Source organism: Brachybacterium sp. GCM10030252 (assembly GCF_042666535.1).
Lineage (GTDB): Bacteria > Actinomycetota > Actinomycetes > Actinomycetales > Dermabacteraceae > Brachybacterium.
Genome location: NZ_JBHTDM010000005.1, coordinates 57,092 through 168,837 on the forward strand (window position 1 = coordinate 57,092; position 111,746 = coordinate 168,837).

General features: G+C 69.0%; 106 protein-coding genes, 5 tRNA genes, 1 other RNA gene and 5 pseudogenes (2 of these 117 running past the window's edge). 68 read left to right on the forward strand and 49 right to left on the reverse strand.

All coding sequences use genetic code 11. The features are described from left to right. The 5 genes and pseudogenes from ACFQRJ_RS04240 to ACFQRJ_RS04260 all read left to right on the forward strand — a co-directional run. Positions 1–804: the 3' portion of a restriction endonuclease subunit S gene (locus ACFQRJ_RS04240; protein ID WP_377017394.1), read on the forward strand. 306 nt of this gene lie to the left of the window's left edge; the window shows 804 of its 1,110 coding nt (coding positions 307–1,110); its start codon lies beyond the left edge, outside the window; it ends in the stop codon at positions 802–804. Next, positions 801–3,974 (forward strand): type I restriction endonuclease subunit R, encoded by a 3,174-nt coding sequence (locus ACFQRJ_RS04245; RefSeq protein WP_377017396.1) that lies wholly within the window; start codon positions 801–803, stop codon positions 3,972–3,974. Before ACFQRJ_RS04240 ends, ACFQRJ_RS04245 begins: the two co-directional genes overlap by 4 nt. 197 nt (positions 3,975–4,171) lie before the next feature. Continuing rightward, positions 4,172–4,492: pseudogene (locus tag ACFQRJ_RS04250) on the forward strand (recombinase family protein); the annotation flags it as partial. A 171-nt stretch (positions 4,493–4,663) separates the two neighbouring features. Next, positions 4,664–5,101 carry a recombinase family protein gene (locus ACFQRJ_RS04255; protein ID WP_377017613.1) on the forward strand — a complete coding sequence of 146 codons (438 nt, stop codon included), beginning with the start codon at positions 4,664–4,666 and terminating at the stop codon, positions 5,099–5,101. Between the two features lie 14 nt (positions 5,102–5,115). Beyond that, the gene (locus ACFQRJ_RS04260; protein WP_377017398.1) at positions 5,116–5,766 is read left to right on the forward strand and encodes a hypothetical protein; all 651 of its coding nucleotides are present in this window, start codon (positions 5,116–5,118) and stop codon (positions 5,764–5,766) included. A 165-nt stretch (positions 5,767–5,931) separates the two neighbouring features. Here ACFQRJ_RS04260 and ACFQRJ_RS04265 read toward each other — a convergent pair whose 3' ends face one another. After that, positions 5,932–6,384 (reverse strand): hypothetical protein, encoded by a 453-nt coding sequence (locus tag ACFQRJ_RS04265; RefSeq protein ID WP_377017400.1) that lies wholly within the window; start codon positions 6,382–6,384, stop codon positions 5,932–5,934. 596 nt (positions 6,385–6,980) lie between these two features. Between ACFQRJ_RS04265 and ACFQRJ_RS04270 the strand changes: the two genes are divergently transcribed. The 5 genes from ACFQRJ_RS04270 to ACFQRJ_RS04290 all read left to right on the forward strand — a co-directional run bounded on the left by ACFQRJ_RS04270 (position 6,981) and on the right by ACFQRJ_RS04290 (position 12,036). Beyond that, complete coding sequence (locus tag ACFQRJ_RS04270; RefSeq protein ID WP_377017402.1) at positions 6,981–7,121, forward strand: hypothetical protein; 141 nt, start codon at positions 6,981–6,983, stop codon at positions 7,119–7,121. Positions 7,122–7,226: 105 nt separating this feature from the next. After that, the gene (locus ACFQRJ_RS04275; RefSeq protein WP_377017404.1) at positions 7,227–9,068 is read left to right on the forward strand and encodes an AAA family ATPase; all 1,842 of its coding nucleotides are present in this window, start codon (positions 7,227–7,229) and stop codon (positions 9,066–9,068) included. A gap of 53 nt (positions 9,069–9,121) precedes the next feature. Next, positions 9,122–10,384: a hypothetical protein gene (locus tag ACFQRJ_RS04280; protein ID WP_377017406.1), complete on the forward strand. Its 1,263-nt coding sequence runs from the start codon at positions 9,122–9,124 to the stop codon at positions 10,382–10,384. 315 nt (positions 10,385–10,699) lie between these two features. Next, positions 10,700–11,290, forward strand: a complete 591-nt coding sequence (locus ACFQRJ_RS04285) for a hypothetical protein (RefSeq protein WP_377017408.1) — start codon at positions 10,700–10,702, stop codon at positions 11,288–11,290. Then, positions 11,287–12,036, forward strand: a complete 750-nt coding sequence (locus ACFQRJ_RS04290) for a hypothetical protein (protein WP_377017410.1) — start codon at positions 11,287–11,289, stop codon at positions 12,034–12,036. Before ACFQRJ_RS04285 ends, ACFQRJ_RS04290 begins: the two co-directional genes overlap by 4 nt. 437 nt (positions 12,037–12,473) lie before the next feature. Here the strand turns inward: ACFQRJ_RS04290 and ACFQRJ_RS04295 are convergent, their stop codons facing one another. Together ACFQRJ_RS04295 and ACFQRJ_RS04300 are read right to left on the reverse strand one after the other, a co-directional pair. After that, complete coding sequence (locus ACFQRJ_RS04295; protein ID WP_377017412.1) at positions 12,474–12,752, reverse strand: hypothetical protein; 279 nt, start codon at positions 12,750–12,752, stop codon at positions 12,474–12,476. A 10-nt stretch (positions 12,753–12,762) separates the two neighbouring features. Then, the gene (locus ACFQRJ_RS04300; protein ID WP_377017414.1) at positions 12,763–13,038 is read right to left on the reverse strand and encodes a hypothetical protein; all 276 of its coding nucleotides are present in this window, start codon (positions 13,036–13,038) and stop codon (positions 12,763–12,765) included. Positions 13,039–13,414: 376 nt separating this feature from the next. Here ACFQRJ_RS04300 and ACFQRJ_RS04305 point away from each other — a divergent pair, with 376 nt between their 5' ends. The 10 genes from ACFQRJ_RS04305 (at position 13,415) to ACFQRJ_RS04350 (ending at position 22,178) form a co-directional block, all read left to right on the forward strand. Further along, positions 13,415–13,759 (forward strand): TadE family protein, encoded by a 345-nt coding sequence (locus ACFQRJ_RS04305; protein WP_377017416.1) that lies wholly within the window; start codon positions 13,415–13,417, stop codon positions 13,757–13,759. Beyond that, positions 13,756–14,190, forward strand: coding sequence for a hypothetical protein (locus ACFQRJ_RS04310; RefSeq protein WP_377017418.1), 435 nt, complete (start codon positions 13,756–13,758; stop codon positions 14,188–14,190). Before ACFQRJ_RS04305 ends, ACFQRJ_RS04310 begins: the two co-directional genes overlap by 4 nt. A gap of 68 nt (positions 14,191–14,258) precedes the next feature. Continuing rightward, a complete protein-coding gene (locus tag ACFQRJ_RS04315; RefSeq protein ID WP_377017420.1) occupies positions 14,259–14,666 on the forward strand; it encodes a pilus assembly protein TadG-related protein in 408 nt (135 codons plus the stop codon). Next, positions 14,663–15,868 carry a glycerate kinase gene (locus ACFQRJ_RS04320; RefSeq protein ID WP_377017422.1) on the forward strand — a complete coding sequence of 402 codons (1,206 nt, stop codon included), beginning with the start codon at positions 14,663–14,665 and terminating at the stop codon, positions 15,866–15,868. The genes ACFQRJ_RS04315 and ACFQRJ_RS04320 overlap by 4 nt, the downstream gene beginning before the upstream one ends. Positions 15,869–15,940: 72 nt before the next feature. After that, positions 15,941–17,056 carry a peptide chain release factor 2 gene (gene prfB / locus ACFQRJ_RS04325; RefSeq protein WP_377017424.1) on the forward strand — a complete coding sequence of 372 codons (1,116 nt, stop codon included), beginning with the start codon at positions 15,941–15,943 and terminating at the stop codon, positions 17,054–17,056. 248 nt (positions 17,057–17,304) lie between these two features. After that, positions 17,305–18,213: a cell division ATP-binding protein FtsE gene (gene ftsE, locus ACFQRJ_RS04330; RefSeq protein ID WP_377017426.1), complete on the forward strand. Its 909-nt coding sequence runs from the start codon at positions 17,305–17,307 to the stop codon at positions 18,211–18,213. Beyond that, on the forward strand, positions 18,210–19,127 hold the full coding sequence (gene ftsX / locus ACFQRJ_RS04335; RefSeq protein ID WP_377017428.1) for a permease-like cell division protein FtsX: 918 nt from the start codon (positions 18,210–18,212) through the stop codon (positions 19,125–19,127). The genes ftsE and ftsX overlap by 4 nt, the downstream gene beginning before the upstream one ends. 2 nt (positions 19,128–19,129) lie before the next feature. Beyond that, the gene (locus ACFQRJ_RS04340; protein WP_377017430.1) at positions 19,130–20,437 is read left to right on the forward strand and encodes a murein hydrolase activator EnvC family protein; all 1,308 of its coding nucleotides are present in this window, start codon (positions 19,130–19,132) and stop codon (positions 20,435–20,437) included. 189 nt (positions 20,438–20,626) lie between these two features. After that, positions 20,627–21,133, forward strand: a complete 507-nt coding sequence (gene smpB / locus ACFQRJ_RS04345; protein ID WP_377017615.1) for an SsrA-binding protein SmpB — start codon at positions 20,627–20,629, stop codon at positions 21,131–21,133. Between the two features lie 70 nt (positions 21,134–21,203). After that, positions 21,204–22,178, forward strand: coding sequence for a hypothetical protein (locus ACFQRJ_RS04350; protein WP_377017432.1), 975 nt, complete (start codon positions 21,204–21,206; stop codon positions 22,176–22,178). Between the two features lie 12 nt (positions 22,179–22,190). On the opposite strand, the gene ACFQRJ_RS04355 is transcribed toward ACFQRJ_RS04350, so the two are convergent. Next, a complete protein-coding gene (locus tag ACFQRJ_RS04355; RefSeq protein WP_377017435.1) occupies positions 22,191–22,754 on the reverse strand; it encodes a hypothetical protein in 564 nt (187 codons plus the stop codon). A gap of 212 nt (positions 22,755–22,966) precedes the next feature. Here ACFQRJ_RS04355 and ssrA point away from each other — a divergent pair. Beyond that, positions 22,967–23,337, forward strand: a transfer-messenger RNA (tmRNA) gene (gene ssrA, locus ACFQRJ_RS04360). Positions 23,338–23,447: 110 nt separating this feature from the next. Here the strand turns inward: ssrA and ACFQRJ_RS04365 are convergent. Then, a complete protein-coding gene (locus tag ACFQRJ_RS04365; RefSeq protein ID WP_377017437.1) occupies positions 23,448–24,317 on the reverse strand; it encodes a sugar phosphate isomerase/epimerase family protein in 870 nt (289 codons plus the stop codon). A gap of 246 nt (positions 24,318–24,563) precedes the next feature. On the opposite strand from ACFQRJ_RS04365, the gene ACFQRJ_RS04370 reads away from it, so the two are divergent. From ACFQRJ_RS04370 to ACFQRJ_RS04380, 3 genes are all read left to right on the forward strand, one after another. Continuing rightward, positions 24,564–25,775 carry a Gfo/Idh/MocA family protein gene (locus ACFQRJ_RS04370; RefSeq protein WP_377017439.1) on the forward strand — a complete coding sequence of 404 codons (1,212 nt, stop codon included), beginning with the start codon at positions 24,564–24,566 and terminating at the stop codon, positions 25,773–25,775. Between the two features lie 84 nt (positions 25,776–25,859). Continuing rightward, positions 25,860–26,396 (forward strand): hypothetical protein, encoded by a 537-nt coding sequence (locus tag ACFQRJ_RS04375; RefSeq protein WP_377017441.1) that lies wholly within the window; start codon positions 25,860–25,862, stop codon positions 26,394–26,396. Positions 26,397–26,522: 126 nt separating this feature from the next. After that, positions 26,523–27,428, forward strand: a complete 906-nt coding sequence (locus ACFQRJ_RS04380; RefSeq protein WP_377017443.1) for an endo-beta-N-acetylglucosaminidase H — start codon at positions 26,523–26,525, stop codon at positions 27,426–27,428. Positions 27,429–27,561: 133 nt separating this feature from the next. Here the strand turns inward: ACFQRJ_RS04380 and ACFQRJ_RS04385 are convergent, their stop codons facing one another. Beyond that, positions 27,562–28,776 (reverse strand): glycine C-acetyltransferase, encoded by a 1,215-nt coding sequence (locus tag ACFQRJ_RS04385; RefSeq protein ID WP_377017445.1) that lies wholly within the window; start codon positions 28,774–28,776, stop codon positions 27,562–27,564. Positions 28,777–28,813: 37 nt separating this feature from the next. After that, complete coding sequence (tdh, locus tag ACFQRJ_RS04390) at positions 28,814–29,878, reverse strand: L-threonine 3-dehydrogenase (protein WP_377017618.1); 1,065 nt, start codon at positions 29,876–29,878, stop codon at positions 28,814–28,816. A gap of 174 nt (positions 29,879–30,052) precedes the next feature. On the opposite strand from tdh, the gene hrpA reads away from it, so the two are divergent. The 3 genes from hrpA to ACFQRJ_RS04405 all read left to right on the forward strand — a co-directional run bounded on the left by hrpA (position 30,053) and on the right by ACFQRJ_RS04405 (position 36,623). Continuing rightward, on the forward strand, positions 30,053–33,937 hold the full coding sequence (gene hrpA / locus ACFQRJ_RS04395; RefSeq protein WP_377017447.1) for an ATP-dependent RNA helicase HrpA: 3,885 nt from the start codon (positions 30,053–30,055) through the stop codon (positions 33,935–33,937). Between the two features lie 516 nt (positions 33,938–34,453). After that, positions 34,454–35,080, forward strand: a complete 627-nt coding sequence (locus ACFQRJ_RS04400; RefSeq protein ID WP_377017449.1) for a hypothetical protein — start codon at positions 34,454–34,456, stop codon at positions 35,078–35,080. An 85-nt stretch (positions 35,081–35,165) separates the two neighbouring features. Further along, a complete protein-coding gene (locus ACFQRJ_RS04405; RefSeq protein WP_377017451.1) occupies positions 35,166–36,623 on the forward strand; it encodes an NAD-dependent malic enzyme in 1,458 nt (485 codons plus the stop codon). A 31-nt stretch (positions 36,624–36,654) separates the two neighbouring features. On the opposite strand, the gene ACFQRJ_RS04410 is transcribed toward ACFQRJ_RS04405, so the two are convergent. Continuing rightward, positions 36,655–37,137 (reverse strand): VanZ family protein, encoded by a 483-nt coding sequence (locus ACFQRJ_RS04410; RefSeq protein ID WP_377017453.1) that lies wholly within the window; start codon positions 37,135–37,137, stop codon positions 36,655–36,657. Between the two features lie 89 nt (positions 37,138–37,226). On the opposite strand from ACFQRJ_RS04410, the gene ACFQRJ_RS04415 reads away from it, so the two are divergent. Both ACFQRJ_RS04415 and ACFQRJ_RS04420 read left to right on the forward strand, forming a co-directional pair. Then, entirely contained in the window at positions 37,227–37,601 is a 375-nt protein-coding gene (locus ACFQRJ_RS04415; protein ID WP_377017455.1) for a DUF3039 domain-containing protein, read from the forward strand. A 71-nt stretch (positions 37,602–37,672) separates the two neighbouring features. After that, entirely contained in the window at positions 37,673–39,478 is a 1,806-nt protein-coding gene (locus tag ACFQRJ_RS04420) for a DEAD/DEAH box helicase (protein WP_377017458.1), read from the forward strand. A 19-nt stretch (positions 39,479–39,497) separates the two neighbouring features. On the opposite strand, the gene ACFQRJ_RS04425 is transcribed toward ACFQRJ_RS04420, so the two are convergent. Continuing rightward, the gene (locus ACFQRJ_RS04425; protein WP_377017460.1) at positions 39,498–40,877 is read right to left on the reverse strand and encodes a nicotinate phosphoribosyltransferase; all 1,380 of its coding nucleotides are present in this window, start codon (positions 40,875–40,877) and stop codon (positions 39,498–39,500) included. Between the two features lie 112 nt (positions 40,878–40,989). Between ACFQRJ_RS04425 and clpS the strand changes: the two genes are divergently transcribed. The 7 genes from clpS (at position 40,990) to ACFQRJ_RS04460 (ending at position 46,274) form a co-directional block, all read left to right on the forward strand. Further along, positions 40,990–41,313, forward strand: coding sequence for an ATP-dependent Clp protease adapter ClpS (gene clpS / locus ACFQRJ_RS04430; protein WP_377017462.1), 324 nt, complete (start codon positions 40,990–40,992; stop codon positions 41,311–41,313). Beyond that, positions 41,313–41,945: a DUF2017 domain-containing protein gene (locus ACFQRJ_RS04435; protein WP_377017464.1), complete on the forward strand. Its 633-nt coding sequence runs from the start codon at positions 41,313–41,315 to the stop codon at positions 41,943–41,945. Before clpS ends, ACFQRJ_RS04435 begins: the two co-directional genes overlap by 1 nt. Positions 41,946–42,165: 220 nt before the next feature. Beyond that, positions 42,166–42,978, forward strand: coding sequence for a glutamate racemase (gene murI / locus ACFQRJ_RS04440; protein ID WP_377017466.1), 813 nt, complete (start codon positions 42,166–42,168; stop codon positions 42,976–42,978). Next, positions 42,975–43,757, forward strand: a complete 783-nt coding sequence (locus ACFQRJ_RS04445; protein ID WP_377017468.1) for an MBL fold metallo-hydrolase — start codon at positions 42,975–42,977, stop codon at positions 43,755–43,757. Before murI ends, ACFQRJ_RS04445 begins: the two co-directional genes overlap by 4 nt. A gap of 22 nt (positions 43,758–43,779) precedes the next feature. Then, the gene (rph, locus tag ACFQRJ_RS04450; protein ID WP_377017470.1) at positions 43,780–44,547 is read left to right on the forward strand and encodes a ribonuclease PH; all 768 of its coding nucleotides are present in this window, start codon (positions 43,780–43,782) and stop codon (positions 44,545–44,547) included. Beyond that, the gene (rdgB, locus tag ACFQRJ_RS04455; protein WP_377017472.1) at positions 44,544–45,182 is read left to right on the forward strand and encodes an RdgB/HAM1 family non-canonical purine NTP pyrophosphatase; all 639 of its coding nucleotides are present in this window, start codon (positions 44,544–44,546) and stop codon (positions 45,180–45,182) included. Before rph ends, rdgB begins: the two co-directional genes overlap by 4 nt. 18 nt (positions 45,183–45,200) lie before the next feature. Then, positions 45,201–46,274, forward strand: coding sequence for a phosphotransferase family protein (locus ACFQRJ_RS04460; RefSeq protein ID WP_377017474.1), 1,074 nt, complete (start codon positions 45,201–45,203; stop codon positions 46,272–46,274). Positions 46,275–46,313: 39 nt separating this feature from the next. On the opposite strand, the gene ACFQRJ_RS04465 is transcribed toward ACFQRJ_RS04460, so the two are convergent. From ACFQRJ_RS04465 to ACFQRJ_RS04490, 6 genes and pseudogenes are all read right to left on the reverse strand, one after another. Next, positions 46,314–46,856, reverse strand: coding sequence for a DUF4916 domain-containing protein (locus tag ACFQRJ_RS04465; RefSeq protein ID WP_377017476.1), 543 nt, complete (start codon positions 46,854–46,856; stop codon positions 46,314–46,316). Further along, positions 46,853–47,527 (reverse strand): histidine phosphatase family protein, encoded by a 675-nt coding sequence (locus tag ACFQRJ_RS04470; RefSeq protein ID WP_377017478.1) that lies wholly within the window; start codon positions 47,525–47,527, stop codon positions 46,853–46,855. Before ACFQRJ_RS04470 ends, ACFQRJ_RS04465 begins: the two co-directional genes overlap by 4 nt. Positions 47,528–47,690: 163 nt before the next feature. After that, positions 47,691–47,840: pseudogene (locus ACFQRJ_RS04475) on the reverse strand (integrase core domain-containing protein); the annotation flags it as partial. Positions 47,841–47,919: 79 nt separating this feature from the next. Beyond that, a complete protein-coding gene (locus ACFQRJ_RS04480; protein ID WP_377017480.1) occupies positions 47,920–48,474 on the reverse strand; it encodes an IS110 family transposase in 555 nt (184 codons plus the stop codon). A gap of 110 nt (positions 48,475–48,584) precedes the next feature. After that, the gene (locus tag ACFQRJ_RS04485) at positions 48,585–48,764 is read right to left on the reverse strand and encodes a transposase (protein WP_377017620.1); all 180 of its coding nucleotides are present in this window, start codon (positions 48,762–48,764) and stop codon (positions 48,585–48,587) included. A 57-nt stretch (positions 48,765–48,821) separates the two neighbouring features. Next, positions 48,822–49,893: pseudogene (locus ACFQRJ_RS04490) on the reverse strand (IS3 family transposase); the annotation flags it as partial. Positions 49,894–50,269: 376 nt separating this feature from the next. On the opposite strand from ACFQRJ_RS04490, the gene ACFQRJ_RS04495 reads away from it, so the two are divergent. Further along, positions 50,270–51,472 carry a sensor histidine kinase gene (locus ACFQRJ_RS04495; RefSeq protein WP_377017482.1) on the forward strand — a complete coding sequence of 401 codons (1,203 nt, stop codon included), beginning with the start codon at positions 50,270–50,272 and terminating at the stop codon, positions 51,470–51,472. Next, the gene (locus tag ACFQRJ_RS04500) at positions 51,469–52,092 is read left to right on the forward strand and encodes a response regulator (protein WP_377017485.1); all 624 of its coding nucleotides are present in this window, start codon (positions 51,469–51,471) and stop codon (positions 52,090–52,092) included. Before ACFQRJ_RS04495 ends, ACFQRJ_RS04500 begins: the two co-directional genes overlap by 4 nt. 28 nt (positions 52,093–52,120) lie before the next feature. Here ACFQRJ_RS04500 and ACFQRJ_RS04505 read toward each other — a convergent pair whose 3' ends face one another. The 4 genes from ACFQRJ_RS04505 to ACFQRJ_RS04520 all read right to left on the reverse strand — a co-directional run bounded on the left by ACFQRJ_RS04505 (position 52,121) and on the right by ACFQRJ_RS04520 (position 54,088). Further along, a complete protein-coding gene (locus tag ACFQRJ_RS04505) occupies positions 52,121–52,429 on the reverse strand; it encodes a hypothetical protein (RefSeq protein WP_377017487.1) in 309 nt (102 codons plus the stop codon). Positions 52,430–52,476: 47 nt separating this feature from the next. Beyond that, positions 52,477–52,848, reverse strand: coding sequence for a nuclear transport factor 2 family protein (locus ACFQRJ_RS04510; RefSeq protein ID WP_377017489.1), 372 nt, complete (start codon positions 52,846–52,848; stop codon positions 52,477–52,479). 74 nt (positions 52,849–52,922) lie between these two features. Next, positions 52,923–53,432 (reverse strand): GNAT family N-acetyltransferase, encoded by a 510-nt coding sequence (locus ACFQRJ_RS04515; protein WP_377017491.1) that lies wholly within the window; start codon positions 53,430–53,432, stop codon positions 52,923–52,925. Between the two features lie 29 nt (positions 53,433–53,461). Continuing rightward, on the reverse strand, positions 53,462–54,088 hold the full coding sequence (locus tag ACFQRJ_RS04520) for a dihydrofolate reductase family protein (protein WP_377017494.1): 627 nt from the start codon (positions 54,086–54,088) through the stop codon (positions 53,462–53,464). Between the two features lie 244 nt (positions 54,089–54,332). Here ACFQRJ_RS04520 and ACFQRJ_RS04525 point away from each other — a divergent pair. The 4 genes and pseudogenes from ACFQRJ_RS04525 (at position 54,333) to ACFQRJ_RS04540 (ending at position 57,018) form a co-directional block, all read left to right on the forward strand. Next, positions 54,333–55,521 (forward strand): annotated as a pseudogene (locus ACFQRJ_RS04525) (IS3 family transposase). Positions 55,522–55,721: 200 nt separating this feature from the next. Next, complete coding sequence (locus ACFQRJ_RS04530; RefSeq protein ID WP_377017496.1) at positions 55,722–55,907, forward strand: hypothetical protein; 186 nt, start codon at positions 55,722–55,724, stop codon at positions 55,905–55,907. 222 nt (positions 55,908–56,129) lie between these two features. Continuing rightward, positions 56,130–56,609, forward strand: coding sequence for a DUF4383 domain-containing protein (locus ACFQRJ_RS04535; protein ID WP_377017498.1), 480 nt, complete (start codon positions 56,130–56,132; stop codon positions 56,607–56,609). Between the two features lie 166 nt (positions 56,610–56,775). Continuing rightward, the gene (locus ACFQRJ_RS04540) at positions 56,776–57,018 is read left to right on the forward strand and encodes a hypothetical protein (protein WP_377017500.1); all 243 of its coding nucleotides are present in this window, start codon (positions 56,776–56,778) and stop codon (positions 57,016–57,018) included. A gap of 547 nt (positions 57,019–57,565) precedes the next feature. Here the strand turns inward: ACFQRJ_RS04540 and ACFQRJ_RS04545 are convergent. After that, positions 57,566–57,647: transfer RNA gene (locus ACFQRJ_RS04545), tRNA-Leu, on the reverse strand. Positions 57,648–57,793: 146 nt separating this feature from the next. On the opposite strand from ACFQRJ_RS04545, the gene ACFQRJ_RS04550 reads away from it, so the two are divergent. Beyond that, complete coding sequence (locus tag ACFQRJ_RS04550) at positions 57,794–58,549, forward strand: SDR family oxidoreductase (RefSeq protein ID WP_377017502.1); 756 nt, start codon at positions 57,794–57,796, stop codon at positions 58,547–58,549. Between the two features lie 105 nt (positions 58,550–58,654). Continuing rightward, entirely contained in the window at positions 58,655–59,179 is a 525-nt protein-coding gene (locus tag ACFQRJ_RS04555) for a hypothetical protein (RefSeq protein ID WP_377017504.1), read from the forward strand. A 102-nt stretch (positions 59,180–59,281) separates the two neighbouring features. On the opposite strand, the gene ACFQRJ_RS04560 is transcribed toward ACFQRJ_RS04555, so the two are convergent. Then, complete coding sequence (locus ACFQRJ_RS04560; protein WP_377017506.1) at positions 59,282–59,698, reverse strand: YchJ family protein; 417 nt, start codon at positions 59,696–59,698, stop codon at positions 59,282–59,284. Between the two features lie 136 nt (positions 59,699–59,834). Here ACFQRJ_RS04560 and ACFQRJ_RS04565 point away from each other — a divergent pair, with 136 nt between their 5' ends. Together ACFQRJ_RS04565 and ACFQRJ_RS04570 are read left to right on the forward strand one after the other, a co-directional pair. Next, positions 59,835–60,290 carry a GNAT family N-acetyltransferase gene (locus ACFQRJ_RS04565; RefSeq protein ID WP_377017508.1) on the forward strand — a complete coding sequence of 152 codons (456 nt, stop codon included), beginning with the start codon at positions 59,835–59,837 and terminating at the stop codon, positions 60,288–60,290. 74 nt (positions 60,291–60,364) lie between these two features. Further along, complete coding sequence (locus ACFQRJ_RS04570; protein ID WP_377017510.1) at positions 60,365–60,949, forward strand: sugar O-acetyltransferase; 585 nt, start codon at positions 60,365–60,367, stop codon at positions 60,947–60,949. 56 nt (positions 60,950–61,005) lie between these two features. Here the strand turns inward: ACFQRJ_RS04570 and ACFQRJ_RS04575 are convergent, their stop codons facing one another. Further along, a complete protein-coding gene (locus ACFQRJ_RS04575; RefSeq protein WP_377017512.1) occupies positions 61,006–61,902 on the reverse strand; it encodes an NAD-dependent epimerase/dehydratase family protein in 897 nt (298 codons plus the stop codon). A 196-nt stretch (positions 61,903–62,098) separates the two neighbouring features. Between ACFQRJ_RS04575 and ACFQRJ_RS04580 the strand changes: the two genes are divergently transcribed. From ACFQRJ_RS04580 to ACFQRJ_RS04610, 7 genes are all read left to right on the forward strand, one after another. Next, a tRNA-Lys gene (locus ACFQRJ_RS04580) sits at positions 62,099–62,172 on the forward strand. A gap of 239 nt (positions 62,173–62,411) precedes the next feature. Further along, entirely contained in the window at positions 62,412–62,981 is a 570-nt protein-coding gene (locus ACFQRJ_RS04585) for a hemerythrin domain-containing protein (protein WP_377017514.1), read from the forward strand. A 229-nt stretch (positions 62,982–63,210) separates the two neighbouring features. After that, complete coding sequence (locus tag ACFQRJ_RS04590) at positions 63,211–63,699, forward strand: substrate-binding periplasmic protein (protein ID WP_377017516.1); 489 nt, start codon at positions 63,211–63,213, stop codon at positions 63,697–63,699. A gap of 53 nt (positions 63,700–63,752) precedes the next feature. Then, the gene (locus tag ACFQRJ_RS04595) at positions 63,753–64,709 is read left to right on the forward strand and encodes a cation transporter (RefSeq protein WP_377017623.1); all 957 of its coding nucleotides are present in this window, start codon (positions 63,753–63,755) and stop codon (positions 64,707–64,709) included. Between the two features lie 61 nt (positions 64,710–64,770). Further along, positions 64,771–65,967 (forward strand): zinc-dependent alcohol dehydrogenase, encoded by a 1,197-nt coding sequence (locus tag ACFQRJ_RS04600; RefSeq protein ID WP_377017518.1) that lies wholly within the window; start codon positions 64,771–64,773, stop codon positions 65,965–65,967. A gap of 158 nt (positions 65,968–66,125) precedes the next feature. Next, the gene (locus tag ACFQRJ_RS04605) at positions 66,126–67,025 is read left to right on the forward strand and encodes an SDR family oxidoreductase (RefSeq protein ID WP_377017520.1); all 900 of its coding nucleotides are present in this window, start codon (positions 66,126–66,128) and stop codon (positions 67,023–67,025) included. 263 nt (positions 67,026–67,288) lie between these two features. Then, complete coding sequence (locus ACFQRJ_RS04610) at positions 67,289–67,525, forward strand: acyl carrier protein (protein ID WP_377017522.1); 237 nt, start codon at positions 67,289–67,291, stop codon at positions 67,523–67,525. A gap of 181 nt (positions 67,526–67,706) precedes the next feature. On the opposite strand, the gene ACFQRJ_RS04615 is transcribed toward ACFQRJ_RS04610, so the two are convergent. Beyond that, positions 67,707–70,019: a heavy metal translocating P-type ATPase gene (locus ACFQRJ_RS04615; protein WP_377017524.1), complete on the reverse strand. Its 2,313-nt coding sequence runs from the start codon at positions 70,017–70,019 to the stop codon at positions 67,707–67,709. 99 nt (positions 70,020–70,118) lie between these two features. Continuing rightward, on the reverse strand, positions 70,119–70,334 hold the full coding sequence (locus tag ACFQRJ_RS04620; RefSeq protein ID WP_377017526.1) for a heavy-metal-associated domain-containing protein: 216 nt from the start codon (positions 70,332–70,334) through the stop codon (positions 70,119–70,121). A 298-nt stretch (positions 70,335–70,632) separates the two neighbouring features. Here ACFQRJ_RS04620 and ACFQRJ_RS04625 point away from each other — a divergent pair, with 298 nt between their 5' ends. Next, complete coding sequence (locus ACFQRJ_RS04625) at positions 70,633–72,837, forward strand: heavy metal translocating P-type ATPase (RefSeq protein WP_377017528.1); 2,205 nt, start codon at positions 70,633–70,635, stop codon at positions 72,835–72,837. Between the two features lie 28 nt (positions 72,838–72,865). Here ACFQRJ_RS04625 and ACFQRJ_RS04630 read toward each other — a convergent pair whose 3' ends face one another. From ACFQRJ_RS04630 to ACFQRJ_RS04645, 4 genes are all read right to left on the reverse strand, one after another. Then, positions 72,866–73,651, reverse strand: coding sequence for an NAD-dependent epimerase/dehydratase family protein (locus ACFQRJ_RS04630; protein WP_377017530.1), 786 nt, complete (start codon positions 73,649–73,651; stop codon positions 72,866–72,868). Positions 73,652–73,779: 128 nt separating this feature from the next. Beyond that, complete coding sequence (locus ACFQRJ_RS04635; RefSeq protein WP_377017532.1) at positions 73,780–74,595, reverse strand: GTP pyrophosphokinase family protein; 816 nt, start codon at positions 74,593–74,595, stop codon at positions 73,780–73,782. Between the two features lie 103 nt (positions 74,596–74,698). Then, entirely contained in the window at positions 74,699–75,562 is an 864-nt protein-coding gene (locus tag ACFQRJ_RS04640) for a methylenetetrahydrofolate reductase (RefSeq protein WP_377017534.1), read from the reverse strand. Next, positions 75,543–76,781, reverse strand: a complete 1,239-nt coding sequence (locus ACFQRJ_RS04645) for a glycine cleavage T C-terminal barrel domain-containing protein (RefSeq protein WP_377017536.1) — start codon at positions 76,779–76,781, stop codon at positions 75,543–75,545. Before ACFQRJ_RS04645 ends, ACFQRJ_RS04640 begins: the two co-directional genes overlap by 20 nt. A gap of 149 nt (positions 76,782–76,930) precedes the next feature. On the opposite strand from ACFQRJ_RS04645, the gene ACFQRJ_RS04650 reads away from it, so the two are divergent. Then, positions 76,931–77,704 (forward strand): IclR family transcriptional regulator, encoded by a 774-nt coding sequence (locus ACFQRJ_RS04650; protein WP_377017538.1) that lies wholly within the window; start codon positions 76,931–76,933, stop codon positions 77,702–77,704. Between the two features lie 28 nt (positions 77,705–77,732). Here the strand turns inward: ACFQRJ_RS04650 and ACFQRJ_RS04655 are convergent, their stop codons facing one another. Beyond that, a complete protein-coding gene (locus tag ACFQRJ_RS04655; protein ID WP_377017541.1) occupies positions 77,733–80,249 on the reverse strand; it encodes an FAD-dependent oxidoreductase in 2,517 nt (838 codons plus the stop codon). 60 nt (positions 80,250–80,309) lie between these two features. Between ACFQRJ_RS04655 and ACFQRJ_RS04660 the strand changes: the two genes are divergently transcribed. Continuing rightward, on the forward strand, positions 80,310–81,050 hold the full coding sequence (locus ACFQRJ_RS04660; protein WP_377017543.1) for a GntR family transcriptional regulator: 741 nt from the start codon (positions 80,310–80,312) through the stop codon (positions 81,048–81,050). Positions 81,051–81,111: 61 nt separating this feature from the next. On the opposite strand, the gene ACFQRJ_RS04665 is transcribed toward ACFQRJ_RS04660, so the two are convergent. The 3 genes from ACFQRJ_RS04665 to ACFQRJ_RS04675 all read right to left on the reverse strand — a co-directional run bounded on the left by ACFQRJ_RS04665 (position 81,112) and on the right by ACFQRJ_RS04675 (position 82,053). Further along, entirely contained in the window at positions 81,112–81,432 is a 321-nt protein-coding gene (locus ACFQRJ_RS04665) for an MmcQ/YjbR family DNA-binding protein (protein ID WP_377017545.1), read from the reverse strand. 18 nt (positions 81,433–81,450) lie between these two features. Further along, the gene (locus ACFQRJ_RS04670) at positions 81,451–81,831 is read right to left on the reverse strand and encodes a nuclear transport factor 2 family protein (RefSeq protein WP_377017548.1); all 381 of its coding nucleotides are present in this window, start codon (positions 81,829–81,831) and stop codon (positions 81,451–81,453) included. A gap of 146 nt (positions 81,832–81,977) precedes the next feature. Then, a tRNA-His gene (locus ACFQRJ_RS04675) sits at positions 81,978–82,053 on the reverse strand. A 128-nt stretch (positions 82,054–82,181) separates the two neighbouring features. On the opposite strand from ACFQRJ_RS04675, the gene ACFQRJ_RS04680 reads away from it, so the two are divergent. Beyond that, positions 82,182–82,532, forward strand: a complete 351-nt coding sequence (locus ACFQRJ_RS04680; protein ID WP_377017550.1) for an MTH1187 family thiamine-binding protein — start codon at positions 82,182–82,184, stop codon at positions 82,530–82,532. A gap of 54 nt (positions 82,533–82,586) precedes the next feature. On the opposite strand, the gene orn is transcribed toward ACFQRJ_RS04680, so the two are convergent. Both orn and ACFQRJ_RS04690 read right to left on the reverse strand, forming a co-directional pair. Then, positions 82,587–84,479, reverse strand: coding sequence for an oligoribonuclease (orn, locus tag ACFQRJ_RS04685; RefSeq protein WP_377017553.1), 1,893 nt, complete (start codon positions 84,477–84,479; stop codon positions 82,587–82,589). Further along, complete coding sequence (locus ACFQRJ_RS04690; RefSeq protein ID WP_377017554.1) at positions 84,476–84,763, reverse strand: hypothetical protein; 288 nt, start codon at positions 84,761–84,763, stop codon at positions 84,476–84,478. Before ACFQRJ_RS04690 ends, orn begins: the two co-directional genes overlap by 4 nt. A 285-nt stretch (positions 84,764–85,048) precedes the next feature. On the opposite strand from ACFQRJ_RS04690, the gene ACFQRJ_RS04695 reads away from it, so the two are divergent. After that, positions 85,049–85,882: an SDR family oxidoreductase gene (locus ACFQRJ_RS04695; RefSeq protein ID WP_377017556.1), complete on the forward strand. Its 834-nt coding sequence runs from the start codon at positions 85,049–85,051 to the stop codon at positions 85,880–85,882. Here the strand turns inward: ACFQRJ_RS04695 and ACFQRJ_RS04700 are convergent. Next, complete coding sequence (locus ACFQRJ_RS04700; protein ID WP_377017559.1) at positions 85,830–86,732, reverse strand: sigma-70 family RNA polymerase sigma factor; 903 nt, start codon at positions 86,730–86,732, stop codon at positions 85,830–85,832. The genes ACFQRJ_RS04695 and ACFQRJ_RS04700 overlap by 53 nt on opposite strands. 79 nt (positions 86,733–86,811) lie before the next feature. On the opposite strand from ACFQRJ_RS04700, the gene ACFQRJ_RS04705 reads away from it, so the two are divergent. Together ACFQRJ_RS04705 and ACFQRJ_RS04710 are read left to right on the forward strand one after the other, a co-directional pair. After that, positions 86,812–87,108: a hypothetical protein gene (locus ACFQRJ_RS04705; protein WP_377017561.1), complete on the forward strand. Its 297-nt coding sequence runs from the start codon at positions 86,812–86,814 to the stop codon at positions 87,106–87,108. Between the two features lie 7 nt (positions 87,109–87,115). Continuing rightward, positions 87,116–87,469: a DoxX family protein gene (locus ACFQRJ_RS04710; protein ID WP_377017563.1), complete on the forward strand. Its 354-nt coding sequence runs from the start codon at positions 87,116–87,118 to the stop codon at positions 87,467–87,469. A 10-nt stretch (positions 87,470–87,479) separates the two neighbouring features. Here the strand turns inward: ACFQRJ_RS04710 and ACFQRJ_RS04715 are convergent. Further along, a tRNA-Arg gene (locus ACFQRJ_RS04715) sits at positions 87,480–87,552 on the reverse strand. An 87-nt stretch (positions 87,553–87,639) separates the two neighbouring features. Between ACFQRJ_RS04715 and ACFQRJ_RS04720 the strand changes: the two genes are divergently transcribed. Further along, positions 87,640–88,080, forward strand: coding sequence for a hypothetical protein (locus tag ACFQRJ_RS04720; RefSeq protein WP_377017566.1), 441 nt, complete (start codon positions 87,640–87,642; stop codon positions 88,078–88,080). A 13-nt stretch (positions 88,081–88,093) separates the two neighbouring features. Here the strand turns inward: ACFQRJ_RS04720 and ACFQRJ_RS04725 are convergent, their stop codons facing one another. The 3 genes from ACFQRJ_RS04725 to ACFQRJ_RS04735 form a co-directional block, all read right to left on the reverse strand. Further along, positions 88,094–88,945: an ABC transporter permease gene (locus tag ACFQRJ_RS04725; RefSeq protein ID WP_377017568.1), complete on the reverse strand. Its 852-nt coding sequence runs from the start codon at positions 88,943–88,945 to the stop codon at positions 88,094–88,096. Beyond that, positions 88,942–89,949: an ATP-binding cassette domain-containing protein gene (locus ACFQRJ_RS04730; RefSeq protein ID WP_377017571.1), complete on the reverse strand. Its 1,008-nt coding sequence runs from the start codon at positions 89,947–89,949 to the stop codon at positions 88,942–88,944. Before ACFQRJ_RS04730 ends, ACFQRJ_RS04725 begins: the two co-directional genes overlap by 4 nt. A gap of 195 nt (positions 89,950–90,144) precedes the next feature. Then, positions 90,145–94,980, reverse strand: a complete 4,836-nt coding sequence (locus ACFQRJ_RS04735; protein ID WP_377017573.1) for a DEAD/DEAH box helicase — start codon at positions 94,978–94,980, stop codon at positions 90,145–90,147. Between the two features lie 152 nt (positions 94,981–95,132). Here ACFQRJ_RS04735 and ACFQRJ_RS04740 point away from each other — a divergent pair. Next, positions 95,133–95,639 (forward strand): annotated as a pseudogene (locus ACFQRJ_RS04740) (superoxide dismutase); the annotation flags it as partial. Positions 95,640–95,952: 313 nt separating this feature from the next. Then, the gene (locus tag ACFQRJ_RS04745) at positions 95,953–96,444 is read left to right on the forward strand and encodes a single-stranded DNA-binding protein (RefSeq protein ID WP_377017576.1); all 492 of its coding nucleotides are present in this window, start codon (positions 95,953–95,955) and stop codon (positions 96,442–96,444) included. A 52-nt stretch (positions 96,445–96,496) separates the two neighbouring features. Here ACFQRJ_RS04745 and ACFQRJ_RS04750 read toward each other — a convergent pair whose 3' ends face one another. Further along, on the reverse strand, positions 96,497–97,051 hold the full coding sequence (locus ACFQRJ_RS04750) for a PPA1309 family protein (protein ID WP_377017578.1): 555 nt from the start codon (positions 97,049–97,051) through the stop codon (positions 96,497–96,499). A gap of 181 nt (positions 97,052–97,232) precedes the next feature. On the opposite strand from ACFQRJ_RS04750, the gene ACFQRJ_RS04755 reads away from it, so the two are divergent. From ACFQRJ_RS04755 to ACFQRJ_RS04765, 3 genes are all read left to right on the forward strand, one after another. Continuing rightward, positions 97,233–100,322 (forward strand): UPF0182 family protein, encoded by a 3,090-nt coding sequence (locus ACFQRJ_RS04755; RefSeq protein WP_377017625.1) that lies wholly within the window; start codon positions 97,233–97,235, stop codon positions 100,320–100,322. Positions 100,323–100,498: 176 nt separating this feature from the next. Next, positions 100,499–100,572, forward strand: a tRNA-Met gene (locus ACFQRJ_RS04760). Between the two features lie 104 nt (positions 100,573–100,676). Beyond that, on the forward strand, positions 100,677–101,324 hold the full coding sequence (locus tag ACFQRJ_RS04765; protein WP_377017580.1) for an SGNH/GDSL hydrolase family protein: 648 nt from the start codon (positions 100,677–100,679) through the stop codon (positions 101,322–101,324). A gap of 27 nt (positions 101,325–101,351) precedes the next feature. Here the strand turns inward: ACFQRJ_RS04765 and ACFQRJ_RS04770 are convergent, their stop codons facing one another. The 6 genes from ACFQRJ_RS04770 to ACFQRJ_RS04795 all read right to left on the reverse strand — a co-directional run bounded on the left by ACFQRJ_RS04770 (position 101,352) and on the right by ACFQRJ_RS04795 (position 107,410). After that, on the reverse strand, positions 101,352–102,131 hold the full coding sequence (locus ACFQRJ_RS04770) for a C2 family cysteine protease (protein ID WP_377017582.1): 780 nt from the start codon (positions 102,129–102,131) through the stop codon (positions 101,352–101,354). 49 nt (positions 102,132–102,180) lie between these two features. Further along, positions 102,181–103,401 (reverse strand): pyrophosphate--fructose-6-phosphate 1-phosphotransferase, encoded by a 1,221-nt coding sequence (locus ACFQRJ_RS04775; protein ID WP_377017584.1) that lies wholly within the window; start codon positions 103,399–103,401, stop codon positions 102,181–102,183. An 85-nt stretch (positions 103,402–103,486) separates the two neighbouring features. Continuing rightward, positions 103,487–104,281, reverse strand: coding sequence for an inositol monophosphatase family protein (locus ACFQRJ_RS04780; RefSeq protein ID WP_377017587.1), 795 nt, complete (start codon positions 104,279–104,281; stop codon positions 103,487–103,489). A gap of 123 nt (positions 104,282–104,404) precedes the next feature. Beyond that, positions 104,405–105,448 (reverse strand): ribosome small subunit-dependent GTPase A, encoded by a 1,044-nt coding sequence (gene rsgA, locus ACFQRJ_RS04785; protein WP_377017589.1) that lies wholly within the window; start codon positions 105,446–105,448, stop codon positions 104,405–104,407. Continuing rightward, positions 105,445–106,773, reverse strand: coding sequence for a 3-phosphoshikimate 1-carboxyvinyltransferase (gene aroA, locus ACFQRJ_RS04790; protein ID WP_377017591.1), 1,329 nt, complete (start codon positions 106,771–106,773; stop codon positions 105,445–105,447). The genes rsgA and aroA overlap by 4 nt, the downstream gene beginning before the upstream one ends. Before the next feature lie 4 nt (positions 106,774–106,777). Beyond that, a complete protein-coding gene (locus ACFQRJ_RS04795; protein WP_377017593.1) occupies positions 106,778–107,410 on the reverse strand; it encodes a hypothetical protein in 633 nt (210 codons plus the stop codon). A 404-nt stretch (positions 107,411–107,814) separates the two neighbouring features. Here ACFQRJ_RS04795 and ACFQRJ_RS04800 point away from each other — a divergent pair, with 404 nt between their 5' ends. Further along, positions 107,815–108,600, forward strand: a complete 786-nt coding sequence (locus ACFQRJ_RS04800) for a sigma-70 family RNA polymerase sigma factor (RefSeq protein ID WP_377017596.1) — start codon at positions 107,815–107,817, stop codon at positions 108,598–108,600. After that, positions 108,597–108,941 carry a mycothiol system anti-sigma-R factor gene (gene rsrA, locus ACFQRJ_RS04805; protein WP_377017598.1) on the forward strand — a complete coding sequence of 115 codons (345 nt, stop codon included), beginning with the start codon at positions 108,597–108,599 and terminating at the stop codon, positions 108,939–108,941. The genes ACFQRJ_RS04800 and rsrA overlap by 4 nt, the downstream gene beginning before the upstream one ends. Positions 108,942–109,044: 103 nt before the next feature. Here the strand turns inward: rsrA and ACFQRJ_RS04810 are convergent, their stop codons facing one another. The 3 genes from ACFQRJ_RS04810 to ACFQRJ_RS04820 form a co-directional block, all read right to left on the reverse strand. Next, positions 109,045–109,119 (reverse strand): 50S ribosomal protein bL37, encoded by a 75-nt coding sequence (locus ACFQRJ_RS04810; protein ID WP_377017627.1) that lies wholly within the window; start codon positions 109,117–109,119, stop codon positions 109,045–109,047. 134 nt (positions 109,120–109,253) lie between these two features. Continuing rightward, positions 109,254–109,898, reverse strand: coding sequence for a GDSL-type esterase/lipase family protein (locus tag ACFQRJ_RS04815; protein ID WP_377017601.1), 645 nt, complete (start codon positions 109,896–109,898; stop codon positions 109,254–109,256). 79 nt (positions 109,899–109,977) lie between these two features. Further along, positions 109,978–111,746, reverse strand: the 3' portion of a protein-coding gene (locus ACFQRJ_RS04820; protein WP_377017603.1) for a multifunctional oxoglutarate decarboxylase/oxoglutarate dehydrogenase thiamine pyrophosphate-binding subunit/dihydrolipoyllysine-residue succinyltransferase subunit. 2,065 nt of this gene lie beyond the right edge of the window; 1,769 of the gene's 3,834 nt are visible here — the last part of the coding sequence; its start codon lies beyond the right edge, outside the window; it ends in the stop codon at positions 109,978–109,980.

A 111,746-nucleotide genomic window follows, 5' to 3' on the forward strand; every position in this document is an offset into this window, starting at 1 on the left:
TCGTTTGACCGTTCGGTCTTTAAGTCGATGCTCTTGCCACGTCCGCCGCGGGTCGAGCAAGATAAAATCGTTGCGTACATTGATCGCGAGACGCAACAAATCGACGAACTGATCGCCGAGCAGCGCGGCCTCGTCGATTCTCTGCGGGAGCGACGTGACGCAGTCGTAAAGCGATCTATTTCTCGCGGAGTCGATCCAGGTGTCGATATTGCTGACAGTGGTGTTTCATGGATTGGCGCAATGCGTGCTGATGCACAGCTGGTCCGCGTGCGGTTTCTTGCCGACGTAAATACTGGGAGCGGCGATACGCAAGACGCTACGTTCGGAGGCGACTACCCATTCTACGTCCGTTCCGACTTGGTGCAACGCTCGGATAGGTTCTGTTTTGAGGGTGCTGCGGTCCTAACGTCCGGAGACGGGGCGGGCGTTGGGAAGGTCTTCCATTTAGTTCAAGGCGGGCAGTTTAATGCACACCAGCGGGTGTACGTGATGAACAATTTTCGCAACGTAATTCCGTCGTACTTCTTCTACGCGTTTAGCGCTTACTTTGGGTATGTCGCGCTCGATGGTAGCGCTAAGAGTACAGTGGACTCAGTTCGTCGTCACATGATCACTAATATGCCGATTGTGGTCCCATCTCTCGATAGCCAGCGAACGGTCGCCGCATATCTCGACGAACAAACGTCCCGAATCGACGCACTGATCGCAGAGTCCGAGAATCTCATTACGCTCTCATTGGAGCGACGTGCGGCGCTGATCACTGCGGCTGTCACGGGCCAGATCGACGTGAGGACGGCGGCATGAACAGCCAGCACAAGGAGATCGAGTTCGAGAGGGAGCTCTGCGAGCACCTCGAAGCGAACGGCTGGCTGTATTCCGAGAACGACGGCCTCTACGACGTAGAGCGGGCGCTTGTCCCTGCAGACGTCTTCGCGTGGCTCCAAGAGACGCAGCCGGCGGCGTTTGACAAGTTCGTCAGGCCCGGCTCGCCGGACGAAGCCAAGCGCCGGCGAATGCTCCTGGACCGTCTCACGGCCAGCCTCGACAAGCCGATGACTGACCGCGAGGGTGCCCTGCGTTCCCTCCGCAAGGGCTTCAACGTCGCGGGGCTCGGCGCTGGATCCGCGAAGTTCGACATGATGCAGGCGCGTCCGGAGACGTCGCTGAACCCGTCGACTCAGGCTCGTTACGAGGCGAACCGCCTTCGGGTCATGCGGCAGGTCCACTACGGCGACGGCAACAACTCAATCGATCTGGTGTTCTTCCTCAATGGCGTGCCTGTGGCGACGGCGGAGGTGAAGACCGAGAATACGCAGACTGTGGAGGACGCGAAGCAGCAGTACCGCGAACGTGTGCTCCAGCCGAAGGGCAAGAAGCCCTTCGCGCTGCTGGGCAACGGCACCAGAGCCCTTGTGCACTTCGCCGTTTCCGAGGACGAGGTCTGGATGTCCACGAAGCTCGACGGCCCGAAGACCCGCTTCCTGCCGTTCAACCGCGGTACCGAGGACGGCGGAGCCGGCAATCCGTTGAACCCGAACGGGCAGAAATCGGCGTATTTCTGGGAGCAGGTGCTGCAGCGTGATGCGTGGCTGGCGATCCTCTCGCGCTTCATCTGGATCTCCGAGTCCCGCAGCAAGGACCAGAGCGGTCGGCAGAAGCGCTCGTACACGCTGATCTTCCCGCGATTCCATCAGTGGGACGTGGTGCGGAAGCTCGAGGCGGCGGTCACTACACCGGAGCCTGACCGGCGCTTCCTCATCCAGCACTCGGCAGGATCGGGCAAGACGAACTCCATCGCGTGGACAGCGCACCGCCTGGCGCGCATCCAGGTCGGCAACAAGAAGCTCTTCGACACGGTGATCGTGGTGACCGACCGGAACGTCCTGGACGCGCAACTGCAGGAGGCGATTCGGCAGATCGATACGGACAACCAGTCGATCGTCGCCACCATCGATGACAAGGCGATCCGGGAATACGCCGCGTTGCGTGAGGACTACTCTGCCTCGAAGTCCGGCGCGCTCGGACATGCCATCGAGTCCGGGAAGCTAATCGTTGTGGTCACGGTCCAGACGTTCCCGTTCGTCCTGGATAAGCTGCAGAACGCGGAGGAGTTCAAGAAGAAGAAATTCGCTGTCATCGCTGACGAGGCGCACTCCTCGCAGTCCGGACAGACTGCTGCGAAGCTGAAGAGCGTCTTGTCCGACGAGCAGCTGGGGGAGCTCGCGGAAACAGGCGAGGTCGAGGTCGACGCCGAGCAGATGATGATCGATCAGATGCTCTCGAGCGAGATGAAGGCTCGGGCGACCCACGAAGGGATCTCGTTCTTCGCTTTCACTGCCACACCGAAGAAGAAGACGCTCGAGACCTTTGGCCAGCGTGACGGCGACGACGGAGAGCCCAGACCGTTCCATCTGTACTCGATGAAGCAGGCGATCGAGGAGGAGTTCATCCTCGATGTGCTGCGGGGTTATCGCACGTACAAGATGTATTTCGACCTCGGCGAGCGTGTCGAAGGTTCCCTCGATGTCGAGGTCGACGAGTCCGAGGCCAAGAAGTCGGTCATGCAGTGGGTGCGGGTGCATCCCACGACCATTGCGCAGAAGTCCGCGATCATCGTCGAGCACTTCCGAGAGAACGTGTCTCACCTGCTCGACGGGGCGGCGAAGGCGATGGTGGTCTCCGCCAACCGGCTGGGCGCTGTGCGATACAAGCGGGAGATCGACCGCTACATCAAAGCGAAGGGTCTGGACTACGGCACGCTCGTAGCGTTCTCGGGCACGGTCGAAGACGCCGAGACGAGCGCGGAGATCGGCCTGGAGACGCTGAACGAATCCACGATGAACGGCGGCACGCGGGATCTGCGCCAGGAGTTCAAGAGCCAGCAGTACCAGGTGATGATCGTCGCGAGTAAGTTCCAGACCGGCTTCGACCAGCCCCTGCTATGCGCGATGTACGTCGACAAGAAGCTCTCCGGGATCACGGCGGTGCAGACCCTCTCGCGCTTGAACCGCACCCACACGACGACGAAGGGCACCAAGAAAACTTCCTTGATGACGCAGGTGGTCGACTTCGTGAATGACCCCGCGGACATCCAGGCTGCGTTCGAGCCGTACTACGCCGATGCTCACATCGATGAGTCGACCGACCCGAATACGATCTGGGACATCCTCTCGAAGCTCGACGGTGCGGACATCTACGAGCCGGAGGAGATCCAGGAGGTCGCTAACGTGTTCCTCACGGAGGGAACTGGAGCGGGATCCAAGGTCAACGGCAAGATCGCCCGCGGTCTCGGTCCGGCCAAGAAGCGCTACTGGGATCGGATGGAAAGCGCCCGGCGTCGGGAGGACCGACTGGAGCTGAACGAGCTGGCTCTGTTCCGGAAGAACGTCACCTCCTTCCTGAGCTTCTACGACTTCATCACTCAGGTTGTCGACTACGAAGACCTCGACCTTGCGAAGAAGGCGATCTATCTGCGACTTCTCGCGCCGCATCTGCGCGATACCGGACTCACGGACGTGATCGACCTGTCCGACGTCGAGCTGACTCGGCTTCAGCTTGTCGAAGAACAGCCGGCGGACATCGACATCTCTGGCGGCGGGGAGATCACCGGAGCATCGCAGCCGGGCAGCGCCGAGCCGCGTGATCCCAAGATGGTGGCCCTGATCGAGGTGGTGCGCGAGTTGTCTGCGATGCTCGGCGAGTCGGAGGAGACGACTCGAGGTGCGGTGGAGACGATCATCTCGAAGCTCGGCGAGGACCCGACGTTGGTGAAGCAGGCGCAGTCGAACAGCGAGACCCAGTTCGAAGAGAGCCCCGACCTTCAGGCCAGTACGGACGAAGCTGTCCTGGCCGCCGGCGATGTGCTGGGCAGGGTCAGCGAGGTGATCTTCGCCGGGGACGCTGACGCTGAAAGAGCCCGGCAGCTGATCGCGCGCGCTTTCTACCGCTCTCGGAACATCGCTGCAGACGGGTAGCCAGGAGAGGGCGGCCGCGCCTCCGCACCCAGCCGTCTACCCGCCCCTGCGAACTCTGGAAGAGGTAGGCGCGGGGGAGTGCGGTGGTTAGCCTGACCGGTGTGGCAGAGCGAGGACTAATCTACGGCCGTGCCTCCCGGGACCCCAAGCACCGCGGCACCAGCGTCGACGACTAAATCCGGTAGTGCCGGGCCTGGGCGGATGCCAACGGGGTCGACGTGGTCCGCGTCGTGCGTGACGACGACAGGTCGGCCAGTGCGAGCGCCAAGCGCGACCGGGAAGGGTTCGAGGACGTCCTCGACACGGTCAGGCAGGGCGAGATCGATGTTTTGATCGTCTGGGAGTCCTCCCGTGCGTCGCGCGACCTCGCTGTCTTCGTCGACCTGCGCACGGCATGCCGGGATGCGGGCGTCGGGCTGGTCTCGAAGGGCCGCAGATACGACCTCGCGCACACTTCCGACTCGTTCACCGCGACGCTGGATGCACTGCTGGCCGAGCGGGACGCCTCGGATATCCGTGACCGCAACGTGTGTACGGTACGCCGGAACGCGGAGTTAAAGCGGCCGCACGGGCGGTTCGTGTACGGCTATCACCGGGTGTACGACTCGGCGACGGGCGCACTGCTCGACCAGACGCCGTACGTGCGGGCCGGCCCCGACGGCGAGTCCGCGCGCACCGCTGACGGCACCGTGATCCCCGTCCTTCCCGATGACCCGGCACCGAAGACCCTGTGCGAGGAGGCGCGGGTCCTCGTGGAGTCCGCCGAGGCGGTCCTGGCGGGCAAGTCGCTGCGGAGCGTGGCCCTCGAGCTGACGGCCCGCGGCGTGCCCAGCCCCCGGCGGCCGAACGCGAGGACGCTGCGTGAGAACCCGGGCGGCGTCGTGACCTACTGGCATCCCGGCTCGCTGCGCCAGCGGCTGCTCAATCCCACCATCGCGGGCCGGCGCGTCCACCAGGGCCAGGACATCGGCGAGGCCACCTGGGCCCCGGTCATCGACCATGGCACCTGGCTGCGGTTGCACGCGGCGCTGACGAACCCCTCCCGGCTCAGCGCGCCCCCGCGGGGGAAGCAGCCCCGGCACCTGCTGTCGGGCATCGCGCGCTGCGGCGAGTGCGGGGAGCGCTGAAGGCCTCGACGAACATGTCCCGATTGCCGCTGGCGTACACGTGCCTGCACGAGGGGTGCCGGAAGGTCACCGTCTCCGGCCGGCGCGTGGACGAGATGATCGATGCCCTCTTGCTCGTGCTGTTCGGCTCGCCCGGCTACCGGGCATTCATCGCGGAGTCATATCGGCAGCGCCAGGAGAGTGAGCGCAGCGGCCCGGACGTCGCCGGGATGATCGCGGCTAAGGAGGCCGAGCGCGCGGACCTCGACGCCCTGAGGGCGGAGGGCGGCATCACGCTGCGCGCCTACGGCGTCGAGGACCTACGCCTGGCGGAGGAGATCGACCAGCTGCGTAGCCGGGAGATCGCCCCCGTCAGCTCGCCCGCACTGCGGCGGATGTTCAGCGCCGCGAGCCTCACCGAGGGGTGGAGACAGGCCGGGCTGATCGAGCGGCGCGAGGTGATCCGGATCCTGCTCGACGTCCGGGTCGCCAAGGCGACGAGGCGCGGCCGGCGATTCGACTACTCCCACGTCGAGGTGGAGCCGGGGCAGCTGCTACTGGAGTCCATTGACCGCATGCTGCCGGACTACGACCCGGACGATATGGCGGCCTACTTCGGCCCGGCCTCGGGTTCTCTTGACTCCGGGGACGGGTCCGGTGAGGGCTCGCCATCGTCTCCGTCGTGAGCATCGATGAGCCCGAGAAGCTTCCCGGCGACTTCGTGGCTCGGAGCGGGGAAGGCGTCGAGCGTGCGCTCGAGCCAGTCTTGGAACTCGGGGTCGTCGTGAAGGTCAGGCACGAGGCCTCCTGCTGCATACAGTGTGCGGGAACAGAGTAGCCCGCCTGCACAATCAGCCCTTACCGCGGTGCGCTGCGAACGGGTCGATGACACTGTGCACGCCGTGCCTAGGGCAGATGAAGGAGATCCGCATGCCGACCTCCGTCGGCATCGGCTCCGGCTCACAGTTGCCACCGCATTCCGTGCAGGTCCGGTAGCGCACGTTGCGAGAGTTGCCGTCCATGTGCTGAAGCGTACGCGGGCGATAGCGGGCTCCGCCTGTGGAGAGGCGGCGCTGTGGATCGCCGGCCGCCGGTCCGCTACTGAGACTCGTCCGTCTCCGGACCATCGCGTCGACCCACCTCACGGTCTCATCGGCCGTCGAAATCCGGAGGATGAGGCCCTGCTCGGGCTCGAAGCCGAGTGCCATCAGGTGCTTCCGCCAGCGCGCGAACGCCTTCTTCTCGGCGTCGGTCGCCACCGGGCTGAGCTCCGCCGCGCCCGTGGACTTCAGATCGACGAGCACACAGCGCTTCCTGCTCAGGCCCGCGACGAGTCCGGGCGGGTGAGGGAGGGCAGACGCCAATCCTTGTTGGAGGGGGCGGGAACGACGGCTGCGACCATAGCCACCTCCAGCGCGCGTCGGCCGCCTCCTCCTCCAGGCACCGGGCCGCACGGCCGGCGGTGGGCCCCACGTGCTCGAGGACCCACGCCTGCCGCTGCGAGCTCAGCTCGAGGTACTGGTCGAGGATGGTCGCCCACCACGGGCCGGCCGGATCGAGCACCAGCTGGGCCCTCGACCACGGCTGCGCTGGATCCTCGCCGAGGACGGAGACGATCAGGGCCGCGGCCCGGGCCACGTCCTCCGTGATCGCCGCGGCCTTCTCGCCGCGCTGCTCGGCCTCGACCCAGCGGCGGCGGTAGCCGCGCTGCAGCACCTGCGGCTTCGCGTACGCCATGCCGACCGCGCGATCGACGAGATACCCCAAGACAGCGTCGTGCAGCGGCTGATGACTCACCGGCACCCCCTTCGTGGTCGATCCCCGCAGCGAGCGTACCCGGTCGCGGCGATTCTGGACACTGGTCTAGTGCACTGTCGGGGCCGCGACGTAGCCTCCAGCCATGTCGTCCGACGCGCCCACCGGCTTCGCCGTCGCTGATGCGGTCCTGCACTACAGGCGGATCCGCGAGCTGACGCGCGACGAGCTTTCGTACGTGCTCGGCATGCTCGACCACGAGCTCACCGACGAGGACATCGATTGACCGCGAGTACGCGGCCTGTGTGCGTGTGCCGATGCGCTGGCGGCGGTGATTGCTGCGGAGATCCTCATGGTCCGCCGACGAGCGTCGGGGATGAGAGGCTAAAGCATGGCTGTCTACTCAGATCGTGATCGTCGGCAGATCGACGAAGCATGTGCAAACTGGCGCGAGCGGTCGCTGATCGGTGACGCTTCGATGCTCCATCCTGACGAGTTCCCCACCTGCTGGTCGAGGCCTGTACTCGACGAGCTGAACGAGAAATTCTGGGAGAACCTTCTCGAGGGGGAGGAGGGTGGCGGGCGCTTCGAGAGCAAGTGGGAAGTGCAGCTGGAGGGTGCTGACATCGAGGTCAGGTTGCTCGCCGCGGAAACTTTACTGGTCTATTATCTGGTCACTGCGTCGGTCGGGCCGGGCCGGAAACTGGAGATGATCAACAAGACGATCGGATCTGATCATCCGGAACTTCATGTAACCACCGACAGTACTGTGTACGAAGCACTTGAGAATTGGATTGCGAATCCGGGCCTGTACTACAACACCCGTCAGGATCTCCATGTCGGTTACCTGATGGCGCTCGCCTTGCGGCTAAAGACTCTGCCGCGCGACGAGAGAGTCGCGCTCTTGGAGGACAATCCGTGGGGGTTCGCCAGGTTTGCTGAGGACGGCGAGCATCACAGCGACACGATGCGCCACATAGTGTGTCACCTCCTGTATCCCGCGTACTTCGAGAGGATCGCGTCGAGCCGGCATAAGGAGCTCGTCCTCAAAGCTTTCGGTGATCTTGACTCAAGTGGCTCTGACGCCAGCCAGGACCAGAGACTGTACTCGATCCGTCAGGCGTTGAAGGAACGTCTGCCCGAGTGGGACGAGAGTCGACGCGACTACTACGAATCCGATCTCAAGCCCATTTGGCACCCAGTGGGACGCTCAGCGGACAGCGCGACGATGGACCCCGCCTTCGCCCTGGATTTCAAGAAGCAGATCGTGCTCTACGGCCCTCCCGGGACCGGAAAGACCTTCACAGCGCGCGAACTGGCAGAGAGCGTGATCAGGGCGGCTGCGTTGCAACGGTGGGGTGTGGATGAGTACTTCAGCGATGTCAGCGCGGTTGTCGAGGCTGTCAGGGACCATGTGACCAGTCTGCAAATGCACCCGTCCTACGGCTACGCCGAGTTCATGGTGGGTCTGCGGCTGGATGCTGAAGGCGGAACGAGCTATCAACTAGGTACTCTTCCACGGATCGTTGAGCGAATGCGCGTCGAACAGCAGGAAATGGGTGAGCGTGCGTTGCCGCATGTGTTGATCCTCGACGAGATCAACCGGACTGATCTGAGTGCAATGTTCGGTGAGGCATTCAGTGCGATGGAGCGCGACAAGCGTGGCACCGATATTGACCTTTTTGCCGAAGGGGACGACGGTGAGCAGATCCGATTTGCAATGCCGGAGGACCTCTACATCGTCGGGACGATGAACGAGATCGACCAGTCTGTCGAGGCGCTGGACTTCGCGATGCGTCGCCGGTTCTTCTGGTTTCCCGCCCCGTTCGACAAGGAGGCTCTGTTCGCCATCTGGGAAACGCAGTGGGCTGAGCAATCCATGACGGTGGAATGGCGTGACGCTGTGCCCCAGCTCGAGGATCTGGCCGAGGGAATCTCCCGTCTGAATGCGAAGATCGCGGAGCTGTCGGAGCTGGGCCCAGAGTACGAGCTCGGGGCTGCAGTGTTCGGTGACCTGCCGTACTTCGTCGCGCTCGAGTGGCGGCATAAGGTCAATCGTCGTCGCCAGGGAAAGTATCTTTGGAATGTCCAGGGCAAAGTACTCGCACCGTTGCAGTCTCTATGGACACTTTCGATTGAACCAGTGCTTTCGCAGTACTTGGCCGGCTCGGACCGGCGCGTTGAGCAGCTGGAGGAGCTCAAACAGTCCCTCTTGACCCCGATGGGCAACTGAAAATGGCCGGCAGGAAGGGCAGTGTTGCGGTGGGATCAGTGCCAGACCGTCTTGTGATCAAGGATCTCACCTCGGAGACGCACTGGGATCGCCCACCCACCCAGGAGGAGCAGCACTGGCTGGCTTCGATCACAGAGCTGTCGCCGGAACCATTTGTGCTCAACGCGCAATTGCAGATGGATCACGCGCCGACGATCGAGCCCGTCCTCACTAGAGATCTCGATGGCTGGCGGGCGAACCGTTACATCGGCGAGATCCGCCACCAGGGTAGAACACTGGTCATCCAGCCGCGCCTCGGCGTCGGGACGATCATGTCGTGGATCAGCACGATTCTGAACGTCCAGGTCCTGCCGCGGACCGCTACGCAGTCGACGGGAGTGACCAGTGCGGTCACACAGCTGCTGGCAGCCTTGTGGAGAGCTTCGATCCTCACAGCGGGACAGCATGCATTGCCGCGAACAGGTCGGAAGGTCAGTTCGCGTGGAGTGGCGGTGAAAGGGCGTCTTGATGTGGGGGCGACCGCACGTCGACGGGCAGCCGGGCACCGCGATTTGGTCTCAACGCGCGTCGTGCGCACCTACGATAATGCGCCAGCCAGTGCCGTGGTGCTCGCGGATCGCTACTTCGATCGGCACCTTTCTGGTGCCCGCTGGCGAGGCTCTCGGCTCGACGAGCAATTGGCGGTGTTGCGGGCTGCCACGGGGCCACGTCCGGCAAAACCAAGTCTGCATGACATACGGAGCACGCGATACAGTCCGATCACGGTCAAATGGCGGCGTGCAGCTGAGTTGTCGTGGCGAATCCTGAACGAAGATCCGCTAGGTGTCGCGGCCGATGATGAGTCGACCCACGGTGTGCTGATTGATGTCGCCGAGCTCTGGGAGCTGTTTGTACTGCACTGTGCTGGCTTGGCTACGGAGCAGCCCGTACGGCACGGCACGACTACGCGGACGTCGGGCCACCTGGCGCGCTCCACGATCGATCCAGATCGTAGGGTGGGCAAGCTCTATCCCGATGTCATGGTCGGGGAGAAACCCATCACGGCCGTACTCGATGCCAAGTACAAGAGGCTTGGGAGCTGGCGAGGTATCGACCGTGAGGACCTGTATCAATTGCATGCCTATTCCTCGTCCTTCGCGGCACCGTTGGCGGCGCTGGCGTATCCGGTCGCTAGCGGCCAGGTGCCTGACGACGAGCTTTACAGTCCCTGGAAGACGAACACAGGCACGCTGTCGTTCCTCACCTTGCCGACTGAGAAAGAAGCCTGTGTGGCCAAGCTGGCAACGTGGTTCGGAAATGGCGGTGTCGTGCAATAAGGGGCCCGGGCGTAGTTCCTGCCGTGCGAGCCCTCGTCTGAGGGATGTGGCTCAGCCGTCTTGCAGACATCACCCGCTCCGGACACGACGAGGCCCCCGCGCTCCCGCGGGGGTGTCAGCCTCATAAGTGTCTCGATTGAGAGACGAATCGAGACACACTCGATGAGACTCCTGTATGGGTCGCGCACCTGGGACATGATTAGTAGATCGGGAGCGGATCGCCAAGGTAGCAAGATTACCTTGCGGTTGTGAGCGCAGCCGCTCGATCGAGATTCCCGCCGACGTCAGCACACGTTCCAATGATGAGGTATCCCGATGATGCTCCGCCTGCTCAAGATCGAACACTTCCGGGGTATCGAGTCAGCTGAATGGGTGATCGACCGGCACTTGATCGGTCTTGTCGGTGCGGGAGACAGCACCAAGACCACGCTATTGGACGCGATCGGTCTGGTGCTCAGCGCGAATCACAACCCTCAGTTCACGGATGCTGACTTCTTTGGGCTTGACCTGAAGAAGAACATCACCATCGAGGCCGCGATCTCGGGCCTTCCTGACAACCTCGTCAAGGAGAGTCAGCTCGGCAAGGACCGCTCCGGCATCAAGCCGAATGGCAGGCTAGTGCACGATCCAGTGGACGGGGCAGAGGAGTGCCTCGTGATCAGGCTGACCATCACGCCGGAGCTCGACCCCACCTGGGAAATAGTTCGACCGGGAACCGAAGACGCCCGCCATATCTCCGCGAGCCAGAGACGGCAGCTGGGCTTCTTCCGCCTCGGAGAGCGTCCCGACTATCACCTCTATCGCGACCAGGGACGATACTCGAACGTATCGAAAGCACTTCGACCACCCTCGGTAACGATAGTCCGTTACGGATTGAAGCGATTCAAGGTAGAATCGGGACCATGAGATACACGCCCTGCCCGGTCGACGGGACCCCGGTCGATCAGACCCCGCCCCGCCAGGGCCGCCCCGCTCGGTTCTGCTCGAACCGCTGCCGGCAGAGGGACTACCGCGCCCGCCGGGCCGCGGCCCCGCGCTTCGCCGCCTGTGAGCACGACGGGACCCCGATCGAGATCTCCGGCCGCGGACGCCCGCCTCGCTTCTGCTCCGACTCGTGCCGTGTCGCCGCGCACCGCGCCCGCCGGGCCGTCGTCGCCGAGGCCGAGGAGATCCTCCGCGGCACAGTCGACCCGATCCCGGCCGAGCTCCGCGAGCGGGACCGGTGGGTGCGATGGACCGTCACGAAGGACGGGCGGAAGCTCCCGCTCCGGGCCGACCGGAACCGCGCCGCCTCGTCGACGGACCCGCACACCTGGTCGAGCTACGCCGAGGCCCGGGACAGCGCCGTCGGAACGGGCGTCGGCTTCGTCCTCGGCGACGGGATCGGCTGCCTCGACCTCGACGACGCCCTCGACGCCGACGGCAACGTCACCTCAGCGGTCGCCGAGGCCGTCCTTGCCGCGAACCCCGGTGCGTGGGTCGAGCGGAGCATGTCCGGCCGAGGCCTCCACGTCTTCGGGCTCCTCGCCGAGGCCCCCGGGACCCGTCGCCCCGGGATCGAGGTCTACTCTCGCGCCCGGTTCATCGCCCTCACCGGGGACGTCTTCCGCGCGGGCGCGCTCGTGCCGCTCGTGCCGCTCGTGACTGCGTAGCACATCCTCGCGACGCTTCGACTCCCACGCGCTAGCGGCTACCGCAGCTACTGCACTCAGGGCTGCGGCGGCCGTACTCACGAGGGCTAGTCCTCCCGAGGGGACTTCCGGGACGTTCCCCCGGGCGGAGGCGATCAATCCAACGGCCACGACTACGGCGAGGCCAGCCGGAGCGAGAAGGAGAGCTCTCCCAAACCACCGTTGGACTCTCACTGCCCGCTCTTGCTGGTCGCGGACCACTGACTCGACCAGTTTCGCGATCTCCGCATCGAGTGGGGCGCCTTGATGTCCTAGGGATTGACGAAGTGCGGCGAGGCGCTCAAGCCGCCGGAACTTTCGCACCCAGGGCAGGAGCATGTATGCGACCCAGGGAAGCGCGATCGGCAGCAGTCCGCCGACCACCGTCGAGAGGAGTTCCATTGAGTTGTCGAAGGTTCCTAACCGTCGCGCCGGTCCATGCTGGCCTGAACGGTCACAGTGAAGGCGCCGGTGCCGTCGTCCTTGGCGTTCACCGTGTCGATGTGCCAGTCTGTGGTCCCGAAGAACTCCGTGAACACCCCGCCGAGCGTCGCCTCAGCCTCCGCGAGGGTCTTGACGCCCCTCAGGGTGCGCGTGCAGACGTACGGGCGGGGCGAGGGGTGCGGCGGGCTCGTCTGTCCACCGAACATGCTCGAGAAGATGTCCTCGAAGCCTCCGCCGCCGGGCGAGCTAGTCATCACTGGCCCCTCAGAGCTCGACGCCGTCGGCCGGGTAGTAGCTCGGGTCGTAGATGCCGAGGAGGGTCGACTCCCTGGGGACGCGCTTGACGAACACGTTCCAGCCGTAGGGGAAGCCACCGTGCTTCTCGTAGATGAAGGCGACACCCTCAACCTCGTACGCCTCGCCGGTGTCGGCGTTCGTCGTGTAGAAGATGGATCCGACCTGAGGAATCGCACCGGCGTACTCGACCGTCTCGACGTGACGCTGGCCGTCGAAGACGTTGAAGATCGGATCCTGGTTCATAGCTAGATCTGATCATGGACGTGACGCTGGCCGGGACGTTAGGGCTAACGATCGAGTAACGGTCCGTCTAGCCTGAAGTGCTGCTCCGGTGGCTCTAATCCGCGTCCGACCAGGGCTTACTATTACCCCTACATCGCCCGGGCCGGGATCGTGGTGGCGCTGTGGGCCGTCGCCTCCGAGCAGATCGTCCAGATCTTCCAGAACGCCATGGCCCCGTTCCTCGACGGGTCCATGTGACCGACCAGAGCGAACTCTCACCAGCGTGAACGCCTCGGCCCGCTCTCTCCCTGACCTGCCCTCGCACCGACGGCAGGGCCGTTCTGCACGCCCTCGGCAGCACGTGGCGGAGCGGCTGCGAGCAGAGCACGGCGCCGCGGTGGCCGAGTTCCCCATGGTCGCCGTGCTGGTGATCATGATCGCGCTGGGAGTCGTCCAGGCTGCACTCATCGTCCACACCCGCAACACGCTCATCGACGCAGCCGTGCAGGGAGCGCACCACGCCGCTCTGGTCGGTTCGACGCCCCAGGACGGTGCCGATCGCACGGAGCGCTTGATCGAGGATCGTTTCGGCTCAGCACTCGAGGCGGAGTCCACCGCGGTCCAGGACCCCGACGGCACCATCCACGTCGAGGTCACCGCGGAACTGCCGCTGGTGGGGCTCTTCGGACCGTCTGCGGGCCTCACCGTCCAGGGCCGCTCGATCGACGAGGAATCGTGGTGAGCGTCGGCCGGCCGGCCGACGAGGACGGCAACGCTCTGGTCGAATTCGTCGTGCTCGCCGCAGCTCTCCTGATCCCGTCGCTCTATCTCGTGCTCACACTCGGCTCGGTCCAGTCCGCTGTGTTCGCAGCCGACACGATCGCACGGGACGCTGCCCGCATCCACGCGACCCAGTCCGACCCCCGGGTCGCGGCGGCCCGCAGCGAAGAGCACGCTGCGCTGGTGCTGGGGGACTACCGGCTCGCCGCGAGCGACGTGGTGGAGATCAGCTGCAGCGAGGACCCGTGCGCGACGCCGGGAGGGACCGTGACCGCACAGGTGCGGATCCCCGTCCAGGTGCCAGGGCTCGGCCCGGTGCTCGGCAACGACGGCCCGGTCGCCGTGGGAGCAGCGCACGCCGTCCAGGTCGACCGGTACCGGGCGGGGTCCTGATGGCGGGGCACGGCCGGACGGGCCCGGGCACATGCCTCGCCGCCCGGTTGCGGGATGCGAGAGGATCGATGACCGTCCTGACCACTGGAGTGCTGGTGGTCATCCTGATGGTGACCGGCGTCGGCGCAGCGGTCACAGGGGTCCATCTCGAGCGCAACGGGCTCCAGGACGCCGCGGACAGCGCGGCCCTGGCCGCGTCCCAGGCGGTCGACCCCGCCCGCATCTACGATCCCGATGACGGCGCGGCCATCCATGCCGGCTCCGCGCGCCGGGCCGCGCAGGACCAGCTGCGCGACTATCCGCTGCGCAGCGACCGGACCGAGGACCTGCACGTCGCGGACGTCTCGGTCGATGCGGACGGCACGGTCCGGGTCACGCTGGTCGCGACCACGAACCCGCCTCTGGTGGGATGGTTCACCCGGGGGACCGGGACGTCCATCCCCCTGAGAGTCGAAGGAGAAGCCAGAGCCCGATGACCGCCGTGCCGCCCCGACCTCCCGCCCCCACCGTTCTCATCGCCCCGGACAAGTTCAAGGGAAGCCTTAGCGCCGCCGACGTCGCGGACGCCCTCAGCCTCGGGATCACCGAGACGGCACCCCGAGCGACGGTTCTGCGCTGCCCCATCGCCGACGGCGGGGACGGCACCGTCGACGCCGCCATCGCCGCCGGTGCGCAGCCTCGCATCACCACCGCGACGGGACCGACCGGCGAGCTGCGCCCGGCGCAGTGGGCACTGCACGGGGACGATGCCGTGGTCGAGCTCGCCGAGGTCGTCGGCCTGCGCGCCCTGCTGGGCGGGACGCTCGCACCGCGCACCGCGTCCACCAGGGGGTTGGGCGAGCTGATCCTCGCGGCCGTCGACGCCGGAGCTCGCACGATCACCGTCGGCCTCGGAGGGAGCTCCTCGACCGACGCCGGAGCCGGGATGCTGCAAGGCCTCGGGGCACGCCTGCGCACCTCCGCGGGGCTCGAGATCGGCCCTGGCCTCGACGGCGTGGCCACCCTCGCCTCGGTCGATCTCGGCCCGGCGCGCGCCGCTCTCGACGGCGTCACCCTCGTCGCGGCGAGCGATGTCACCAACCCCCTGCTGGGGCCGGACGGCGCTGCCGCCGTCTACGGACCGCAGAAGGGCCTCTCGGCCGCGGACATCGAACACGCCGACGGGATCCTGGCCCGCGCCGCAGCCCTGCTGGACCCTGAGCACACCCGTCTCGACCTGCCCGGGGCCGGCGCGGCGGGCGGGACCGGGTACGCCCTGTTCCTGCTGGGCGCCGAGCAGCGCTCCGGAGCCGACGCCGTGTTCGAGCTGGCCGGGGTCGACGGCCTCCTGGAACGCGCAGACGTCGTGATCACCGGCGAGGGAAAACTCGACGCACAGACCCTGCAGGGCAAGGGGCCCGCCGAGGTCGCGCGCCGCGCCCGGGACAGAGGCCTGCCCGTGGCCGCCGTGGCCGGTGCCATCACCCTGAGTGCCCACGAATTGCGGGAGGCGGGCATCACCCGGGCCTGGGACCTGCTCTCGCGGGCCGGCTCGGCGCAGCAGGCGATGGAGAATGCGCCGGTATGGCTGGTGGAGGTGGGCCGCGACGTCGGAGGATGGCTGTCCAGCGGCTCGGTCTCCGACTCCGGCGACGGGGACGCGAGCTCGGCGCCGGATGCGGAGCCGGGCAGGACATGAATCACGGCGGACACTGCTGAACAGGGCGATCGCCTCGGCCCGATCCGGACCTCTGCCGTAGACTCACCCCTCGTGGCTTCCATCAACTTCTCCGAAGAGATCCCCCGTCTGCGGTCGACCCTGTCGTCGATCGAGCAGGTGACCGACATCGAGGCGCTCGACGCCAAGATCGCCGACCTGGAGAAGCAGGCCTCGGCCCAGGACCTCTGGGACGACGTCGAGAACGCGCAGCGGGTCTCCTCGAATCTCTCCCACGCCCAGTCCGAGCGGCGCCGCATCAGCGAGCTGTCCCAGCGCATCGAGGACATCGAGGTGATGGTCCAGCTCGCCGAGGAGGAGGACGACGCCGACACCCTCGCCGAGGCCGAGCGCGAACTCACCTCGATCCACCGCACCCTCGACGAGCTCGAGGTGCGCACCCTGCTCTCCGGCGAGTACGACGAGCGCAGCGCCGTGGTGACCATCCGCGCCGGCGCCGGCGGGGTGGACGCGGCGGACTTCGCCGAGATGCTCATGCGCATGTACCTGCGCTGGGCCGAGCGCCACAACTACCCGACCAAGGTGATGGACACCTCCTACGCGGAGGAGGCCGGGCTGAAGTCCGTCACCTTCGAGGTCACCGCTCCGTTCGCCTACGGGACCCTCTCCGTCGAGGGCGGCACCCACCGCCTGGTGCGCATCAGCCCCTTCGACAACCAGGGCCGCCGCCAGACCTCGTTCGCCGCCGTCGAGGTGATCCCGCTGATCGAGTCCACCGACTCCATCGAGATCCCCGAGAACGAACTGAAGATCGACGTGTTCCGCTCCTCCGGCCCCGGCGGGCAGTCCGTGAACACGACGGACTCCGCAGTCCGCATGACCCACATCCCCACCGGCACCGTGGTCTCGATGCAGGACGAGAAGTCCCAGATCCAGAACCGCGCCGCCGCCCTGCGCGTCATGCAGTCGCGGCTGCTGCTGCTGAAGAAGGCCGAGGAGGCCGCCGAGCGCAAGGAGCTGGCCGGCGACGTCAAGGCCAGCTGGGGCGACCAGATGCGCTCCTACGTGCTGAACCCGTATCAGATGGTCAAGGACCTGCGCACCGAGCACCAGGAGGGCAACCCCTCCGCAGTGTTCGACGGGCAGATCGACGAGTTCATCGACGCGGGCATCCGCTGGCGCGCCGAGCAGGGCAAGCTCGCCGACTGAGGCGGGCAGACCCGCCGCCTGCCCCGAGCCCGACGAGATCCACCGGACCGACGGGCTCCACCGGCCCGGCGAGCTGTACGGGGCCGGTCAGCTGCCCGGGCCGGTGAGGCCCCGGATCGGCGACGGTGAGCGCCCGCACCCGCCTTTGACCAGGTTTTGACTCGTCAGCTCATCGCGCCTGCGGCGCGTCGCGGCAGTGCGGCCCTACTCTGGAACGGCACCACGTTCCCCCGATGTGACAGGCTCCCGTGATCCGTTTCGACAACGTCACCAAGACGTACATGCGAGGTCAGCACCCCGCGGTGGAGAATCTCGACATCGAGTTCACCCGCGGGGAATTCGTGTTCCTGGTCGGGGCCTCCGGATCCGGGAAGTCGACCATGATGCGGATGGTCCTCAAGGAGACCGCGCCCAGCCGCGGCACGGTGTACGTGGCCGGCAAGGACCTCTCGCGCATCCCGTCATGGAAGGTGCCGTCCCTGCGCCGGGATATCGGCATGGTCTTCCAGGATTTCCGGCTGCTGCCCTCGAAGACGGCCTACCAGAACATCGAATTCGCCCTCGCGGTGATCGGCACGCCTCGCAAGGTCGTGCGCCGCCTGGTCCCCGAGATGCTCGAGATGGTGGGCCTGGAGGACAAGGGGCGTCGGATGCCCCACGAACTCTCCGGTGGTGAGCAGCAGCGTGTGGCCATCGCTCGCGCCTACGTGAACCGGCCCTCGATCCTGCTTGCCGACGAGCCCACCGGCAACCTCGACCCCTCGACCGCCGAAGGAATCCTCGACCTGCTCGCCGAGATCAACGAGCGCGGCACCACCGTGGTCATGGCCACGCACGACCAGGCGGCCGTGGACCGGATGCGTCGCCGCGTGGTCGAGATGGTCGGCGGCAGGGTGGTTCGCGACGAGGCTGCCGGGCTGTACGAGACCGTCGTGCCCCACAGCGTCATCTCCGGCAACCTGCCGGACGACTCCAGTCGTCGCGGCGAGCATTCGCTGAGCGATGACGCCATGGCGACCGGTGAGGACGCGCGCTCCGGCGACGTCCTGGAGGAGGAGCTGATCGACGAGCGCGACGCCCGCCGCGCCCAGGAGGAGGATCCCTTCGCCGAGGACGGACACGAGCATGAGCACGAGGACGAGGGGAGGCGGCGATGAGGGCGCGGTACATCCTCGGCGAGATCTTCACGGGCCTGTGGCGGAACATCGCCATGGTCATCTCCGTCGTCATCGTCACCGCGGTCTCGCTGACCTTCGTCGGCACCGGATTGCTGATGCAGAAGCAGATCATGGACATGAAGTCGACCTTGGTCGAGCAGTCCCAGGTGACGATCTTCCTGTGCTCGCCGCATTCGACCTCCTCCTCGTGCGCCGGTGGCGCGGCGACCGATGCGCAGATCGACTCCGTGCGGCAGGCGCTGGAGGGCGATGTGCTCTCCCCGTACATCTCCTCGTACACCGAGCGCAGTCAGGACGAGGCGCTGTCGATCTACCAGGAGCAGTTCGCGGGGGAGGGATTCGTCTCCAACTTCACCGCGGAGGACATGCCCGTCTCCTTCCACATCACCCTCGAGAACGCCGATGAATCCGCTGCGGTGGTCGAGTTCTTCCAGGGCCGCGACGGCGTCGACGAGGTCACCGACCTGCTCAGCGCATTCGCGCCATTCATCGACGTGCTGAACCAGTCGACCATGTTCGCGCTGGGACTGGCCGTTCTCATGCTCATCGCCGCCCTGCTGCTGGTGGCCACGACGATTCGCATGTCCGTCGCCAACCGGCGCCGGGAGATCGCGATCATGCGCCTGGTCGGCGCCTCCAACCTCTTCATCCGTCTGCCGTTCCTGCTGGAGGGAGCCGTCGCCGCGATCATCGGCGGGGTGATCGCCTCCGGGATGCTCTGGGTCGGCTTGCACTACATCGTCCAGGGCTGGCTCGCTCCGACCCTCGGTCAGCAGCTCGTCACGGTCGGCGCCGAGGACCTGATCTGGGCCGCACCGATCCTGATCGCGCTGGGCGCCGTCCTGTCCATCGCCTCGTCCGTGGTCTCCCTGAACCGCTATCTGAAGGTGTGAGCATGTCCCAGAACATCCTGCGGCGTCCGGCCGGCTTCCTCGCGGTCGCGGCCCTGGCCCTCGTCCCGCTGCTGTCCCCTCTCCCGCCGGCCGCGGCCGACGGGGACAAGGACGAGAAGATCGCCGAGCGCGAGGAGGTCGATCAGCAGCTCGAGGACCTGCGCCTCGAACTCGAAGGTGTCAACGAGGACCTGGCCGACACCTACCTCGCGCTCGCCGAGACCGAGCTGCTGATCCCTCAGGCTCAGCAGGATCTCGAGGATGCTCAGGAGGAGCTGGAAGCGGCGCGCGAGGAGGACCGCGAGACCGGGGAGCGGCTGGACGCGGCCCAGGAGGAGGAAGAAGAGCTCTCGGGCGAGGTCAAGTCCGGTCAGGAAGAGGTCGACCGCAGCGATGAGGAACTCGCCGAGGTCGCGATCGCCGCGTACAAGGGGGGCGGCGTCCCCAACCCCTCCAGCGTCTACGTCGGCGGGCAGGAGCCGCAGGACACCGTCGACCGCTCGATGAACTACCGGCTGACGCTCTCCTCGCAGGGGTCGCGGCTGGACACGCTGCGCACCGACCAGTCCGTCACCGAGAACTCGGCGGACCGGCTCACCGCGGTGCGCGAGGAGATCGACGACCTCAAGCAGGAGGCCGAGGAGGCCGTCCAGCGCCGCGAGGACGCCGAGGATGAGGCCGCGCAGGCGAAGCAGGACCTCGATGACCTCTACGCGGACCAGAAGCGCCAGCGGGACGAGCTCGAGGACAAGAAGACCGAGTACGAGGACCAGGAGTCCGAGCTCGAGACGCGCAGCAGCACGCTGGACGACGAGATCGAGGAGCTCGCGCAGCAGGAGCGCGAGCGTGAGGAGCGGGCGCAGCAGAAGGCACAGAGCAGCGGAGGCGACTCCTCCAGCGGCTCTGCGAACACCGGCGGCGCCTGGCAGCACCCGGTCGGCGGCCGACTGAACTCGAACTTCGGCTGGCGCGTCCACCCCATCTACGGCACCCGCAAGCTCCACGCCGGTGTCGACTTCCCGTCGGCCTGCGGAACCCCGGTGGGAGCCACCCACTCCGGGCGCGTCATCCAGCGCACCTGGAACAGCGGGGCCGGGAACAAGATCATCCTCAGTCACGGCATCCACAACGGCCACCTGATCACCAGCTCCTACCACCACCTGCAGAGCTACGCCCTGCCCGTGGGCGCGCAGGTCTCCGCCGGGGACACGGTGGGGTACGTGGGCACCACCGGCTCCTCGACGGGTTGCCACCTGCACTTCGAGATCCATGAGGACGGCAACGCCGTCAATCCCACCAAGTACATGTGAGGCGTCCCGTCGGCCCGGAAGCTCAGGCGGCGGTTCCGGCCCGATCGGCCCGGCCCTCCGGCCGGGCGTGACTGACCGGCCATATTCGCTCGCGTCGCACAGACGCCACGGCGTAAGCTGGGACGTCCGGTTGCACCCAGAGCGCAGCCGGGCATGCACAGTGGATCGATGGCAGGTCGGAGGGACATCATGGCGGCGAAGAAGGCTGCGGCGAAGAAGACCGGCACGGCCGACGGTCCCGAGAAGAAGCTCATCGCCTCGAACAAGCGGGCACGTCACGACTACTTCATCGATGCCACCTGGGAAGCCGGGATCGCGCTGACGGGCACCGAGGTGAAGTCGCTGCGTGAGCGGGGAGCGTCTCTGGTCGACGGCTACTGCTACGTGGACGGCGGCGAGGTGTGGATGGACGCTGTGCATATCGCGCCGTACGTGAAGGGCACCTGGACGAACCACGCCACCCGCCGCAAGCGCAAGCTGCTGCTGCACAAGCAGGAGATCGTGAAGCTGGCGAGCAAGTCCCGCGAGAAGGGATTCACGATCGTGCCGCTGGAGCTGTACTTCCTCGGATCGCATGCCAAGGTGCTCATCGGCCTGGCACGCGGCAAGAAGGAGTACGACAAGCGCCAGACGCTGCGCGAGAAGCAGGACATGCGTGAGGCCGAGCGCGCGATGCGGCGACGCGAGCTCGCCTGAGCCGAGCTCGCCTGACGCGAGGCTTTACCCTCTTTTGACTTTGATCGTGTCCGCTGGATAGCGTCGCGATGTGTCGGTGATCACCGACGCCACCGATGCATCGCGGATCTTCCTGCGGTCGATCACGAGAGGCCTGTCCATGCGTTCGAGCCTGCCCCTGCGTCGAGCTCTGGTCGCCGCCGCTGCCCTGGCGCTGGCAACCACCAGCGCCGCCTGCACATCAGCCGGCGAGGACGCGGCCCCGACCTCGAACGACGGAACCTCGGCCAGCGATGGCCAGGACCCCGCTGCGAGCGGCGAGGACACCGAGCCGTCGGACGGAGAGGAGGGCGCGGAGCCCTCCGACGGGGACGGGGCCGGTGGCGCGGCGATGAACCGCCCACCCGCAGTGCTGTATATCGTCGACGGCGTCTCGGACGTGGTCGACACGGACCAGGAGACCTGGAGCGCCGCAGCAGGAGACATCGCGGAGATCCTCGCCGACCACACCGCGGTCGACGGGGCATCCGAACCCTCGTGCGACGGGGACCTCACCTACGAGGACGGGGCGTCCGTCGACTGCACCGCGGAGTTCGCGATCGAAGGCCTGGACGGGCAGCAGGACCTGACGGTCATGGCCGTCCGGGCGCCCTCCGGGTACGATCCCGCCGGCTCGCCGGCGCTCTTGGTCAGCGTGGGCGAACCCCCGTCCGACGACGCCCTCGAGGTCTTTACGGATCAGGGCAGCAACCTGGTCGGCGTCGGCCAGGGCTCGATGTTCAACGCGGAGGAGGTCCCCGCCGACGAACTCGCCGCCACGGTCGAGTCCACGGTCAACAGCCAGAACGGTTACGGGGTGCTGGATGCACCCATGGTCGCCCCGGAATGCTCCGAGCCGCTGCCGGCAGGATCGACCGAGCCCGTCGAGTGCACCGTCGCCTGGGAGCACGACCCCGAGGTGACCTTCGGGGCCGAGGCGATGGGCGTGTGGTACCTCGACTCGGAGCCCGGCCTGCTGGTCGCGCTGGACGTCGCCGAGGCCGATGCCGCCGGTGACGAGGACTGATCTCCGCTGCTCTCAGTCAGCGCGCTCGAGCCGCGCGACGACCTGCCGGCTGGCGTCCAAGGATGCGTCATCGGTACCGCTGAGGTTCTCCCGCATCAGCAGAGCACGCCGGGCGTCCTCGAGCGCACGCTGTCTCAGCATCCCCGCGGCACGCGGCCGGTCGGCCGCCAGCTCGTGCGCGGCATGCTCGAACCGGCACTTCGCACGGTGCTGGAAGACGGAGGCGAGGACCGACAGCGACGACGGGGACGTCGGATCGTCGAGCCCCGTCTCCTCCGCGGCGAGGTCGAACTGCTCCTCGGCGGGGACGAAGGCCCCCTGCCACTGCAGGACGTGCCCGTAGCGCACCCGCCGGACGGCTCGGACCAGCGGTGGGAGGCCGGTGCTCTCGAGACTCCGGCGTGCCGCGACGGCGGCCTCCTCGAGCCGGCCGAGCATCCGCAGGTAGGCGGCTGTGCGGGGATCCTCCGGGTTCGACGCGCACCACTGGGCCAATGCCGTCGGATCCTCCACGACCTCCCGCAGGGTGTCGTCGTCGAGCCGAACCTGCACGCCTGCCGCCGAGAACCCGATCATCGCCGTATCGTCTCGCGGGCTCGGCTGCGCCGTCCAGCCCGGCCGCAGTTCGCCGTGAGCTGAGGAATAAACTCTTCGGCTGCGGGGTTGGGCCCTGTAGAGTAGATGCACGACGCACGGGGAGACCCGTCGTTCGTGGGTGTTTGACAACTGCAGAGTGAGTGCATGGGCGGCCTTCGAGGCCGTCACAATCTGTGCTGCCACCCACGCTGGGGGACGATCGGTTTCGACGGTAGTTGTCCAGCGAGGGGAAGCGGGTCGAGAACCCAGAGTCATCTCGTTAATGTCCTCTGGAAACCAATAAGTGCCGAACCCAAGCGCACTGACTTCGCTCTCGCTGCCTGATCAGCGATAGCAGTCTGGAACCCCGGGCTTGCTCCTGACCCGGGTCGTTCCATCATCTAAGGAGCCACTGCTTCCGGCCCTCGTCATCGGGGTCGGGTGAACAACTCAGAGTGACTGAGTCCGCCGACGACGTGTCCGTGCGAGCGTCGGGACTGAGAAAGCGTTACTACGGACTGCGCCCGGAGAAGCCCTCGCTCCGCACTATCGGACGCGGGTTCGATTCCCGCCGTCTCCACCATTGCACTCACGATGAAAGGCCCCCTCACCTGCACTGACGTGCGGGGGAGGGGGCCTTTCTCATGCCCGGCTCTCATGCCCTGCTCGCATGCCCTTCGGCCAGCCTCGCCGTCAGCCGGTGATGAGCTCTTCGTAGCCGAGCTCGACCAGGTGGGCCCGGCTCATCGCCAGCGACTCGAAGATGTCTCGCCCGTAGGTCTGATCCTGCTCGATCAGCAGGTGCTGCGCGCCGGAGGCGATGCCCTGCTCGATGACCGGCTTCCAGTCCAGCGTGCCCTGACCGACCTCTGCGAACTGGACGATGTCGCGGGCCCAGTACTCGCCCCAGGCGGCGCCGTCGCCGCTGTCCAGCCGGTCGAAGAGCTCCTGACCGGGCAGCACGATGCGGTAATCCTTGAGATGGACGAGGTCGAGGACGCCCTCGAAAGCCGCCAGGGTGCGCTCAGGATCCCGCCCGCCGCGCTGGACCCAGTGGCAGTCGATCTCGAAGCGCAGATGCGGGGCCTGCTCGCGGATGATGTCGAGCACCGTCGTGCCATCGATCATGGCGAACTCGACGTGGTGATTGTGATAGCTGAGGCTGAGCCCTTCGTCCGCGAGGCGCCGCGCGTAGTCGTCGGCCTCCCGGCAGAAGGCCAGGAGGGCGTCGCGGGAGCGCATCGCCTCCCGCGGCATCATCCCGATGCGGATCAGAGAGGTGCCCAGGCGCCGCGCATCCTCGATATGACGATCGAAGTTCTCGGCGAGGCTGAGGTCGTCGCTGCCGGCGGGGACGGACGTCTTGCCGGAGATCGCGGCGTACTCGATGCCCAGACTCTCGCGCGCGGCCTCCATGCCGGCCACGTTGTCCTCGGTCATCGGGATCTGCGAGACCTCCACGACCTGGAATCCGGTGTTCTTCACGCGCTCCAGGACGGCCGTGATGCCGTCGCGGGCGACGTGGTCCTTGAGCATCATGAGCTGGATGCCGATTCGTGCCATGGGAACCTCCTGGGTCGGTCCGGGCCGCATCGCCCGGGGACGGCGGTCCGACCGCCGCTCATCGCCGCCACGGTATCCAGTGGCGCGGGTCATATCGGAGGTTTGCCGCAGGTTGCCCGTGCAACGGCGTGCAACTGCTGTGGAATCCTGCGATGTGACCCCAGTCTCGGGTCAGTCCTGCAGGACTCTGGTTGATGGCGGCCTGCTCCGGTCGCTGCGGCAGAGGCGAGATGAAAGGCGCAGCACATGACGACGACGTCCACTTCCGGTGCGGAAGCCCCCCGAACCGAGCCGGTGGTGCGCCTGGGCATCCTCGGAACGGGCACGCAGGGCTCCGCCTACGCGCGGTTCATCGCCGAGGGTCTCGTGCCGCACATGAGCCTCGGCGCCCTGAGCGACACCGATCCGGCAGCACGTGCCGCGGCGAGCGAGACGCACCCCGGGGTGCCGACGTTCGCGACCCTGCACGAGATGCTCGCCTCGGGGTCCGTCGACGCGGTCGTCACGACCATCCCGCACTACGAGCACCCCGCGGCCGCGATCACGTCGATCGAGGCAGGCTTTCCGACCCTGGTGGAGAAGCCGGCCGCCGTGCACACGAGCCAGGTGCGGAGGATGAACGAGGTCGCGGCCGCGCACCCGGAGGTGCCGTTCGCGATCATGTTCAACCAGCGCAACAACCCGCTGTACCGGCGCATCAAGGAGATCGTGGAGGCCGGCGAGATCGGTGAGGTGCTGCGCTCGACGTGGATCATCACCACCTGGTGGCGTCCGCAGGGCTACTTCGAGCAGTCCGCGTGGCGCGCCACCTGGGGCGGAGAGGGCGGCGGGGTCCTCGTGAACCAGTCGCCGCACCAGCTGGACCTGTGGCAGTGGATCTGCGGCATCCCGAAGTCCGTGTTCGCCAAGGCCGGCTTCGGATTCCGCCGCGACATCGCCGTCGAGGACGAGGTCACGGCGCTGGTGGACTACGGCGACGGCCGCACCGGCACCTTCATCACCTGCACCCACGACATGAAGGGGACCGACCGGCTGGAGATCCTCGGCAGCCGCGGCAAGATCCTCGTCGAGGGATCGAAGACGGCCACCGTGCACCGCTACGCCAAGAGCGAGAAGGAGATCTCCGACGCCACCACCCCCGAGAGCGCCCGCGAGCTGATGCGCGGGAACACCGCCGGGCAGGGCGACCTGGTCAGCACCGAGACGATCGAGGATTCCTCGGTCTGGGGCGGCCAGCATGCCGGCGTGCTGGAGAACTTCGCCCGCCACGTGCTCTTCGGAGAGGATCTGCTCGCTCCCGGCTCCGACGGCATCCATGGGGTGCGCCTGGCCAACGCGATCCACCTTTCGGCCTGGACCGGGCGCGAGGTGCCCTTGGATTTCGACGAGAGTGAGTACCTCGCCGAGCTCAACAAGCGGATCGCCGCCGAGGGCAAGTACCCCCAGCAGCAGGGCTGAGTCGATCGGGCGGAATCAGCCTCCCCGAGCCTCGCCCGGCCCTACACTGCCGCGGAGGACTACTCACTCGACCAGGAGACGTTCATGCCCCGCCCCGGTGACCCGGCACTCGCCAGCCGCCCCGACCGCTTCGAGCTCGCCACGCACCCGCAGTCGCGCTTCTTCCTCCTCAATGCCCTGCTCTCCGCCGTCATCATGCTCGCGCTGGTGATCTGGGGCCTGGTGGAGGGGATGTGGCCCCTGGTGATCGGTGCCGGCGTGCTGCTCGTGGGCTCCCCGGCGACGATGCTGTGGCTGGCGGGGCGCAACCGAGTGTGGCGGCTGCGTGACGGCCGGCCGCTCGAGACCCTGATGCTCGACCTGCGCGAGGACCCGGGGGAGGCCTGGCGCCGCCTGTCCACCGGCGACCCGGCGGTATACACCCCGCTGGAGGTCCGGGACGCCACCGAGCACACGCAGCAGACCCTCGAGGCGTACTGGCCCGAGGACGAGCCGGTCACCTACGTGGTCATCGTCGACGGCCGCAACGACCGGGCTACCGAGATCATCGAACTGCGGGACGATCGGCACGAGGCCTTCCACGCCGCCAAGGACAAGGGGCTGGCCACTCAGTACAGCTGAGCGGAGGCGCGGAGACGTTCCCGCGGGAACGCTCTCGCGCGCGGTTGCTACTGTGCTTCCACCCATCGCGCCGGGACCGCCGCGCTGCCGCGGACCGGTCGGACACGTCGAGAGGTCATCGTTCCCATGCTGCATCGCCGAACACTGCTCGCCGGACTGGGGGGAGTCGCCCTCGGAGGCGCGGCGCTCTCCGCGCCCGCCCTCGCCGCCCCGCCGCGTCGGGATCCGGGCCGCATCGCCTCGGTCGCCTACATCGAGGTCAACCACAACAATCTGGAGAACGCCGGCGCGTACACCCTCGATGACGGCACCGCGGCCTTCGACATCGCCTCCATCTTCGCGGCCAACATCAACTACGACGGCACCTCCGCCTACCTCCACTGCAACGAGAACGTGCAGCACGTGCTCGACGAGGCCGAGACCACGATCCGCCCGCTGCAGGAGAAGGGGATCAAGGTAGTTCTCTCGCTGCTGGGCAATCACCAGGGGGCGGGTTTCGCGAACTTCCCGGACCGGGCCGCCGCGGACCGCTTCGCCCAGCAGGTCGCCGGGACGGTGCGCCGGTACGGGCTGGACGGCGTGGACATCGATGACGAGTGGTCCCGGTACGGCGAGAACGGGACCGGTCAGCCCAACGACCACTCCTTCGTGCACTTCGTCCAGGCTCTGCGCAAGCGACTGCCGAACCGGCTGATCACGTTCTACGTCATCGGGCCCTCCGCCGAGCGCCAGGAGTACCAGGGCGTGCGCGTCGGCGACATGATCGATTACGCGTGGAATCCCTATTACGGGGCGTACCGCGAGTACCCGGTGCCGGGCCTGCCGCGCGATCGCTACGGAGCGGCAGCCGTCGACCTCACCCCCGGTTCCGGCTCGGACGAACCGGCGTTCGTGCGGGACCTGGCCGAGCGGACGGCGGCCGACGGGTTCGGGGCGTTCGTGACCTACCAGCTGCAGGCGGGGGACCGCAGTGACCAGGTCTCCGCCTTCACCGAGCCTCTGTACGGCAGCGCGGCGCACTACGAGGGCTGACCCGGGGACCACGAGCCCGTGGCACGTGGAGCCCGGCGCCCGCTCAGGGGCCACGACCGCGGCGAGACGTTCCCGCGGGAACGATCCGTGAGGCTGCCGAGGCGTTCCCGCGGGAACGTCCTGCCGGGGACGGTCAGCCCTGCACCGCCGCCCGGGAGTCGACGAACGCGGCCACGGCGGCCTCGACGTCGGCCTCGCTGTGAGCAGCGGAGAGCTGCACGCGGATGCGGGCCTTGCCCCGGGGGACGACGGGGTAGGAGAACGCCGTGACGTAGACGCCGCGCTCGAGCATGGCGTCGGCGATCCGGCCGGCCAGCGCGGCGTCGCCGAACATCACCGGGACGATCGCGTGCTCGCCCTCGAGCAGGTCGAAGCCCTCCTCGCTCATCCGGCGCCGGAAGAGCTCGGTGTTGCGCATCAGCGTCGCCCGCAGGTCCGCGCTGCCCTCGACCAGCTCGAGCGCGGTCAGGGTCGCGGCGACGATCGAGGGGGCCAGAGAGTTCGAGAAGAGGTAGGGCCGTCCCTTCTGCCGCAGCAGCGCCACGATCTCGGCCCGCCCGGAGACGTAGCCGCCGCTGGCCCCGCCGAGGGCCTTGCCGAAGGTCCCGGTGTAGAGGTCGATCCGGTCGGAGACCCCGAAGTGCTCGGGCGTGCCGGCGCCGGTGGCTCCCATGAACCCGACGGCATGGGAGTCGTCGACCAGCACCAGGGCGCCGTACTCGTCGGCGAGGTCGCAGATGCCCGGCAGCGGCGCGAGGTAGCCGTCCATCGAGAACACCCCGTCGGTGACGATGATGGTGCGCCGTGCGCCCGTGCCATCGTTCTGGGCCCGCGTCGCCTCGAGCTGGGCGCGCAGATCCTCCAGGTCGGCGTTGCGGTACCGGTAGCGAGCGGCCTTCGACAGCCGGATGCCGTCGATGAGGGAGGCGTGGTTCAGCTCATCGGAGATGATCGCGTCCTGCGCGCCGAACAACGGCTCGAAGACGGCGCCGTTGGCGTCGAAGCAGGAGGAGAACAGGATGGTGTCCTCGGTGCCGAGGAATCCGGACACGGCGCGCTCGAGCTCGAGATGGAGATCCTGCGTGCCGCAGATGAACCGTACCGAGGCCATGCCGAATCCGCGCTCGTCCAGGGCTCGCTTCGCGGCCGCGATGATCTCCGGATGATCGGCCAGGCCCAGGTAGTTGTTCGCGCAGAAGTTCAGCACCTCCGCGCCCTCCTGCCCGAGCGGGCCGGCGGTGATGCGGTTGCTCTGCGGGCTCGAGATCACCCGTTCACGCTTGAGCGTGCCGGCCTCGTCGATCTCGGCGAGCTCGGCGGTCAGCTGGTCCTTGAGGTCCGAGTACACGGTGCTCCCTATCTCTCGGCCGCTCTTCAGCGGCACGTCAGTCGAGGTTCTCCCAGTCCAGCAGCACCTTCCCGCCGCTGCCGGACCCGGCGATGTCGTAGGCGCGCTCCCACTGCGAGGCGGGCAGCACGTCCGAGACGGTCGCCAGAACGCGTTCGCGCAGCAGGGGGCTGGTCGAGATCATCGCGCTCATCGCGTTCCAGGTCTCGAACATCTCGCGCCCGTAGATGCCCTGCAGCGTGAGCATGTGGGTGATCACGGTGGTCCAGTCCAGCTCGAAGTGCCGCGAGGGCAGCCCGAGCAGCGCGACCCGGCCGCCGTGGTTCATGTTGGCGATCATCTCCTGCAGGGCGCTGGGCTGGCCGGAGATCTCCAGGCCCACGTCGAAGCCCTCCTTCATGCCCAGCTCCCGCTGCGCCTGGGTCATGGTGGTGCGGCCGACGTTGACCGCCAGGTCCACGCCCATCGAGCGCGCCAGTTCGAGGCGGTGCTCGTGCAGGTCGGTGATCGCGATGTAGCGGGCGCCGGCGTGGCGGGCGACGGCAGCCGCCATCAGACCGATCGGCCCCGCGCCGGTGATCAGGACGTCCTCACCGATCAGGGGGAACTTCAGGGCCGTGTGGACGGCGTTGCCGAACGGGTCGAACACCGCTCCGAGCTCCGGGGTGATGACCTCGGTGCCTGCGTCGTGCTCATGGACCCACACGTTCAGGTGCGGGACCACGACGTACTCGGCGAACGCGCCGTCGCGCTGGACGCCCACCGAGCGGGTGCGGATGCACATCTGCTTGCGCCCGGCGCGGCAGTTGCGGCACGTCCCGCACACCACGTGGCCCTCCCCGGAGACCCGGTCGCCGACCCGCACGTCGCTGACCTCCTCGCCGACCGCGGTGACCTCGCCGTAGAACTCGTGGCCGGGCGTGAAGGGGACGGTGTCGCACATGGCTTCGGCCGAGGAGTCCCAGCTGAGGATGTGCAGGTCGGTGCCGCAGATGCCGGCGCGCAGCACGCGGATCTTCACGTCCCAGGGGCCGCACTCCGTTTCGGGCAGCTCCACCATGGTCAGGCCCGGGCCGGGCTCGGTCTTGCGCAGGGCACGCATCATCGCGGCAGCAGTCCTCCTCGGGTCATGGCCCGCCGCCGCGGGCCCGCCCGTCGATGGTAGACCGCGTCGGGGCATCCCGGCGCGCGGCGGCTGCTCGCGGGTCGAGGCGTCGACGGGCCGACGAAAATCACGAGGGCCTGCAGGCCTTCCGCCCCGTAGAGTGGAGGCGCCATGACCACGCCCTCCACCGCCGCCGGCCCGCGCCTGTCCTATCCCGCCGAGCTGCCCGTCTCCGGGCGCCGCGAGGACATCATGACGGCGATCCGCGAGAACCAGGTCGTCGTGATCGCGGGCGCCACCGGCTCCGGCAAGACCACCCAGATCCCCAAGATGCTGCTCGAGCTCGGCTACGGGCAGGGCAAGCGCCTGATCGGCCACACCCAGCCACGACGCATCGCCGCGCGCTCGGTCGCCCAGCGCATCGCGAGCGAGATGGGCGAGAAGCTGGGGGAGGGGACCGTCGGCTTCCAGGTCCGCTTCACCCGTGAGACCGGTCGCGGCACCCGGCTGAAGCTGATGACCGACGGCATCCTGCTGGCGGAGATCGGCCGCGACCGGCTGCTGAAGCGCTACGACGCGATCATCATCGACGAGGCCCACGAGCGCTCGCTGAACATCGACGTGATCCTCGGGTACCTGCGGCAGATCCTCCCGCAGCGCCCGGATCTCAAGGTCATCATCACCTCGGCGACCATCGACCCCGAGCGCTTCGCCGAGCACTTCGGGCAGCGCCTACCCTCCGGCGAGACGGAACCGGCTCCGATCATCGAGGTCTCCGGGCGCACCTACCCGGTCGAGGTGCGCTACCGGCCGCTGGTGCTGGAGGCGGAGGTCGAGGAGGACGACGAGCTCGAGGACGTCCACTCGATCGAGCGCGACCTCACCCAGGCCGTCATCGACGCCGTCGACGAACTCGCCGCCGAGGGCCCCGGCGACATGCTCGTCTTCCTCCCGGGAGAGCGCGAGATCCGCGAGATCTCCGATGCCCTGAGCACGCACCTCGATCGCGGCACGAGGGGCCGCAGCGCCCTGCCGGTCGAGGTGCTGCCCCTGTTCGGGCGGCTGTCCGCGCAGGACCAGCAGAAGATCTTCTCCCCGCCGCCTTCGGGCACCTACCGTCGGATCATCCTGTCGACCAACGTCGCCGAGACCTCGCTGACGGTCCCGGGCATCACCTACGTCATCGACTCGGGCCTGGCCCGCATCTCCCGCTACTCCCAGCGCACCAAGGTCCAGCGCCTGCCGATCGAACCGATCTCGCAGGCCAGCGCGAACCAGCGCTCCGGCCGCTCCGGCCGTACCGCCCCCGGCATCGCGATCCGCCTCTACTCCGAAGAGGACTTCGAGGGACGGCCCGAGTTCACCGAACCGGAGATCCTGCGCACCTCGCTCGCCTCCGTCGTGCTGCTGATGACCAGCCTCGGGCTGGGGGACGTGGAATCCTTCCCGTTCGTCGAGCCGCCCGCTTCCCGCGCCATCACCGATGGCGTGCGTCTGCTCGACGAGCTCGGCGCCCTCGAAGCCGCCCCCGATCAGCCCGGCGGGCGGCAGCTGACCTCCGTCGGCCGCACCCTCGCCCGCTTCCCGCTGGATCCGCGGATGGCCCGCATGCTGATCGAGGCGCACCGTCTGGGCGCCCTGCGCGAGGTGCTGATCATCGTGGCGGCACTGTCCATCCAGGATCCGCGTGAGCGGCCGCTCGGCCAGGAGCAGCAGGCGAAGGAGAAGCACAAGCGCTTCGAGGACGAGACCAGCGACTTCCTGGCTTTTCTGAACCTGTGGAACCATCTCCAGGCGCGCCGCAAGGAGCTCTCCGGCAGCGCGTTCCGCCGCGAGGTGCGCGCCGAGCACCTCCACTACCTGCGCATCCGCGAATGGTGGGATCTGCACTCCCAGCTGCGGGACATGGCCAAGGACGTCGATCTCTCGGCGAACGACAACGACGCCTCCCCGCAGGCCATCCACCAGTCCTTGCTGGCCGGGCTGCTCTCCCACGTCGGCCTCCACGACGAGCGCACCCGGGAGTACAGCGGCGCCCGCGGCGCGAAGTTCGCCGTGTGGCCGGGATCCGCGCTGGCCAAGAAGCGCCCCGACTACGTGATGGTCGCGGAGCTCGTGGAGACCTCCCGCCTGTGGGGCCGCACCGCCGCCCGCATCGATCCCGCCTGGGCCGAGGAGACGGGCGCGCACGTGGTCAAGCGCTCGTACTCTGCCCCGCACTGGTCCTCCAAGCGTGCCAGCGCCATGGCGCACGAGAAGGTCACCCTGTACGGGGTGCCCCTCGTCGCCGATCGCGTCGTCGGCTACGGCCGCATCGACCCGGTCGCGGCCCGCGAGATCTTCATCCAGAACGCGCTGATCGAGGGGGACTGGCGCACCCGCCACCACTTCTTCCGTGACAACCGCGCCCTGATCAGCGACCTGGAGGAGCTCGAGGCCAAGACCCGCCGCCGGGATCTCCTGGTCTCGGACGAGCAGCTGTTCCGCTTCTACGACGAGCGGATCCCCGCTCACGTCGTCTCCGGTAGGCACTTCGACTCCTGGTGGAAGAAGCAGCGCCACGAGACCCCGGACCTGCTCACCCTCACCGAAGGGGACCTGCTGGCCGCGGACGAGGATGTCACCGAGGCGATCCGCGCGGACTTCCCCGACACCTGGGTCCAGGGCGACATCACCCTGCCGCTGAGCTATTCCTTCGGCGAGCTCGGTGCGAAGGGCGCCGACGGGGTCACCGCCACCGTGCCGCTGGCAGTGCTGAACCGCCTCGAACCGCGCGGGTTCGACTGGCTTGTCCCGGGGATGCGCGAGGAGCTGGTCACCGAGCTGATCCGTTCCCTGCCCAAGCAGATCCGTCGCCATCTCGTCCCGGCTCCGGAGCGGGCGAAGGCGGTGGCCGCGAAACTCCACGACGACGATCCCGACAGCGGTGAGCCGTTCGTCGAGGCCGCGGCCGACGAACTCGTGGACCTGCCGGGCGTCCCCGACGACCTCCCGCTGTACGGACCGGAGTTCGACCTCACCAAGCTGCCGGCCCACCTACGGATGCATTTCCGAGTGGTCGATTCCAAGGGCCGCGAGATCGGCTCGGGCGATGACCTCGAGGCTCTGAAGCAGCGACTGCAGAAGCGGGTCGAGGCCTCCGTCTCGTCCCAGGGCGATGACCTCGCCCGGACCGATCTGCCCACGTTCCCCGAGCAGGGGATCCCGGCCGTCCACGAATCCACCGTCGGCGGGCTCAAGGTCACCGGGTACCCCTCCCTCGTGGCGCGGCGGGGCGCCGACGGGCGGCTCGAGCGCGTGGACCTGGCGGTGCTGACCACCGCCGACGAACAGGCACTCGCCCATCGCGAGGGCGTGATCGCGCTGCTGGACCGCGAGCTGGGTGCGGATCTCTCGTCCGTGCTGAACGCGCTGCCCAACCCCACCAAGCTCGCCGTCTCCGGCTCCGACTACTCCTCGACGGCGTCGATGCTCGCCGACGCGTCCCGCGCCGCCACCTCGCATCTGGCGGGTGAGGCCCAGGTGCGCACGCGCGCCGAGTACGACCAGCTGCTGGACCGGGTGCGCAGCGAGCACGACGCTCTGGCCGCCCAGGCGGTGAAGGATGCCGCCTCGGCCCTCGCCGTCAGCGCGCGCCTGCACAAGGAGCTCAGCCGGGTCCCGTCCCTGGCCGTGCTCTCCCACCTCACGCAGATCCGAGAGCACGCCGCCTCGCTGCTCGGTGACGGGTTCATCTCCCGCACCGGCATCGATCACCTGCCTGACCTGCGCCGGTACCTCGAAGCCGATGCGATCCGCCTGGAGAAGCTGCCGGAGAACCCGCGCCGCGACGAGCAGCTGGCCTGGCAGATCGCCGATCTGACGAACTACTGGCACACCGAGCGGGCCAAGCTCTCGCCCCGTCGGCGCGCCCAGCCCGACGCCCGCGAGATCGACTGGATGCTCGAGGAGCTGCGCGTGAGCCTGTTCGCCCAGCAGCTCGGCACCAAGCAGACCGTCTCGGACAAGCGGATCCGCAAGGCGATCGCCGAGCTGTCCACCGGCGACGGTCGCTGACCGCAGGCGCGCTCCGGAGCCGCCGCCCCCGGAGGCCTCACCGTCCCCGTGGGGCGTTCTCGCACGGCTCGGCATCGACCCGAATGCCGCGGCGACTCACGGGCATTTGCCCGAATACGCCGCACTCGGGATCCCGGCGCGGAGATATGACCTCCAGTGTGCCGGAGCGCATATATCTGCCGTGGTGCAGACCACCTCGGCGGCGTGTTCCACGACGCATTCGGAAGCTTTGCCTTTTTGTGCGAGTGGTGACGGCGGTGCCGGAACTTATGGGCCGGGGGTCGGTGCAATCACCGCATGGCCTGCCCAGACGTCACGTGATGAAAGTGTGCAGGAGTTTGTCCCACGGTCATGGGAAGGGAAACTCGAGGTCGCGGTGAAAACCCTGGCGCTGCGCCGGGTATTCACACCCCGTGATCATCCCGTTACGTTGGCGGAGCTCGGAAGGTGCCGAGCGCCTTCCACTGTTGTTCGAGCCCGAAGGGTGCCGCTCTCTTGTCTTCTCTGTCTTCGTTCGTGTCTGCTCCGTCCTCCGCCGGCCGGTCCGCCGCGGTCTCCGCACCGCTGTCCCGCCGCGGCCTGTTCGCCGCCGGGACGGTCGGGCTCGCCTCGCTGACCTCTCTCGCCGTCGCCGCACCCGCCTCCGCGCAGGGCGAGACGTGGACAGAGGCGTTCATGACCCGTGAGGAGACCCGCGAGGGCTTCGAGATCGGTGCCATGGACCAGTGGCAGGTGGAGAACGCGCAGTTCATCATCGCCGTCTGCAAGGGCCACGGCCTCGAGGAGGCGGTCACCACGGTCACGCTGATCACCGCCATCGTGGAGTCCTGGCTGTACAACTACGAGCCCGCCGTCGACCTCGACTCCGGCGGTCTGTTCCAGCAGCGGCCCTCGATGGGCTGGGGGAGCGCGGCCGACGTGCGGCACAAGAAGAAGGCCATCGACGCCTTCCTCGGCCTCGGCGAGATCTCGTCCGCGCCGGGCCTCCTCCAGGCGGTGCCGGACGTCGCGAACTGGGAGCCCGGTCAGGCCGCTCAGACGGTGCAGGCCTCGGCCCACCCCGAGCGCTACGCCGAGCAGGTCACCAGCGCACGGACGATCATGGACCGGTACTCGCGCAAGGTCGCGCCGTTCACCGCCTGAGATCGTGAGCGGCGGTCGGAATCGTCGCTCCGCCGCGGGTCGGTGCGTGCGCCGCTGAGCCGCCGACATCGTTAGGCTGTGCCTCATGTCACCGATGCCCTCCGTGAGCTACTCCATCACCATCCGCCTCGAGTTCGCGGCGCGATCCGCCGCGGTCAGCGACATCACCGGGCGCATCGAGAGACACGGCGGTTCCGTGACCGCGCTCGATGTCTCCGCCTCCGGGCCGGAGCGCATGCGCGCCGACATCACCGTGCTGACCGCCGGCCATGACCACGCCATGGAGGTCGTCGATGATCTCCGGACGATCGAGGGCGTCGAGCTCGGCAAGGTCTCGGATCGCACCTTCCTGGCCCACCTCGGCGGCAAGCTCACCGTCGAGTCGAAGATGCCGATCCGGCATCGCGACGACCTCTCGATGGTCTACACGCCGGGCGTCGCCCGCGTGGTCAAGGCCGTCGCCGAGAACCCCGAGGACGCCCGGCGACTGACCATCAAGCGCAACACCGTCGCCGTCGTCTCCGACGGCTCCGCGATCCTCGGGCTGGGAGACCTCGGCCCGCTGGCCGCGATGCCCGTGATGGAGGGCAAGGCCGCGCTGTTCAAGCGGTTCGCCGGCATCGACGCCTTCCCGATCTGCCTGGACGCGCACTCGGTCGACGACATCGTCGCCCATGTCAAGGCGATCGCCCCCGTGTTCGCGGGCATCAACCTCGAGGACATCTCCGCCCCGCGCTGCTTCGAGATCGAGGACCGCCTGCGCGCCGAGCTGGACATCCCCGTCTTCCACGACGACCAGCACGGCACTGCGATCGTCGTCGTGGCCGCCCTGCGAAACGCCCTCCGCGTCGTCGAGAAGGACCTGACCACCGCCCGCATCGTCCTGGCCGGGGCCGGCGCGGCCGGTACCGCGATCCTGCGCCTGCTGCGTGCCGCCGGCGCGCGCGACGTCGTGGTCACCGACATCGACGGCATCATCCATGAGGGCCGTGAGAACCTCGCCGGTCGCCTGCCGTGGATCGCGGAGGTCACCAATCCTCGCGAGCTCACCGGGACCATCGGTGACGCGATCGAGGGGGCCGACGTCTTCATCGGCGTCAGTGCCGGCAACATCCTCACCGCACAGGACGTCTCGACCATGGCCGAGCGCTCGGTCGTCTTCGCGATGGCCAACCCCACCCCGGAGATCGACCCGTCCGAGGCCGCGAAGTACGCCGAAGTGGTCGCCACGGGCCGCAGCGACTTCGCCAACCAGATCAACAACGTGCTCGCCTTCCCCGGGGTGTTCCGCGGACTGCTGGACGCCCATGCCACGCGGGTCACCGACCGGATGCTGCTGGCGGCGGCCAACGCCCTGGCCGACGTCGTCACCGCCGAGGAGCTGAATCCGACCTACATCGTGCCCAGCGTCTTCCACGACGGGGTCACCAAATCCGTCGCGGGGGCGGTGGAGCAGGTGGCCCGGGAGGACGCCGGCACGGTGGACACGATCACGGGCGCTATGCCCACGGTCTACGCGGACGAGATCACGCTGAACGGCTGAGCTGCCGAACGGCTGACCCTCCGCCGAGGCGTCAGTGCTGGGAGGCGGTCTCCCCGCGCTCCTGGTCCCTCTCGCCGCGAGGATCGTGCTGCGCGGCGTCCCGGTGGCGCCGACGCTCTGCGAGCCACAGGCCCACGCCGAGGGCGATGCCGATGACGTCGGCGAGGAGGTCGCCGCCCTCCGCGGCGCGTTCGGGCAGGGCGATCAGCTGGATGAGCTCGATCAGCAGCGCGTGGACGAACGCGGCGATCACCACCCATCCCATGGGGAATCGTCTGTGCGGTGCCAGCAGGCGACCGGCGGTCCACACGAGCAGGGCGAAGAGCAGCAGGTGGACTGCCTTGTCCAGGCCGGGGACGCCGGCGCCCGGGGTGCCCGCGGGGATCGAGGGCAGATAGAAGCTGACGTTCGCCACGATCGCGAGGGCGAGCAGACCGACGCGCCACGGCAGGGAGCCGCCCACCCGTCGGACCTCGTGCGGGAGACGGCGGAGGAACTCGGCGACAGCGTCCATGGCGGGCATTGTTCCAGGGGCGACGCCTGTCTCCGTGGAGGCTGGGCCGCTAAGCTCGCCCCAGCACGACATCGACCGAGGGAGTTGCCATGTCCTCCAGCACGTCCGATCCGTCCCGGATGGACCCGTACAGCGATGACCCGGGCGCGTCACCGGGCAGCACCGCGGTCCTCGACCGGCAGCTGCAGGAGCAGGAGCAGACCACCGACGACGGTGACCACGACCGGTTCGCCCACTACGTGCGCAAGGACAAGATCACTCAGGCGGCGCTGGACGGCACGCCCGTGATCGCGCTGTGCGGCAAGGTGTGGGTCCCCGGGCGCTCGCCCGACAAGTACCCGGTGTGCCCCGAGTGCAAGGAGATCTACGAGGGCATGCGCGAACCGCAGGACGGCGGCGGCGACGGCAAGGGCGGCTCCGGGCGAGGCGGCGGCTTCCGCGGCTTCTTCGGCGGGCGGCGCTGAGGGAGAGCTGACTTCCTCACATCGGACCCGGCGGCGGGTCGTCGTACCGCGGCGGTACCGTGGTGCACGCTGTGAATACCTCCCCCCTGTTCTCCGCGAACGATCCCCGCCAGCCCTCCGAGGCGGCCGCGCGATCGCTGCCGCCGGCCTACCCCGAACGCGCCGCCTGGGGCACGGTTCCCAAGCTGCGCGCCTGGCAGTCCGAGGCGCTCGAGCTCTACCGCAGCACCGCCCCGAAGGACTTCCTGGCCGTCGCGACCCCGGGCGCCGGCAAGACCACCTTCGCCCTGCAGGTCGCTGCCGGCCTGCTCTCCGAGGGCACCGTCCGGCGCATCACGGTGGTCGCGCCGACGGAGCATCTGAAGACGCAGTGGGCCGACGCCGCCGCCCGCGTCGGCATCTCCCTGGACCCGAACTTCACCAATGCCCAGGGCGCTCACGGCTCCCACTACCAGGGCGTCGCGGTGACGTACGCCCAGGTGGGCATGCATCCCGCGCTGCATCGGGCCCGCACCGAGGCCGATCGCACCCTGGTGATCCTCGACGAGATCCACCACGCCGGCGACTCACTGACCTGGGGCGACGGCGTGCGCGAGGCGTTCGACCCCGCGACGAGGCGCCTGGCGCTGACCGGTACGCCCTTCCGTTCCGACTCCTCGCAGATCCCGTTCGTCACCTACGAGGACGACGGCCAGGGCTTCTTGCGCTCCAAGGCGGATTACGTCTACGGATACGGGGAGGCGCTGCGCGATCACGTGGTCCGCCCCGTGCTGTTCATGACCTACTCGGGCCGGATGCACTGGCGCACCAAGGCCGGTGACGAGGTCTCCGCGCAGCTCGGGGCGATGGAGACCAAGGACATCACCCAGCAGGCCTGGCGCACCGCGCTGGACCCCAAGGGGGAGTGGATCCAGTCGGTGCTCTCGGCCGCGGACCGACGGCTGACCGAGCTGCGCCGCCATGTCCCCGACGCCGGCGGCCTGGTGATCGCGACCGACCAGAAGGCCGCCCGCGCCTACGCCGCGACCCTGCAGGAGATCTGCGGCCAGGAACCCACTGTCGTCCTGTCCGACGATGCCGGCGCCGGCCGGCGCATCGAGGCCTTCTCCGAGTCCGACGATCGCTGGATGGTCGCAGTGCGCATGGTCTCCGAGGGCGTGGACGTGCCGCGCCTGGCCGTGGGCGTCTACGCCACCTCCACGGCGACCCCCATGTTCTTCGCCCAGGCCGTGGGCCGCTTCGTGCGCTCTCGGACCCGCGGCGAGACGGCCAGCGTGTTCCTGCCGACAGTGCCGATCCTGATGGCCCACGCCGGCGAGCTCGAGGCCGAGCGCGATCACGTGCTGGACCGTCGGCCCGACGAGGGCGACGAGGTCACGGGCCTCGACGAGAGCCTTATCGAGCAGGCGAACCGCTCCGAGAAGGCCAGCGAGGACCTCGAGATGTCCTTCGAGGCCCTCGAGTCCGAGGCGTCCTTCGACCGGGTCCTGTTCGACGGCGGCGAGTACGGCGCCGGGGGCATGGCCGGCAGCGAGGACGAGCAAGGATTCCTCGGCATCCCGGGCCTGCTGGATGCGGACCAGATGCGCACCGTCCTCCAGCAGCAGCAGGCCGAGCAGCAGGCCCGCCGTCAGCGCAGCGGGCCCACCGAGCAGCCGCAGACGCCGGGCGTGGTGGATCATCGCCGGCTCATGGAGCTGCGCAAGGAGCTCAGCACCCTGGTCTCGGCCTGGTCGCGGAAGTCCGGCACTCCGCACGGTTCGGTGCACAACACGCTGCGCAGCCGCAGCGGCGGGCCGGCGGTCGCCCAGGCCAGTGCCGAGCAGATCCAGGCGCGCATCGACATCGTGCGCGGCTGGTTCGTCGGCCGTCGCTGAGGGGCGCTGCCGGTCGGCGTCAGCGCAGAACCCGTGCCGCCTCGACGCCGTCGGTGACGGTGGGGATGGCGATCGGGCCGTCAGGCCCGTCGTCGGCCGGCAGATCCAGTTCGCGGATCGAGTCCGCGTGCCGCTGACGCGCCTTCTCGACCTGCTCCGGGCGAGGCAACGGGTCCGTCGGCTCGCCGCCGAGGATCATCGGGACCTGCAGGGGGCGCAGATTCGTGCGGCTCCAGTCCGGGTTGGCCTCGGCCGCCAGCAGCTCCGCGGTCAGCTCCCGTTCGAACTCGGCGATCTCCGCCTCGCCGGGCAGCACCAGCTCCGCGTGGGCGCGATCGCCCACCAGCATCCGGAAGGCACGCTTGCCGGCGCCGAGCGTCGCCTTGTCCAGCGACTGCTTGCCGACGGGGTGCATCTGCCCGTCGGCCCCCTCGCGCTCGACCAGCTTGTACACGAACCCGGGCGCGGGGTGGCCGCCGCCGGTGACCAGGCGGGTGCCGATGCCGTAGCCGTCCAGCGGGGAGGAGGCCAGCTCCTCGACGCGGTACTCGTCCAGATCCCCGGTGGCGGTGACGCGGGTCGTCGTCGCCCCGAGCGAATCGAGCAGTCGACGGACCTCGCCGGCCTGCTCGGCGAGATCGCCGGAATCGAGTCTCACCGCTCCGAGCTCCGGCCCGGCGAGGTCCACCGCGGTGCGGATCGCGGTCTCCACGTCGTAGGTGTCCACCAGCACCGTCGTGCCGGTTCCCTGGGAGACCAGCTGGGCGCGGAAGGCCTCCTCCTCGCTGTCGAACAGCAGCGTGAAGGAATGCGCCGCGGTGCCGGCGACGGGGATCCGGTAGTGCGCGCCGGCCGCGAGGTTCGAGGTGGAGGCGAAGCCGACGACGTAGGCGGCGCGGGCGGCGGCGATGGCGGCGTCCTCGTGGACGCGGCGCCCACCCATCTCGATGCAGGGGCGGCCGCGGGCCGCGGTGATCATGCGCGAGCCGGCCGAGGCGATCCCGCTGTCGTGGTTGAGGATCGAGAGCACCACCGTCTCCAGGATCACCGCGTCCTCGAAGGTGCCCTCGACGCGCAGCACGGGGGAGCTGGGGAAGAACAGCTCACCTTCCTCGTAGCCGTGGACGTCACCGGAGAAGCGGTACCGGGCCAGATGCTCCAGCGTGTCCTCGTCCAGCACGCCCGCCCCGCGCAGATAGCGCAGATCGGCGTCGTCGAAACGGAAGTCGGCGATCGCGTCGAGCACGCGGCCGGTGCCGGCGAGGACGCCGTAGCGGCGGCCCTCGGGCAGGGAACGGGTGAACACCTCGAAGACGCAGCGTCGCGACGCGGTGCCGGCCCGGCGGGCAGCTTGCACCATCGTCAGCTCGTAGAGGTCGGTGAGCAGGGCGGAAGTCACAGTGTCCACCGTAATGCGTGCCGGGCCAGCAGATCGCCGGGCGCGCCCCGTAGACTCGACGGGCACCGCGTCCCGGCAGATCGGGACGTGGCGGGACACAGGAGGAGCACGAATGCCGGTCGAGCTGCCGCGGGCTGAGCCCGACACGGGCTCGCTGACCGATCTCTCCCACAGCAACCAGCTGACGATGGACGCCGAGGGGCCCTGGTGCACGGTGGTCTGGAACGACCCCGTGAACCTGATGAGCTACGTCACCTTCGTCTTCCGCCGCTACTTCGGGTACTCGCGCCTGGTCGCCGAGCAGCTCATGACACAGGTCCATGAGGAGGGGCGGGCGATCGTCTCGCGCGGGTCCCGCGAACGCATGGAGACCGACGTGCAGGCCATGCATTCCTACGGCCTGCGGGCCACGTTGGAGAAGGCGGAGGAGGACTGATGGCGCATGCGTTCCGCCGTCGGCCCGACGGCTCCCTGGCCTGCCGGCTCGACGGCGAGGAGAAGGCGATCATCGCCCAGGTCGCCCAGGAGACCGCGGAGCTGATCCGCGGCGACCTCGGGATCGACTCGGATGCCGATCCGCTGCGTCGTGCCGCCGAGAGCGAGGACCCGCTGCGCCGGCTGGAGGCCGAGTTCGCAGGCCGCGATGCCCGCGAGCCCGCGGACTCCGCCGTCAAGCGCCTGTTCCCGGCGGCCTCGGAGGATCCGACGCTCGCCGCCGAGTACCGCCGGCTGGGTCAGCAGGACCTCGCCGACGGCAAGCTCGCCGACCTCCGCCGCGTGATGGCGATCCTGGACGCCAGCGGCAGCGAGCACAGCGAGGTCGTGCTGGACGATGACGACGCCCTGGCGGTGCTGCGCGCGCTGAACGACGTGCGGATCGTGCTCGCGGACCGTCTGGACCTCCAGCGCGACGGTGACTTCGACACCGTGCGGATGCTGCAGCAGATCGGCGAGCGCGTGGAGGGGGCGAGCGAGACCGACGACGACACCGTCGGCTCCGACATCGTCATCGCCGTCTACGAGCTGCTGTCGTGGCTGCAGGAGAGCCTGCTGCGGGCATTGGACTGAACGACGACCGGCGAACCCGCAGTGGTCCGCGAGGAACGAGCGGGCCGCGCAGGGTGAGCGGGAGGAGTTCAGTCGGTTGGATAGTGGACTGAGCGACGAACTGTGAGCCCGTCGTGGTCCGCGAGGAACGATTGGGTCGCGCAGGGGCGCGACTGTGAAACTGCACCCAGTGAGCGCGCCACGAGTGTTTCGGGGACCCCGCGACACTAGCCTTGCCGGGATGAACAACGCGCCGATCGGGATCCTCGACTCCGGGGTGGGCGGGCTGACCGTGGCCCGAGCCATCCTCGACCAGCTGCCGCAGGAGGAGCTGGTCTACATCGGCGACACCGCGCACAGTCCGTACGGGCCCCGCCCCATCGCCGACGTGCGCGCGCTGGTGCTGGGGATCATGGACGATCTCGTCGAGCACGGCGTGAAGCTGCTGGTGATCGCCTGCAACACCGCCTCGGCCGCCGTGCTGCGCGATGCCCGCGAGCGCTATCAGCTGCCGGTGGTCGAGGTGATCCAGCCCGCTGTGCGCCGCGCCGTCGCCGCCACCCGCAACAACCGCATCGGCGTGATCGGCACGCAGGGCACGGTGACCTCCCGTGCCTACGAGGACGCGTTCGCCGCGGCGCCCGATCTGGAGATCGTCACCCAGGCCTGCCCCCGCTTCGTCGAGTTCGTCGAGAACGGGGTCACCATGGGCGACGTCGTCGCGGAGGTCGCCGAGGAGTACCTGGCCCCGGTCCGTGAGGCCGGCGTGGACACCCTGGTGCTGGGCTGCACCCACTACCCGATGCTCGCCGGCCCGATCAGCTACGCGATGGGACCGGACGTCACCCTGGTCTCCTCCGCCGAGGAGACCGCGCTGGACGTCTACCGCCAGCTGCGCGGCACCGACCAGCTGCGTCAGTCGGAGCGCTCGCCGCGCCACGTCTTCGCCCAGACGGCCGACGGGGATGGCAGCGAGTCCTTCGCTCGCCTCTCGCGCCGCTTCCTCGGGCCGACGCTCGACATGACCGCCTCCCTGCCGGTGGTCTCGGCATGAGGCTGACCGTCATCGGCTGCAGCGGCAGCTTCGCCGGCCCCGACAGCGCCGCCTCCAGCTACCTCATCGAGCAGGAGGACACCAGCGGCCGCCTCTGGCGGGTGCTGATGGACCTCGGCTCCGGCGCGTTCGGCCCGCTCCAGCGCGTGATCGACCCGGCGGAGCTGGACGCGGTGATCATCTCCCACCTCCACCCCGATCACTACCTCGACCTCACCGGTCTCGAGGTGTTCTGGGCCTACCACGAGCGCGACGACCTCCCGCAGCTGCCGATCCACGCCCCGGAGCCGCTGCCGGACCGGCTCTCAGCGGTGCTGTGCCGTGAGGGGTACGTCCCCGCCGGCGTCGACGGTGTGCCGTTCGCCTACCACGCCCTCGCCGACCGCCGGGACTTCTCCATCGGCCCCCTCGACATCGAGGTGCGCGCGGTGACCCACCCCGTCGAGGCCTACGGCTTCCGGATTACCGGCGGGGGCGGCGTGCTCGCCTACTCCGGGGACACCGACTCCTGCCCGGCCCTGGACGACCTGGCCGTCGGCGCGGACCTCTTCCTGTGCGAGGCCGGGTACATCGAGGGCCGCGACGACCGCTTCAGCGGCGTCCACCTCACCGGCCGCCGCGCCGGGCAGTGCGCGACCCGCGCCGGCGTCGGGCAGCTGGCGCTGACCCACATCCCGGCCTGGACCGAGCCCGCCGTCACCCTCGCAGAGGCCCGCGCCGCCCACGACGGCCCGATCCAGGTGGTCCGTCCCATGGATATCCTCGACGTGTCCGCCTGAACATCCCCACGAAGGGAGCTCCGTGAGCTCACAGACCCAGACCGAGCCCGCGCCGGCCGGTGACCGCGTCGACGGCCGCACCCCGGATCAGCTGCGCGAGGTGCGCATCACCCGCGACTGGCTCGACCACGCCGAAGGCAGCGCCCTGATCGAGTTCGGCCGCACCCGTGTGCTGTGCGCCGCCTCCTTCACCGAGGGCGTGCCGCGGTGGAAGCAGGGCTCCGGCTCGGGCTGGGTCACCGCCGAGTACGCGATGCTCCCGCGCGCGACCAACTCCCGGTCCCAGCGCGAGAGCGTCAAGGGCAAGATCGGCGGCCGCACCCACGAGATCTCCCGCCTGATCGGCCGCTCCCTGCGCGCGGTCATCGACCTCGACGCCCTGGGGGAGAACACGATCCAGCTGGACTGCGACGTGCTCCAGGCCGACGGCGGCACCCGTACCGCCGCGATCACCGGCGCCTACGTCGCCCTGGCCGACGCGATCGCCTGGGGCAAGCGCCACACCTCCCTCCCCGCCGCCCGGGAGATCCTCACCGACTCCGTCAGCGCCATCAGTGTCGGCATCGTCAGCGGGCGTCCGCTGCTGGACCTGGAGTACCGCGAGGACGTCGAGGCCGAGACCGACATGAACGTCGTGGTCACCGGCGCCGGGTCCTTCGTCGAGATCCAGGGAACCGCCGAGGGCGCCCCCTTCGACCGCACCGAGCTCGGATCCCTGCTCGACCTGGCCACCGGCGGGTGCACCACCCTCGCCGGCATCCAGCGCGAGGCCCTGGACCAGCCGCGATGAGCGCGAGCGTCGCCGGCGTGCCCGAGGGAGCCCGGGTCATCCTGGCCACCCACAACGCCAAGAAGCTGCACGAGCTGCAGCGCATCCTGGTGGCCGCGGTCCCCGGCCTGGAGGCCGAAGCCGTCATCTCCTCGGCGGGGATCGACCTGCCGGACGTGGTGGAGGAAGCGGTCACCTTCCAGGGCAACGCCCTGCTGAAGGCGCACTCCGCCGCCGAGGCGACCGGCCTGCTGGCGGTGGCCGACGATTCCGGCCTCTCCGTGGATGTGCTGGGCGGCTGCCCGGGCATCTTCTCGGCTCGCTGGAGCGGGCGCCACGGTGACGACGAGGCCAACAACGATCTGCTGCTCGCCCAGCTCGCGGACATCCCCGACGAGTACCGCACGGCACGGTTCGTGTGCGCGGCGGCGCTGGTGGCCCCCGACGGCACCGAGATCGTCGAGCGCGGCGTGATGACCGGCCGGCTGCTTCGCGAGCGCCACGGCGAGGGCGGCTTCGGGTACGACCCGATCTTCCTGCCCGACGGGGAGGGACGCTCGGCCGCCGAGCTCGCCCCCGAGCAGAAGGATGCGATCTCCCACCGCGGCGAAGCCTTCCGCGCCATCGCCGAGCACGTCGCCCAGCTCCTGGGCTGAGAAGTCACGGCGCACGGCGTGAACCCAGCGGAGGCGCCGTGGCGCGAGGCCGTCGCTGCCATGATCGGCACCTCGAGCGTCGATCTCGAGGACGTTCGACGCGAACCCCTGGACTACGACGCGTTCCTGGCCCACCGTGACGTGCACCGGCTGCGCGGTGCGGCCGTCACCGGCACCGGACGCCGGCCCTGGTCACTGATCGAGAAGGTGACCGAGGGCCCGGCCACGGCCTCGCCGTACCTGCTGGACAACGGCCGACGCGAGCACGCCGCCTACACCTCCGGCCTGCTCGAGGACCTGGCACCGTCGCTGGTGGCGCCGCGCCTGTACGGCTCGCAGGTCAAGGCCGACGGCCGGATCACGCTGTGGCTCGAAGAGATCCGCGACGAGGCGCCCCGGCCCCTGGAGGGCGGGTCGCTGCTGGCGATCTCGCGAGATCTCGGCGCGATGGCGGGACGGTGGCTGGACCGAGTCCCGTCTCACCCCTGGCTGTTCACCGGCTGGATCGACCGGCACGCGCAGCCGGAGGCGATGGAGGCCGGACTGGCCACTCTGGAGCGCGCGAGGACGCCATCGAGCCTCTCGTGGACCGGCCGCGTGGGCGAGGCACAGGAGCTGATCCGCGCGCAGCCCCGTGTGCGCACGATTCTCGAGGCGCTTCCGCAGACGCTGTGCCACCACGACGCGGTGGGCGCGAACACTCTGCGCAGCGGCGGTCGCAGCGTATTGATCGATTGGGAGTCGGTGGGGCCGGGCCCGGTGGGCGCGGATCTCGCGTCCCTGCTGTTCGCCTCCGTCCGGCGCGGCGACGCGTCGGCGCACGTGGTCCGCTCGCTCGTCGAGGACGCCTTCGACGCCTATGTCGAGGGGCTGCGCTCCGAAGACGCGGAGGCCGACGTCGCTGCCGCTCGCCGTGGGTGCGAGGCCGCGATCTGCCTGCGCTGGAAGCTCGCCGCCAACGTCGCCGAGACGGCCCTGGAGGGCCGCCCGGCGCGGCGGGGGAGCGCGCCGGAGGAATCTCCCGAGCAGGCGCTCGAAGAGCTCACGCAGCTGGTCGGCATCCTGCTGGATGCGGCCCGACGCGTTCTCTAGAGGGACGAGGTCAGTTCCCGCGAGCGGGCCGTCAGCGCCTCAGGTGGCGCCGACGTAGGCGAGGGCACGGCGCACGATCAGGTCGCGGCCACCGGTCATCTCCTCGAGCGGAGAGGGCTCCGCCAGCAGCTCGTCGAGCCCGAACCACGCCATCTCCAGCGCGTCCTCCTGCGGGGCCGTCTCCCCGTCGATCGGGACGATGTAGGCCATGGAGACGGCGTGCTGGCGCTGATCGTGGAACGGCGAGATCCCCGGGGTGGGGAAGTACTCGGCGACCGTGAAGGGCACGGGGGAGACGGGGATGCGCGGCAGCGCCATCGGCCCCAGGTCCTTCTCGATGTGCCGGGAGATGGCCTCGCGGATCGTCTCGTGGATCAGCACCCGCCCGGAGACGATGGCGCGCACGATCTGCCCGCCCCCGTCGGCCCGCAGCAGCAGTCCGACCTCGACGACGCTGCCGTCCAGGTCGGTGCGCACCGGCACGATGTCCACGTACGGGATCGGGAGACGGCGACGCAGTTCCTCGATGCCCTCGGGTTCGAACCATGCGCCCTCGGTGTCCACGGCGGTGCGGTTGGTCATCGGGTACCTCCCTGGAGAGCGTCGGTCGGGTCCTGGTCGGCGACGGCCTGGGCCGCCTCGGGCTTCTCGGCGAAGAATCGGGGGTTGCGGTCGCGGGAGGGGACTTCCACCTCGTTGTCGACCGTTCTGCCCGCGATCATGCGGATCCGCCAGGTGGTGTCCTCGAGCTCGATCACCGAGAGGGTCGCGTTCGGGATCGAGGGCAGGGGCCGCTCGATGATGCCCGACAGCAGGAACCGGATGAGAGTGCCGTGCGCGACGACGAGCACCTTCTGGCCGGGGAAGCGCTCCTCCAGCGCTTCGAGCGCGTCATAGCCGCGGTCGGCGACGGCCTGGTAGTCCTCGCGGCCCGGGAAGGACCGGTCGGGGTAGAGCTCCTGCATCTCCTCGACCGGCCGGCCCTCGGCCTCGCCCCAGTCGATCTCCACCAGCTTCGCCTCGGTGCCGCCGAAGGGGATGCCGTGGTCCGCTGCGATGATCCGCGCCGTGTGCTCGGCGCGCTGCAGCGGCGAGGAGACGACCACGTCCCAGACCATGTCGGGCAGCTCGTCGAAGGCGCGGTGGGCCTGTTCGACACCGGTCTCGTTCAGCGGTATGTCCGAGGAGCCCTGGAACAGGTTGTGGAGGTTGTAGTCCGTCTGCCCATGGCGGACGAGCCCGAACAGGGTCATGAAGCGTCTCCTCGGAAAAGGGGTGTGTTCCGTGCGCGAGAAGGGACTCGAAACCCGCTCTCACGTCGTCAGGACCAGCGTATACGCACGGCACCGTGGGTTCACGCCTCCCTGCCGTTCCCCCGGCTTCTCCGTGAACCGGCCGGGTTCTCTGCCACTGGTTTGCGGGTTCGGGCCCTCGGGTGAGGGCCTCGTAGTAAAGCGTCTCGAACTCTATCGGGGTGAGCATCCCGAGAGAGCCGTGGAGGCGCCGGTTGTTGTACCAGTTAACCCATCCGGCCGTTGCGTTCTCGGCGCCTGCGAGGGTGCGGTAGTTGTAAAACCGCGATCTCGCCGGTTCGGGGGTTGACCTTGATGAGGTGGTAGACCTCGCGGATGACGTAGCGCTTCAGTCAACGGACGACGTCGCGCTTGCTCCTGCCTTCGGCCGCCCGACGGGCGACGTAAGCGATGGTCGGCTCGTGGAACCTCATTTGGACGATCACGGTGCGGTAGATCGCGGCGTTCAGCTGCCGATGACCGCCGTGATTAATGCGATGGCGACCGCTGGTCATCCCGGAACCGGTCGGGACGGGACTGATACCGGCGAGCTTCGCGAATGCGGCTTCGGAGTGGATCCGCTCGGGATTGTCGCCGGCAACGATCAGGATCTCGACTGCGGTATCGACGCCGATCCCGAACTGCTCCAGCCGTTGCGGTGCGATCGACGAGCGCCTCGATCGACTCCCTGAGTTCCTTGGCTTCGCTGTCCAGGTGCTGCCATCTGCCAAGGACCGCTGCGCATGACGGAGACAGTATGCGGGCGTCTCGAGGTTCCGAGGGCGCAGCGCTGCGAGGTGGCGGGCGAGCTTGGTCGGCGTCATCCGGTTCGTCTTCCGGCGCAGCGTGTCATCGGCGTGGACGAGTATCGCCTTCATCGAGATCATCGCAGCGGAGCGGTCGGTCACCGCCGACTCGTGCGCGATCTTGAGCTGCCTGATCCGCGGTCTTCGGAACAGCCGTCGCGAAGCCGGCGAGCACCGAACGATGTCAGCGTGGCTCCGTAGGAGCCGGTGCCCTAGATGTCGAACGCAAGGACCTTTCCGAACGAGTCCGCCCAGGCAAGGAGCTGGTTGAAGCCACCCGTATCGGTGGGGACGGTGAGCGTCGCCAGGATGCCGCCGATGGTGTCGAGCACGGCGGCGACGTGAATGTGCTTATGGGTATCGACGCCAATGACGACGTGCCCGGAATGGATGGTTTCGAGTGGGAGTCAGACCGCGTCGGCCGGGACTACCCGATCCTCGCGGGACCGGGTAGATAGAGACTGACATTCGTAGGCATCGCCCACGGTTCCGATCGATGGCGCGATGCCCTCGAAGGCGAGATGCTCGGTCAGACGAACTGCTGTGTATTGCGACCCGGCGTCGCTGTGGTGGAGCAAGTCTCCTGGTGAGATGGGGTTTCCTTCCCGTTCTCGCTTCCAGGGTGCGATGCGCAGCGGCGTCATGACCAGGTCGACGTTCTTGCTCGTGCTGGCGTGCCATCTCACGATCCGCTGGGCGAACACGTCCACGACGAACGCGACGTAGACGGCCCCGCCCAGGTGCGGATGTAGTCGAAGTCGGTGGCCCACACCCGGTTCGGCGCGGACGCGGTGAAGTCACGGGTCAGCAGGTCACCGACGCTTTTCCCGCCCGGATCGGGGATGGTGGTGCGCGGCTTCTTCGCTCGCCCCACACCTCGAGACCGAGGGTCCGCATCGCCCGGTCCACCGCCCCGCGGGACGTGCCGGCGAGGCCGTCTTGGTTGCGGAGCAGCGCAACCCACTTTCGCCGCCCATACAGGTCCTCTGGCGTCATCTGGACCTGCCCGGTGACCGGATCGACCGTCCAGGCGAGGTCGCGGATTTTGTATTCGACCAGCGCATCGGTGACGGTGCGGGCCGCGATGCGGGCTGGGCGCTTCCAGGCGCGGTAGGTGCGTGCCGCGAGCACTAGGCCCTGCTGGCGCGAGACGCGGAGGATCGACTCGACTGCGTGGCCCTCGCTTCTCATCTCCTCGATGAACGCGAGGATCAGCGGCCCCGGGGGTCGAGTTCCCCGCGAAAAAGATCCAGGCCCGCCGGAGGATCTCGTTGTCCTCCCGGAGCCGCTTGACCTCCGTCTTCAGTCTCTTGACCTCGGCAGACTCCTTACTGGTCACGCCCGGCTTCGTCCCGTCGTCGACGTCGGCCCGGGCCGGCCAGCGCCGCACGGACTCCCGCGAGACGCCTTCCTGGCGGGCGACCGCGGCAGTGCCGCGGTCAAGGTGGGGTACTCCTGCTGGTGCTCGCGCACGAGCCGCACGCACCTCGCTCGCAGCTGGGGATCGATCTTCTTCGGCATGCTGTCCATCCTCTCGGACTCAATCAGCAGCCGCATCAAGCCTGGGTCGGTTCAGACTGCGGTTGCCCGGCCCCCACGCTCAGCCTCTATCCTGGGATCAATAGTTTTTTTAGACTCAATGTTCACAGCTGGTGCCTACTTTCCAGTCCAAGCCATGGGCAGCGTTCTGCGGCAGGTGGTTTAGCCGACCCCGCTGGGCGCGGCCTCCGAGGCGATGAACGCAGCGATGCTCGGCTCGTTCCCGGAAGGGCTTCACCTTGTTGTATTTCTCGGGTGGACCGCAGACTCGGTGCTGGTGTCCGTGCGAGCATTTAGGTGGGAGTGAGACGCTGACGTGGTATCGACGACCGTAGGGCGCGGAACCTGGACGAGCTGGATGCCTCGCGTCCAGTTCGTCCTGCTCGGGATTGCCGCCGTGGTGGCCGCTTCGACCAGCCACATGTTCGACGTCGACAGCCCTAGGTGGCTCGGCGCCCAGGCGCTTTTGGTCCTCACGGCCGCGGTGTGGTCCGGGGTATGGGTGTTTTCACGAGCAGGCCGACCACGCTCCCCGTACGAGGTAGCCGTCCACTACTTGGTGCGCACGATTCTGGCCTTCGTGCTCGCCTGGATCAATCCATTCTTCGGGATATACGCATGGGTGGGGTACCTCGACCTCGGGGAGTTGACCCACCGTAGGCACCGTAGGCTCGGCCTGCTGGCAGTCGCGGTCACCGTCGCCGGCTCTCAGTCCGGAGGGCTACCACCAGAGGGAACAGTGCAATGGCTGGCCTTCGCCGCTCTACTCGCGGTCAACCTCGGACTGGTCCCAATGCTGGACCATATGCATGCGCAGAACACTCGACAAGCCGTGGAGCAGATCTCCATGATCGCTGAGCTCGAGCAAGTCAACGCCGACCTGAAGCGGGCCGCTCAAGAGAACACAAAACTGCAAGAGACCGTGGTGACACAGGCACGGCTGGCCGGCGTCCACGAGGAGCGAGAGCGGTTGGCGCGAGAAATCCATGACACGCTCGCCCAGAGTCTCGCAGCGACATTGACGCAACTTCAGGCCGCCGAACGCGAGCCCGATCCCCGGCCCCGGCTCGCGCGGGCGATCGGGCTGGTCCGTACTGCCCTGGGCGAAGCCCGTCGGTCCGTGTTGAACTTGGCGCCAGAATCTCTAGACACCTCAACGCTTCCCGAGGCCGTTGGCGAACTCATCGATCAGTGGACGCAGGATTATCCGTGCCGCGCCGAATTCGTCATCACAGGCGAGGTGAGGCCACTTCACCCGGAGGTTGAAGCAACTGTGCTGCGCGTTGTACAAGAATCGCTGTCCAACGTCCGAAAGCATGCCGACGCTAGTCGTGTCGTCGTGACACTCACCTTCGACGATGAACAGATGGTCCTAGACGTTCGTGATGACGGCCGTGGCTTCGATCCCGATATCGCAGTCGGCGGGACCTCATTCGGACTGCGAGGCATGCGCCAACGCGCAACCCGGCTTGCCGGGAAGGTGGACGTGGAGTCCCGCCCCGGGCAAGGCACAGCCGTATCACTGCGCCTTCCAGCCCTGCCACGCGAGGCAGCTGCATGACTCGGGTCTTAGTCGTCGATGATCACCCCGTCGTCCGGGATGGACTGGTCTCCACCATTTCCACCGCATCGGACCTCGAGGTCGTAGGGCAGGCCGGCGATGGCCCGTCGGCGGTCGACTTGGCCGCCGTACTTCTACCCGACGTCGTCGTCATGGACCTGCGGATGCCTGGCGGAGGCGGAGTTGCGGCCATACAGAATCTAAGGAGTCGCGGCATCGACACTCCGGTGCTGGTGCTGACCACCTATGACACCGATTCGGATACCGTCGCAGCCATCGAAGCTGGCGCCACCGGCTACCTCCTCAAGGATGCGTCGACCGAGGCTCTGATCGACGCTATCCGAACCACTTCCGCTGGGGAGGTCGTGCTTTCGCCGGCGATAGCCACCCGGCTTGCCTCACATATGCACCAGCCAGCACGACGGGGGAGCCTTAGCACCCGGGAGCGGGAAGTTCTCCTCCTGGTCGCACGCGGCACGTCGAATCGACTGATCGCCAAAGAGCTGTTCGTTAGCGAGGCAACCGTGAAAACCCACCTGACGCACATCTTCACCAAGCTCGGGGTGTCCGATCGGGCCGCTGCCGTAGCCGCCGCCTATGAGCGAGGGATCCTCGGCTGAGCCCGTCGAGAATGCTGGCACAGCTAGATCACGAGGGACTTTCCCCGACCCCAATGTGATTGCCGTCAGGATCGTCGTAGACGGTCTTCAGCACCCCGTTGCCATAGCTCTCCTGCGACGCCGCATAGATCCCGTAGCGAGCCGCACGAGCGGTGAAGCCCGGCAGATCCTCGACGAAGAGCGTGACTCGAGAGCGCCCCGCACCTTCTGGATCGAGCTCGGTGTAGATGTGACATAGATCAGACATTGTCCAGACGCGCCCGGTCTCATTCGGCGCGAATGCCGGAGCACCAAAGAACGCCTCGAACCCGCTTTCAGCGACATCGAGGTCGCTCACGGCCAAGCCTGCGAACAATCGCGCGCCGGAGAGTTCGGGTGCCACACTCACCAGACGTCCCCCTCGGCCAGCGGAACGACCCAGGCCCGGCGCTCACAGATCAGACCTTCTCGCATCACGAAGACCTCTGCCATGGCCAACCGCTTCATCGATCCATCCGGTTGGGGCACACGCCCCCGAAGCTCAGCCATGATCGTCTCGTGCTCTTCCACCATCCGCACCACCTCCAGCTCGGGGTCTCCAGCAAACCCCGGGCCCTCGATGGCGGCATCATAGGCAGCCTTTCCTTCCAGTACGAAAGCGCCAAATACCGTCCAACGGATGTCATCGGTCAAGCAGGCCAAGATCTGATCATGATCCGTGCGCCGGAAACCATCGAGATAACGCTCTACGGTCTGCTTGTTAGGACTCGTTTCCATGTGATTCTTCCTCCTCGTCGCAGCGATTATGCTGCCTCGTCGTTACCGGGCTGCCGAAAGGTGTCCGGCACAACTCATGCGCCGTTCAAATCGACATGCATCTCGAAGTTTGGCACCAGGATGCCACGGACTATGTTGATACGGTTCTCACGGTCAACCACGAAGCCGCTCCGCGCGAAGGCAGCTCGTGCGCCACGACTCGCTCGGGTGGTGACACGCGTGCACCCACGCCGTCGCGCTTCAGCCAGCGCCGCCGCGATCAGCTCCTGGGCGACGCCGCGTCCGCCGACTCGGGGAGCGACGAACAGCATGTCCACCTCGGCTTCGTCGGTTAGGTCGCAGAAACCCACGAGCGCGCCCTCCCACTCGGCCACGATCGTCCAGGCACGCGAGCGAGCAGGGGCCCAAGTTGCCACATCCAGTTGTGGAGGACACCATGCGTTGATCTGATCTGATCTGATCTGATCTGATCTGATCTGATCGGGGCGGTAGTGTGCCGACGCGGTCTCTCGGATGGCGCGCACGTAGACCTTGAGGGTGTGCTGTGCATCCGCGCCGCGATATCGTCTGATCTTCAGCGGCAACTGAGCACCGTGAGCGGCTTCGAGACAACTCACCCTACTGCCGAGACACCCTCGTAGGCCGCGAAATCCGGCCTCCCCCGCGTCTCGAAGACCTGGATGGTCAGCCCCTGAGGTGTCGTGCGGCTGCTCATGAGTTCGAAGCCGAGCGGGGCCGCGCCATCGGGGAACAGCCGTCGGCCCTGCCCTACGACCACGGGCGCTACGACCAACCGCAGCTCGTCGACGAGGCCGGCCGAGAATAGGCTCTGGGCCAGCGACGAGCTACCGTGCACCCGCAGGTCGCGGCCTGGTTGGGCTTTGAGGCCAGCGATCTGCGCCTCGACATCCCCGGTCAAGATGGTGGTGGGATTCCACTCGCCGTCAGCAAGGGTCTGCGTAGCGACATACTTCGGCAGATTGTTCATCCGCACTGCGAAGGGGTCCGCGGGATCAGTGATCTGGGGCCAGTCACGGGCAAACGCCTCGTAGGTGCGTCGGCCGAGCAGGAGCGCATCGGCATGCTCCAACCAGTCGGAAGCCTGATCCACGAATGTTGCGTCCATGTGCGGTACCAGCCACCCGCCTCGTGTGAATCCTCCGCTGGGATCCTCCTGCGGCGAGCCTGGGCCTTGCGAGACCCCGTCTAGACTCACGAACTGCATAACGGTCAACTTCATTGTGGAACTCCTTCTGGATGAGAGCCGTGCCGTACACCATGCCGCGATCGCCGCAGCGACACAACGGACGTCGCTCCTAGACTTTGAGGCAAGCGACGCACCGGAACATCCGCCATCAAGGTCGATCAGCATCACCCAATCGGGCGATAGTGACGCACTGCTGGGACTGCCGCACGGGACTGCTGCACGGATAGGTGACATCTGATCTGGCTTGCCCGCTGGGCGGCCAGGAAGGATGTGCACCGTGCCCGCTCCCTATCCCCAGGAGTTCCGCGACGATGTCGTGCGAGTGGCCCGGTCCCGCGAGGACGGCGTCACGATCGCGCAGATCGCCAAGGACTTCGGCGTCCACGAGATGACGCTGCAGAAATGGCTGCGCCAAGCCGACATCGAGGACGGCAACCGGCCCGGCAAGACCCGCGAGGAGTCGGCCGAGCTGCGTGATGCCCGTAAGCGGATCCGGCTGCTGGAGCAGGAGAACGAGGTCCTCCGCCACGCAGCGGCCTAGCTGTCCCAGGCGAACCTGCCGTCAAAAGGCTCTACCCGCTCGTGAGCGAGCTCGCCGCCGACAAGATCCGTGTCGCGGTGTCCCTGCGGGTGCTGAAGCTCTCCCGCCAGCCCTACTACCGCTGGCGGAAACAACAGGTCACCGAGACCGAGCTGATCGAGGCCTACCGTGCGAACGCGCTGTTCGACGCGCACCGCGACGACCCCGAGTTCGGGCACAGATTCCTCGCCGGTGAAGCGGCCGAGCGTGGCGAGGTCGTCTGTGAGCGGACCGCGTGGAGGACCTGCCGGGACAATCAGTGGTACTCCGCCTTCGGGAAAAGCGGGGGAAGAATGGCAAGAGGCCGGGCCCGCCCGTGCACGATGACCTCGTCAAGCGGGACTTCACCGCCGATGACGTCAACGAGCTGTGGCTGACCGACATTCTCCCGCAAGCGGGAGGTGCCCCCTCCGAGCACCCCACCGATGAGGGCAAGCTCTACCTCTGCGCGATCAAAGACGCGTTCTTCGGGCGGATCGTCGGCTACTCGATGGACTCGCGGATGAAAGCCCGCCTCGCAGTGAACGCCCTGGACAGCGCCGCATCGCGACGGGGTGACACAGTGGAATGCATCGTGCATTCCGACCGCGGGTCGCAGTTTCGGGCGCGGAAGTTCGTGCGCGCTCTCAACTGTCATCACCTCATCGGATCGATGGGCCAAGTCGGTGCCGCCGGGGACAACGCGGCCATGGAATCGTTCTTTGCTCTACTGCAGAAGAACGTGCTGAACCGGCGTCGCTGGCGGACCCGCGAGGAGCTCCGGATCGCGATCATCAGCTGGATCGAACGCACCTATCACCGACGCCGCCGGCAGGCCCGCCTGGGCCGATTGACCCCCATCGAATACGAGACCATCATGAACCCGACCGTCACCCTGGCGGCATAACACCGCAACTGTCACCTATCCGTGCAGCAGTCCCTTCCAGCGATGATCAGGCACCAGCAGAGCGGTGAGGACGGAGCCGTTCTTGCGGGTGCGACTCGTCTCCCCCCTCGACGACCGAGTCGTCCTCCGGGAAGCCCCCGCTCTCCGAACCCCCGCCGGGAGAGGGGGGGTGTTCTGCGTGGTGGAGCTATGATCGCGTCATGGATCCCGCACTCGTAGGGGCACTGACGATGTTGCTTGTCTGGGCGATCGTAGTGCTCGGTGCTGTGCTGCTACTGATCGAGGCGTACTGGCTCGCCCGAGGGGCCGCCGCTGGACGATTCCAGCACGTGATCTCGTGCGTCCACCCAAAGGGCAACGACCTGGACCCTGTCGGCTTGCAGTGAGGTCTCCCGGCCGCCCCCGGATCTCCAGTCTTCCGGCTCGTTTTCATTCCGATCGGTCGGCTCCTTTGAGCCCACCGCCCACCTGGGGCTAGGTTGTGACTCAGTACACGCAGTCGACAGGATGATCAGTGTGCACTCGCTGTCATCGAAGCTCCCGTAGACGTCACGCTTCTCGTGCCCTCGCGGCACCTGAGCGAGGCTCACGCGATCGGAGGATTGTTGATGAATACCCCTGACCGCTCTCCCACTGTGAATGATCTCGGCCGTACTCCAGTACAGATCGCGGCTCTGGTGTACGGTGTCGTGTTTTTCCTCGTCGGGATAGCCGGGTTTATCCCCGGCCTGACCACCGACGTCGGCTCGATGCAGTTTGCGGGGCATCATTCTGAAGCGATGCTACTGGGCATTTTCCAGGTCTCGATCCTGCACAACGTCGTGCACCTGCTGTACGGCGTAGCAGGGGTCGCCCTAGCCAGCCGCGCATCACTCGCCCGCCTCTATTTGCTGATCGGCGGCATCGTCTACCTGGTGCTGTGGATCTACGGCCTCGTCATCGGCGAGGAGTCGATGGCCAACTTCGTGCCGCTGAACACCGCCGATAACTGGCTCCATTTCGTCCTCGGCGTCACCATGATCGCGCTGTCGTTCCTCCCTCGCCGTCGACCAGGCCGCGCCGTCACCGCGACCCAGCACGACGGGTAATCGAGAGGGTTTCGACGCCTGAGCCCACCGACCCGCTCTGCGTCTCTATGGCACCGCGGAACGGCTCAACCTGGTCGAGTAGGCCACCGGGCCGCGACAGGCGCGTTGAACAAGCAATATGGCCCGCCCGTCTGACACCGCACCACCACACTGAATGGAGAACATCATGCTGAAAATGCTGAGCGACCTCGGGCTGAGGTCGGATCATATGTACACCGCTGGTTTTGCGTCGATCGGCCTGACGGTCGCCCAGTGGACAATGTCCGCCATGAAGTCCAGTGACTCGCGCGCTCAGGCCGACCGCTGGGGGCTATTCGTCGGTCAATGGGCGCCAACATTCTTCGTGCTGGGCGTCGCTATGAAGCTCGAGGAGCAGCGCTCACTGCCCGCCCTTGGGAAGAAGGGCTAGCAGCTACCGCGCGTCGTAGCAGTGGAAGGTGGGGGCGAAACGAATTGCCCCCACCTTCCGCTCGTCCCGCAGCAACCCAAGACCACGCCACAAAGCAGTCCGACATGGCACCCCGCGGCACCCTGCTGATGCCCGGGAGTTGCTATGTCCGATAACAACGGATCCATCCTCTGATCCCAACCCGTTCAGGCACCGACGCAGATCCCAGCGCGTCGGCATTCAAACCCGTTCACCAGCAATTAATTTGCAATCGGCCCCGGCTCACTGAGGCAACGTCGTGTCGAGCTTGGAGTGCACCGAACGGGCATCGGGCCCTCGACCGTGAGCTGATACTGGTTCACCAGCCCGTGCACGATCCGCACGGCGGCCTGATGCGCGGAGAAGACAGCGAGGTCGCTCATGGGGGCCAGCATGCCGCGAGGGCCAGACAACCATGAGTGCCCATCGCGGTCGTACCCCAGGGGGTGCAGTGCCCATTCCGTGCCCACCACGCCTGTGCAGTCCCGACTGCAGTCGGGAAGTGTGAGGTCAGAGACGAAAGGCTGCGTGCGCGAGAAGGGACTCGAACCCTCACGCCCTCAGGCACTGGAACCTAAATCCAGCGCGTCTACCAGTTCCGCCACTCGCGCGCCCGCCCAGCTTATCGGCCACCGGGGGATGCTCCGGTAGGCTCGGGGAGCTGGTGGCGCGATGCACTCGGCCCGTCCCCGGAGGGTGCGGCCGCTCGCCCCTCGTCATCTCGAATCCTCACCACGAATCATCACAGGAGTTGCTCATGAGCGCCCTCGCAGGCAAGACCGCCGTCGTCACCGGATCCTCCCGCGGAGTCGGCGCCGCCACCGCGAAGCTGCTCGCCGAGCAGGGCGCCAACGTGGTCATCAACTACCGCCAGAAGGCACCCCGCGCCAACAAGGTCGTCGGCGAGATCGAGCAGGCCGGCGGCTCGGCAATCGCCGTCGGCGCCGACCTCACCGAGACCGAGGGCGTGCGCGCCCTCATGCAGGCCGCGGTCGACACCTACGGCAGCCTGGACCTGCTGGTCCTGAACGCCTCCGGCGGCATGGAGGCCGACCTCGGCGAGGATTACGCGATGCGCCTGAACCGCGACGCCCAGAACGACGCACTCAGCGCCGGCCTCGAGCACCTCTCGACCGGCGGCCGGGTGGTCTTCGTGACCAGCCACCAGGCGCACTTCATCGACGACGTCGAGACCATGCCGGAGTACGAGCAGGTCGCGCGTTCCAAGCGCGCCGGCGAGACCGCGCTGACCGCACGGATCGACGAGATGTCCGCCCGGGGCGTCTCCTTCGTCGTCGTCTCCGGCGACATGATCGAGGGCACCGTCACCGCGACCCTGCTGAACCGTGCCCGCCCGGGCGCCCTGGAGCAGCGCCGCGAGGCCGCCGGCAAGCTGTACTCGGTCGAGGAGTTCGCCGCCGAGGTCGCGCGCATGGCCACGGCGGACGTTCCGACGGGGCACATCGAGCTCGTCGGTGGGGCAGAGGACTTCCTCGCCCGCACCCGCGGCTGACCCGCGCCCTCGGCTGACCAGTCACGCGGCGGAGGATTCCGAGCGGCACGCCTGCTCGCGATACGATCGGCGCAATCAAGCCCTGACGACCCCCCGGAGGCAGTGGTGGCCAAGAAGAAGAGCCTGGACGACATGCGCGACGAGGCCTATCGCCGGCAGGACAACCTCGCGTCGGACATCGATGAGCTGGTCGACCGTGTGAACCCCAAGAACGCGGTCACCCGCTGGAAGAACGAGCTCGTCGGTTCGATGAAGGGTTTTTCCGCCGCCGGTGACGAGAAGACCCCCGTGACGCTCCCGGTAGCGATCGCGGGCGGCGTCATCGGCGTGGTCCTCATCGGTGCAGGCGTCACGGCGGCGATCGTCCTGTCCGGCGGCGACGGGAAGGCGCCCGAGGCGGCGCAGAAGAAGGCCGGCACAGCGGCCACGAAGAAGACAGCGGCGGCCAGGCGTGACGTCGCCGGTGCCAAGAAGGCCGTGACGAAGAAGGCTGCTCGCACCACGGGGAAGGCCAAGGCGACGACGGCCGCCACGGTCGCACCCGTCAGGACGAAGGCAGACCGCGCTGCGCGGAAGACGCGTGCCGCCGCGAAGCACGGCGCGAAGCAGGCCCGCAGAGCGCGTCGCTGAACCGGCCCGACCACCGGGCCCGACCCGCTGATATCCGGCACTCGGCGCCGGCCGCCCCGCGCGGCCGGCGCCGATGAGTCTCTGCAGCCTCGACGGCTGCCTCTACAGCGCACCGTCGACGTACAGCCAGCTGCCGTCCTCCCGGACGAAACGGGAGACCTCGTGCTGCTCCTGGCGGCCCTGTGGCGTGCGCGCGATGGCGGTGAACTCCACGGTCCCCTCGCGGTCGAACGGGCCGCCCCCGGTCGTCTCACCGAGCTCCAGCCGCAGCCATCGCACGTCGGCCGCGACGGACTCCGCGAGGTCGCCGCGGTCGGGGCGCCGGGTGGGATGCCAGGTACGCAGCAGATGGTCCACGTGCCGTATCGCGAAGGCCGTGTACCGCGAGCGCATCAGCGCCACCGCCGTGGCTGCTCGCCGCCGCTCGCTCAGCACGGGCCCGCAGCACGCACCGAAGGTGTCACCGGTGCCGCACGGGCAGCGCGAATCGTCGGCCGGGGGAGTGGACGGAGCGCTCATCCCACGAGTATCGCCGAGACCGCCATGCGCCGATCCCAGCGAGTGCCGGTGGCAGTGCGTGCCTGTGTCCGGTGTGACCCGGCCGAGCTGCACCGGTGCCCGCAGATCGCGGGATCGCGGATGGCAGGATCGGAGCATGCCCGAACGTCACTCCGCACCAGGCGAGCACCACCACGTCGACCTCCCCTCCGGGTACCGCCTCCTGAACGAGCCGCCCACGAGCGATGAGTACGTGCGCCTGCGGCAGATCGTCGGGCTGAGCCCACGCACCCATGCACAGGCCGCCGGTGCGCTGAGGGCCAGCTGGGCCTGGACCACCGTGCGCACCGACGACGACGCCCTCGCCGCGATGGGCAGGGTGCTGAGCGATGGCACCTGGTACTTCCACCTCGCCGACATCGCCACGGACCCCGACCATCAGCGTCAGGGCCTCGGCCGCGCCGTGATGGAGGAGCTCATCGCCCGGATCGATGCCGCCGCGCCGCCGAATCCGTACATCACCCTGCTCGCCGATCCGCCCGGGCAGAAGCTCTACCGCTCCCTGGGCTTCGTGGACTCCGCGCCGAGCCTGGGGATGCGCCTGCCGCGCTGACCCCGGTGCCGTGCCGGCCGCGCGGAGCATCCCGACCGGTACGACCGCTCGCTGCTTCCGCCTAGGCTCGGATCATGCAGAGCTTCCATGTCGACGAGGACGACCAGCGCTCGCCGCTGGAGAAGATGAGGGCCGGGGACTGGTACCTCGCCGATGATCCTGCGATCCAGACGGCCTATCGCCGGGCACTGGCCCTCTCGGCGCGCTTCAACCGCGACTACGCCGAGGACCCCGACACAGCCCAGGAGATCCTCGGTGATCTTCTCGGCACGTTCGGCAGGGGCGCGCATGTGCGAGCCCCGCTGTACCTCGACTACGGGAGCAACCTGCATATCGGTGCGGGCACCTTCGTCAACTATCACCTGACGGCACTGGACGTGGTCGAGATACGCATCGGTGACAACTGTCAGCTCGGGCCCAACATCCAACTGCTCACTCCCGTCCACCCGCTCGAACCCGAGCCGCGTCGCCAGGGATGGGAGGCGGCCGAGCCGATCACCGTCGGCGACAACGTCTGGATCGGCGGAGGCGCGACCATCCTGCCGGGAGTCAGCATCGGCGCGGACTCCGTGATCGGGGCGGGAGCGGTCGTCACCAGGGACGTCCCTGCCCGCAGCGTCGCCGTCGGCAGCCCGGCGCGGGTCGTGCGGACGCTCTGACCGGCTCCGGCCACGACGGCGGAGGCGTCCGATATCGAGGCTCCGATCGGGCCGCGTCAGCGGCGGGACCAGCCCGGGGTCGAGGGGCCGATCGTCGGCCACCATCCGGTCTCCGACATGAAGCGCACCGAGGAGACGCGCAGCGAACGCCGCTGCGTGTCCAGCCGGGTGCCGACGATCGCCTGGGTGATCTCCGGGTAGAACTTCGCGGGCTGATCGACACCGGCCTCCATGGCCAGGTCCTTCGCCCAGCGCCGACGGGGGATCGGCTCCCCGCCGACGTTGTAGAAGCCGCTGTCCGCGCGCAGGGCCGCCACGAAGGCGCGGCCGGCGTCGGTGTGGTGCAGCAGCGTCACGTATCCATCGGGCCGGCCCAGCAGGATCGGGTCCCCCGAGCGGGTGGCCTTCAGCGCGTAGGTGGTGTGCGGGTCACGGCCGAACAGCTGGCCCAGGCGCAGCACCACGCTGCTGCGACCGGAGGTCGCGAAGTCCACCGCGGCCCGCATCTCCTTCACCCGCGGGCGGAACGCCTGGTTGTGGACGCTGAGCGGCTGATCCTCGGTGATCCAGTCCGACCCGTTGTCCGGGTACAGGAAGATGGTGGACTCCTGGATCAGCTTGCGCACGCCGGCCTCGGCGGCCGCCTTGGCGATCGCGACGGACGCCTCGAGGTGGAGCTTGTCGTCTTCCCGCCAGGCCAGGGGGCGCAGCCCGGCCATGCCGACGGGCACGTGGGCGAGGGTGTTGATGACGACGTCGTGACCGCGGAAGGCACGGGCGAGGTCGGAGGCGTCGAACACGTCGGCGACGACGGCCGCGCCGCCTCGTCCCTCGACGATCGGTACGCCGGAATCGCGGCGGGTGATCCCGGTGACCTCGTGTCCGGCGGCGACCAGAGCCTCCACCGCCTCCTGCCCGAGCACACCCGTGGCACCGGTGACCGCGATCCTCACTCCGACCTCCTCCGCCGAGCGTCCACCGGACCCTCGCGCGCCGACATTCCTGGGATGGTCGAGTCTAGGCGATTCCTGGATGCCCGGCCGCTCCGTCTGTCCGAGGCGGAACCAGCCGGTGACCTGTTCGCTCGCTCACAGAGCGCCCGCCCACCTTGGACGTGAGGGGATGAGCGGGTAAAGTCTTCATCTGTTCGCGCCATTAGCTCAGTTGGTTAGAGCAGCTGACTCTTAATCAGCGGGTCCGGGGTTCGAGTCCCTGATGGCGCACCCGCGAGAGAGGCCCCACCGGATCGGTGGGGCCTCTTCGCATCTCTACAGGTCGACCTGGTCCGAGGGCGGCGCCGATCGATCCGCGCCCCGTGCGTCCGATGATGGGCCTGCGCCCGAACGACCGCCGGGTCGGGAAGGTGTTCTTCACGCCACACGGGCGTTAGCGTCGGCCACGAGAGTCCGGCCCCGTCAGCGGGGCCCGGTCGTGCCCGCACACCACCCGACGGAGGGACACCGTGACCGAGACGCAGAGTTCGCAGCAGGACGTCGTCGACGTTCTCACCGCCGACCATCACGCCATGCTGGACCTGCTGCGGCAGATCCAGGGAAACCCCGACCCGCAGGAGCGCCGGGACACCGCCGATACCGTGATCGCCGAGGTCATGCGTCACTCGGTGGCGGAGGAGATGATCGTCTACCCCGCGGTGCAGAAGCACGTCCCCGGCGGCGACGAAGAGGTCGAGCACGACAAGCAGGAGCACGACGAGCTCGTCGACGTGATGAAGCAGCTCGAGGACGTCGACGCCTCCGGCGCCGAGTTCCTCGACCTCATCAAGACCTTCGAGGACAAGCTCGACCACCACGTCCACGACGAGGAGGACGAGCAGTTCCCGAAGCTGCGGGAGAACATCCCCCAGGGGGAGCTCGTGGAGATGGCGGAGAAGGTCGAGAAGGCGAAGCAGGCCGCTCCGACCCGGCCGCACCCGAACGCACCGCACTCGGAGCTGTTCCACAAGTCCGTCGGCCCGGGCGTCGGCATGGTCGATCGCCTGCGCGACAAGCTCACCGGCCGCAACACCGACTGACGACCCCACGGCGCCCGCCTCCGACGCGGCCTGACCGGGCGCGTCGGAGGCGGGCGTGCGTCCGGCGAGCCCTCGCTCCGGTGCGGGCCTCGCGGTGCGTGGACCCGGCTCGTGGATCTACCTCCCGGTCCGTCCCGCCGCTGAGGGACGCAGCAGCGGCCGTGGTGTGCCTACAGTGTCCCGGTGCAGGGCCGGTCGGGGCATGACCGGCCGCATCGGAGGAGATTTCATGCTGAGCACACGGATCACACGATTCCTGGTCCTCATCGGGATGCTGGTCATCGCCGCGACCGGATGCCAGGGCCACTTCCCCGCAGACGCGCAGGGAACGCTCGACCGCGCCACCGGCGGTGAGCTGCGCGTCGGGATCAGCGAGAACCCGCCGTTCACCGAGGTCGGTCCCGAGGGTGAGGTCAGCGGCTCCGAGGTGGAGCTGGTGAGCGAGTACGCCGAGTCCATCGACGCCGAGATCACCTGGGTGCCGGCGGGGGAGAACACCCTTGCCGAGAAGATGAAGGCCGGCCAGCTCGACCTCGTCGTCGGCGGTCTGTCCTCGAAGGCACCCTGGTCCTCGAAGATCGCCCTGACCCGGCCCTATACGACCACCGAGGGTCCCGAGGGCAAGACGGTGAAGATCGTGATGGGTGTACAGCCCGGTGAGAATGCCCTGATGGTCGATCTCGAGCGGTTCCTCGCGAAGGAGGCTGGTGAGCTGTGAGCGAGCATGATGGTGAAGGCGGCGAGGAGGACACCGGTTCGGGCCGCGATGCGATGGGCCAGGAGCAGCGCAAGGCGCTGCAGCGCGCCATCCGCCTGGAATGGATCACGCTGGCGTGGATGTCGGCCACCGTCGCCCTGGTGGCCCTCGTGGCAGGCCAGTCCCAGGCGATGCGGGCGGCCTGGGCCGAGGACATGCTCTCTCTGCTGCCCCCGATCGCCTTCCTGATCGCCACCCGCCGTATTCGCAAGCAGCCCGATCGCCTGCACCCCTACGGATTCCACCGCTCCATCGGGGTCGCCCATCTGGTTGCTGCGCTCGCACTGCTGGTGATGGGCGCGTACCTGTCCATCGACTCGGTCAAGACGCTGGTCACGGTCGAGCGACCCCCGATGGGGCTGACCGTGATCGCCGGTCACGGCATCTGGTCGGGCTGGCTGATGGTGGCCGTCATGGCCGTCACCAGCATCGGACCGGTGGTGCTGGGCCGGATGAAGCTGAAGCTGTCCGAGCCGCTGCACGACAAGGTGCTGTTCGCCGACGCCGACATGAACAAGGCGGACTGGACCACCGCTGTCGCGACGATCGGCGGTGTGCTGGGCGTGGGCCTGGGCCTGTGGTGGGCGGACTCGGTGGGCGCACTGATCGTCTCCGTCTCGATCCTCCGCGACGGCCTGAAGAACCTCCGCTCCTCGATCGGCGGTCTCACCGACACCGAGGCTCGCACCTATGACGACTCCGAGCCGCACCCGCTGACCCTGGAGATCGAGCAGCATGCCGAAGCGGCGCCATGGGTGCGCGAGGCGCGCGCTCGGGTGCGCGACGAGGGCCACGTCTTCCACGCCGAGGTGTTCGTCGTCCCCCATGAGCAGCATGGGGGAGGGGCCGGGAACTGCGCGGAGCTTCGCGATCGGATCCGTGACCTGGACTGGAAGGTCCACGACGTGGTGGTCGCGCCGGTGCCGGAGCTGCCGCCGACCCAGACCTTTCGGTCGACCCTGCGGACGTGAACGCCCCAGGCCTCTACCGTGGAGATCTCCGCACGGATGACATCGAGGCGAGGACACGATCATGAGAGCAGTGACCTGGCAGGGTACCGAGCACGTGAGCGTGGAGGACGTCCCCGACCCCACGATCCAGCAGCCCACCGACGCGGTGATCAGGGTGACCTCCACCGCGATCTGCGGCTCCGATCTCCATCTGTACGACGTGCTCGTCCCGTTCATGAGCCCCGGGGACGTCATCGGCCACGAGCCGATGGGGATCGTCGAGGAGGTCGGCCAGGACGTCACTCACGTCCGGCCCGGTGATCGCGTCGTGGTCCCCTTCAACATCGCCTGCGGCCACTGCGGCATGTGCTCGAGCGGGCTGCAGTCCCAGTGCGAGACCACCCAGGTCACGGAGTACGGCTCCGGGGCGGCCCTGTTCGGCTACTCGAAGCTGTACGGACAGGTCCCCGGCGGCCAGGCCGAATACCTCCGCGTTCCGCACGCCGACTACGGGCTGGTCAAGGTCGGTGCGGAGCTGCCCGACGAGAACTACCTCTTCCTCAGCGACATCCTTCCCACGGCCTGGCAGGGCGTGAAGTACGCCGACGTGCCAGACGGCGGGACCCTGGCCGTGATGGGGCTGGGTCCCGTCGGCCAGCTGGGCGCGCGGATCGGGCGCCATCTCGGTGCTCGTGTGATCGGCGTCGATCCCGTTCCTGAGCGTCGCGCCATGGCCGAGCGTCACGGCATCGAGGTGTTCGACCTCGGCGAGGACACCGTCGACGAGATCCGGGAGCAGACCGGTGGCCGCGGACCCGACGCCGTGCTGGACGCGGTCGGGATGGAAGCCGAGGGGAGCCCGTTCGCGGGCCTGGCCCACTCGCTCGTCGCGAAGCTGCCCAAGGCGATCTCCGGGCCGATGATGGAGCGCGCCGGCGTCGACCGCCTCGCCGCCCTGCACACCTCGATCGACCTCGTCCGCCGGGGCGGGACCGTGTCGCTGTCCGGCGTCTACGGCGGCACCGCCAGCCCGATGCCGCTGCTGACCATGTTCGACAAACAGGTCCAGATGCGCATGGGCCAGTGCAACGTGCGCTCGTGGACCGATGACCTGCTGCCGCTGGTCGAGGACCCCGCCGATCCGCTCGGCGTCGGGGACCTGGTGACCCATCGCCTGCCGCTCGAGGAAGCACCCGTCGGCTACGACCTCTTCCAGAAGAAGCACGACGGGTGCATCAAAGTCGTCCTCGACCCCTCCGGCGCCGCACCGTCCAGCTGATTCGCGACCGGCGGCCGGGCCCGAGCCGGCGGCCACCTGCGGTCCGGCACGTGGTCCCACAGCAGCGTCCCGCGACCGCCCATCGGGCCTCCCAGACCGGCGGCCACGCACACCGTGGCCGTCACGCACAGATGAACCGCACCGAGGAGAGGATCCATATGGCCTCGAACGACCAGCTCGCACTCGTCAATCCCGTCGACCGCTTCCCCGACGTCTCGCCGCCGAAGCAGGACCAGCCCGAACCCGGTCTCGACGCCGAACTGATCCCCGGCACCGACCGCGGTGAGGACACCTACCGCGGCACCGGCCGTCTCGAGGGTCGCAAGGCACTGATCACCGGCGCCGACTCCGGCATCGGCTCCGCCGTCGCCATCGCCTTCGCCCGCGAGGGCGCGGACGTGGCCATGAACTACCTTCCGGCCGAGCAGAAGGATGCCGAGCACGTCGCCGGCGTCATCGAGCAGACCGGTCGCAAGGCGGTGCTGCTGCCCGGTGATCTCTCCGACGCGGCGTTCTGCGCCCAGCTGGTCGAGGACGCCGTGCGCGAGCTCGGAGGCCTGGACGCCCTGGTCAACAATGCCGGGCGCCAGATCGCCATCGAGAGCCTCGAGGATCTCGAGGACGAGCAGTGGGTCAGCACCTACGAGGTCAACATCCACGCGATGTACCGCATCACCAAGGCTGCTCTGAAGCACCTCCCCGCCGGGGGCACGATCGTCAACAGCACCTCCATCCAGGCGTACCAGCCCTCGGAGACGCTGATCGACTACGCCTCGACCAAGGCCGCGATCAACAACTTCACCAAGGGCCTGGCCCAGCAGCTCGCCCCGCGCGGCATCCGCGTCAACGGTGTGGCGCCCGGGCCGATCTGGACGCCGCTGCAGGTCTCCGACGGGCAGCCCAAGGAGGCCCTGCCCGAGTTCGGCAAGAGCACGCCGCTGGGCCGCGCCGGTCAGCCCACCGAGCTGGCCCCGGCCTACGTCTTCCTCACCTCCCCGGAGTCCAGCTACGTGCTGGGGGAGACGCTGAACGTCAACGGCGGAATGCCCTCGCCGTGAGGCGCTGCGGATTTGTGGAATGTCGATGAGACCGCCCGAGAACGGCGCGCCCCGGGGGAGTCGGAGAACGCCGGGGCCACCCGATGGCTTTCGCGAACAAGCAGGCACTGACCACTCGGCAAGGCCTGTGACCTCGATTCGCGGGGCGGGGCTTGTCCGTTCCCGGCGGCGGTGTTAAGCCTGTATCAGCCGGGTTTACCGGTGACACGTCGCTGGAGGTGAATCGCCTGGTGCGCCCTCCGGCCGATCTGAAGGAGGAATGCATGCCTGCTGGACAGACTGGTTTCGACGACGTCACGTTCGACCTGATCTCCGTGCAGTACCACGCACTCAAGGCCGGCCATGATTACGGCCAGTACGTGCGCGATGCGCGAAATGCGGAGCAGGAGGAGATCGCAGCCTTCTTCGAGAAGGTCATGGAACAGGACGCCGAGCGTGCGAAGGAATGCCATCGGTTCCTCCGCGAGCTCGGCGGGACCGACAACACGAGCCCCAACTGAGGGGCAGCCCGAGACTCAGCGGGGAACGCTCATCGGCTTCCGCGATGACGTGACCCCCGGACCGGGCCCGCCCGATCCTCACCACGAAGGCCCTGCCGGCATCCCGGCGGGGCCTTCGCCGTGCCGGCACCGCGATGCAGAGCGCACGCGCAGCGGCAGCTGGGGCCACCTGAGCGCTCGCTCAGCGAGACGCCGGGAGCGAGTCCCCGGCCCGACCCGCGAAGCCGCGCAGGCGCAGGCTGTTGATGACCACGAAGACGCTGGAGAACGCCATCGCCGCCCCCGCCAGCATCGGGTTCAGCAGCCCCAGCGCGGCCAGTGGGATGGCCGCCACGTTGTACGCGAAGGCCCAGAACAGATTGCCCTTGATGACGGCGAGGGTGCGCCGGGAGAGGCGGATGGCGTCGGCCGCGCTGCGGAGATCTCCGCGCACCAGCGTGAGGTCGGCCGCCTCGATCGCGACGTCGGTGCCGGTGCCCATCGCCAGGCCCAGGTCGGCCTGGGCGAGCGCGGCGGCGTCGTTGACGCCGTCACCGACCATCGCCACGACCTTGCCGTCGTTCTGGAGGCGGGAGACCACGTCGATCTTGTCCTGAGGCAGCACCTCGGCGATCACCTCGTCGATGCCGACCTCCGCGGCGATCTGCTGCGCGGCGGCGCGGTTGTCCCCAGTCAGCAGGATCGGTGTCAGTCCCAGCGCGCGGAGCGAGCGGATCGCCTCCGCACTGGTGGGCTTGACAGTGTCGGCGACGACGAGGACTCCCTGCGCCTGTCCCTCCCAGCCGACGATCACGGCGGTGCGGCCCTGACGCTCGGCGTCGGCCTTCGCGGTGGTGAGGGCAGGATCCAGGAGCCCGGCATCCAGCCCGTGCGAGCTCTCGCCCGGGACCGGCTCGGCGAACAGGCCCTCGCGACCGACGAGCACGGTCTTCTCCTCGACGGTGCCGCGCACGCCGCGGCCTTCGAGGTTCTCGAACTCGGCCGGCGTGGGCAGCGTGCCGATCTCCTCGGCGGCGCCGCGCGCGATCGCCCGGGCGATGGGATGCTCGGAGGCGTCCTCGACGGCACCCGCCAGGCGCAGCAGCTCCGCGCGGTCCACGCCGGCGGCGGGGACGACGTCGAGGAGCGTCATGGTGCCCGTGGTGACGGTGCCGGTCTTGTCCAGCACCACGGTGTCGACCCGGCGCGTGGACTCGAGGATCTCAGGGCCCTTGATGAGGATGCCCAGCTGGGCGCCGCGGCCGGTCCCCACCAGCAGCGCGGTCGGGGTGGCCAGGCCCAGCGCGCACGGGCAGGCGATGATCAGGACCGCCACGGCGGCGGTGAAGGCGGCCTCGACGGGGAACCCCGCGACGAGCCAGCCGATCAGCACCAGGACGGCGAGCGTGAGGACGACGGGGACGAAGACCGCCGAGACCCTGTCCGCCAGTCGCTGGACCTCGGCCTTGCCGGACTGCGCCTCCTCGACCATCGCGGCCATCCGCGCCAGCTGGGTGTCGGAGCCGACCCGCGAGGCCCGCACCAGCAGACGGCCGCCGGCGTTGACGGTGGCTCCGGTGACGTCGTCACCCTCGCCCACCTCGACGGGGACCGCTTCGCCGGTCAGCATCGAGACGTCGACCGCGGAGCGCCCGGAGACCACCGTGCCGTCGGTCGCGATCTTCTCGCCGGGACGGACCACGAACTCATCGCCCACGGCCAGCTCGGAGACCGGGATGCGGCTCTCCTCGCCGCCTCGCAGCACGGCCACGTCCTTGGCGCCCATGTCCAGCAGGGCCCGCAGTGCGGCACCGGCCTGTCGTTTGGACCGCTTCTCGAGGTAACGGCCCAGGAGGATGAACATCGTGACCCCGGCGGCCACCTCGAGGTAGATGTTCGCCGCCCCGTCGGACGGCGCGATGCTCAGCTCGAAGCTGTGCCTCATGCCGGGCATGCCTGCCGAGCCCAGGAACAACGCATACAGCGACCACAGGAACGCCGCGGCGGTGCCGACCGAGATCAGCGTGTCCATGGTCGCCGCGCCGTGGCGGAGGTTGACCCAGGCGGCACGGTGGAACGGCCAGCCGGCCCAGACGATGACGGGGGCGGCCAGGGCGAGCGAGGCCCACTGCCAGTAGGTGAACTGCAGCGCCGGGATCATCGCCAGGAGGATGACCGGCACCGAGAGCACCACCGATCCGATCAGCCGCTGTCGCAGCGAAGCGAGTTCCGGATCCTGCTGCTTCTCGCCGTGCGGGTCCTCGTCGGCGGCCGCGGGCTGCGGAAGCGTCGCGGTGTACCCGGTCCGCTCCACTTCGGCCACCAGATCCTCGGGGGAGTAGCCCTCGGGCATCGTGACTCGCGCCTTCTCGGTCGCATAGTTCACCGAGGCGGTCACACCGTCGAGCTTGTTGAGCTTGCGCTCGATCCGGTTGGCGCACGAGGCGCACGTCATCCCGCCGATCTCGAGCTCGATATCGGCGCCGAGGGGCAGCTGGGACGGTGACGTGGGCATGGGGTCCTCTCTCGGGAGGCGGGTTCGAATACGGGAGGTGTGGTCGACTCGGGCGTCCGGTCGTGCCGGGTGACCGGTCGGTTCGCCAGGCTTCGGCTCTCAGGCCCGGGTCGCGGAGTAGCCGGCTTCCTCGACCGCAGCGAGGACGTCGCCGTCCTCGACGGGCTGATCCGAGGTGACGACCAGGTCGCCGGTCTCGTGGCTGACCTCGATGTGCTGGACCCCGGGAATCTCGCCGACCTCCTCACGCACCGACATCTCGCAATGTCCGCACGTCATTCCGGTGACCTGGAATCGGCTCGCGGTCGCGCTCATGAGGCTCTCCTTCGTGTTCTCGGGCGCCGACGGGGTCTCCGGCCGGCGGTCGTCTCTCCACGATTTATACCCCTGGGGGGTATGAAAGGTCAAGCGTGACGAGATTGATCGCGCGGAGCGTGGCGCCAGCTCCTGCCGGGTGCGAGACCTTTCGGGGCCGTTGCCTACGATACCCCTGGGGGGTACGGTGGCGTCGTCGCGGCCGGCGGTCCGACGCCGTCACGCCTTTCGACGCCGTGCCGCCGCCCAGCACGACCCACCGCCCTGCAGGTCCGCGTCGATCAGGAAGGACATGACGATGAGCAGCGTCCCGACTCCCGATGGCGATGCCCGGGCAGATCTGCGCGAGCACGACAGCCACGGGTCCCACGGAGGCAGCGGAGCCCATCACGGGTCCGGCGGCCACGACGAGCACAAGAGCCAGGAGAGCCGCGGGAGCCGCGAGCACCACGGGGATCACCAGGATCACGGGAACCACGGAGGCCACGGGAATGAGGAGGGCCACGGCGGGCACGGCGGGCATGAGGACCACGTCGCGATGTTCCGTCGGCTGTTCCTGATCAGCCTGGTCCTCTCCCTCCCGACAGTCCTGCTCAGCCGCACGTTCGCCGACCTCATCGGCTACACCCTGCCGGCCCTCCCGGGCCTGGCCGCGGTGCCGCCCGTGCTGGGCACGATCATCTTTCTCTGGGGCGGCAGGCCGTTCCTGACCGGAGCGGTCTCGGAGCTCCGCTCCCGCACCCCCGGGATGATGCTCCTGATCGGCATGGCGATCACCGTCGCCTTCGTCGCCTCGCTCGGGGCCAGCCTCGGCCTGCTCTCCTCCGAACTGGACTTCTGGTGGGAGCTGGCCTTCCTCGTCGTGATCATGCTGCTGGGCCACTGGCTGGAGATGCGCTCCCTCGCCCAGACCTCCTCGGCCCTGGACTCCCTGGCCGCCCTCCTGCCCGACGAGGCGGAGAAGCTGGTCGGAGACGATGATGTGGTCAGGGTCGCCCCCTCGGAGCTCCAGCGCGGAGACCACGTCCGGGTCCGTCCGGGCGGGCGCATACCGGCCGACGGCACCGTCGTGGACGGCGAGGCCGATGTCGACGAATCGATGATCACCGGCGAATCCCAGCCCGTCCACCGCGAGGCCGACGCGACGGTGGTCGCCGGCACCGTCGCGACCGACAGCGCCCTGACGGTGCGCATCGACGCCGTCGGTGACGACACCGCGCTGGCCGGCATCCAGAAACTGGTCGCGGACGCACAGTCCTCGAGTACGCGAGCACAGCTGCTGGCCGACAGGGCCGCCGCCCTGCTGTTCTGGTTCGCGCTCGGCGCCGCGCTCCTCACCGCGATCGTGTGGACGCTCGCCGGCAGCCCGGACCTCGCGCTCACCCGGACGATCACCGTGCTGATCATCGCCTGCCCCCACGCCCTCGGCCTGGCGATCCCCCTGGTCGTCTCGATCGCCACCGAGCGCGCCGCCCGCGCCGGGGTGCTGATCAAGGACCGTGCGGCCCTGGAGCGGATGCGCACGGTCGACACGGTCCTGTTCGACAAGACCGGTACCCTGACCAGGGGTGAACCCGCCCTGGCCGACCTCGAGGCGATCGACGGGGACGACGGCGAGCTCCTCGCACTGGCAGCGGCGGCCGAGTCCGAGAGCGAGCATCCGCTGGCGCGCGCAATCATCGCCGCCGCCCGGGAGCGGGAGCTCGAGGTGCCCCGCGCCGAGGATTTCCGCGCCTCCACCGGGGTCGGCGTCACCGCCGACATCCGCGGACGAGCGGTGGCCGTCGGCGGCCCGAAGCTGCTCGAGGAGAACCGGCTCGAACCGATGCCACAGGCCGACCAGTGGTCGGATCGCGGCGACACCGTGCTGCACGTGGTCCTCGACGGTCAGGTCGCCGGCGCCCTCGGCCTCCGCGACCAGGTGCGCGAGGAATCGCGAGAGGCGATCTCAGCCCTGCACGACCGCGAGGTCCGGGTCGCGATGATCACCGGCGACGCACGTCCGGTGGCGGAGGCGGTCGCCGGCGAGCTCGGCATCGACGAGGTCTTCGCCGAGGTCCGTCCGGAGCACAAGAGCGAGAAGGTCGAGGAGCTGCAGCGGCAGGGCCGGACGGTCGCCATGGTCGGAGACGGTGTCAACGATGCGCCGGCACTCGCCCAGGCGGACGTCGGGATCGCGATCGGCGCCGGGACGGATGTCGCGATCTCCTCGGCCGGCGTGGTCCTGGCCTCCGACGACCCTCGCGCAGTGCTCTCGGTCCTGCGTCTGTCCACGGCGGTCTACCGCAAGATGACGCAGAACCTCTGGTGGGCCGCCGGCTACAACATCATCGCGGTGCCGCTGGCCGCGGGCGTGCTCGCCCCGATCGGGTTCATGCTGCCGATGGCCGTCGGCGCTCTGCTGATGTCGGCCTCGACCATCGTGGTCGCCGCCAACGCGCAGCTGCTGCGCCGCCTGGATCTCGACCCACAGGCAGTCGTCGCGGGGGAGACGAAGAGCTGAACGGCGCGACCCGCAGCGGCGAGGAGCGTCAGGACCCCTGGGGCCAGGTGTCGCGGACGTCCGCTCCGCCTTCGACGACCTTCTCCGGGGTGTCGGTCAGATCCGTCCAGGAATCCTGGGGACGGTAGCCCAGCTCGAGGGTCGTGTTGGTCAGCGACCAGCGCCGGTTGGGATTGTCGGAGATCGCGTAGTACAGCCCGAACCGCACCTCGGCCTCGATGGCGCGTCGCACCACGCGGGCGCAGTCGGAAGGGCTCAGCCACATGGCGCGCAGGACGTCCTCGTCGGCCTCGAGCGGATCCTCCGAGACCCAGCCGATGCGCAGTGCGATGAAGTCCAGGCCGTGCTCGTCGTAGTAGAAGCGGCCCAGGGCCTCCCCGAAGATCTTGGACACGCCGTACAGGGAATCGCCGCGCTGGATCTGATGGGGGTAGACCGGCCACTCCTCGTGGCGGTCGTACATGCCCATCGCGTGGTTGGAGGAGGCGAAGACGATGCGGCGCACCCCGGCCTCACGAGCGGCTTCCAGGACGTTGCGCAGCCCGATGAGGTTCGCCTCCAGCACCAGATCCCAGCTGGACTCGGGGGAGGCGGCGCCGGCCAGATGCACCACGGTGTCCACGCCGTCCATCATCGCCACCAGCTTGTCGTACTCGGCGAGGTCGGCGACCTGCAGCTCGGTGCCCGGCGGGGCCTTCTCGGCGCTGCGGCCCTGCAGCACCAGGTCGTAGTCCTGCTTCAGGTCCTCCGCCAGGTGGGAGCCGACGCCCCCGGTCGCTCCGGTGATCAGTACGCGCTTCGTCGAGTCACTCATGCGGCCATTATGGGTCGCGGGGCGCCGGCACGGAACCGCGCCGACCGTGCGGATCGGAAGCGTGCGGACCGAGGGCGTGGGGTCCGCCGCTGCGCGGACCGCAGGGGCGAGCGGGGGAGAGGGGCTGGTCAGGCGCCGGGGGCCCGGCCGTCGCGCGACCCCTCGGGCTCGTCCCCGCGCCGGCCGCCGTCGGCATCGCCGTCCGTATCGCCGTGCTCGGGCATCGGCCGGATCTCGCGGCGCATCCGCTCCATGCGGTCATCGAGATCGGTGGCCACGCGGGCGGCGTCGTCGAGCTCCGCACGCAGGTGGGCCGGGAGCTGCCGGCGGTACTTGTAGGAAAGCTTGTGCTCGGTGCTGGCCCAGAAGTCCATGGCGATCGTGCGCAGCTGCATCTCCACCGGCACATGCTCGGTGTGCTCGGAGAGGAAGACGGGCACGCGCACCAGCAGGTGCAGCGAGCGGTACCCGTTGGGCTTCGGCTCGGCGATGTAGTCCTTGACCGTGAGCACCTCGAGATCCGGCTGCCGGCTGAGCATGTCCGCGATCCAGTACACGTCCGAGACGAAGCTGCAGGTGATGCGGATCCCGGCGATGTCGTGGACCCGTTCCCGGATGGCCGCGATGGTCATGTCGCCGCCGGTGCGGACGGCCTTCTCCAGGAGGCTCTCGGTGGACTTCAGGCGCGAGCGGACGTGCTCGATGGGGCTGTAGTCGTGGATCTGCTCGAACTCCTGGCGCAGCACGTTGACCTTCGTCTCGACCTCGTCGATGCCGAACTGGTAGTGCATCCGCAGCCTGGTGAACTCCTGGTGGACCTGCTGGAGCTGCGCGGTCAGGAGCTCTGGATCGTCCTGGCTCTGCAGCACGCGGTCCTGCCGCGCACGCACGAGGTCGCGCACCGTCTCGGTGGGGTCGTCGGCGCCCGGGTCCAGCTGTTCCATCCACGTGGTCCCTTCGGGGGAGGTCTGAGCCCTCCCGACCCTGCCAGATCCGCCTGAGCGAGTGGTGGGACCGTCCCGGTCGCCGCGTCGATGGGGACGCCGCTCAGCTCGCGGGCCGCCTCTGCTCAGGGCTCTGCCTGGCCCACCATGTGCCCGTGGTCTCCAGCGAGTTGAACGTGTACACGTGCAGGCCCTCGAGCCGCAGGGCCGGATCCTCGAACGCCGGGGCCAGCTCGGTCAGCAGCGCATCGGGGCTCCAGGACCCCGGGCCCAGCAGGTGCCGGATCCCGGATCGGTGGCTGCCCAGCAGGCGCAGCGACGGCCCGACGCCGACCTTGCCCGCGATCCGCAGCAGCCGTTTCATGCCCGTCGGCGCCGCCACCCCGGGACGCACCGGCAGCTCGATGCCGTGCTCACGGACCTGCCGCGTCCAGCGCAGCAGCGGCTGCGCGGAGAAGCACATCTGGGTGACCAGGTAGGAAGCGGTGGCCGCCTTTTCCTGGAGCAGACGTATCGCCTCCTCCTCGTCGACGAACGGGTGACCCTCCGGATGCGCGCCCACGCCCACCGTGAACCCGTGCGCGGTGCCGGCCATCGCGGCCAGCAGGTCCGAGGCCCCGGTGAAGCTCCCGGCGGGCTCGGCCGCGTCCCCGGCGATGACGAACACCTCCCCGATCCCGTCGGACTCCAGGCCCGTCAGGATCGTCTCCAGAGCGGACTCGCCCGGCACCTGCCGCGCGGCCAGATGCGGGATGGCGGTGAATCCGAGAGAGGAGAGTTCTCGCGCCGTGGCCAGCGTCGCCTCCAGGCCGTGGCGCCCCGAGGCCGTCACGGTCACCCGTGAACCGGCCGGCAGCTGCCGGGCCGCCTCCTCGGCGACGCCTGGCAGCGGGATCACCTCGAACTGCGGGGCGTCCGTCATGGCCACCGGCCACGGCGCGGAACTCTCAGGCTGCTGTGGCGCCACTGCCGGACAGCTCCTTGACGTCGCTCTTGGGCAGCTCCTTCGTCGGGTCGATGAACGGCTTGGGCACCACCACGGCTGCGACGGGCTCGGAATCCGAGACGCCACCGGCCCCGGTGGGTTCGCCGGTCTGGACGGTGAACTCGGTGCCCAGGTCCGAGAGTCCGGCCGGGACCAGTGCGAGGCCGATGTTCTTGCCCAGGCGCGGCGAGTGGCAGGCGGAGGTGACCTCGCCGACCCGTTCGCCGTCGTGATGGACGGGGAAGCGATCGATCATCGACCCGTCGTTGTACGAGCCCAGCTCCGGGCCGGCGATCTCGAGGCCGACGAGCTTGCGCTTCGGCCCCTCGGCCTTGATCCGGGTCAGGGCCTGCTTCCCGATGAAGTCCGCCTCCTGGTTCAGGTCGACCATCCAGTCGTAGCCCATGCCGACCTCGAAGGGGTTGGTACCCACGGTGATATCCGCACCGTGGGCGAGCATGCCGCCCTCGATGCGACGGATATGGCAGGGGCCGATCACCTTCATGCCGTAGGGCTCACCGGCCTCCCAGACCAGCTCCCACAGCCGCTCGGCATCACGGGAGGCGTTGTGGACGTAGATCTCGTAGCCGATCTCGCCGGTGTACCCGGTGCGCGAGACGGTCACGTCGATCCCGTCGATCTGGAAGTCGTGGAGGTAGTAGTACTTGATGTCGGCGACGGCGTCCCCGAGCAGATCCCGCAGCACGGCGTAGGACTTCGGGCCCTGGACCTGGACGGGACCGACGTCGATCTCCTCGATCTGCACGTCCATCCCGGCGTAGGTGGCGACGCCGCGGGCCCACAGCAGGATGTCGCTGTCGGCGAGGGAGAGCCAGAAGCGGTTCTCCTCGACCCGCAGCAGCACGGGGTCGTTGAGGATGCCGCCGTGCTGGTCGGTGAGGAAGACGTACTTGCACTGACCGACCTTGCACTTCGACAGGTCACGCGTGACGAGCAGGTTCGTGAAATCGAAGGCGTCCGGCCCGGAGATCTCGATCTGCCTCTCGACGCCGACGTCCCAGAGGGTGACGCCCTCCAGGAGCGCCCAGTACTCGGCGACCGGGTCGCCGTAGTGGCGGGGGTGGTAGGTGTGGTTGTAGACGCTGTACTTCGCGACCCCGTGACGCCTCGATGCGTAGAAGAACGGGGACTTGCGAAGACGCGGGTAGAGCAGCATGCCTGGGTTCTGGTTCACGGTCATCGTGTGCCTCCAATATGCGTCCGTACTCCACTGTGACACCATGGATGCGCTATACGCAATGCTTTGCGTATAGCGCAACGATCGCGGCGACGTCGGTCGGACGGGCGCTGCGAGCAGGCCGTATCAGCAGGAGGGATGGAAGGAATCGCATGCCGGGAACGGGAACGGTGCAGTCGGTCGAACGAGCGGCGCAGGTGCTGGAGATCCTTGCGCGCGACGGGCAGTCGGGCGTGGGGCAGATCGCGCGCGAGCTCGACGTCCACGTCTCCACGGCGTCGCGCCTGCTGGGGGCGCTGGAGAATCATGACCTGGTCGAACGTTCCGAAGCGGGCTCCGTCGTGCAGCTCGGGGTCGGCGTGCTGCGGCTGGCGGCCTCGACCCGCTCCGGGCTGGACCTCACCGACCAGGCGGGCCCGGTGTGCGACGCGCTGGCCGAAGAGCTCGGCGAGACGGTCAACCTCGCCGTCTACCGCTCCGGATCCGCCGTGAATCTCTACCAGGCGGAAGGGACCCGGACGGTCGCGCTGCACAACTGGGTCGGAGGACGGACGGTCCTGCACGCCACCTCCAGCGGGAAGATGCTGCTGGCTCATCTGCCTCGCGACGAGTCCGAGCCCTTGATCGCCGCCGACCTGGAGCGCTTCACCGAGCGCACCATCACCGCGCCCGACCTGCTGCGGCGGGAACTGCGGATCATCCGCGAGCGCGGCTGGGCTCAGGCCGTCGAGGAGTTCGAAGACGGGCTGAACGCCGTCGCGGCCCCGATCTACGGCCCCGAGGGCACCGTGATCGCCGCGCTCTCGGCCGCGGGGCCGACGTACCGGCTCGCCCCGGACGAGCTGCCCGCTGCCGCCGAGACCCTGCTGGGCGGGGCCCGGGAGATCTCCCGACGGCTCGGGCACCGGGTGGAGGTCACCGGCTGAGACGAGGAGTGCCCTCTGCGTGCCGCACTCAGGCCTTCATCCGGGTGTCCTCGGGGTCGAACGGGGGCGTGCGCCCTACGGTCAGCACCGAGACGGGGTGATGACCGCCGAGATACTCCACCTGCAGCCGGGTCCCCTCGCTGGCCAGCTCCGGCGGCAGGTAGGCCATCAGCAGATAGCGGCCCAGCGACGGTGCCGGGCCGGCGGAGGTGACGTAGGAGCGCCGACCGCGGGCGTCGACGATCGGGGCGCCGTCCGGCGTGAGGACGGGCTCGCTGCCGGTCATGAAGCGCGGTGGCGTCCCGTCGGCCGGTGGCTCGAGGGCGAGGGTGCACAGTGTGGTCGCCGGGCCGCTCTCGCGTGCCTCGAGGTAGGCCTGCTTGCCCACGAAATCCGGTCGCTTGACCTTCGGCAGTGCCAGCCCGGCCTCGACCGGGTCGTACTCCGCCGTGAGCTCGGCTCCCATCAGTCGGTAGGCCTTCTCCATGCGGCCCGTGGTGCCGTACACCCCGATGCCTGCGGGACGGACTCCGTGCTCCTGGCCGGCCTCGAACAGCATGTCCCACAGGCGCAGACCGTGCTCGCTGGGGACATGGATCTCCCAGCCGAACTCGCCGACGTAGGAGATCCGCAGCATCGAGACGGGCACCGAGCCGAGCTCGACGTCCTGCGAGGTGCCGAAGCCGAAGGCGGCGTCGGACAGATCATGTGTCGTCAGCGACGAGACCAGCGCCCGTGCCCGCGGGCCCCAGACACCGACCGTGCTGAGGGCCGAGGTCCGGTCCTCCAGGTGCACGGTGCCGTCGGCCGGCAGGTGGTCGCGCAGCCACTTCAGGTCCCTGCTGCCCTCGGCGCCGCCAGTGATCACCCGGAACTCCTCGGGCCCGCGGCGCACGATGGTGAGGTCACAGCGGAACCCGCCGGCGGGGGTGAGCATGGGGGTGTAGACCACGCGCCCGACCTTCACGTCGACCTTCGCCATCGCGAGATGTTCGAGAAGGGCGAGGGCGCCGGGCCCGGAGATGTCGAAGATGGCGAAGGCGCCGAGGTCGATCATCGCGACCCGCTCGCGCATCGCCAGGTGCTCGGCCTCGATGATCGGGGACCACCACCGCGCGTCCCACTCGCTGTCGCGCCGGGTGATCTGCCCGGTGTACTCCTCGACCAGGTCGGCGTTGGAGGAGTACCACTGCGGCCGCTCCCACCCCGCGGCCTCGAAGTACTCGGCCCCCAGCGCGTCGGTGCGCGGATGGAACGGACTGGTGCGCAGGGGGCGATCGGAGAGCCATTGCTCCCGGGGATGGCTGATGCCGTAGATCTTCGGGAAGCCCTCCGCGGCGCGCGCGAGCACGTGGGCCTGGGTGCGGGCGGCGGGGTGGAAGCGGGCGATGTCGGATCCGTGGTGGTCGATCTCGCTGACGCCGTCGGTGATCAGCTCGGCGAGCATGCGGCCCACCCCGGCGCCTTCCTTGATCCACACGGCCGCCGCCGACCACAGTCCGCGCACCTCGGGGGTCTCGCCGACCAGCGCGCCGCCGTCGGGTGTCACCGACAGCAGCCCGTTCAGGGCCGATTGACGGGGCGGCTCGGGGTCGGTCAGCAGCTGAGGGAACATCTCCCGTGCGTGCTCGAGCTGCTGGGTGAAATCCTCCTCGGTGAACGGGAAGGAGGTCGGGGAGGCCTGACCCGGCGCTCCGTAGGGCGGGATCTCCTCGGGACGGTGCAGCAGCGGCCGGTGCGCGTAGGAGCCGATCTCGAGGTCGGGCCCGCGCTGGCGCTCGTACATCAGGCAGTCCATGTCCCGCAGCAGTGGGAAGCTGATCCACTCCTCGCTGCGCTCGAGCTCGGGGATGGGGCCGACGTCGATCATCTGGTGCACGGCCGGGGTGAGCGGGATCGATGCCCCGGCCAGCGCGGCGATCCGTGGACTCCAGACGCCGCAGGCCACGACGACGAGCTCGGTCTCGATCTCGCCGCGGTCGGTGACGACGCGTTCGACCCTGCCGGAGGTGACCTGGATGTCGGTCACCTCGGTCTCGGGACAGACGGTCAGCGCGCCGAGATCCTCCGCGTACTGGCGGAAGAGGGCGCCGGCAGCCAGCGGGTCGACGATCGCGCCGGTGGGCGTGTGGAACCCTCCGATCAGGAGGTCCGCGTTGCAGTACGGCACGAGCTCCTGGATCTCGGCCGGGCTGATCAGATGCGCCTCGACGCCCCAGGATCTCGCCGAGGTCATGCGGCGGGTGAGCTCCTGCATCCGTTCCTGGCTGCGGGCGACCTCGATGCCGCCGCAGATCGAGAGCACGCCGAGCTCCTCGTACTGCCGAAGCGAGTCCACCGTCAGGTCGGTGACCTCCTTGGAGTGGTCGACGGGGAAGACGAAGTTCGAGGCGTGCCCCGTCGAGCCGCCCGGGTCCGGCAGGGGACCCTTGTCGATCTGGACGATGTTGCGCCATCCGAGGTCGGCGAGATGCCGGACAGCGGCATTGCCCACCACCCCGGCCCCGATGACGACGATGTCTGCGCGGTCCGGCAACTGTGCCATGGCGTCCTCCCGAACTCTCCGTGGGTATCCTCAAGATATATCAGCGAGGGGAGTGACGCCATGGGTTCGGACGACGAAGACCGCGACGACGACGACCGCGACGGTCGGGGCGGGGCGCTCGACGGCCTGACGGTGCTCGTCCCGCCCGGGATCACCCCGGCGTCGCTGTCACAGATCGCCTACTACCGCATCCGAGATCTGCTGGTCACCCTGGCCCTGCCGCCGGGGTCCGGGCTCGATGAATCCGAGCTCCGTGACCGGTTGCAGCTGGGCCGGACCCCTGTGCGCGAAGCGGTGCGGCGCCTGGCCGACGAAGGGCTGGTCACCGTCTATGCCCGTCGCGGGATGGTGGTCGCGCCGGTGGAGGTGCGCGATCTCAAGCACGTCTCCGAGGTGCGGGTCGACCTCGAGGGGCTCGGCGCCCGCCTGGCGGCCGAGCGAGCCGACGTCGAGGACCGGCGCCTGGCCGCGGAGCTGCTGGCGGAGATCGAGCAGGCCCGACATGCCCAGCAGGCCCAGACTATCCGCGCACTGATCCGCACCGACCAGCGCGTCCACCACTGCGTCCATCGCGCCACGCGCAATCGCTACCTTCAGGACACCCTCGGCACCTACCTCACTCTGAGTCTGCGCCTGTGGTTCCTCGGCCTGGAACGGGTCCAGCGCCTGGACGAGGCGGTCGACGAGCACGTCGATGTCCTCACCGCGGTGATCGAGGGCGACGCGGACCGCGCGGAGCAGGCGGCGCGCGCCCACGTCACCGGCTTCTGGCAGGAGATGCGCGAGGTCCTCATCGAGTGACCCGCGCCTCCGGCTCTCATGGTCGTCACAGCCGTGAGTGCGTGGGCATGGGGCCAGGCGGTCATATTCGGCGACCGGTCCGGGCCTCCCAGGCTTCGGCCAGCAGCTCCGCCAGCTCGTCCGGGCAGATGCGCTCGAGGCGCACCAGCACGCTTGCGTGCCCGCGATAGTGCGGCGTGGTGAAGAACGCGGCGGGGTCGGCAGCCAGCAGCACCTCGCGCTGGTCGAGGTCGGAGCGCCAGCAGACCAGGACGCCGGGTTCCTCGTGCATCCGGGCGAAGATCTTCCCGGCCGCATAGAAGGCCGGGGTGCCGTATGAGGTCTTCTCCGTGACCTGCGGCAGCGCCATCGCCAGGCGCCGCACGTCCGATTCGTCGCTCACCGGCGGATCCGTTCCGGATCAGGCCTGAGCAGATGTATCGGCGGGGACCGGTGTCTGCTGATAGAGGGCGAGCCGCCACCGGCCGTCCCGCCGCGTGTACGTGGAGGACATGAGGGCGTTGAAGGGTTCCTCGTCCCCGCGGAATGCGAGCGCCGAGTAGACCACGATCGCTGTCTCCGCACCGGCGCCGATCAGCCGTTCGTCGCGAATCGCGTAGCGGTCCCACGTCGGGGCATCGCGCAGCGAGGAGATGACGCTCTGCCGGTCGAAGACGTAGCCGTGGGCCAGGATCATGACGCCGTCCTCGGTCATGATCTCGCCGTAGAAGTCCGCCCCGGTGCCGTCGCAGAGCGCGCCCCAGCCCTGGTGCTCGAGTTCGAGCAGTTCGTCGATGTCCATGCTTCATCATGGCCGCGCGCGGCACACAACGGCAAGAAGGCGTTCCTGGTGAGCGCGACGCTGGCGCCGTGAAGTCAGCTTGGGAGCAATCGTGCCGTCCAGAGCGATCTCCGGACGGCACGTTGGACCTGTTTCCGCAGGTCAGATGGGGTGATCGACGGGATTTGAACCCGCGACCGCCTGGACCACAACCAGGAGCTCTACCAACTGAGCTACGACCACCATGTGCGAACCGTGGCCCGCAACGAGAGACGAGCATACCGTCTCCGAGCCTCGAACACCGCCTCCAGAGCGCCGGTGAGCATGTGAGACGCATTGCACCGGGCGTTCATGGGGCGGAGACTGCACCCATGATCGTTGCCTTCTCCATCCAGCCCACCGGTGAACCCTCCGACCCCGCCATCGCACGCCGGCTCACCGACGACGCCGACAGTGCCAGCGTCCACGATGCCGTGGCCGCCGCCGTGCGCATCGTGCGCGACTCCGGCCTCCCACATCGCACCTCCTCGATGTTCACCGAGATCGAGGGGGAGTGGGACGAGGTGATGGACGTCGTGCGGCGCGCCACCGATGAAGCGGGCCGTTACGGCTCCCGCGTCTCGCTGGTGCTCAAGGCGGATATCCGTCCCGGCCGCACCGGTGAACTCGACGGGAAGATCGATCGGCTCCAGACGGCCATCGACCGGCTCGACGAGAGCTGAGACGACGCCGCCGGAGCGGCGTCGTCCTGTCGAGCGGCTAGCGCAGCGACCGGCTCAGAGGTTCGAATCGAGCTGGCCGTCGGCCAGAGCCGCCGCAAGCGTCGGCGTGACCGGCAGGCGGGGGATGAGCGTGGCCTGGAAGGCGTGGTAGATGTCCGGCTTGCCGGGCCACGTCACGCCCTGGGGCTCGTTGTCCGCATCGAGCTCGTGGAACCAGGAGCCGCCGTCCGCGTCGAGCAGGTAGGTGGAGATGTACTCCCACCACTGCTCGTAGCGCTCGGCCCACACGCGATCGCCGGTGACCTGGTACATCACGGCAGCGGCGCCGACGGCCTCGGCGGCGACCCAGTGCATCCGCTCGCGGGCCACCGGGGTGCCGTCCCAGTCCACGGTGTAGACGAAGCCGGGCGCTCCGTCGGCGCCGAAGCTGGCGGCGGACTTCTCCATCAGCGCGGTGGCGGCCTCCAGCATCCACTCCGGCGCCTGCCCGTCGGCCGCGATCAGTGCGGCGCGCCCGTGCAGCACCAGGCGGGCCCACTCGATCCAGTGGCCGACGGTCGCGCCGTAGGGCCGGAAGGGGTGGTTCGGCTGGTCGCGGTTGTAGTCCAGCAGCGGGTTCCAGTCGGTGTCGTAGTGCTCCGGCAGGGCCCAGTCGTTGGCGCGGGCGAACTCGTCGATCGCGCGCGTCATGATGCCCACGGCGCGGTCCAACCAGCGACGCTCACCGGTGACGTCGGCCGCCGCCAGCAGGGCTTCGACCGTGTGCATGTTCGCGTTGATCCCGCGGTACTCCTCGCACTCGGTGAAGGTGCGGTCGAAGGTATCGACGCTCATGCCGGCGGATTCCTCGAAGAACTTCTCGTCGAGCACCGCGAGGGCCTCGTCCAGCAGCTCCTGGGCACCGGGACGGCCGGCGGCGAGAGCGGAGGAGGCGGCCAGGACCACGAAGGCGTGCGCGTAGGCCTGCTTGGAGTCGTCGACGGGCTTGCCGTCGGCCACCGAGGCGAACCAGCCGCCGTGCTCGGCATCGAGGAAGACGCCCCGCAGCGAGGCGACGCCGTGGTCGGCGAACCGGCCGAAGTCGGGCCGACCCAGCAGGTGGCCGAGGGCGAAGCTGTGCGTCATCCGGCAGGTGATCCACAGTTCGGAGGGGCGCGAGAGATCCGGGGCGCCGTCCTCGTCGAGCCAGGCGAAGCCGCCGTCCTCGCGGACCGATTCCGAGCCGAACACGAGCAGCTCATCGCCCTCGCCCTCCAGCCAGGTGCGGTGTGAGAGGCGGTCGAGCCAGGGGGTGTGGGGGCCGGGCGCAGGGGTCACGGACGTCTCCTCGGTGAGTTCGAAGGTGCGGGACGCCTCCTGCGCCTGGGCCGTGGTCGGGCCCGGCTCGGCGGTCAGCAGCACCTGGCGGTAGTACTTCAGCTCCTGGATGGACTCGCGGATGTCGGCGAGGGCGCGGTGGCCGCCGTGCTTGGCGGGGATGTTGTAGTAGACGCGGGGGAACCAGCGCTTGGCGAGCTCCTTGAAGCTGGAGACGTCGATCGTGCGGTACGACAGCCAGCCCGCGAACACCGGCAGGTCGCGGTCCAGGAAGACGCGGTCGGTGCCGACGCTGTTGCCCGCCAGCGGTGCCTTGCCCGGCTCGGGGCAGAACTCCTGGACGTAGGCCAGACACAGCTCCTCGGCCTCCTCGAGGCTCATTCCGGCATCGAACTCGTCGATGAGTCCCGAGGTGGTGTGCATGTTCACCACGAAGGGATCCATGCCCTCGACAGCCTCGGCCGGAGGCTTGATGACGAGGTCGATGCCCTCGCCGAGGATGTTCAGATCGGCGTCGGTGACGAGGACGGCGATCTCGACGAGCGCGTCGCGCTCCCTGTCGAGGCCGGTCATCTCGCAGTCGACCCAGATGATGCGGTCGTTGATGGCGCGGGAGGAGGTGGATGTCACCGGACCACACTATCGCGGGCGCGCGAGGGCGGGTCGGCTCTGCGACGGGCACGCCGACGGATCTCCTCGACCGCGCTGAGCACCAGCAGGACGGCGACCACCACCAGCAGCACCCACGCCTCAAAGATCACCGCGAGGGCAGCGGCGAGCACCAGCGCCAGGAGATAGACCACGTTCAGGACGCGGACGGAGACCCCGAGCAGGCGGGCCCCGAAGCGTCCCCGCAACAACCGGAGCGCGAGCAGGAGGGCGATGCCGCCGACCGTGAGGGCCTTGATGATCATGGGGGCTCCTCGGGAGTCGAATGCTCGGGCTGATGCTCGGACACTGGACGCGCCCGCCCGCTCGCAAGAGCTGCGCGGTGCCTCGACGCCTCAAGCCATGGACCGTCCTCGAGCGTAGTCCTCCTCCGCCACGGTGCCGACATGGTGACGATGTCCGGTGCCGATCGGGCCCGACGGGCTGTGCGGTCGGAGATCTCCGTGGCTCTCGGGCACCCTTGACTTCAACCATTGTTCAGCCCTCAGTGTGAGTCAGTGCACGAAGACGACCACCACGGAGGAGAGACGATGACACCCTCGATCCTGGTCACCGGCGCCACGGGAAACACCGGCCGGCACGTCGTAGCAGGGCTCCTCGCCGAGGGGTATCGCGTGCGAGCGCTGACCCGCGACCCGGAGCGAGCGGCTCTTCCTGAGGGGGCGGACGTCGTGGCGGGCGACGTGAGGCGTCCCGCCGACGTGGCGGCCGCGGCGCGGGGCGCGACAGCCGCCTACCTGATCTGGCCGGGAACGGACGACGAGGCCGCCGGCGCGGGGGAGGTCATCGAGGCCCTGGCTCGTCGCGTCGGACGCGTCGTCTACCTGTCCGCGACCGAGGCGGAGGAGGGCGGCGTCTGGGGTGCAGTGGAGCGAGCCATCCGGGACTCGGTTCCCCAGTGGACCTTCCTGCGGGTCTCCGGGCTGGCGGTCAATGCCCTGGCGTGGTCCGACCAGATCCATCGCGGAGTCGTGCGGGCGCCGTTCGGCCGCATGCGCCGCTCGCTCGTCCACGAGCAGGACGTGGCGGCGGTTGCCGTGCGAGCTCTCGTCGACGACGGTCACGCGGGCCGCTCCTACGTCCTCACCGGACCGGAGGCGATCAGCCAGATCGATCAGGTCCGCGTCATCGCCGAGGAGGCTGAGCACGACGCCGTCTGGGAGGAGCAGACGGCGGCTGACGCGCGGCCCGCTCTGGCCGCAGAAGTGGGAGAGGACTTCGCCGACATGATCCTGGCGGCCTGGGCTGCAAGTGCCGACACTCCTGAACCGGTCTCGGAGGACGTCGCTCGGGTCCTTGGCAGGCCGCCGCTCACCTTCTGTCAGTGGGCACGGGACCACCGCGCGGACTTCGCAGCATCCTGACCACACCCGACGTCGTGCCCGGCACACGGAGATGCTCGCGACGGTACGGGGCCAGATCGACGCGGTGGACGGCACCGCCATCGATGGTCAGCCTGACGGTGATCAGCGGGATGCCGCCGGGAGCGATCACCGCGCCGGGAAGACCGTCGATGAGGAGCGGGACGCCCATGAGGATGCGGTGGCGGAACGAGCGGGTCTCCTTCGCGACGGCTCGCGCCCCGTGCACGACGGTCGGAGTCTGAGACGGAAGCAGAGTGCGATCTGCGACGCGCACGGCATCGGGAGCGAGGAGGCGGGTGAGCCGCTCGAGATCCCCACTGCCGGCCGCCTCGAGGAAGGCGGCCACGACGCGCGTGTGCTCCGCGTGCACGGCCGGATCCGTCGGCTGCTCGGGATCGATTCGATGACGAGCACGGCTGGCCAGCTTCTTCGCCGAAGCAGGTGAGGTCTCGAGCACCGAGGCCACCTGCTCGAAGGGGACGCCGAAGATGTCATGGAGGACCAGCGCGACTCGCTGGGGCGGGGTGAGCTGCGTGAGGACGACCAGCAGTGCCCGGGAGACGTCGTCGCGCCGGAGCGCGTGCTCCTCGGGCGCGAGCGCCTCGTCGGCGGGATCCTTCTCGGGCAGGGGAAGCTCCCGGTGGCGCCGCTGGGAGCGGAGATGGTCGAGAGACAGTCGCGCGGTGATCGTGGTCAGCCATCCCTGCGGGTTCTGGATCTCAGCGGAGTCGGCCCGTCGGGCACGCAGGTAGGCCGACTGCACGATGTCTTCCGCATCGTGCACGGAGCCGACGATGCGGAGGGCGACGGCGAGCAGATGGGGCCGAACGTTCTCGAAATCCTCGAGCATGGGTCACCTTTGTCGGGGGCGGGACGTCAGAAGGAGTGAGGAAGCCCCACCTGACGACCCCCGCACGAGAGGCCTGACCATGACTCTACAGATCGTTCGCTTCCGACCTCACGCGAACCGTCTGGCGGACATCGAATCAGCGCTCCACGAGCTCTTCGTCGCCCTTGCTGTAGCTGCCCCGGACGGCGTGGAGTACACGGCCATCCGGGTAGGAGAACCTCCGGAGATACTGCTGCTGCTGGATCTGCGCGATGCCGCTGAGAATCCCCTGACCAGCCTGCCCGAGTCTCTGGCTGTCCGGGAGAGGATCGCCGACTGGGTCGGGCGACCGGTGCCGCCGCAACCGGCGACGGTTCTCGGGCACTACGAGGCATGAGCGCGCCATGCTGATCACGGTACTGAACGTCCTCCTGGTCGTGTGCATCGCCGCGATCATCGCCATCGTCGTGGCGGATCTCCTTCCCGCGAAGTTCGTGCTGGAGAACTCCGACGAGGTCGGCCTGAGCAGATCCGTGCTTCCCCTCCTCGCGGCTCTGAAGGCGGCCGGGGCTCTCGGCCTCGTCGTCGGGCTGCTCTGGCTGCCCTGGGTAGGCCTCGTGGCAGCCACCGGCCTGGTGCTGTTCTACGTCGGCGCCGTCTGGAGGCATGTGAGCGAGCGCGTGCTGCACAACATCGCGTTTCCGCTGGCCTACCTCACCCTCGCGGTCGCGGCGGCGGCACGCTTCACCCTCGGGTGAAGCTGCGGGGCGCCCCCAGCAGGACTCGAACCTGCAACCTACGGATTAGAAGGCCGTTGCTCTATCCATTGAGCTATGGAGGCTGACGGCCCCGGAGTCTACCGAGGATCCGACAGGCCGATCGTACGGACGAGCCCCACGGTGACCGGGGCAATGGTTGTCTGGTCACCATGGCGGAGAACACATCGCGCTCCCGGCGCCGGCAGCTGCAGGTGGCAGCTGTGCTGCTGCTGGTCCAGGGCGTCCTCATGGAGGCCTCCGCCGCCCTCGGCCTGCTGGCGCTGCTGGCCCTGCGCATCCCGCCGGAGGTGATCACGGAGCGCACCGAGATCTTCGCTCTCGCGTATCTCCAGGACAACCTCTACTCGATGATGGCTCTCAGCGGAGTCTTCGCCGCGCTGAGGATCATCGGCGGCATCGCGCTGCTGCGGAACCGGCTCTGGGGGCTGGTGCTGTCTCTGGTCAACTGTGCGGTCACGCTGGTGCTGACGGTCCTGCTGCTGCCGGTGGGGATCGCCGACGGGGTCCTCTCCGGCGCCGCGCTGGTGCTGATCCTGCGGGGCTGGCTGGGCACGGACGAGGCGGGGGCACCGCGTCGGATCGTGCCCTGAGGGATCGTGCCGCTCAGGACTTGCGGTTGTAGATCACCATCGAGATCGGCCCGAACACGGCCACCAGGGCGGCGCAGTAGATGAACACTGTCAGCAGCGACCCGCCGTCGTACGTCCCGCTCATCAGCTCACGCACGGTGCCGACCACCACGGAGATCGGGTTGACCTCGACGGCCGCCCGCAGCCAGCTCGGCATCGTCTCGGGGCTGACGAAGATGTTCGAGGCGAAGGTCAGCGGCATCAGGATGAACATTGAGACGCCCATCGCCGCCTGCTCGCTGCGCACCATCAGCGCGATCATCGTCCACACCCAGGACAGGCTGAAGGAGAACACCAGCAGCAGGGCGAAGGCCGCCAGCACCCCGATCAGGCCGCCGTCGGGACGGAATCCCATCACCACGCCCACCAGCAAGATGATCACTCCCGCCAGCGCATAGCGCACCTGATCCCCGAGCAGCGCGCCCACCAGCTGCGAGGGCCTCCACACCGGCAGGGAGCGGAAGCGGTCGAAGACTCCCTTGGAGATGTCACGGTTCAGGGTGAGCCCGGTGTACATCGTGATCATGATGAGGGTCTGGACGAAGATGCCCGGGATCAGGAACTGCACGTACTGACCCACCGACCCGGCCAGCGCCCCGCCGAAGATGTAGGTGAACATCACCGTCATCATGATCGGGAAGATCGTCACGTCGAACAGCTGCTCGGGGACGTGCTTGATCTTCAGCAGGGCACGCCAGCCGTAGGTGAGGCAGGCGCTGAGCGCCGAGGCGCGGCGGGGACGATCCCCGGGGGCGACGAGGACGCTGCGGATCCGGTCCGGGGCCGTCGCGGTCGCGGTGCCCGGTGAGACGGTGGCCTGGTTCATGACGTGCTCACACTCTCCTCGTCGGCGCGGGTTCCGTCATCGTCGGTGCTGCGGGCTGTGTCGGCGTGCTCACCGGTGAGCGCCAGGAAGACCTCGTCCAGGCTGGGATGGCCCAGAGCGAAGGACTCGACCTCGACATCGGACTCCTCCAGCGCTCGCAGTGCGCCGGCGGCGCCGCTGGTGGACTCCAGTCGCACCACCAGCGCCGAGGGATCCGGCTCCCGCGTGGCCTCCGCCGAGGTGGCGCGGGTGAGGACGTCGGCCGCCAGTTCCCGCTGCGCGGGGTCGGCGACCCGCACCTTCAGTGCCCCGGCGCCCACCTGGGCCTTCAGCTGTCCGGAGGTTCCCTCCGCGATCACGCGGCCGTGATCGATGACGGCGAGGCGGTCGGCGAGCTGATCGGCCTCTTCGAGGTACTGGGTGGTCAGAAGCACGGTCGTCCCGGCGGAGACCAAGGTGCGCACGATGTCCCACACCTGGTTGCGGCTGCGCGGATCGATGCCGGTGGTCGGCTCGTCGAGGAAGATCAGCTCGGGGGTGACCAGCAGGGACCCGGCGATATCGAGGCGGCGGCGCATCCCGCCGGAGTACTTCTTGACCTGGCGGCCGGCGGCGTCATCGAGACCGAAGGCGTCGAGCAGCTCGAGGCCGCGGGAGCGGGCGCGGCGATTGCTGTAGCCCAGCAGGCGTCCCAACAGCATCAGGTTCTCGATGCCGGTGAGGTCCTCGTCCAGCGACGCGAACTGTCCCGTCAAGGCGATCTTCTCGCGCACGGTGCGGGCCTCGGCGACGACATCGTGGCCGAGCACCTGGGCGTGGCCGGCGTCGGGCCGCAGCAACGTCGCGAGCATGCGGATGGCGGTGGTCTTGCCGGCGCCGTTGGGGCCCAGCACCCCGTATACCCCACCGCGGGGGACGACGAGGTCGATACCGTCCACCGCGACGTTGTCGCCGAACCGTTTGACCAGGCCCTCGGTGCGGATTGCTTCACGGTCGGCGTTCACGGGGGCGCCTCCTGGACGTGGACGTGGTCGGCGGGGGCGGACGAGGATGTGCTCGGCCCGGGCAGCTGGGCCGGGCCGTCGGACGAGGCGCCCGCAGGGCGTCACCCGCCATCGTCGACGGCCCGGGCCGGTCAGTCCAGTGCTTTTCGGACATCGTGACCGCTCAGAGATACTCAGCGGCCGACGGTCGCTCTCCTACCGCCCGTGGAAGCGGAGGCTCTTGGGGGCGCGGGAGAAGCCGGCGCGCAGCAGGGCGTCCACGGCTCGGCGGGACGCGGCGGTCTGCTCGGCCTCGGGGGCGGTGACGGCCACGCCGTCGATCTTCTCGATCGCGACGCGTCCCAGGCGCCCCGCATCGGCCGCCTGCGCGAGGGCCGAGGCCGCCTCGTGCTCGCAGCCCTCGTCGTGCTCGAGCCACCACCGCAGCGACCTGCCACCGGCTTCGAGGTAGGCGGCCGCCCGGCCACGGACGATCACCACGTGCGCCCCGGCGCGACGCTGTGGCCGCCCCGCCGCGCGGGACTCCGGCCACGGGAGCACCGCGCCGAAGGGGTTCGCCGGATCCAGCGCGGAGAGGACCACCGTGGGGCCGCCGGGCTGGGCCGAGCGCAGTCGGTCCACGGCAGCGGCCTGGGCGAACTGGGCGGCGCCCAGGCCCTCGACGAAGTAGCCGCGGCGCACAGAGCCGGAGTCCTCGAGATCGGCCAGCTCGCGGAACACCGAGGACCACCCGCCGGGGACAGCTTCCTGGGTGACCGCGCCGCGGGTCAGCAGTCCGTGGCGATCGATCAGCAGGGCGACCCGTGCCGCACGGCGGGCCGAGGGGTCGACATCCGGGATCCGCACCGCGCTCCAGCGCCCCCGGGCGGCCGGTCCCGTCAGCGACGCCAGGGCCGAATCCTCGCTCTCCGCGCGCAGCAGGGAGGCCGACAGCCGGGCGGCACCGCGTCGGCCCCGCCGGGAGGCGGACCCGCCGCGGCGGCCGGGAGACCGAGCGGGCGCGGGACGGGAGGCGGCCTGCTGGCCCGGCAGCGCGGTGAGCGAACCAGGGGTCGCCAGGCCCGCCAGGGCCAGCTCCTCGAGCGCCGCGGCCACCTGGGCCAGCGACAGGGAGGAGTCATCCCCGCGCCGTCGGCGCACCGCGGCGGCCAGGTCGGACAGGCGCACCGGGCCGACGGCATCATCCAGCGCGTCCAGGACCAGCCGAGGAAGGGACCCCGCCTCCAGGGCGGCTCGGGCCCCGGCGATCTCCTCGCCATCGATCCCCAGCGCCATCGCGTCCGCGAGATGGAGCTTGACCAGAGGCTCTCGGGAGCCGCCGCCCCCGCGGGCGGTCAGGACCACCTCGCCGCGCGACAGGGACTCCTCGAGCAGACGCTGGGCGGAGGCCCCCAGTCGCACGGGCAGCAGATCCTCCCGCCACACGCTCAACGGCGCCTCCAATCCGGTGAGCTGGTCGATGACGTCCGCCACTGCGTCCGCGGCAGCATCCGGGTCGGTTGCAGGCGTTGCTGGGGTTGCCGGCTCCCTCCCCACGCCGTGCCATCCCAGCGTGAAGGTGGCGAAGGCAGCGGGCGAGACGGGCGCGATGTCACGGCGGGAGGCGGCCAGCGAGGCCCGTCGGATCCGCCGCAGCACGTCGGCATCGACCCACTCCTCGCTCTCGCGGCCCGGGAGGAAACCGCCCCGGGAGAGCACCCGCCGCGCGGAGAGCTCCGCGAGGGTCGACCGCACGGTCTCGGGCGGCAGCGGAAGATCCTCGATGAGTTCCTCGGCCGTGAAGGGGCCGTGCGAGCGAGCCCACCGCGCCACGACCTGCACCGCGGCGTCCTCGACGGGGTCGAGCACCACCGCCGGCAGCTGTCCCTCAGCGCCGCTGGGCAGCACCTCGTTCCCGGCGGCGTCCCGCCACAGGCCTGCCTCCTCGACCAGGGCGAGATGCTCGTCGTCGTGCCAGTGCAGTCGCAGAATCCTGCCCGCCGCTTCGAGCTCCGCGACAGCGCCGCGGACGGTGGCGGGGTCGGGCGCGGGCGCAGCATCGGTATCGGTATCGGTATCGGAATCGGCAACCGGGCCGGTGCGCGAGAAGCGCGCGAGCACCTGCGCCTGGGTCAGCGGCCCCAGCCGGCGCAGGGCGTCGGCCAGATCCTCAGCGTCCCGGATCGCGCGCTCGGGGCTGAGCAGCTGCGCGTCCGCGCAGACGCGGGCAATCGCCTCCGGCACCAGCAGCTCGCGCAGCGACACGGTCCCCAGCAGCTCCGCCAGGACCGACTGATCCAGGGTCAGGGCCGCGGTGCGGCGCTCTGCCAGCGGGGCGTCGGCGTCGTAGATGAAGGTGCCCTCGTACCCGAACATCACGGCGCGGGCGATGGGGCTGGGCTGGTCGACGTCGACCTCGACCAGCTCGATGCGGCCGGCCTCGAGATCGCCGAGCAGAGCGGTCAGGGCCGGCACGTCGTACTCGTCCTGCAGGCACTCCCGCGCCGCCTCCAGCATCATCGGGAAATCCGGATGGTCCCGGGCGGCGTCCAGCAGGGTGGCCGAGCGCTGTCGCTGCTGCCACAGCGGCGCCCGTGAGGTCGGCACCCGGCGCGGCAGCAGCAGCGCCCGCGCCGAGCATTCGCGGAAGCGGGAGGCGAACAGGGCCGAGGAGCCCACGAGGTGGTGGACCGTCTGTTCGATGACGTCGGGGGAGAACAGCACCAGGGCCGCGGTCGGTGCGGCCGCACCCTGCGGCAGCCGCAGCACGATGCCGTCGTCCGTGGCGACGACCTGGACCTGCGAGCCGCCGGTCTCCCGCAGCCGGTCGCTGATCGCCAGTGCCCACGGGGCGGTGACCCGCCGGCCCAGCGCGCAGTGCACCACGATCCGCCAGTCGCCGAGATCGTCGATGAAGCGCTCGAGGACCAGGCGCCGGCTGCTGGGGATCACCCCGGCGGTCTGGTTCTGCCGCTCCAGCAGCAGGTGCACCTGGGCGCGAGCATGGGGATCCAGACCCAGGCCCGTGAGCGCCTGCTCGCGCTCGCCGGGATCCTGCTCGGCGAGCTCCTCGAGGTACTCGCCGATCGCCTGACCCAGGGTCGGGGGCCGGGTCGCGTTGTCGGCGTGCCAGAACGGGAGCCGCCCGGAGAATCCGGGGGCGGGGGAGACGGTGACCCGCTCATGGGTGATCTCCTCGATCCGCCAGCTCGAGGTGCCCAGCGTGATCACATCACCACGGCGGGACTCATAGACCATCTCCTCGTCCAGCTCGCCGACCCGGCGGGGCTGCTCCGCGCCGGCTTCGAGGAACACCGGGAACAGGCCACGGTCGGGGATCGTGCCGGCATTGGTGACCACCAGGCGCTGCACGCCGGGCCGGGCCGTCAGCACGCCCCGCTCGCGATCGTGGATCAGCCGGGGCCGCAGCTCGGAGAAGGCGGTCGAGGGGTATCGCCCGGTCAGCATGTCGACAACGGCATCGAACGCGCTGCGGGGAAGCTCCGCATAGGGGTGGGCGGACCGGGCCACCTCCAGCCACCGACCGACATCCAGCTCGTCCAGGGCGGCGGCTGAGAGCGTGTGCTGGGCCAGCACATCCAGGGCGTTGCGAGGCACCTCCAGCGGCTCCAGCCGGCCCGCCGCCGCCTCGCGCACCATGAGCGCCGAGTGGACGACGTCCAGCGCATGCAGTGGATGCAGCCTCCCGCGGGAGACGTCGCCGACCCCGTGGCCGGCCCGGCCCACGCGCTGCAGCAGCGAGGCGACCGCGAACGGCGCGGAGACCTGCACGACGCAGTCCACCGCCCCCATGTCGATGCCCAGCTCGAGCGTGGAGGTGGCGACGACGCAGCGCAGCGACCCGGCCTTGAGCAGGTCCTCCGTCTGCCGGCGCGCCTCCTTGGACATGGAGCCGTGATGGACGCGGGCGATCTCGCCGGCCTCAGCGCTACCGCTGTCGCCCTGGAGGTCGGCACGTTCGAGGATCGCCTCGGGCTCGCTCGCGCGCAGCCGTCGATGCAGGAGGTTCAACCGCTCGGCGATCCGCTCGGCCTGACGCCGGGAGTTGGAGAAGACGATCGTGGAGCGGTGCGCCTCGACCTCGGCCAGGACGGCCCGCTCCACGTGCGGCCAGATCGTGCCGGAGACGTCCTCCTCGTCGACCGCGTCGGCCGGGGGAGCGACGTCGTCCATGTCCGGTACGGGCACCGTGACGCCGAGGTCCCACTGCTTGGCGCCCGGCGGGGAGACCACCCGTGCCCTGGTTCCGGCGGGGGAGAGGAAGCGAGCGACCTCCTCAGCGGGCTCCACCGTCGCCGAGAGGCCCAGTCGCTGCGGCCGACGGCGCTCGCCGGGCGCGTCGCCACCCGTGATCAGGGCATCCAGCCGCGCCAGGGACAAGGCCAGATGCACGCCGCGCTTGCTGCCGGCGACCGCGTGGACCTCGTCGAGGATGACGGTGTCCACGTCCATCAGCGTCTCCCGCGCGGCGGAGGTCAGCATGAGGAAGAGCGACTCGGGCGTGGTGATCAGGATGTCCGGCGGGTGAGCGATCAGCCGTCGCCGCTCGGAGGAGGTGGTGTCCCCGGAGCGCACGCCCACTCGGACCGGTGCCGCCTCGTGTCCGGAAGCCTCCGCCTGCGCGGCGATGCCGGCGAGCGGGCGGCGCAGATTGCGCTCGACGTCGACGCCCAGCGCCTTCATCGGGGAGATGTACAGGACCCGGGTGCGCTCCCTGCGCTGCTCCTCGGCCGACGGGGCGAACATGAGATCGTCCAGCGCGCGCAGGAAGGCCGCCAGCGTCTTGCCGGAACCGGTCGGTGCGATCACCAGGGCATCCTCGCCCGAGGCCACGGCGTCCCAGGCGCCCAACTGCACAGGGGTGGGCGCACCGAGATCCCGGGCGAACCATGCCCGCGTGGCCGGGTGCAGGCTCTCCGGCAGCTCGCGGTGCTGTGGTGCGTCGACCGACCTGTCGAACGTCCGGTCGGTGCCGGCGCCCTCCGCGCTCTGCACGGAGGGCGTGATCAGCCGCTGGTCATCGTCGCTCACCCGCCCATTGTCCCGCGGGCGGCTGCCGAGCGGAGCGGATCGAGGATGATCTCGGCCCTGCCACGGGCGGCGAAAAGTGGAAGGATGAGAGGCGATGCGCTTCGAACGCGGAGCGCGCGAGCACGACCGAACGTCTACCGAAAGGGAACGACATGGCGGAATACACGCTTCCGGATCTCGATTACGACTACGGGGCTCTCGCGCCGTCCATCTCGGGGCAGATCATGGAGCTGCACCACTCCAAGCACCACGCGACCTACGTCAAGGGCGCGAACACGGCGCTGGAGCGTCTGGCGGCGGCCCGGGAGTCGGGTGACTTCACCTCGGTCAACCAGTTCTCCAAGGATCTGGCGTTCAACCTCGGTGGTCACACGAACCACTCGATCTTCTGGAAGAACCTCTCCCCGGAAGGTGGGGACAAGCCCACCGGTGAGCTGGCCTCCGCGATCGATGAGTACTTCGGCTCCTTCGATGCGTTCCGTGACCACTTCACCGCGGCGGCGCTGGGTATCCAGGGCTCGGGCTGGGCCGTGCTGGCCTACGAGCCGGCCGGTGGCAATCTGGTGATCGAGCAGTTCTACGATCAGCAGAACGGGGTGCCGGTGGCGACGATCCCGCTGTTCCAGCTGGATATGTGGGAGCACGCCTTCTACCTCGACTANGCGCCTCCGGTCTGGTCGTCCCCCAGGCCGGATCGCGCGCGTCGATCCCGAGGGATCGACACACCATCGCCGGCGGCCGGTCCCCACAACGGGGGCCGGCCGCTTCGCTTGGGCGGCGTCTGCCTGCGCGCGGTTCCGACGAAGATCGAGCCGGCCGGCGTGGCCGGCGCCGCCACCGTTCCTCCCCATGGCCGCTTCGTCCACAGAACCGGCGGAGCACTGGAGGTCAGCGGAGGTCGCGGCAACGCTGGGGAGGGTCGGCACGGAGCCGACGCCGGGACGTCCCCGGAACCTCAGGAAGGACATCACCATGCGCGACCTCAACACAGTTCTCATGGGCAATGCCACCGCTGACCCCAGCGAGCGGCTCCAGAGCGACGGCAGCGTCACCGCGATCGTGCGCATCGCGGTGACCGGCCGCTACTACGACTCGGCCAAAGGCGACTTCACCGACCGCAAGACGGAGTTCATCTCGGTGTTCGCACGCCGGGCGCTGGCCCGCAATCTCATGCGATCGGTGAGCAAGGGCCATCCGCTGGTGGTCTCCGGCCGCCTCGGCAGCTCCGAATGGACGGCGGAGGACGGCACGATCCGTCACTCCCTGACGCTCCAGGCCGAAGCCATCGGCCACGACCTCACCTTCGGGACGGCTTCGTTCACCCGGCCGCTGAAGAACAGCGACATTCCCGATCACGACCCGCACACCGGCGAGATCGCCTCCGAGGCCGTGGACGACGCGGACGTGGACTCGGCGCTGACCGGGGAGGCACCAGTGGAAGGGGCGTTGACGACCGCCTCCTGACGTCGCCGCCTCTCGAGGTCGGCGCTGTCCGAAGCAGTTCGTGGGAAGGAGCTCAGGCGTCGGAGGTCAACGTCTGCACCAGAGCCGCAGAGAGGTCGGGGAGCAGCGCGGCGCCGAGGACATAGCCCTCCTCGTCGCCGCGGTGCACCGCCGACCACGTGGTGCCATCGGCCAGCGCCGCGACCACCACGCGCAGGGGGCGCCCCGCGGGGAGCTCGGTCTCGCCGACCCCGTCGCGCAGCGCCCACGCACTGGGCGCCAGGTCGCACGCAAGGGCTCCGCCTGCTGCCAGGTCCGGCCACTGCACCTCCTGCAGCGCGGCGAGGGGGTCCTGTCGCGGCGCCGAGTCCGCCGGCTCACCCGTGGGGCCCTCGTCGAGATCGATCGGTGTCAGGTGCAGGTCATCAGGGGCGTCCGCGCCGGCGCCGTCGGCGCCCAGCAGTGCTGCGAGGGCGGGCGAGGCCGCCGTCAGCTCCGCACTGCGGGCCAGGGCGAAGAGCCTGGGAGCGGGAAGGGGCTCATCCTCGAGATGGCGGGCCACCTCGAGGACCGCGGCGGCGAGGGCGGCCGTGGGGGCATCGAGCGGGTCCGCGTCGGGAGTCGTCATCGGATCGAGAGGTCCCTTACAGCTTCGGCCTGACAGAATAGAGGGGTCACCGCCATGAGCGGCGGCGCCCACTGTACCCGGAGACCCGACGTTGCTCCCTGCGTAGCTGCAGGTGGTGCCGCCGGCTCCGACCCCGAGGCACCCGAGGTTATCCGTGAGTTTCTCCGCCCCATTCGGCGACATGCCCCGGCCGCGCCCGCGCCCGGCTTCCGACCCGAACACGACGGACCGGCGGAGGATCTCCCCGTTGGCGATCGCCGCGATCGCGGTCGCGGCCCTGATCCTGCTGCTGCTCATCGCATCGGAGCTGTGGACGAAGTATCTCTGGATGGATCAGCTCGGCTTCACCAGCGTGCAGGTCGTCCGCTGGGTCACGCAGGGCATCCTGTTCGTGCTCGGGTTCCTCGTGTTCTCGGTGCCGCTGTTCCTGAGCCTGCGGATGGCCTACACCAAGCGTCCGGTCTACCCGCCGGTCACGCGTGAGCAGGAAGCCCTCGAGCAGTTCCGCTCCGCGGTCGATCCTCTGCGCCGCGGCGTGACCATCGCAGCACCGCTGATCATCGGGGCATTCGGCGGGCTGGCGGCCTCGCGCGGCTGGCAGGACGTCCAGCTGTTCCTGCATCCCCAGCCCTTCGGCGAGGTCGATCCGATCTTCGCCAACGACATCTCGTTCTACGTCTTCACGCTGCCCGTGATCGACATGATCATCAACTTCGGCAGGTTCGTCCTGCTGGTGACGATCGTGGGCGCGGTCATCGGCCACTTCATCTACGGCGGTGTCGCCTGGGGGCAGGAGAGCGGGCTCGAGGTCACGCGCGCCGCGCGCCGGCACCTCGGTGTCCTGGCCGCGATCTACGTGCTGATCCTCGGTGCGGGGCACTGGTTCCAGCGCTATGACCTGCTGACCGCCGAGCACGACCGCTTCCACGGTGCCTCGTACGCCGACGAGAACGCCATCCTGCCCGCGCAGACCATCCTGGCGATCGCCGCTGTGGCGGTCGCGGCCCTGTTCGTGCTGTGGATCTTCCGGTCCGACTGGCGGATCCCCGCGATCGGCGCCGGCCTGATGATCCTGTCCACGCTGGCCGTGGGGAACCTCTATCCCTGGGCCATCCAGCAGTTCCAGGTCCAGCCCAACGAGCGTGCGCTGGAACAGCCCTTCATCCAGCGCAACATCGACGCCACCCGCGCCGCGTTCGACATCGACGACGTCAACGAGGTCTCCTACACCGCGACCACCGACGCCGAGCCGGGCGCTTTGCGCGAGGACGCCTCGACCACCGCGCAGATCCGCCTGATGGACCCCAACATCATCTCGCCCACGTTCGAGCAGCGCGAGGCGAACCGTCGCTACTGGGGCTTCGACGACGTGCTCAGCGTGGACCGCTACGAGATCGACGGCGAACTGCAGGACACCGTCATCGGCGTGCGTGAGCTGCGACCGGACAAGTTCGGCCTCAACGAGCGCTCATGGGTGGATCAGCACATCATCTACACCCACGGCTACGGCACCGCCGCCGCCTATGGCAATCAGCGCAACGCCGATGGAGAGCCCAGCTTCCTGCAGTCCGGTGTGCCCGGCGATGGTGCCTTCGGCGACTACGAGGAGCGGGTCTACTTCGGCCGTCACTCTCCGGACTACTCCATCGTCGGCGCCCCCGAAGGCCATGAGCCCGAGGAGTTCGACTACCAGTCCGGGACCGATGACGAGGAGGGCGGAGACCAGGTCTACAACACCTTCCAAGGTGATGGCGGCCCCTCCGTCGGCGGCTTCTTCAACCAGCTGCTGTACTCGATCAAGTTCCGCGATCCCAACATCCTGATCTCGGGGTACCTCAACGAAGAGTCGCAGATCCTCTACGACCGCGACCCGCAGGAGAGGGTCCGCCAGGTCGCGCCGTTCCTCTCGCTGGACTCCCAGATGTACCCGGCCGTCGTGGACGGGGAGATGGTGTGGGTCATCGATGGGTACACGACCACCGACGAGTACCCGTACTCCCAGTCCGCCGAGCTGGACGGGGTCGTCGATGATTCGCAGACCAACCCCAACGAGACCGCAGCTGCGCGTGACCGCGAGGCGAACTACATGCGCAACGGCGTCAAGGCGACGGTCAACGCGTTCGACGGGTCGGTGACCCTGTACTCCTGGGACACCGAGGACCCGATCCTCAAGGCGTGGTCCGAGGTGTTCCCCGATGCCCTCCAGCCCGCCTCGGAGATCAGTGGTGAGCTGATGAGCCACCTGCGCTACCCGGCGGACTACTTCAAGGCACAGCGCGAGATGCTCTCGAAGTACCACGTCACCGACGCGGACGACTTCTTCGGCCAGCAGGACTTCTGGCAGGTCTCGCCGGATCCGACCGTTCCGGCTCCGGAGAATCCGGATGGCAGCTCCGGCGAGCAGCCCGCCCAGCCGCCGATGTACCTGTCGATGCAGATGCCCAACGCGGATGAACCCAGGTTCACGCTCTCCTCGAGCTATATCCCGACAGAGGGCCAGAACGTGCTCACGGGCTACCTGGCGGTGGATTCCGAGACCGGCAGCACGGAGGGCAACCCTGCGGACTCCTACGGTGACAAGACGCTGCTGGTGCTGCCCGCCTCGAACCCGGTCAACGGGCCGGGGCAGGTGCAGGCCACGTTCAACGCCGAACCGAACGTCTCCCAAGCCCTGAACCTGCTGAAATCGGGCAACTCCGAGGTGATCAACGGCAACCTGCTCACGCTGCCCGTCGGCGGCGGTCTGCTGTACGTCCAGCCGGTGTTCCTGCAGTCCTCCGCCTCCGGCGGCGGCACGCAGTACCCGCTGCTGCAGATGGTGCTGGTCTCCTTCGGCGACAAGATCGGCTTCGCCCCGACGCTCGACGAGGCCCTGGATCTGGTCTTCGGCGGTGATTCCGGCGCCACCGCCGGCGACGCCGAGGTCACCGACCCCGACGGTGTCGCCGGTACCGCCGACACCGAGACCGGCGAGGGCACGGTCGAGACGCCGGACGGCGAGGAGGCGCCGGCGGACGGCGAGGAGCCCCCGGCCGACGAGGAGCAGCCCGCAGACCAGGGAGGCTCCGCCCAGGAGCGTCTCGACCAGGCCCTGGCGGATATGGACGCCGCCGTGAAGGACTCGGAGGAGGCCATGGCAGCGGGGGACTGGGCGGCCTACGGCGAGGCCCAGGAGCGCGTCGCCGACGCCCTCCAGCGCGCCGTCGAGGCCAACGAGGAGCTCGGCGGGTCCGGCGTCCCGGCTCAGCCGTCCGATGGCGGGGGCGGCTGAGCCTCGGCTCCTGACTCCTGCCTGATCAGGACGCCCGATCGCTCCGGTGCCATGCCGCTGCGGTCGGGCGTTTTGACGTTCGCGCAGGTGAACGGGCCATGAACGTGTGATGGCACACGTTGGACGGCGATGAGTTGGACGCCGGCGGGCGGTGCCCGTAAAGTTATGGATGTCGCCGCGGGGTGGAGCAGTTCGGTAGCTCGCCGGGCTCATAACCCGGAGGTCGTAGGTTCAAATCCTGCCCCCGCTACGAGATAGGGCCCCTGGTCCGGTGGAAACACCGACCAGGGGCCTTTGTGCTGTGCCCTCGAACGGCACCGCAGGTCAGCACCTGGCTCTGGCAGGATATCGACCATGACGACGCCATCTCTGCCCGAGCCCCGGACCCTGCTCTTCATCGGCGACTCCATCACCGACTGCCAACGCCGCGAGGATCCCGAGGAGCTGGGATACGGCTACGTACGCCTGATCGCCGAGCACTTCGCCGCCCACGAGCCCACAGCTCGGGTCATCAACCGCGGGATCGGCGGGCACAAGGTCGCGGACCTCGTCGGCCGCTTCGGTCCGGACTGCCTCGACCTCGATCCGGACGTCGTCACGATCTATGTCGGTGTCAACGATGCCTGGCACCGCTTCACCCGGGGCGAGGAGATCACGCCCGAGGAGTTCGAAGAGGGCTACCGCTTCCTGCTCGACCAGCTCTCGGCCACCCGGCCCGCCGTGCCGGTGCTGCTGGTGATCCCGTTCGTCGTCGACGTCGACGAGGACAAGACGATCATCCACACGGACCTGGACGTGAAGGTCCGGATCATCCGCGATCTCGCCCGCGAGTTCGGCCATGCCGTCGTCGACCTCGAGGCGGTGCTCCAGCGCGCCTGGAGCGTCGGTCACACCCCGCTCAGCATCGCCGAGGACGGCGTGCATCCGACGATCGCCGGGCACCGACTCATCGCCGACGCCTGGCTGGAGACGTTCGCCCAGGTCGATACGGCCCGCCGCTGACAGCACCCGTCCGAACCGGTCGCGTCCTCAGCGCAGCGGCGGCGTCACGTCCAGCGAGAGGAAGCCGCGGCGGAAGGTGCGGGCGTCGACCACCAGCAGCCGGCCCGGACGCACCGGGTTGCGCAGCCGCACGTGCCCGCTGCGGGGATCGGCGCCCACCACCGCGAACACGTGGTTCGGCGGCAACCGGCCGTGGGCGGTGGTGACGAGCCCGCTGAGCGGATGCGTAGAGGCGGCGACCGCCCTGCCCTCGTCGGTCCAGGCCGCCAGCTGGGCAGCAGGCGGCAGGCGCAGCAGCGTCCGCACTCGCATCCCCAGCAGCAGTTCGAACCCGAAGCGCGCGAAGCCGCGCTGAATGTAGCCGTAGCCGCCGGCCACATACGCGGTGATCGCCTTCTCCAGGGCGCCCGCCCAGCCAGGATTCGCACCGTCGCGCCTCGCGTAGAGGAACTCGCCGGCGTCGTCGACGGGCATCATCCGATCCACGCGGATCGGGTGGCCCAGCGCGGGAAGATGCATCTCGACAGTTCCGTCGGGCAATGCCGACAGCAGCTGGGCGAGACGCTCCGGGGCGGTCTCGTGGATCGCCAGCATCGCGGCGAGCAGCCAGCAGTCCCCGAGGCGTCCCTGCCGGGGCCGCAGCAGACGCGGGGGAGCCAGGGGACCGGTGTCCTGCCTCCATCCGGCGGCGCGGGGACCGAGGCCGGGTGTTGCCGGCACATATGCCTCGCGCGCCCGCCCGGTCAGGGCGAGCGCGCGAAGGGTGCGGCGCCAGGTCCGCACGCGGGGCCGCGAGTCGGGCGCCATCAGGATCGTGCCCGGTGGGATGCTCGCGGTCTCGTACGGTCCTCGGCGATCAGTGGGCCTCGGCGGGGACGATCTTCTGCCCGGTGTGCTCCATGACCTCGTGGAACCAGGGCTGGGAGATGTCGAAGGCCTTGTGGCCGGCGATGCGCTCGAACTCGATCGCGCGCAGCACGTCCTCGTTGCCCTCGTCGTGGCCGATCACGCCCGATCCACCCTCGAGGGCGGTCTGGACGGCGAGGTCGGTCATGGACTTGATCAGACGCAGGTCCTCGGCGTTGGCCTTGGCCGAGCGGGAGAAGTAGCCGGACTTCTGGACCATGACCTTCTCGGCGCCGAGCTTGGCGGCGAACTGGTCGGCGAACCACTGGCCGGGGTTGATCTTGTCGATCTTGACGTGGCCGAAGGGGTCCTTCTCGGGCTCCACGCCGCGGGCCTGCATCTCGGCGATGATCTCCGGGATGCCGGCGCCCTCGGACAGGAAGATGTTCACGCAGCCGACCTCGTCCATGACGCCCTTGAGCCGCTCGGCCTCGGCGTCGATGTCCAGCGCCAGCTCGGGCAGGAACACCGCGTGGACGTCCCAGCGCTCGGCGCGGTGGCCGATCGAGGGCAGCCACTCCTGCTGGGCGTGCCAGCGCTGGTAGAAGCGTGCGGCCTCGGCGGTGAGGTACCCGCAGGCGCGGCCCATGATCTCGTGGACGATGAGCATGCGCGGGTTCGAGCCGTGCTCGGCGATGATGTTCTGGGCGAAGATGCTGGTCTGCTCGGCGGCGCTCTGGGCGCCGAGGGACTGGCGGATCGGCACGATGTCGTTGTCGATCGTCTTGGGCAGGCCGACGACCTGGAGGTCGTGGCCGTTGTCGTGGAGGTACTTCGCCAGGTCCGCGGCGGTGGTGTTGGTGTCGTCGCCGCCGATGGTGTGCAGGACGTCGACGCCGTCCTCCTGGAGCTTGGTGGCCGCCACCTCGAGGGCGTCCTGGCCCTCCTCGATCAAGCCGCGCTCGACGAGGTTCGCGGTGTTGGTGAGCTTGACGCGGGAGTTGCCGATGGGGGAGCCGCCGTAGTTGTGCAGCAGGCCCGCCTTGGCGCGCACCTCGTCATCGACGACGATCTTCTCCCCGGTCAGCAGACCCCAGTAGCCGTGCTTGTACGCGATGATCTCGACATCGGGCACCAGCTCGTTGTAGCGCTCGATGAGGCCGCCGACGGCGGAGGACAGGCAGGGGGCATAGCCACCTGCGGTCAGCAGGGCGACGCGCTTGACGGTCATGGAGAGGGGGTCCCTTCACGGTTCGGGGTCACGACTCGACGAGTCTACCGATGCCCGGCCCCTCCGCCGCGCGGCGTCCGTCCCCTCAGACGGCCTCGGCCGCGAGCGCGGTGAGGATCTCCTCGTGCAGCAGCCCGTTGGTGGCCACGGCGTTGCCGCCGAAGGGACCGTCCTCGCCGTCCAGCGAGGTGAATCGCCCGCCCGCCTCGGTGACGATCGGCGCCAGGGCGACCATGTCGTGCAGAGCGAGCTCGGGCTCGCAGGCGACGTCGACAGCGCCCTCGGCGACCAGCATGTACGACCAGAAGTCGCCGTAGGCGCGGGTGCGCCAGAAGCGCTGCATGAGGTTGAGCATCTGCGGGAGCCGGTCGCGCTCGGCCCAGCCGTGCAGGGAGGAGTAGGACAGCGAGGCCTCCTCCAGCCGGTCGATGCCGGAGACGCTGAGCCGGGTGGCGCTGTTGATCCGCGAACCGGTCCATGCCCCGGCGCCGGTGCCTCCCCACCATCTGCGGCCGAGCGAGGGGGCGGAGACGAGGCCGACGACGGGCCGGCCGTCCTCGATCAGACCGATCAGGGTTCCCCACACCGGGACCCCGCGCACGAAGTTGCTGGTGCCGTCGATGGGGTCGATGACCCACTGGCGCGGTGAGGAGCCGGTGGTGCCGAACTCCTCGCCGATCACCTGGTCCCGGGAGCGGGCACGGGCCAGCTGCGCGCGCACCAGCTGTTCGGCGGCCTTGTCGGCGTCGGTGACCTCGGTGAGATCGGGCTTGGTGGTGACCTCGAGATCCTGCGCCTTGAAGCGGGACAGCGTCAGCTGGTCCACAGCATCGGCGAGCACATGGGCGAGGCGCAGGTCGTCGGCATAGCGGCTGGACATGGAGCCCACCCTAGAGCTCCGGGGGCCCGCAGCCGCGCAGCGACGCGGAACCACGGGGCGGAGCCGGGCGTCCCGGTGCGGAGAATCCGCCCTGCGCGATTCGGGCCCGGCCGCGGGGCGCGGTCACACGTCCCAGGGGTCGTTCTGGCGCAGCGTGACCGCCAGCCTGCGATAGGAGGCCAGACGGGCCGGTCCCGCGCTGCCGGCCGCTCCGGTCTCGACCAGCTCGTCGAGGGCGCAGTCCGGAGCGTCCTCCAGGTGGCTGCAGCCCCGGGGGCAGGACTCGGCGAGGCCGGCCAGATCCTCGAAGGCATCCAGCAGCTCGTCGGGATCGACGTGCCCCAACCCGAAGGAGCGCACCCCCGGGGTGTCGATCACCCACCCGTCGGCGCCCGGCAGCTGCATCGCGAGCGCCGAGGAGGAGGTGTGGCGGCCACGGCCGGTGACGTCGTTGACCTCGCCGATGGCCCGGTCGGTGCCGGGGACCAGCGCGTTGATCAGGGTGGACTTGCCGACGCCGGAGTGGCCGATGAGCACGCTGATGCGGCCGGAGAGCCGCTCGCGCAGCTCCTCGAGACCCTCGACCTCCCCATCGGGGCGGCGACGGGTCACGACGTGGTCCAGGCCCAGCGGGGTGTAGCTGCGCAGGAACTCCTCGGGGGAGCGCAGATCGGCCTTGGTCAGCACCAGCAGGGCATCCACCCCGGCGACGTAGGCCGCCACCAGGCAGCGGTCGATCATCCCGCCGCGCGGCTCCGGTTCGGCGACGGCGGTCACCATCACCATCAGGTCGACATTGGCGACCAGCGGGCGCTCGGTGGAGTCGTCGTCGTCGGCGCTGCGGCGCAGGAACGAGCTGCGCTCGTGGATCCGCACGATCCTCGCCAGCGTCCCCTCGCGACCCGAGGTGTCACCGACCAGTCCCACCAGGTCGCCGGGGACGACGGGGGAGCGGCCCAGCTCCCGGGCGCGCATCGCGGTCACGGTGCGCTCCTCATCCGTGCCCGCGCCGACCACGGTCCGCCAGCGCCCGCGGTCGACCGAGACCACGCGTGCGGTGATCGCGTCGGCGTGCGCCGGGCGGTCCTTCGTGCGGGGCCGCGACCCGCGACGGTTGGGCCGGACGCGGACGTCGGCCTCGTCGTAGTCGCGCGGTGATCGGCTCACGCGTCCTCGCCGGCGGGCGGGTCGGTGTGCAGCATCGACAGCCACATCCCCACGAAGTCCGGCAGGGTCTTCTGGGTGGTGCCGATGTCGACGACCCGCAGGTCGGGCACACGCAGACCGAGGATGGCGGCGGCGGTGGCGAGCCGGTGGTCCTCGTAGGTCTCGAACGTGTCCCCGTGCAGCTCGCCCGGGTGGATCTCGAGACCGTCCTCGTGCTCGAGAGTGCGTGCGCCGACCTTGGTCAGCTCCGTGGCCAGGGCCTTCAGCCGGTCCGTCTCGTGGCCGCGCAGATGCCCCACGCCCCGCAGCCGGGACGGCGAATCGGCCAGGGCGGCGACGGCGGCGATCGTCGGCACCAGCTCGCCGACGGCGGACATGTCCGCGTCGATGCCCTGGACGGCGCCGGTCCCGCGCACGGTGAGAGTGCGGCCCTCGCGCCAGACCTCGGCGCCCATCCGGCTGAACAGGTCCCGATAGGCGTCTCCGGGCTGTGTGGTGACCTCCGGCCAGTCGTCCACGGCCATGGTGCCGCCGGTGACCATCGCGGCGGCGAGGAACGGGCCCGCGTTCGAGAGATCGGGTTCCACCGTGGTGGCGACCGGTTCGATCTCGCCGCGGGCGACGGTCCACACCGGCCTGCCCGTCCCGTCCCTGTGGTGCGCGGTCTCGACGCCGGCCTGGCGCAGCGTCTCCACGGTCATCTCGATGTGCGGCAGGGACGGGAGCGTCTTGCCCACGTGGACGAGCTCGAGGTCCGCCTCACCACGGGCCCCGACCAGTAGCACGTTGGAGATGAACTGGCTGGAGGCCGAGGCATCGATCTCGACCCGGCCGCCGCCGAGGCGCCCGGTGCCGTGCACGGTGAGCGGCAGGTGGCCGGGCACTCCGTGCTCGGTGACCCCCACGCCCTGCTGCCGAAGGGCCGCGATCACGGCGCTCATGGGCCGTGCCAGGGCCGCATCGTCCCCGGTGAACCGCACGTCCCCGTGGTGCAGCGCCGCCAGCATCGGCACGAAGCGCATGACGGTCCCTGCCAGACCCGTGTGGATCTCGATCGGATCCGCAGGATGCGGCGAAGGCGGCGGGAGCGGATGGATGCGCAGCGAGTCCTCATGGACCTCGAGGGTGGCCCCGAGGCGTTCGAGCGCATCGCGCATCAGGCGGGTGTCCCGCGAGACCAGGGCCCCGCGCAGATCGGAAGGTCCCGCCCCGGCGGCCGCCAGCACCATCCAGCGGGCGGTCAGCGATTTCGATCCCGGGACCCGCACCAGGGCATCGACGGGTCTGTCGGCGACCGGTGCCGTCCACAGGACCTCGGGGGACACGGCCTCAGCCCCGCTGCGAGGCGAGCTGCTTCTGCGCGGAGCCCGCCGTGGCCTTGGCGCGCTTCTGGGCCTTGCCGGCCTTCTTCTGCAGGTCCCGCTTGGTGGCGTCGGCCTTCTTCTCCAGCTTCCGCTGCGTGGAGCCGGCCTTCTTCTCGAGCTCGCGCTGCTTGGCGGCGGCCCTCTTCTGGCTGGTCTCGACGAACTTGTTCACCTGGTACCCGAGCGAGGGGCGGCCCTCGTGATCGACCACGGCCAGCAGCACGCCGCCGAGCAGGCCGGCGTCGGTGAGGATCGACTGGACCTCCTGCAGGAGCTCCTCGCCGCGCAGCTCCCACACCTTCTTGCGACCGGCCCAGCCGACCGACGTGGTCAGCAGCAGCGCCGCGGCCGCGGCGCGGGGGCAACGGTTGGTGGCGTACAGGACGCCGGCGCCGGCGGCGACGGCGCCGCTGACCCGGATGATCGTGCGCACGTCCACGAAGTCGGGGGTCGAGGACTTGGCCAGAGCGGAGTCGACCGCCTCGAACGCCTCGGGGTAGACATCGATCTCGCGCTCGGGGCGCTGGGCGGTGCGCACGCCTTCATAGATGAAGGGAGCGGCGAGCAGGGGACGGGCGATACGGCGGACCAGGGCCATGGTGTCCTCACGATCTTGACGAGTGTCAGCAGGTCCGGTGACCGATGTCGGGCAGGTCACCGACGTCCAGACTACCGCGCAGGGAACAAGCGCCGCGCCCGGCGCGTTGAACCATCCGGTCCCGACGCGCGCCGCTGGCCCGCGGGTGGCCGCACGGCAGCGATGAGCCGACAGATCGGTAGACATCGGTGGACCCCGACAACGGTCGATGGACGGCGACAGATACCGACACACGACGGCAGGCATCGACACACGACAGCAGACGACAACCGGCGACGACAGACGACAGCAGACGACAACAGACCAGGCAATGCGCGAAGGCGACCCCGGCGCAGGGAAGGCGGACGATGACTGCACTGCTCACACAGGCCCCTGCCCGCCGTTCTGGCGTAGGTTGGACGGCAATGATCCAGACAGATTCCGCCCCGAGCCCCGACGCGGGCCTCCCGGAGACCCCGACCGCCTCCTCCGCCACCACGGGGCCTGAGGGCGGCGGCGGTACCGCGCCCGAAGCGGCCGGCGACGAGCAGTCCCAGCGCCTCGCGCAGTCCTCCGGTCCCGACGGGGCCGCGGACGCCTTCGACTTCGAGAGCGAGGCGCTGTCCCATCTGGACTCGCTGTACGGCGGTGCCCTGCGGATGACGCGCAACCCGCACGACGCGGAGGACCTCGTCCAGGAGACCTTCATGAAGGCCTTCCGCGCCCGCGACCGCTTCACGCCGGGCACCAACATGCGCGCGTGGCTGTACCGGATCATGACCAACAGCTACATCTCGACCTACCGTCAGAAGCAGCGCCGCCCCCAGGAGGCCTGGAACGAGAACGTCGAGGACTGGCAGCTCGCCGAGGTCGCCTCGCACACCAGCAGCGGGCTGCGCTCCGCGGAGGCCGAGGCGCTGGACCACCTGCCGGACTCCGCGGTCAAGGACGCCCTCAGCGAACTGCGCGAGGACTACCGGCTCGCGGTGTACCTCGCCGATGTCGAGGGGTTCGCCTACAAGGAGATCGCCGAGATCATGGACACCCCGATCGGGACCGTGATGTCCCGGCTGCACCGGGGACGCCGCCAGCTGCGCGACATGCTCTCCGGCTACGCCTACCGCAGCGGCTTCCTGCGCGCGGACCCCTCGGCCGCGGCCGGGGCGGACGATGACACCACCGGCTCGAGAGATCGGGAGGAGGAACGATGACCCAGAACGACATGACCGCGACCGGCGGCACCGATCAGCCCCGCCGCGACCTGCGCTACGGTCTCGAGGAGGCGCTCGACGGCGAGCTGCCCCCCGAGGTGGTGGCACGGATGGAGCGCCACACCGAGGGCTGCCCCGAGTGCGCCGAGGAGTGGGAGCAGGTGCGCCGGATGAAGGAGCTCGTGCGCCGCAGCTGTGCGGATCGCGCGCCGTCCTCCCTGCGCGAGCGGATCGCGGTGCAGTACCGCAGCGTCTCGGTGACCCGGACCACCGACGCCGACGGCAGCACCAGCGTGCGCATCACCACGACCAGTACCCGCCGGCAGCTGCCCGACTGCTGACCCGCGCCGACGACACCTGCGCCGACGGCATCCGCAGACGACAGGAGGCCCCTCCCCGAACGGGGAAGGGCCTCCTGTCAGTTCGCGCCGAGCGCGATCACGGTCAGCTGTTGGGGCGCTTGCCGTGATTCGCGCTGTTCTTGCGGCGAGCCTTGCGCTTGCGTCCTCGCTTGCTCATCACGTTCTCCTTCCTTCGCCCGGCAACCCGATGATTGTGCCACAGCCTCGCTGATCGAGGCGGGCAACGAGGGCCGGGAGGTCACAGCTGAGGGGGAGGTCACTCCGGCCGTGGAAGCGCTCGGGCCCGGAGGCTCACGAGGAGGTGCCCAGCCAGGATCCGAAGCCGCCGTGGAGGACGAGCCAGGCCATCAGCCCGTAGCCGGTCTGGCCGGGGTGGTCACCGGGGGAGCGCGCCACGTCGGACTCCCACTGATCGTGCCCGGAGAGGCCGCTGACCGTGTTCACATAAGGGATCCGGCGCCGCGAGCAGACGTCCTCGAACGCGCCGGAGAGCTCCTGGATCGTGGCGGTGACCTGGGAGTCTCTGCTGGGAGGCGGGCCCACCACGAACGCTGGGATCCGCAGTCGCTCCAGGCCGTCCAGGATCTTGGCGAGGTTCAGCCGGGAACGGGCCAGGGAGATCCCGGCCTCGACGTCGGCGCGGCCCATGGCCAGGACGACGCGGTGGTCGACCCTGCCCTCGGCCTGCGCCGTGAGGTCCATCCGGCGCCTGACGTCCTCGTCCCACCGGTCGGCGAGCTCCGCGGTGGTCTCTCCAGGAAGCGCCGAGGTGAACACGTCGATGCGGTTCTCGGCGCCCTGCTCACTGGCCACGGCACGACCCAGCCACCCCAGGGCGCGAGCATCGCCGATGCCGGCGAGGAGCTCGTCACCGAGCGCGATGACCCGGATCCGGCAGTCCGAATTCGGGGTGGTCGATGTGGACACGGTGTGCACCGGGGCCTCCTGAGGGACGGGAACGTCAACTGTATCGGCGAGGAGGGTCGGGGGCGAACCCGCGGCCCGGTGGCGCCGCTCAGGATTCGAAGGCGCGGGTGAGCAGGTCCTCCTGCTCCTCCTTGTGCGTCGTCGCCGACCCGGTGGCCGGGGAGGCCGACGCCGGACGGGCGACGACCTTCAGCGTGCGCCCCACCTCGACGGCGAAGTTCAGGGCCATGAAGCCCCACGCGCCCTGGTTCAGCGGCTCCTCCTGGACCCACGTCAGCGAGGCCTCGGGATAGGCATCCAGCACCTGGGTGAGCTGCTCCGTGGGCAGCGGGTAGAGCTGTTCGAGACGGACGATCGCGGTATCGGTCAGCTCCTCCTTCTCGCGGCGGGCCGCCAGATCCCAGTACACCTTGCCGGAGGCCAGCAGCACCCGGCTCACGCCGGAGGCGTCGACCGTGGAATCCGCCAGCACCGGCTCGAAGCTGCCGGTGGTGAAGTCCTCCACCGAGCTGACCGCGGCCTTGTTGCGCAGCATCGACTTCGGCGTGAACACGATCAGCGGCTTGCGCGGATCGGTCTTGGCCTGCCGGCGCAGGAGATGGAAGTAGCTGGCCGGGGTCGACGGCATCGCCACCCGCAGGTTCTCCTCGGCGCACATCTGCAGGAACCGCTCGATGCGCGCGGAGGAGTGGTCGGGCCCCTGCCCCTCGTAGCCGTGGGGCAGCAGCAGCACGACGCTGGAGTTCTGCCCCCACTTCTGCTCCGAGGCCGAGATGAACTCGTCGATGACGACCTGTGCGCCGTTGACGAAATCGCCGAACTGCGCCTCCCACAGCACCAGCGACTCCGGGTTCTCCACGGAGTAGCCGTACTCGAAGCCCAGCGCCGCGAACTCCGAGAGCGAGGAGTCGTAGACGTTGAAGCGCGCCTGGTCCTCGGAGAGGTTCGCCAGCGGCGTCCAGGTCTCGCCGGTCTCGTGGTCGATGAGCACGCTGTGGCGCTGGACGAAGGTACCGCGGCGGGTGTCCTGACCGGTCAGGCGCACCCGCCGGCCCTCCATCAGCAGCGACCCGAACGCGAGCAGCTCACCGTAGGCCCAGTCCACGCCGCCCTGGGTGGACATCTGCTGGCGCCGGGCCAGGAGCGCGCCGAGCTTGGGATGGACGGTGAAGGAGTCCGGGACGGCCCCGTGCACCTCGCCGATGCGCTCGAGCACGGAGGCGTCCACGGCGGTCTGGACCGGGCCGCGGTCGCTTCCCGAGCGCTGCGAGGCGGGCAGATCAAGACCCTGCACGCTGGAATCGGGATCGGCGTCCGACCCCGAGCGGGTGGAGGCGAACGCTTCGTCCAGGTGCTCCTGGAAGTTGCGCACCAGGCCCTCGGTCTCCTCCTCGGTGAGGTCGCCCCGTTCGATGAGCGCTTCCATGTACAGCTTGCGGGCGCTGGGCTTCTCCTTGATCAGCGAGTACATCTGCGGCTGCGTCATCGAGGGGTCGTCGCCCTCGTTGTGACCGCGGCGGCGGTAGCAGACCATGTCGATGACCACGTCGCGGTGGAACTTCTGGCGGTAGCGGAAGGCGATCTCGGCGACCCGCACGCAGGCCTCGGGATCATCGCCGTTGACGTGGAAGATGGGCAGCTGCGTCGACTTCGCGACGTCGCTGGAATAGAACGACGAGCGCGAGGAATCCGGCAGCGTCGTGAAGCCGATCTGGTTGTTGATGATCACGTGGATGGTGCCGCCGGTGCGGTATCCGCGCAGCTCCGAGAGGTTCAGCGTCTCGGTGACCACGCCCTGGCCGGCGAAGGCCGCGTCGCCGTGCAGGAGGATGGGCAGCACCGGGAACTCCCCGGGGC

What these genes read in the sequence shown, in the direction of transcription:
- rdgB (WP_377017472.1), top strand. Translation starts at nt 44,544, where the DNA reads ATGAGCGCGAGCGTCGCCGGCGTGCCCGAGGGAGCCCGGGTCATCCTG.
- tdh (WP_377017618.1), bottom strand. Translation starts at nt 29,878, where the DNA reads ATGCGTGCCCTGCGCAAGACCGAGCCCGGCCCGGGCCTGACCATGGTG.
- ACFQRJ_RS04660 (WP_377017543.1), top strand. Translation starts at nt 80,310, where the DNA reads ATGGGTTCGGACGACGAAGACCGCGACGACGACGACCGCGACGGTCGG.
- ACFQRJ_RS04605 (WP_377017520.1), top strand. Translation starts at nt 66,126, where the DNA reads ATGGCCTCGAACGACCAGCTCGCACTCGTCAATCCCGTCGACCGCTTC.
- ACFQRJ_RS04285 (WP_377017408.1), top strand. Translation starts at nt 10,700, where the DNA reads ATGATGCTCCGCCTGCTCAAGATCGAACACTTCCGGGGTATCGAGTCA.
- ACFQRJ_RS04570 (WP_377017510.1), top strand. Translation starts at nt 60,365, where the DNA reads ATGCAGAGCTTCCATGTCGACGAGGACGACCAGCGCTCGCCGCTGGAG.
- ACFQRJ_RS04600 (WP_377017518.1), top strand. Translation starts at nt 64,771, where the DNA reads ATGAGAGCAGTGACCTGGCAGGGTACCGAGCACGTGAGCGTGGAGGAC.
- ACFQRJ_RS04535 (WP_377017498.1), top strand. Translation starts at nt 56,130, where the DNA reads ATGAATACCCCTGACCGCTCTCCCACTGTGAATGATCTCGGCCGTACT.
- ACFQRJ_RS04510 (WP_377017489.1), bottom strand. Translation starts at nt 52,848, where the DNA reads ATGGAAACGAGTCCTAACAAGCAGACCGTAGAGCGTTATCTCGATGGT.
- ACFQRJ_RS04245 (WP_377017396.1), top strand. Translation starts at nt 801, where the DNA reads ATGAACAGCCAGCACAAGGAGATCGAGTTCGAGAGGGAGCTCTGCGAG.
- ACFQRJ_RS04275 (WP_377017404.1), top strand. Translation starts at nt 7,227, where the DNA reads ATGGCTGTCTACTCAGATCGTGATCGTCGGCAGATCGACGAAGCATGT.
- ACFQRJ_RS04595 (WP_377017623.1), top strand. Translation starts at nt 63,753, where the DNA reads ATGGGCCAGGAGCAGCGCAAGGCGCTGCAGCGCGCCATCCGCCTGGAA.
- ACFQRJ_RS04375 (WP_377017441.1), top strand. Translation starts at nt 25,860, where the DNA reads ATGCCCCGCCCCGGTGACCCGGCACTCGCCAGCCGCCCCGACCGCTTC.
- ACFQRJ_RS04650 (WP_377017538.1), top strand. Translation starts at nt 76,931, where the DNA reads ATGCCGGGAACGGGAACGGTGCAGTCGGTCGAACGAGCGGCGCAGGTG.
- ACFQRJ_RS04720 (WP_377017566.1), top strand. Translation starts at nt 87,640, where the DNA reads ATGGCGGAGAACACATCGCGCTCCCGGCGCCGGCAGCTGCAGGTGGCA.
- ACFQRJ_RS04410 (WP_377017453.1), bottom strand. Translation starts at nt 37,137, where the DNA reads ATGGACGCTGTCGCCGAGTTCCTCCGCCGTCTCCCGCACGAGGTCCGA.
- ACFQRJ_RS04260 (WP_377017398.1), top strand. Translation starts at nt 5,116, where the DNA reads ATGTCCCGATTGCCGCTGGCGTACACGTGCCTGCACGAGGGGTGCCGG.
- ACFQRJ_RS04770 (WP_377017582.1), bottom strand. Translation starts at nt 102,131, where the DNA reads ATGGCGCCCGACTCGCGGCCCCGCGTGCGGACCTGGCGCCGCACCCTT.
- ACFQRJ_RS04680 (WP_377017550.1), top strand. Translation starts at nt 82,182, where the DNA reads ATGATCGTTGCCTTCTCCATCCAGCCCACCGGTGAACCCTCCGACCCC.
- ACFQRJ_RS04315 (WP_377017420.1), top strand. Translation starts at nt 14,259, where the DNA reads ATGACCGTCCTGACCACTGGAGTGCTGGTGGTCATCCTGATGGTGACC.
- ACFQRJ_RS04370 (WP_377017439.1), top strand. Translation starts at nt 24,564, where the DNA reads ATGACGACGACGTCCACTTCCGGTGCGGAAGCCCCCCGAACCGAGCCG.
- ACFQRJ_RS04800 (WP_377017596.1), top strand. Translation starts at nt 107,815, where the DNA reads ATGATCCAGACAGATTCCGCCCCGAGCCCCGACGCGGGCCTCCCGGAG.
- ACFQRJ_RS04340 (WP_377017430.1), top strand. Translation starts at nt 19,130, where the DNA reads ATGTCCCAGAACATCCTGCGGCGTCCGGCCGGCTTCCTCGCGGTCGCG.
- ACFQRJ_RS04530 (WP_377017496.1), top strand. Translation starts at nt 55,722, where the DNA reads ATGGATCCCGCACTCGTAGGGGCACTGACGATGTTGCTTGTCTGGGCG.
- rsrA (WP_377017598.1), top strand. Translation starts at nt 108,597, where the DNA reads ATGACCCAGAACGACATGACCGCGACCGGCGGCACCGATCAGCCCCGC.
- ACFQRJ_RS04705 (WP_377017561.1), top strand. Translation starts at nt 86,812, where the DNA reads ATGACTCTACAGATCGTTCGCTTCCGACCTCACGCGAACCGTCTGGCG.
- ACFQRJ_RS04765 (WP_377017580.1), top strand. Translation starts at nt 100,677, where the DNA reads ATGACGACGCCATCTCTGCCCGAGCCCCGGACCCTGCTCTTCATCGGC.
- ACFQRJ_RS04635 (WP_377017532.1), bottom strand. Translation starts at nt 74,595, where the DNA reads ATGGAACAGCTGGACCCGGGCGCCGACGACCCCACCGAGACGGTGCGC.
- ACFQRJ_RS04465 (WP_377017476.1), bottom strand. Translation starts at nt 46,856, where the DNA reads ATGACCAACCGCACCGCCGTGGACACCGAGGGCGCATGGTTCGAACCC.
- ACFQRJ_RS04520 (WP_377017494.1), bottom strand. Translation starts at nt 54,088, where the DNA reads ATGAAGTTGACCGTTATGCAGTTCGTGAGTCTAGACGGGGTCTCGCAA.
- ACFQRJ_RS04670 (WP_377017548.1), bottom strand. Translation starts at nt 81,831, where the DNA reads ATGGACATCGACGAACTGCTCGAACTCGAGCACCAGGGCTGGGGCGCG.
- ACFQRJ_RS04725 (WP_377017568.1), bottom strand. Translation starts at nt 88,945, where the DNA reads ATGAACCAGGCCACCGTCTCACCGGGCACCGCGACCGCGACGGCCCCG.
- ACFQRJ_RS04780 (WP_377017587.1), bottom strand. Translation starts at nt 104,281, where the DNA reads ATGTCCAGCCGCTATGCCGACGACCTGCGCCTCGCCCATGTGCTCGCC.
- ACFQRJ_RS04700 (WP_377017559.1), bottom strand. Translation starts at nt 86,732, where the DNA reads ATGCTCGAGGATTTCGAGAACGTTCGGCCCCATCTGCTCGCCGTCGCC.
- ACFQRJ_RS04550 (WP_377017502.1), top strand. Translation starts at nt 57,794, where the DNA reads ATGAGCGCCCTCGCAGGCAAGACCGCCGTCGTCACCGGATCCTCCCGC.
- ACFQRJ_RS04645 (WP_377017536.1), bottom strand. Translation starts at nt 76,781, where the DNA reads ATGACCGTGAACCAGAACCCAGGCATGCTGCTCTACCCGCGTCTTCGC.
- hrpA (WP_377017447.1), top strand. Translation starts at nt 30,053, where the DNA reads ATGACCACGCCCTCCACCGCCGCCGGCCCGCGCCTGTCCTATCCCGCC.
- ACFQRJ_RS04625 (WP_377017528.1), top strand. Translation starts at nt 70,633, where the DNA reads ATGAGCAGCGTCCCGACTCCCGATGGCGATGCCCGGGCAGATCTGCGC.
- ACFQRJ_RS04755 (WP_377017625.1), top strand. Translation starts at nt 97,233, where the DNA reads ATGCCCCGGCCGCGCCCGCGCCCGGCTTCCGACCCGAACACGACGGAC.
- ACFQRJ_RS04590 (WP_377017516.1), top strand. Translation starts at nt 63,211, where the DNA reads ATGCTGAGCACACGGATCACACGATTCCTGGTCCTCATCGGGATGCTG.
- ACFQRJ_RS04415 (WP_377017455.1), top strand. Translation starts at nt 37,227, where the DNA reads ATGTCCTCCAGCACGTCCGATCCGTCCCGGATGGACCCGTACAGCGAT.
- ACFQRJ_RS04750 (WP_377017578.1), bottom strand. Translation starts at nt 97,051, where the DNA reads ATGACGACTCCCGACGCGGACCCGCTCGATGCCCCCACGGCCGCCCTC.
- ACFQRJ_RS04745 (WP_377017576.1), top strand. Translation starts at nt 95,953, where the DNA reads ATGCGCGACCTCAACACAGTTCTCATGGGCAATGCCACCGCTGACCCC.
- ACFQRJ_RS04540 (WP_377017500.1), top strand. Translation starts at nt 56,776, where the DNA reads ATGCTGAAAATGCTGAGCGACCTCGGGCTGAGGTCGGATCATATGTAC.
- ACFQRJ_RS04710 (WP_377017563.1), top strand. Translation starts at nt 87,116, where the DNA reads ATGCTGATCACGGTACTGAACGTCCTCCTGGTCGTGTGCATCGCCGCG.
- ACFQRJ_RS04775 (WP_377017584.1), bottom strand. Translation starts at nt 103,401, where the DNA reads ATGACCGTCAAGCGCGTCGCCCTGCTGACCGCAGGTGGCTATGCCCCC.
- clpS (WP_377017462.1), top strand. Translation starts at nt 40,990, where the DNA reads ATGCCGGTCGAGCTGCCGCGGGCTGAGCCCGACACGGGCTCGCTGACC.
- ACFQRJ_RS04565 (WP_377017508.1), top strand. Translation starts at nt 59,835, where the DNA reads ATGCCCGAACGTCACTCCGCACCAGGCGAGCACCACCACGTCGACCTC.
- ACFQRJ_RS04320 (WP_377017422.1), top strand. Translation starts at nt 14,663, where the DNA reads ATGACCGCCGTGCCGCCCCGACCTCCCGCCCCCACCGTTCTCATCGCC.
- smpB (WP_377017615.1), top strand. Translation starts at nt 20,627, where the DNA reads ATGGCGGCGAAGAAGGCTGCGGCGAAGAAGACCGGCACGGCCGACGGT.
- ACFQRJ_RS04270 (WP_377017402.1), top strand. Translation starts at nt 6,981, where the DNA reads ATGTCGTCCGACGCGCCCACCGGCTTCGCCGTCGCTGATGCGGTCCTG.
- ACFQRJ_RS04630 (WP_377017530.1), bottom strand. Translation starts at nt 73,651, where the DNA reads ATGAGTGACTCGACGAAGCGCGTACTGATCACCGGAGCGACCGGGGGC.
- ACFQRJ_RS04300 (WP_377017414.1), bottom strand. Translation starts at nt 13,038, where the DNA reads ATGAACCAGGATCCGATCTTCAACGTCTTCGACGGCCAGCGTCACGTC.
- ACFQRJ_RS04405 (WP_377017451.1), top strand. Translation starts at nt 35,166, where the DNA reads ATGTCACCGATGCCCTCCGTGAGCTACTCCATCACCATCCGCCTCGAG.
- ACFQRJ_RS04495 (WP_377017482.1), top strand. Translation starts at nt 50,270, where the DNA reads ATGCCTCGCGTCCAGTTCGTCCTGCTCGGGATTGCCGCCGTGGTGGCC.
- ACFQRJ_RS04380 (WP_377017443.1), top strand. Translation starts at nt 26,523, where the DNA reads ATGCTGCATCGCCGAACACTGCTCGCCGGACTGGGGGGAGTCGCCCTC.
- ACFQRJ_RS04500 (WP_377017485.1), top strand. Translation starts at nt 51,469, where the DNA reads ATGACTCGGGTCTTAGTCGTCGATGATCACCCCGTCGTCCGGGATGGA.
- ACFQRJ_RS04470 (WP_377017478.1), bottom strand. Translation starts at nt 47,527, where the DNA reads ATGACCCTGTTCGGGCTCGTCCGCCATGGGCAGACGGACTACAACCTC.
- ACFQRJ_RS04620 (WP_377017526.1), bottom strand. Translation starts at nt 70,334, where the DNA reads ATGAGCGCGACCGCGAGCCGATTCCAGGTCACCGGAATGACGTGCGGA.
- ACFQRJ_RS04695 (WP_377017556.1), top strand. Translation starts at nt 85,049, where the DNA reads ATGACACCCTCGATCCTGGTCACCGGCGCCACGGGAAACACCGGCCGG.
- ACFQRJ_RS04355 (WP_377017435.1), bottom strand. Translation starts at nt 22,754, where the DNA reads ATGATCGGGTTCTCGGCGGCAGGCGTGCAGGTTCGGCTCGACGACGAC.
- ACFQRJ_RS04445 (WP_377017468.1), top strand. Translation starts at nt 42,975, where the DNA reads ATGAGGCTGACCGTCATCGGCTGCAGCGGCAGCTTCGCCGGCCCCGAC.
- ACFQRJ_RS04435 (WP_377017464.1), top strand. Translation starts at nt 41,313, where the DNA reads ATGGCGCATGCGTTCCGCCGTCGGCCCGACGGCTCCCTGGCCTGCCGG.
- ACFQRJ_RS04610 (WP_377017522.1), top strand. Translation starts at nt 67,289, where the DNA reads ATGCCTGCTGGACAGACTGGTTTCGACGACGTCACGTTCGACCTGATC.
- ACFQRJ_RS04290 (WP_377017410.1), top strand. Translation starts at nt 11,287, where the DNA reads ATGAGATACACGCCCTGCCCGGTCGACGGGACCCCGGTCGATCAGACC.
- ftsX (WP_377017428.1), top strand. Translation starts at nt 18,210, where the DNA reads ATGAGGGCGCGGTACATCCTCGGCGAGATCTTCACGGGCCTGTGGCGG.
- ACFQRJ_RS04365 (WP_377017437.1), bottom strand. Translation starts at nt 24,317, where the DNA reads ATGGCACGAATCGGCATCCAGCTCATGATGCTCAAGGACCACGTCGCC.
- murI (WP_377017466.1), top strand. Translation starts at nt 42,166, where the DNA reads ATGAACAACGCGCCGATCGGGATCCTCGACTCCGGGGTGGGCGGGCTG.
- ACFQRJ_RS04795 (WP_377017593.1), bottom strand. Translation starts at nt 107,410, where the DNA reads ATGGCCCTGGTCCGCCGTATCGCCCGTCCCCTGCTCGCCGCTCCCTTC.
- ACFQRJ_RS04690 (WP_377017554.1), bottom strand. Translation starts at nt 84,763, where the DNA reads ATGATCATCAAGGCCCTCACGGTCGGCGGCATCGCCCTCCTGCTCGCG.
- ACFQRJ_RS04655 (WP_377017541.1), bottom strand. Translation starts at nt 80,249, where the DNA reads ATGGCACAGTTGCCGGACCGCGCAGACATCGTCGTCATCGGGGCCGGG.
- ACFQRJ_RS04295 (WP_377017412.1), bottom strand. Translation starts at nt 12,752, where the DNA reads ATGACTAGCTCGCCCGGCGGCGGAGGCTTCGAGGACATCTTCTCGAGC.
- ACFQRJ_RS04560 (WP_377017506.1), bottom strand. Translation starts at nt 59,698, where the DNA reads ATGAGCGCTCCGTCCACTCCCCCGGCCGACGATTCGCGCTGCCCGTGC.
- ACFQRJ_RS04615 (WP_377017524.1), bottom strand. Translation starts at nt 70,019, where the DNA reads ATGCCCACGTCACCGTCCCAGCTGCCCCTCGGCGCCGATATCGAGCTC.